General features: G+C 41.0%; 100 protein-coding genes and 2 riboswitches (1 of these 102 running past the window's edge). Of the genes, 21 read left to right on the top strand and 79 right to left on the bottom strand.

Annotated features, from left to right (window positions below):
* Nucleotides 1-683: 683 nt before the first annotated feature.
* Complete coding sequence (locus D9X91_RS12170) at nt 684-1,400, bottom strand: phosphatase PAP2 family protein (protein WP_233569779.1); 717 nt, start codon at nt 1,398-1,400, stop codon at nt 684-686.
* Between the two features lie 38 nt (nt 1,401-1,438).
* Nucleotides 1,439-2,281 carry a non-homologous end joining protein Ku gene (gene ku, locus D9X91_RS12165; RefSeq protein WP_121680893.1) on the bottom strand — a complete coding sequence of 281 codons (843 nt, stop codon included), beginning with the start codon at nt 2,279-2,281 and terminating at the stop codon, nt 1,439-1,441.
* 219 nt (nt 2,282-2,500) lie between these two features.
* Here ku and D9X91_RS12160 point away from each other — a divergent pair, with 219 nt between their 5' ends.
* Nucleotides 2,501-4,330 (top strand): DNA ligase D, encoded by a 1,830-nt coding sequence (locus D9X91_RS12160; protein WP_121680892.1) that lies wholly within the window; start codon nt 2,501-2,503, stop codon nt 4,328-4,330.
* Between the two features lie 28 nt (nt 4,331-4,358).
* On the opposite strand, the gene dapF is transcribed toward D9X91_RS12160, so the two are convergent.
* The gene (gene dapF, locus D9X91_RS12155; protein ID WP_121680891.1) at nt 4,359-5,363 is read right to left on the bottom strand and encodes a diaminopimelate epimerase; all 1,005 of its coding nucleotides are present in this window, start codon (nt 5,361-5,363) and stop codon (nt 4,359-4,361) included.
* Between the two features lie 621 nt (nt 5,364-5,984).
* On the opposite strand from dapF, the gene D9X91_RS12150 reads away from it, so the two are divergent.
* Nucleotides 5,985-7,619, top strand: a complete 1,635-nt coding sequence (locus D9X91_RS12150) for a M4 family metallopeptidase (protein ID WP_121680890.1) — start codon at nt 5,985-5,987, stop codon at nt 7,617-7,619.
* 92 nt (nt 7,620-7,711) lie between these two features.
* Nucleotides 7,712-7,993, top strand: a complete 282-nt coding sequence (locus D9X91_RS12145) for a hypothetical protein (RefSeq protein WP_121680889.1) — start codon at nt 7,712-7,714, stop codon at nt 7,991-7,993.
* A 22-nt stretch (nt 7,994-8,015) separates the two neighbouring features.
* On the opposite strand, the gene D9X91_RS12140 is transcribed toward D9X91_RS12145, so the two are convergent.
* The 7 genes from D9X91_RS12140 to D9X91_RS12110 all read right to left on the bottom strand — a co-directional run bounded on the left by D9X91_RS12140 (nt 8,016) and on the right by D9X91_RS12110 (nt 16,036).
* Nucleotides 8,016-9,281, bottom strand: coding sequence for an EAL and HDOD domain-containing protein (locus D9X91_RS12140; protein ID WP_121680888.1), 1,266 nt, complete (start codon nt 9,279-9,281; stop codon nt 8,016-8,018).
* 462 nt (nt 9,282-9,743) lie between these two features.
* Entirely contained in the window at nt 9,744-11,039 is a 1,296-nt protein-coding gene (locus D9X91_RS12135) for an NCS2 family permease (RefSeq protein WP_121680887.1), read from the bottom strand.
* 133 nt (nt 11,040-11,172) lie between these two features.
* Nucleotides 11,173-11,643: a 6,7-dimethyl-8-ribityllumazine synthase gene (ribH, locus tag D9X91_RS12130; protein WP_121680886.1), complete on the bottom strand. Its 471-nt coding sequence runs from the start codon at nt 11,641-11,643 to the stop codon at nt 11,173-11,175.
* A gap of 18 nt (nt 11,644-11,661) precedes the next feature.
* On the bottom strand, nt 11,662-12,855 hold the full coding sequence (locus tag D9X91_RS12125; protein ID WP_121680885.1) for a bifunctional 3,4-dihydroxy-2-butanone-4-phosphate synthase/GTP cyclohydrolase II: 1,194 nt from the start codon (nt 12,853-12,855) through the stop codon (nt 11,662-11,664).
* Between the two features lie 312 nt (nt 12,856-13,167).
* Nucleotides 13,168-13,818 (bottom strand): riboflavin synthase, encoded by a 651-nt coding sequence (gene ribE / locus D9X91_RS12120; protein WP_121680884.1) that lies wholly within the window; start codon nt 13,816-13,818, stop codon nt 13,168-13,170.
* Between the two features lie 13 nt (nt 13,819-13,831).
* Nucleotides 13,832-14,917: a bifunctional diaminohydroxyphosphoribosylaminopyrimidine deaminase/5-amino-6-(5-phosphoribosylamino)uracil reductase RibD gene (gene ribD / locus D9X91_RS12115; RefSeq protein ID WP_199738103.1), complete on the bottom strand. Its 1,086-nt coding sequence runs from the start codon at nt 14,915-14,917 to the stop codon at nt 13,832-13,834.
* A 94-nt stretch (nt 14,918-15,011) separates the two neighbouring features.
* Nucleotides 15,012-15,156, bottom strand: a riboswitch (FMN riboswitch).
* Nucleotides 15,157-15,262: 106 nt separating this feature from the next.
* Nucleotides 15,263-16,036 (bottom strand): hypothetical protein, encoded by a 774-nt coding sequence (locus tag D9X91_RS12110; RefSeq protein ID WP_121680883.1) that lies wholly within the window; start codon nt 16,034-16,036, stop codon nt 15,263-15,265.
* A gap of 208 nt (nt 16,037-16,244) precedes the next feature.
* On the opposite strand from D9X91_RS12110, the gene D9X91_RS12105 reads away from it, so the two are divergent.
* Nucleotides 16,245-17,021: a 3-hydroxybutyrate dehydrogenase gene (locus D9X91_RS12105; protein ID WP_121680882.1), complete on the top strand. Its 777-nt coding sequence runs from the start codon at nt 16,245-16,247 to the stop codon at nt 17,019-17,021.
* Nucleotides 17,022-17,073: 52 nt separating this feature from the next.
* Here D9X91_RS12105 and D9X91_RS12100 read toward each other — a convergent pair whose 3' ends face one another.
* Together D9X91_RS12100 and D9X91_RS12095 are read right to left on the bottom strand one after the other, a co-directional pair.
* Nucleotides 17,074-17,940: a patatin-like phospholipase family protein gene (locus D9X91_RS12100; protein WP_121680907.1), complete on the bottom strand. Its 867-nt coding sequence runs from the start codon at nt 17,938-17,940 to the stop codon at nt 17,074-17,076.
* A gap of 350 nt (nt 17,941-18,290) precedes the next feature.
* Entirely contained in the window at nt 18,291-18,614 is a 324-nt protein-coding gene (locus tag D9X91_RS12095) for a DUF4870 domain-containing protein (RefSeq protein ID WP_121680881.1), read from the bottom strand.
* 173 nt (nt 18,615-18,787) lie between these two features.
* Here D9X91_RS12095 and D9X91_RS12090 point away from each other — a divergent pair, with 173 nt between their 5' ends.
* From D9X91_RS12090 to D9X91_RS12080, 3 genes are all read left to right on the top strand, one after another.
* Complete coding sequence (locus D9X91_RS12090) at nt 18,788-19,567, top strand: undecaprenyl-diphosphate phosphatase (protein ID WP_121680880.1); 780 nt, start codon at nt 18,788-18,790, stop codon at nt 19,565-19,567.
* A gap of 404 nt (nt 19,568-19,971) precedes the next feature.
* Nucleotides 19,972-21,099 carry an amidohydrolase gene (locus D9X91_RS12085; protein WP_121680879.1) on the top strand — a complete coding sequence of 376 codons (1,128 nt, stop codon included), beginning with the start codon at nt 19,972-19,974 and terminating at the stop codon, nt 21,097-21,099.
* A 303-nt stretch (nt 21,100-21,402) separates the two neighbouring features.
* Complete coding sequence (locus D9X91_RS12080) at nt 21,403-21,960, top strand: GNAT family N-acetyltransferase (protein ID WP_121680878.1); 558 nt, start codon at nt 21,403-21,405, stop codon at nt 21,958-21,960.
* Between the two features lie 14 nt (nt 21,961-21,974).
* Here D9X91_RS12080 and D9X91_RS12075 read toward each other — a convergent pair whose 3' ends face one another.
* From D9X91_RS12075 to D9X91_RS12050, 6 genes are all read right to left on the bottom strand, one after another.
* On the bottom strand, nt 21,975-22,136 hold the full coding sequence (locus D9X91_RS12075; RefSeq protein WP_121680877.1) for a YflJ family protein: 162 nt from the start codon (nt 22,134-22,136) through the stop codon (nt 21,975-21,977).
* 61 nt (nt 22,137-22,197) lie between these two features.
* Complete coding sequence (locus D9X91_RS12070; RefSeq protein WP_121680876.1) at nt 22,198-23,283, bottom strand: undecaprenyldiphospho-muramoylpentapeptide beta-N-acetylglucosaminyltransferase; 1,086 nt, start codon at nt 23,281-23,283, stop codon at nt 22,198-22,200.
* A gap of 10 nt (nt 23,284-23,293) precedes the next feature.
* Nucleotides 23,294-24,763: a phytoene desaturase family protein gene (locus tag D9X91_RS12065; protein WP_121680875.1), complete on the bottom strand. Its 1,470-nt coding sequence runs from the start codon at nt 24,761-24,763 to the stop codon at nt 23,294-23,296.
* The gene (locus D9X91_RS12060) at nt 24,760-25,920 is read right to left on the bottom strand and encodes a glycosyltransferase (RefSeq protein WP_233569778.1); all 1,161 of its coding nucleotides are present in this window, start codon (nt 25,918-25,920) and stop codon (nt 24,760-24,762) included. The genes D9X91_RS12065 and D9X91_RS12060 overlap by 4 nt, the downstream gene beginning before the upstream one ends.
* Nucleotides 25,854-26,558, bottom strand: a complete 705-nt coding sequence (locus tag D9X91_RS12055; protein WP_121680874.1) for a lysophospholipid acyltransferase family protein — start codon at nt 26,556-26,558, stop codon at nt 25,854-25,856. Before D9X91_RS12055 ends, D9X91_RS12060 begins: the two co-directional genes overlap by 67 nt.
* Nucleotides 26,527-27,321, bottom strand: a complete 795-nt coding sequence (locus D9X91_RS12050) for a carotenoid biosynthesis protein (RefSeq protein ID WP_158598300.1) — start codon at nt 27,319-27,321, stop codon at nt 26,527-26,529. The genes D9X91_RS12055 and D9X91_RS12050 overlap by 32 nt, the downstream gene beginning before the upstream one ends.
* A gap of 158 nt (nt 27,322-27,479) precedes the next feature.
* Here D9X91_RS12050 and D9X91_RS12045 point away from each other — a divergent pair, with 158 nt between their 5' ends.
* A complete protein-coding gene (locus D9X91_RS12045; protein ID WP_121680872.1) occupies nt 27,480-28,841 on the top strand; it encodes an MATE family efflux transporter in 1,362 nt (453 codons plus the stop codon).
* A 370-nt stretch (nt 28,842-29,211) separates the two neighbouring features.
* Here the strand turns inward: D9X91_RS12045 and D9X91_RS12040 are convergent, their stop codons facing one another.
* The 4 genes from D9X91_RS12040 to D9X91_RS12025 form a co-directional block, all read right to left on the bottom strand.
* A complete protein-coding gene (locus D9X91_RS12040; RefSeq protein WP_121680871.1) occupies nt 29,212-30,534 on the bottom strand; it encodes a TrkH family potassium uptake protein in 1,323 nt (440 codons plus the stop codon).
* A gap of 143 nt (nt 30,535-30,677) precedes the next feature.
* Nucleotides 30,678-30,815: riboswitch (cyclic di-AMP (ydaO/yuaA leader) on the bottom strand.
* 70 nt (nt 30,816-30,885) lie between these two features.
* On the bottom strand, nt 30,886-31,662 hold the full coding sequence (locus D9X91_RS12035) for an SDR family oxidoreductase (RefSeq protein WP_121680870.1): 777 nt from the start codon (nt 31,660-31,662) through the stop codon (nt 30,886-30,888).
* 235 nt (nt 31,663-31,897) lie between these two features.
* Entirely contained in the window at nt 31,898-32,698 is an 801-nt protein-coding gene (locus D9X91_RS12030) for a CAP domain-containing protein (RefSeq protein ID WP_121680869.1), read from the bottom strand.
* Between the two features lie 408 nt (nt 32,699-33,106).
* Nucleotides 33,107-33,367, bottom strand: a complete 261-nt coding sequence (locus D9X91_RS12025) for a hypothetical protein (protein WP_121680905.1) — start codon at nt 33,365-33,367, stop codon at nt 33,107-33,109.
* Between the two features lie 76 nt (nt 33,368-33,443).
* Between D9X91_RS12025 and D9X91_RS12020 the strand changes: the two genes are divergently transcribed.
* The gene (locus D9X91_RS12020) at nt 33,444-33,689 is read left to right on the top strand and encodes a DNA alkylation repair protein (RefSeq protein WP_121680868.1); all 246 of its coding nucleotides are present in this window, start codon (nt 33,444-33,446) and stop codon (nt 33,687-33,689) included.
* A gap of 62 nt (nt 33,690-33,751) precedes the next feature.
* On the opposite strand, the gene D9X91_RS12015 is transcribed toward D9X91_RS12020, so the two are convergent.
* From D9X91_RS12015 to D9X91_RS12005, 3 genes are all read right to left on the bottom strand, one after another.
* Nucleotides 33,752-35,374, bottom strand: a complete 1,623-nt coding sequence (locus D9X91_RS12015; RefSeq protein WP_121680867.1) for an MDR family MFS transporter — start codon at nt 35,372-35,374, stop codon at nt 33,752-33,754.
* Between the two features lie 73 nt (nt 35,375-35,447).
* A complete protein-coding gene (locus D9X91_RS12010) occupies nt 35,448-35,876 on the bottom strand; it encodes a MarR family winged helix-turn-helix transcriptional regulator (RefSeq protein ID WP_233569777.1) in 429 nt (142 codons plus the stop codon).
* A gap of 99 nt (nt 35,877-35,975) precedes the next feature.
* Nucleotides 35,976-36,890: a CobW family GTP-binding protein gene (locus D9X91_RS12005; RefSeq protein ID WP_121680866.1), complete on the bottom strand. Its 915-nt coding sequence runs from the start codon at nt 36,888-36,890 to the stop codon at nt 35,976-35,978.
* 128 nt (nt 36,891-37,018) lie between these two features.
* Here D9X91_RS12005 and D9X91_RS12000 point away from each other — a divergent pair, with 128 nt between their 5' ends.
* Nucleotides 37,019-37,627, top strand: a complete 609-nt coding sequence (locus D9X91_RS12000) for a class I SAM-dependent methyltransferase (protein ID WP_121680865.1) — start codon at nt 37,019-37,021, stop codon at nt 37,625-37,627.
* 57 nt (nt 37,628-37,684) lie between these two features.
* Here the strand turns inward: D9X91_RS12000 and D9X91_RS11995 are convergent, their stop codons facing one another.
* The 4 genes from D9X91_RS11995 to deoD form a co-directional block, all read right to left on the bottom strand.
* Nucleotides 37,685-39,151, bottom strand: a complete 1,467-nt coding sequence (locus D9X91_RS11995; RefSeq protein ID WP_407644189.1) for a lmo1851 family serine protease — start codon at nt 39,149-39,151, stop codon at nt 37,685-37,687.
* Nucleotides 39,152-39,313: 162 nt separating this feature from the next.
* Nucleotides 39,314-39,898 carry a YitT family protein gene (locus tag D9X91_RS11990; RefSeq protein ID WP_121680863.1) on the bottom strand — a complete coding sequence of 195 codons (585 nt, stop codon included), beginning with the start codon at nt 39,896-39,898 and terminating at the stop codon, nt 39,314-39,316.
* 103 nt (nt 39,899-40,001) lie between these two features.
* Complete coding sequence (locus D9X91_RS11985; RefSeq protein WP_121680862.1) at nt 40,002-40,841, bottom strand: D-alanyl-D-alanine carboxypeptidase family protein; 840 nt, start codon at nt 40,839-40,841, stop codon at nt 40,002-40,004.
* Between the two features lie 157 nt (nt 40,842-40,998).
* On the bottom strand, nt 40,999-41,706 hold the full coding sequence (gene deoD / locus D9X91_RS11980; protein ID WP_121680861.1) for a purine-nucleoside phosphorylase: 708 nt from the start codon (nt 41,704-41,706) through the stop codon (nt 40,999-41,001).
* A gap of 288 nt (nt 41,707-41,994) precedes the next feature.
* Between deoD and D9X91_RS22730 the strand changes: the two genes are divergently transcribed.
* Nucleotides 41,995-42,138 (top strand): hypothetical protein, encoded by a 144-nt coding sequence (locus tag D9X91_RS22730; protein ID WP_199738102.1) that lies wholly within the window; start codon nt 41,995-41,997, stop codon nt 42,136-42,138.
* A gap of 60 nt (nt 42,139-42,198) precedes the next feature.
* On the opposite strand, the gene D9X91_RS11975 is transcribed toward D9X91_RS22730, so the two are convergent.
* The 13 genes from D9X91_RS11975 to D9X91_RS11915 form a co-directional block, all read right to left on the bottom strand.
* Entirely contained in the window at nt 42,199-42,519 is a 321-nt protein-coding gene (locus D9X91_RS11975; protein ID WP_121680860.1) for a YodL domain-containing protein, read from the bottom strand.
* Between the two features lie 186 nt (nt 42,520-42,705).
* Nucleotides 42,706-42,882, bottom strand: coding sequence for a YozD family protein (locus D9X91_RS11970; RefSeq protein WP_121680859.1), 177 nt, complete (start codon nt 42,880-42,882; stop codon nt 42,706-42,708).
* Nucleotides 42,883-43,161: 279 nt separating this feature from the next.
* Nucleotides 43,162-43,812 carry a hypothetical protein gene (locus D9X91_RS11965; RefSeq protein WP_121680858.1) on the bottom strand — a complete coding sequence of 217 codons (651 nt, stop codon included), beginning with the start codon at nt 43,810-43,812 and terminating at the stop codon, nt 43,162-43,164.
* 171 nt (nt 43,813-43,983) lie between these two features.
* Nucleotides 43,984-44,211: a YozE family protein gene (locus D9X91_RS11960; protein ID WP_121680857.1), complete on the bottom strand. Its 228-nt coding sequence runs from the start codon at nt 44,209-44,211 to the stop codon at nt 43,984-43,986.
* Between the two features lie 80 nt (nt 44,212-44,291).
* Complete coding sequence (locus tag D9X91_RS11955) at nt 44,292-44,585, bottom strand: YokU family protein (protein ID WP_121680856.1); 294 nt, start codon at nt 44,583-44,585, stop codon at nt 44,292-44,294.
* A complete protein-coding gene (gene kamA, locus D9X91_RS11950) occupies nt 44,578-45,990 on the bottom strand; it encodes a lysine 2,3-aminomutase (RefSeq protein WP_121680855.1) in 1,413 nt (470 codons plus the stop codon). The genes D9X91_RS11955 and kamA overlap by 8 nt, the downstream gene beginning before the upstream one ends.
* A gap of 386 nt (nt 45,991-46,376) precedes the next feature.
* Nucleotides 46,377-47,774 carry a sigma-54 interaction domain-containing protein gene (locus tag D9X91_RS11945; protein WP_121680903.1) on the bottom strand — a complete coding sequence of 466 codons (1,398 nt, stop codon included), beginning with the start codon at nt 47,772-47,774 and terminating at the stop codon, nt 46,377-46,379.
* Between the two features lie 55 nt (nt 47,775-47,829).
* Nucleotides 47,830-48,693 carry a putative beta-lysine N-acetyltransferase gene (gene ablB / locus D9X91_RS11940; RefSeq protein ID WP_121680854.1) on the bottom strand — a complete coding sequence of 288 codons (864 nt, stop codon included), beginning with the start codon at nt 48,691-48,693 and terminating at the stop codon, nt 47,830-47,832.
* Nucleotides 48,694-48,857: 164 nt separating this feature from the next.
* Entirely contained in the window at nt 48,858-50,276 is a 1,419-nt protein-coding gene (locus D9X91_RS11935) for an aldehyde dehydrogenase family protein (RefSeq protein ID WP_121680853.1), read from the bottom strand.
* 183 nt (nt 50,277-50,459) lie between these two features.
* Complete coding sequence (locus D9X91_RS11930) at nt 50,460-51,716, bottom strand: peptidase (RefSeq protein ID WP_121680852.1); 1,257 nt, start codon at nt 51,714-51,716, stop codon at nt 50,460-50,462.
* A 22-nt stretch (nt 51,717-51,738) separates the two neighbouring features.
* Nucleotides 51,739-52,404 carry a 3-oxoacid CoA-transferase subunit B gene (locus D9X91_RS11925; RefSeq protein WP_121680851.1) on the bottom strand — a complete coding sequence of 222 codons (666 nt, stop codon included), beginning with the start codon at nt 52,402-52,404 and terminating at the stop codon, nt 51,739-51,741.
* Entirely contained in the window at nt 52,383-53,081 is a 699-nt protein-coding gene (locus tag D9X91_RS11920; RefSeq protein ID WP_121680850.1) for a CoA transferase subunit A, read from the bottom strand. Before D9X91_RS11920 ends, D9X91_RS11925 begins: the two co-directional genes overlap by 22 nt.
* A complete protein-coding gene (locus tag D9X91_RS11915; protein WP_121680849.1) occupies nt 53,071-54,429 on the bottom strand; it encodes an aspartate aminotransferase family protein in 1,359 nt (452 codons plus the stop codon). Before D9X91_RS11915 ends, D9X91_RS11920 begins: the two co-directional genes overlap by 11 nt.
* 261 nt (nt 54,430-54,690) lie before the next feature.
* Between D9X91_RS11915 and D9X91_RS11910 the strand changes: the two genes are divergently transcribed.
* Nucleotides 54,691-56,499 carry a methyl-accepting chemotaxis protein gene (locus D9X91_RS11910; protein ID WP_121680848.1) on the top strand — a complete coding sequence of 603 codons (1,809 nt, stop codon included), beginning with the start codon at nt 54,691-54,693 and terminating at the stop codon, nt 56,497-56,499.
* Between the two features lie 201 nt (nt 56,500-56,700).
* On the opposite strand, the gene D9X91_RS11905 is transcribed toward D9X91_RS11910, so the two are convergent.
* Nucleotides 56,701-56,835, bottom strand: a complete 135-nt coding sequence (locus tag D9X91_RS11905; RefSeq protein ID WP_121680847.1) for a YjcZ family sporulation protein — start codon at nt 56,833-56,835, stop codon at nt 56,701-56,703.
* Nucleotides 56,836-57,024: 189 nt separating this feature from the next.
* Here D9X91_RS11905 and D9X91_RS11900 point away from each other — a divergent pair, with 189 nt between their 5' ends.
* The gene (locus D9X91_RS11900) at nt 57,025-57,600 is read left to right on the top strand and encodes a DUF502 domain-containing protein (RefSeq protein ID WP_121680846.1); all 576 of its coding nucleotides are present in this window, start codon (nt 57,025-57,027) and stop codon (nt 57,598-57,600) included.
* A 95-nt stretch (nt 57,601-57,695) separates the two neighbouring features.
* On the opposite strand, the gene D9X91_RS11895 is transcribed toward D9X91_RS11900, so the two are convergent.
* The 4 genes from D9X91_RS11895 to rsgA form a co-directional block, all read right to left on the bottom strand.
* Nucleotides 57,696-58,196, bottom strand: a complete 501-nt coding sequence (locus tag D9X91_RS11895) for a PTS sugar transporter subunit IIA (protein WP_121680845.1) — start codon at nt 58,194-58,196, stop codon at nt 57,696-57,698.
* A gap of 104 nt (nt 58,197-58,300) precedes the next feature.
* The gene (gene msrB / locus D9X91_RS11890) at nt 58,301-58,732 is read right to left on the bottom strand and encodes a peptide-methionine (R)-S-oxide reductase MsrB (protein ID WP_121680844.1); all 432 of its coding nucleotides are present in this window, start codon (nt 58,730-58,732) and stop codon (nt 58,301-58,303) included.
* Nucleotides 58,725-59,213: a peptide-methionine (S)-S-oxide reductase MsrA gene (gene msrA, locus D9X91_RS11885; RefSeq protein WP_121680843.1), complete on the bottom strand. Its 489-nt coding sequence runs from the start codon at nt 59,211-59,213 to the stop codon at nt 58,725-58,727. Before msrA ends, msrB begins: the two co-directional genes overlap by 8 nt.
* A gap of 146 nt (nt 59,214-59,359) precedes the next feature.
* Nucleotides 59,360-60,418 carry a ribosome small subunit-dependent GTPase A gene (rsgA, locus tag D9X91_RS11880; protein WP_121680842.1) on the bottom strand — a complete coding sequence of 353 codons (1,059 nt, stop codon included), beginning with the start codon at nt 60,416-60,418 and terminating at the stop codon, nt 59,360-59,362.
* A 301-nt stretch (nt 60,419-60,719) separates the two neighbouring features.
* Here rsgA and D9X91_RS11875 point away from each other — a divergent pair, with 301 nt between their 5' ends.
* The gene (locus D9X91_RS11875; RefSeq protein WP_121680841.1) at nt 60,720-61,463 is read left to right on the top strand and encodes a DUF4397 domain-containing protein; all 744 of its coding nucleotides are present in this window, start codon (nt 60,720-60,722) and stop codon (nt 61,461-61,463) included.
* 64 nt (nt 61,464-61,527) lie between these two features.
* On the opposite strand, the gene D9X91_RS11870 is transcribed toward D9X91_RS11875, so the two are convergent.
* The 6 genes from D9X91_RS11870 to D9X91_RS11845 all read right to left on the bottom strand — a co-directional run bounded on the left by D9X91_RS11870 (nt 61,528) and on the right by D9X91_RS11845 (nt 66,202).
* Nucleotides 61,528-62,109, bottom strand: a complete 582-nt coding sequence (locus D9X91_RS11870) for a YpmS family protein (RefSeq protein ID WP_121680840.1) — start codon at nt 62,107-62,109, stop codon at nt 61,528-61,530.
* On the bottom strand, nt 62,109-62,924 hold the full coding sequence (locus tag D9X91_RS11865; RefSeq protein WP_121680839.1) for an SGNH/GDSL hydrolase family protein: 816 nt from the start codon (nt 62,922-62,924) through the stop codon (nt 62,109-62,111). Before D9X91_RS11865 ends, D9X91_RS11870 begins: the two co-directional genes overlap by 1 nt.
* An 80-nt stretch (nt 62,925-63,004) precedes the next feature.
* Entirely contained in the window at nt 63,005-63,976 is a 972-nt protein-coding gene (locus D9X91_RS11860; protein WP_121680838.1) for a nucleoside hydrolase, read from the bottom strand.
* A gap of 229 nt (nt 63,977-64,205) precedes the next feature.
* Nucleotides 64,206-65,048 (bottom strand): DegV family protein, encoded by an 843-nt coding sequence (locus tag D9X91_RS11855; RefSeq protein WP_121680837.1) that lies wholly within the window; start codon nt 65,046-65,048, stop codon nt 64,206-64,208.
* A gap of 135 nt (nt 65,049-65,183) precedes the next feature.
* Nucleotides 65,184-65,435 carry a DUF2535 family protein gene (locus tag D9X91_RS11850; protein WP_121680902.1) on the bottom strand — a complete coding sequence of 84 codons (252 nt, stop codon included), beginning with the start codon at nt 65,433-65,435 and terminating at the stop codon, nt 65,184-65,186.
* A gap of 110 nt (nt 65,436-65,545) precedes the next feature.
* On the bottom strand, nt 65,546-66,202 hold the full coding sequence (locus tag D9X91_RS11845; protein ID WP_121680836.1) for an SOS response-associated peptidase: 657 nt from the start codon (nt 66,200-66,202) through the stop codon (nt 65,546-65,548).
* Nucleotides 66,203-66,288: 86 nt separating this feature from the next.
* On the opposite strand from D9X91_RS11845, the gene trhA reads away from it, so the two are divergent.
* Nucleotides 66,289-66,924 carry a PAQR family membrane homeostasis protein TrhA gene (trhA, locus tag D9X91_RS11840; protein ID WP_121680835.1) on the top strand — a complete coding sequence of 212 codons (636 nt, stop codon included), beginning with the start codon at nt 66,289-66,291 and terminating at the stop codon, nt 66,922-66,924.
* 54 nt (nt 66,925-66,978) lie between these two features.
* Here the strand turns inward: trhA and D9X91_RS11835 are convergent, their stop codons facing one another.
* From D9X91_RS11835 to D9X91_RS11770, 13 genes are all read right to left on the bottom strand, one after another.
* A complete protein-coding gene (locus D9X91_RS11835) occupies nt 66,979-67,476 on the bottom strand; it encodes a dihydrofolate reductase (RefSeq protein ID WP_121680834.1) in 498 nt (165 codons plus the stop codon).
* Nucleotides 67,473-68,267 carry a thymidylate synthase gene (locus tag D9X91_RS11830; RefSeq protein WP_121680833.1) on the bottom strand — a complete coding sequence of 265 codons (795 nt, stop codon included), beginning with the start codon at nt 68,265-68,267 and terminating at the stop codon, nt 67,473-67,475. The genes D9X91_RS11835 and D9X91_RS11830 overlap by 4 nt, the downstream gene beginning before the upstream one ends.
* A 505-nt stretch (nt 68,268-68,772) precedes the next feature.
* Entirely contained in the window at nt 68,773-69,369 is a 597-nt protein-coding gene (locus D9X91_RS11825) for a YpjP family protein (RefSeq protein WP_121680832.1), read from the bottom strand.
* Nucleotides 69,370-69,681: 312 nt separating this feature from the next.
* A complete protein-coding gene (locus tag D9X91_RS11820) occupies nt 69,682-70,470 on the bottom strand; it encodes a class I SAM-dependent methyltransferase (protein WP_121680831.1) in 789 nt (262 codons plus the stop codon).
* A gap of 507 nt (nt 70,471-70,977) precedes the next feature.
* Complete coding sequence (locus D9X91_RS11810; protein ID WP_121680829.1) at nt 70,978-71,412, bottom strand: BrxA/BrxB family bacilliredoxin; 435 nt, start codon at nt 71,410-71,412, stop codon at nt 70,978-70,980.
* 4 nt (nt 71,413-71,416) lie between these two features.
* Nucleotides 71,417-72,556 (bottom strand): conserved virulence factor C family protein, encoded by a 1,140-nt coding sequence (locus D9X91_RS11805; RefSeq protein WP_121680828.1) that lies wholly within the window; start codon nt 72,554-72,556, stop codon nt 71,417-71,419.
* A 74-nt stretch (nt 72,557-72,630) separates the two neighbouring features.
* The gene (locus tag D9X91_RS11800) at nt 72,631-74,523 is read right to left on the bottom strand and encodes an ABC-F family ATP-binding cassette domain-containing protein (RefSeq protein ID WP_121680827.1); all 1,893 of its coding nucleotides are present in this window, start codon (nt 74,521-74,523) and stop codon (nt 72,631-72,633) included.
* Nucleotides 74,520-75,161 (bottom strand): HD domain-containing protein, encoded by a 642-nt coding sequence (locus tag D9X91_RS11795; RefSeq protein ID WP_233569776.1) that lies wholly within the window; start codon nt 75,159-75,161, stop codon nt 74,520-74,522. Before D9X91_RS11795 ends, D9X91_RS11800 begins: the two co-directional genes overlap by 4 nt.
* Before the next feature lie 362 nt (nt 75,162-75,523).
* The gene (locus D9X91_RS11790) at nt 75,524-76,363 is read right to left on the bottom strand and encodes a DegV family protein (RefSeq protein ID WP_121680826.1); all 840 of its coding nucleotides are present in this window, start codon (nt 76,361-76,363) and stop codon (nt 75,524-75,526) included.
* 76 nt (nt 76,364-76,439) lie between these two features.
* Nucleotides 76,440-76,931 carry a hypothetical protein gene (locus D9X91_RS11785; protein ID WP_121680825.1) on the bottom strand — a complete coding sequence of 164 codons (492 nt, stop codon included), beginning with the start codon at nt 76,929-76,931 and terminating at the stop codon, nt 76,440-76,442.
* Between the two features lie 413 nt (nt 76,932-77,344).
* Entirely contained in the window at nt 77,345-79,033 is a 1,689-nt protein-coding gene (locus D9X91_RS11780; protein ID WP_121680824.1) for a formate--tetrahydrofolate ligase, read from the bottom strand.
* A 337-nt stretch (nt 79,034-79,370) separates the two neighbouring features.
* Entirely contained in the window at nt 79,371-80,066 is a 696-nt protein-coding gene (locus D9X91_RS11775; RefSeq protein ID WP_121680823.1) for an AIM24 family protein, read from the bottom strand.
* A gap of 5 nt (nt 80,067-80,071) precedes the next feature.
* Nucleotides 80,072-80,764, bottom strand: coding sequence for a class I SAM-dependent methyltransferase (locus D9X91_RS11770; RefSeq protein ID WP_325050517.1), 693 nt, complete (start codon nt 80,762-80,764; stop codon nt 80,072-80,074).
* Between the two features lie 123 nt (nt 80,765-80,887).
* Between D9X91_RS11770 and D9X91_RS11765 the strand changes: the two genes are divergently transcribed.
* A complete protein-coding gene (locus D9X91_RS11765) occupies nt 80,888-81,106 on the top strand; it encodes a DUF3892 domain-containing protein (protein ID WP_121680822.1) in 219 nt (72 codons plus the stop codon).
* Between the two features lie 135 nt (nt 81,107-81,241).
* Here the strand turns inward: D9X91_RS11765 and mntR are convergent, their stop codons facing one another.
* Entirely contained in the window at nt 81,242-81,670 is a 429-nt protein-coding gene (mntR, locus tag D9X91_RS11760) for a transcriptional regulator MntR (RefSeq protein ID WP_121680821.1), read from the bottom strand.
* Between the two features lie 303 nt (nt 81,671-81,973).
* Between mntR and cspD the strand changes: the two genes are divergently transcribed.
* The gene (cspD, locus tag D9X91_RS11755; protein WP_009332654.1) at nt 81,974-82,174 is read left to right on the top strand and encodes a cold-shock protein CspD; all 201 of its coding nucleotides are present in this window, start codon (nt 81,974-81,976) and stop codon (nt 82,172-82,174) included.
* A gap of 167 nt (nt 82,175-82,341) precedes the next feature.
* Here the strand turns inward: cspD and D9X91_RS11750 are convergent, their stop codons facing one another.
* Nucleotides 82,342-82,518 (bottom strand): zinc-finger domain-containing protein, encoded by a 177-nt coding sequence (locus D9X91_RS11750; protein WP_121680820.1) that lies wholly within the window; start codon nt 82,516-82,518, stop codon nt 82,342-82,344.
* Between the two features lie 18 nt (nt 82,519-82,536).
* Entirely contained in the window at nt 82,537-83,199 is a 663-nt protein-coding gene (locus D9X91_RS11745) for a reverse transcriptase-like protein (RefSeq protein WP_121680819.1), read from the bottom strand.
* A 493-nt stretch (nt 83,200-83,692) separates the two neighbouring features.
* Between D9X91_RS11745 and D9X91_RS11740 the strand changes: the two genes are divergently transcribed.
* Both D9X91_RS11740 and D9X91_RS11735 read left to right on the top strand, forming a co-directional pair.
* Nucleotides 83,693-84,094 carry a reverse transcriptase-like protein gene (locus D9X91_RS11740; RefSeq protein ID WP_121680818.1) on the top strand — a complete coding sequence of 134 codons (402 nt, stop codon included), beginning with the start codon at nt 83,693-83,695 and terminating at the stop codon, nt 84,092-84,094.
* Nucleotides 84,085-85,011, top strand: a complete 927-nt coding sequence (locus D9X91_RS11735) for a DMT family transporter (RefSeq protein WP_325050516.1) — start codon at nt 84,085-84,087, stop codon at nt 85,009-85,011. Before D9X91_RS11740 ends, D9X91_RS11735 begins: the two co-directional genes overlap by 10 nt.
* 20 nt (nt 85,012-85,031) lie before the next feature.
* Here the strand turns inward: D9X91_RS11735 and D9X91_RS11730 are convergent, their stop codons facing one another.
* On the bottom strand, nt 85,032-85,307 hold the full coding sequence (locus tag D9X91_RS11730; RefSeq protein WP_121680817.1) for a DUF6123 family protein: 276 nt from the start codon (nt 85,305-85,307) through the stop codon (nt 85,032-85,034).
* A 31-nt stretch (nt 85,308-85,338) separates the two neighbouring features.
* Entirely contained in the window at nt 85,339-85,827 is a 489-nt protein-coding gene (locus D9X91_RS11725) for a divergent PAP2 family protein (protein WP_121680816.1), read from the bottom strand.
* A gap of 91 nt (nt 85,828-85,918) precedes the next feature.
* Here D9X91_RS11725 and D9X91_RS11720 point away from each other — a divergent pair, with 91 nt between their 5' ends.
* Complete coding sequence (locus D9X91_RS11720) at nt 85,919-86,056, top strand: small, acid-soluble spore protein L (RefSeq protein WP_121680815.1); 138 nt, start codon at nt 85,919-85,921, stop codon at nt 86,054-86,056.
* A gap of 92 nt (nt 86,057-86,148) precedes the next feature.
* Here D9X91_RS11720 and D9X91_RS11715 read toward each other — a convergent pair whose 3' ends face one another.
* From D9X91_RS11715 to D9X91_RS11690, 5 genes are all read right to left on the bottom strand, one after another.
* Nucleotides 86,149-87,054, bottom strand: a complete 906-nt coding sequence (locus tag D9X91_RS11715; RefSeq protein ID WP_121680814.1) for a 5'-3' exonuclease — start codon at nt 87,052-87,054, stop codon at nt 86,149-86,151.
* 58 nt (nt 87,055-87,112) lie between these two features.
* Complete coding sequence (locus D9X91_RS11710; protein ID WP_121680813.1) at nt 87,113-87,958, bottom strand: sulfurtransferase; 846 nt, start codon at nt 87,956-87,958, stop codon at nt 87,113-87,115.
* A gap of 204 nt (nt 87,959-88,162) precedes the next feature.
* Nucleotides 88,163-91,765, bottom strand: coding sequence for a dynamin family protein (locus D9X91_RS11700; RefSeq protein ID WP_121680811.1), 3,603 nt, complete (start codon nt 91,763-91,765; stop codon nt 88,163-88,165).
* Between the two features lie 349 nt (nt 91,766-92,114).
* Nucleotides 92,115-92,669 (bottom strand): isoprenylcysteine carboxyl methyltransferase family protein, encoded by a 555-nt coding sequence (locus D9X91_RS11695; RefSeq protein ID WP_121680810.1) that lies wholly within the window; start codon nt 92,667-92,669, stop codon nt 92,115-92,117.
* Nucleotides 92,669-93,751 (bottom strand): type III polyketide synthase, encoded by a 1,083-nt coding sequence (locus D9X91_RS11690; protein ID WP_121680809.1) that lies wholly within the window; start codon nt 93,749-93,751, stop codon nt 92,669-92,671. The genes D9X91_RS11695 and D9X91_RS11690 overlap by 1 nt, the downstream gene beginning before the upstream one ends.
* 194 nt (nt 93,752-93,945) lie before the next feature.
* Between D9X91_RS11690 and D9X91_RS11685 the strand changes: the two genes are divergently transcribed.
* On the top strand, nt 93,946-94,407 hold the full coding sequence (locus D9X91_RS11685) for a chemotaxis protein CheX (protein ID WP_121680808.1): 462 nt from the start codon (nt 93,946-93,948) through the stop codon (nt 94,405-94,407).
* Between the two features lie 503 nt (nt 94,408-94,910).
* On the opposite strand, the gene D9X91_RS11680 is transcribed toward D9X91_RS11685, so the two are convergent.
* The 3 genes from D9X91_RS11680 to D9X91_RS11675 form a co-directional block, all read right to left on the bottom strand.
* A complete protein-coding gene (locus D9X91_RS11680; RefSeq protein ID WP_121680807.1) occupies nt 94,911-95,681 on the bottom strand; it encodes an SDR family NAD(P)-dependent oxidoreductase in 771 nt (256 codons plus the stop codon).
* 140 nt (nt 95,682-95,821) lie between these two features.
* Nucleotides 95,822-95,980 carry a hypothetical protein gene (locus D9X91_RS22505; protein WP_158598299.1) on the bottom strand — a complete coding sequence of 53 codons (159 nt, stop codon included), beginning with the start codon at nt 95,978-95,980 and terminating at the stop codon, nt 95,822-95,824.
* 123 nt (nt 95,981-96,103) lie between these two features.
* Nucleotides 96,104-97,003, bottom strand: the 3' portion of a protein-coding gene (locus tag D9X91_RS11675; protein WP_121680806.1) for a carboxypeptidase M32. The gene runs 612 nt beyond the window's last position; 900 of the gene's 1,512 nt are visible here — the last part of the coding sequence; its start codon lies off the right edge, out of view; its stop codon occupies nt 96,104-96,106.

Below are 97,003 nucleotides of genomic sequence, written 5' to 3'. Positions count from 1 at the left end.
CTACTGCCAAGTCTGTAGTGGACTTTCACCACCGAGTTATCACCCATGCCGGGCACACATTGATGCAGGGCATCGCGATCCTGCGATGCCCTGCTGAATTTATTTTATTCATTTTGTGAAAATGCTAAATTTTAGAGGTACAATCCGTATCCTTCTAACCAAGGTGCATCGATCGATTCAATACCTAAAACAACGAAAGCCCTACCTCTCTTTCATCCTTACGGCTCCTAGACCGTGCCAGTGTGAATCAGGTATCTTATACACCCTTAATACCCGTTTAACCGATTAATATGCTTCTGAGTAAATAGAAAATTGTTGAAATACGTTTTAGAGTAGAATGTGAGGAGTATTGCGATGCTTCTGTAGATATAGGAAAAATTCCGTGAGAAGTGAATTCATCCTAAGAAGTCTAAATATAAAAAAGCTTACTTTTATCCCTATTCCAAATGAATAGCAGCATCGACTCCAACAGTCCATTTGCATGTATTCATTTCAAGTCCCCCTAAAGAGTTGTCATCATTATTTGAAACAACAAAAAACCATCTTTATTAATGAGAAGTAATTTAAAATATCAGCTTCTCATTTAATTGATGGCTTCAATTCCATTTTCACATAATGATTACCTAATCATAGCCCAATACCGCCCATTTGTCAACAGTGTTTTTTAAAAATTAGCCAGACAGCTATTCAAGCCGTTTTCTGCGGATATCCAAAAAGTGATAAGTAATAATGCTGATCGTTGTCCATGCAGCCCCGGCAGTGAACCCGCCTACAATATCACTCGGATAATGCACACCTAGATAGATTCGGCTGATCCCGATGAAAAAAACAAGGAAAATGGCTAACAGCGCGCCAAATATCTTTGCCCATTTTTGCTTATAAAGCTTGAATAAAATAAAGGCCAATGTCCCGTAGAAAATAAACGAACCCATCGAATGCCCACTGGGAAAACTGTAACCCTGTTCTTGAATAATCGGCTCGATATCCGGCCGTTCCCTTTTGAATATCCATTTAAGCAGCCAGTTGAATAACCCTCCGCATGAAATGGAAACTGCAACGTACACTGCTAAAAGCCTATGCTTGAAGAGAAATAATAACATGACTGTCATACTGGTTAAGATCACAATCCATTTTACTGAACCTAAAAGAGTTACTCCGAGCATTATATGCGTCCAAAATGGTGATACATGGTTTTGTATACCTTCAATAATGATTGAATCAAAATGCCTTATTTCCTGATCTTGATAATCGTCTGCTATTTCAAAAAATCCCCATGTGAAGAAAGAAATCATCCCGAGGACAATCAGAAATTTAAAAATAGCTATCCGGTTTTTGGTCATTTCAAAGGACACCTGCAATTCCTGTAGTGTAATAATCGTCCGGATATTAGGACCATCCATATTTATTCATACCACCATTGATATAACTGATAAACCCATTAAGATGTTTCGGCTTTTTTTCTTTTTCTTGTAGCTTTCTTTTTTGATGTTGTTTTTTTGCCCGGTTTTGGTTTTGTTTGATCAATGGACGCCTGCAGTGCACTCATTAAATCAGTGACATTTGTTTTTTCTTCTTTCGGCTTTGGTGTCACCACTTCTTTGCCTGTCTGTTTCGATTCGATGAGATCCATTAACTTAGATCGATAATCATCATGGTATTTTTCCGGTTCAAATGCAGTCGTAAGCTGATCAATCAGCAATATCGCTGTATCAAGTTCTTTTTTTGAAACCTCATGCTCCTTCGGGACGCTTGGTACGTCCTCCACACTTCTGACCTCATCAGGGTAATGGATCGTTTCCATCAATAGGGTATTTTCATAAACGCGTATGACCGCTAGCTGCTCCTTTGACCGCATTACAATTTTAGCAATGCCCGCTTTTCCGGATTCCATCAGGGCTTCCCTCAACAAAGAGTACGCCTTCACTCCTGTCTCGTTTGGCGACATATAATAGCTTCTATTGAAATAAATAGGGTCAATTTCGTTTAATTTAATAAAATCGACTATTTCAACCGATTTTTCCTCTGCAGCGTTCTTTAATTCCTTCATTTCTTCGTCTTCCAGGACAATGAATTTCCCTTTTGTCACTTCATATCCTTTTACAATGTCCTCCATTGATAACTCTTCATCACATACCGGACAGATTTTTTCATATTTTATCGGTGTGTGGCATTTTTTGTGGAGCGACCTCAACTTTATGTCTTTGTCTTCGGTTGCAGCATGAAGTTTAATCGGGATATTTACAAGCCCAAAACTTATGCTTCCTTTCCAGATCGTATGCATGTTTATGCCTCATTTCTTGTTTTTGTAATTGTGTTTCTCAAAAAGTAAAGTTTGTTGCTTTTGTCAAAGGGTGGAAATGGATGAAAATGCAAATATTTTCTTATTAAAATAGCGTATAGGCCATATTTTAATTTGGGGCAAGATTACGTGATATCATGCAGGATAACTTTTGGAAATAGTCTTCTACACGTTGGCAATACTTATAATGAGGTGATTGTGATGAAGCCGATGCTGCCGAAACTTAAAATGGATATTCCTCCTATCGGGGAATGGATGTTCGAAGTAAAATATGACGGTTTCCGGGCAATTCTGGAATGGGATCATGAAGAGATCCATTTATGGAGCAGAAATGAAAAGGACCTACTTCCACAGTTTCCAGAAATCAAAGAATATCTATTGCAAAACCTCGAACGAATCGAAGGCTGCTTCCCTCTTAAACTGGATGGTGAATTGACCCTGCTTGAAAATCCATATAAGTCTAATTTCAACGGCCTTCAGGTCCGAGGGAGAATGAGATCCCAAAAGGACATAAAAGATGCAGCAGGAAAAAGGCCATGCACCTATCTTGTTTTCGACCTATTGGAGCTTGGGGGAAAAACGTATATGAAAACCCCCTATTCCATACGCAAAGATCGATTAGAGAAATTTTTAAAAGAATCGGAATTCTCTCTCTCGCCTTGTCATGATCCTCAGCGTTTGATGCAAATGGTGAATAGCTTTCGTTCATTTCAGGATGTTTGGAAGGAAGTCTTCCTGAATCATAGTGAAGGGGTCGTAGCCAAAAACAAAAATAGTATATGGTCCCCCGGAAAACGAACAGATGCATGGATCAAAATAAAAAATTGGAAAGAAGCTTCGTGTTTCATTGTTGGGTACAACAAGAATAATGGATATTTTGATGTTGCAGTCTTCCGGGATGGAGACATTTTCTCAATTGGTCAATTCTTATCAGGATTGAATCCGATGGACAAAAAAGTACTTATCCAAACAATCATCCAAAATGGCACACAAACAGGTGATTATATAGAAGTTCCTCCCGGCATTTGTATTCAACTGCAATATTTAGAGTTATACGAAGGCCGATTAAGGGAACCGCGGTTCAAGGAGTTTCTTTTCAATGCTTCGGTTTCTGAATGTACATATGAAAAATTCAGGATCGACAGCTTTGCATTCCCTAAAAAAGTGGAATTGACGCATTTGGATAAACCGTTGTGGAAAGACCCGTTCATTAATAAATTGGAATATGTAAGCTACTTGCGGAGAATTGCTCCACACCTGCTGCCTTTTCTGAAGGATCGGCTTTTGACCGTCATCCGCCTGCCACATGGGATGTTTGGTGATTCATTTTTCCAAAAAAATTGTCCGGAGTATGCCCCTTCATACATTGAAACATATCAAGAGGATGAAATTGATTATATCCTCTGCAATCATTTAGATGCATTGATCTGGCTTGGAAACCAGCTTGCCATTGAATTCCATGTTCCTTTTCAGAAGGCGGGGAGCCCATTTGTCAGTGAAATCGTCTTTGATCTGGATCCGCCAGACAGGAACCATTTTCATATGGCCGTCGCAGCAGCGCAACAGTTGAAAATTTTGTTTGATTCGATGAACTTGATCAGCTTTGTCAAAACATCCGGGAACAAAGGATTGCAAGTTTATTTGCCCCTTCCCGAAAATATATATTCATGGAGTGATACAAGGCTTTTCACTGAATTCATTGCCCATTACCTCGTCAGCCAATCCCCAGATCTTTTCACGGTGGAAAGGTTGAAAAAAAACAGGGGAAATCGGCTTTATTTTGACTATATCCAGCATGCCCAGGGAAAGACGATCATCGCCCCCTATTCCATGCGCGGCAATGAAGATGCACTTGTAGCCGCCCCACTCTTTTGGGACGAGATCAAAAGTGGATTAATGATCGAAACTTTTACAACTGAGACAGTGCTTGAAAGACTGAACAAGAGAGGTTGTCCTTTTTCTACTTATCACGAAAGCAAGGATCGGCAGCCATTTGCTCCGATAGTAAAATATTTAAAAGAAAATAAATAGCGGCTGTCCGCCGGACAGCCGCTGATTTTTATTTTGCTGAACTAAAAAATATTTCCTTTTCTAAATATTCTTTTACAGCCGCGCTTAATATGTCATATTGTTGCTGCTCATCAAACTCATTTTTTTTCAGCATCGTAAATTTCTCTGGGTTCTTCTCGTCCACCTTGATATCTGCAGAATATAAATATGTCGCATTGCCGATAAGGAAGATGGTATAGGAATCATCCTGCTCGCTGCGCTTTACAACACAATGAACTTTTCCGCCATTATTATAGACTTCTACCTTTTCTTCAAGATCATTTATTTCCATCATAGCCGAAACCAGTGTAGAAGCAGACATCGCAGTACCGCACGCATTGGTGAAGCCTACTCCTCTCTCATAGGTTCTGACATATAATTTTCCCTTTCCTAACGGAAGGACAAAACTTACGTTTACACCATCTGGGAATAGGCTGTTTGGACCATTCACAAATTCTGCTATCGACTTTTGTTCATTCGATCTGATGATGTCTCGATCGACAAAGCTGATAAGATGTGGATTTGGCACTGCCACAGCTGTAAACGCCAAATGATCGGAAAGAACCTCTACCCGTTCATTGAAAAGTCTCTCTTGGTCAAGCCTCATCGGGAGCTTCGTTAAATCAAAAAGCACAGGTGATATTTCCACACTATACGCAGGGATCCCATCAAAAATATCTGACGTTTTTTGTACAAGCAAGTCCGCTTTCATCGTCTCAACCAATATTTCTTCTTTTCCCAACGATTCACATACGTACCTACCTACGCACCGCAAACCATTCCCGCACATAGATGCTTCTGATCCATCTGAATTGAATACCCTCATTTTTGCATCTGCATGATGGCTCTTCAAGACAAATAGAATTCCATCTGCTCCAAGCCCCTCTTGACGATCGCACAGGGCAATCGCTAAATTTTGGCGATCCTTTTCACCAAAAGAATATGAGTTGGCCATTTCGTCTATTAATAGAAAGTCATTTCCGGAACCATGACATTTCGTAAGTTGGATTTCCATCTTTAAAACCTCCAAATTCGCTACAATATCAAACTATTCTTTTTCTTATAAGATTGCCACAAGACACCCTTTATTTCAATATTTCCGTCTAAATATGCTCATTTTTATAGCTATTTTCCCTACGCTTGTTTTTTTAAATATTTTCTTTCTTTGTCCGCCCATCTGAAACCGGGCATCATTCCGTAGAAATCAACTTTGCATCACCATTGGTGAGTTATTTTTAACAAACGCCCTTTTCATAAAGTTTGTTCCTATTCATTAAAGGTTGTGTAAGGTTCATTTCCGCTGCAGGATGCTCGCTTTCCGAGTGCCTCACACAAAGTGAGGTCGTTCGAGGTTGGCACACGACGTGCCGAACTTAATCGAACATCCGCCTAATAACTCCTCGCTTCACTGCGGGGTCTCACCTGTCTAGCTCCAGGTCTTAGGGGCTCGAGGTCATAAGCCAATTCTGTCACTGGTTTGAGAAAAGAGCCTCAACATTAGACAGATAAGATTAAGGAAAATCCAAACTCCCCACAATTCTATAAAACCCATTATAACTATAAGAATTATTCTTATAATTATAAAGAATTATCTGAATTTTGTGTTATCCTTTCTCGTGTAGAGGAGGGATACATAATGACATTAAAAAACAAATGGATGTCAGTGGCAAGTGTCGTTGCATTATCTGCAGGAATCTTTTCAGCAAACGGGGTGGCTTCAGCCCAGGTAAAGGATCCTGCCGCAAATGTGAAAGCAGATGTAAAAGTGAACTGGAATGAGGAATCTTCACAAAAGATACCTTCTTTTGCAAGGGGCCATTTAAGTTCTACAAAAGTAAAAAGCGAAAAGGATGTAAGAAATTTTTTCAAGGATAGAAAAGATTTATTCAAGCTCGATGACCAATCAAAATTAAAGTTCGTTAAAAAAGAAACGGACAAGCTGGGTATGACCCACTTCACGTATGTACCCGTCATCCAAAATGTTCCGATTGATGAATCAAGAGTGGTTGTGCATACAGATAAGGAGGGAAATGTTGTAGCCGTGAATGGTGAGCTTCATTCAAATGCTCCGTCCAAAATCAAGGAGACCAAGAAACTTTCCAAGAAGGACGCCATTCAAGCAGCATGGTCCCATATCAACGTTGACCGTTCCATTGCCGATAAAAAATTCCAGACTCCAAAAGGAGAAAAGAATCAGCTGACAGAAAAATCGGATTTGGTTGTATTCAATGACAAAGACCAGTATACATTGGCTTACCATGTACAGCTTCAATTCGCAAATCCGTATCCAGCAAACTGGCAGATTTGGGTCAATGCTGAAAATGGACAGGTATTGAAAGCAACTAATGAAGTGGATGGGGCAACAGGTTCAGGTACTGGTGTACTTGGAGATACAAAATCGGTAAATACGTATTATTACAACAGCACTTATTATTTATATGATATCTCCAAACCTATGAACGGCGTCATTCAAACACTGGACAATTACAACGGTGGAGATTCTTCACTGCCAGGCTATTATATTACAGAAACCGATAACGCATTCACCAGTGAACGTGAAAAAGCAGCTGTTGATGCACATTATTATGCAGGAAAAGTGTTTGACTTTTATTATAATAATTTCGGCCGTGTGAGCTGGGACAACCAAGGCTCAGACATCACTTCCACAGTTCACTATGGCAGCAACTATAACAATGCGGCATGGATCGGAAACCAAATGATCTACGGTGATGGAGACGGATCAACCTTCACATATCTTTCCGGAGCCAATGATGTCGTTGGCCATGAACTTACCCATGCAGTCACGCAATCAACCGCTAATTTGGCATACGAAAATCAATCCGGCGCCTTGAATGAATCCTTCTCGGATGTATTTGGCTACTTCATGGATCCTGGTGATTGGCTGATGGGTGAAGACGTTTATACTCCAGGAGTCAGCGGGGATGCTTTGCGAAGCTTATCAAACCCTCCACAATATGGCCAGCCCGACAATATGAGCAACTACCAGAACCTGCCGAATACCCAAGCAGGTGATTGGGGCGGGGTGCATACAAACAGCGGCATTCCGAATAAAGCGGCATACAACACCATCACAAGCATCGGTTTATCAAAATCTGAACAAGTTTACTACCGAGCTTTGACAGTTTATTTAACTCCAAACAGTACCTTTGCTGATGCAAAACAAGCCTTGGTACAATCGGCGCAGGATTTATACGGTTCCTCTACTGCTTCCTCCGTAAGCAGTGCATGGGATTCCGTCGGTGTTTACTAATTCCATTTGAGGGAAAAGAAAAAAGGTGCAAGTTTCTTGCAGCCTTTTTTCTTTTTGTATAATATAATAAAAAAATTGAAAGGTGAAATTCGATGCGCTACATAGAAAGTGATGTTAAATTTTCATTTATCATCAAAGGAGTGGAAACTATCACCGAACATAATATCATAACCAAAATCGTGACAGTGGAAACGGAAATCAAATCTCTAGATCATGAACCGATCTTTCATGGACCGCTTCGTGTGAAATCAAATAAATTTGGGATCTTCCCCATTCCCTCTGATCTATCAGCAGCGGTCTCCCAGGCTTCCATTCAGCAAAAATTAGCTGTTGAATTAAAGAGGTTCATCCGGCCTGCGAAACGATTTTTATAGGATACTATGAAACCAGGACGTTTCAACAATGCGCTCCATGAAAACTCACCTGATCTTCCTTCAACAGTTGTTCCGCCCATGTGCATGCAAAAGTATAATAGTCAAACAATTGCTTTGGAAGGAGGTTCATTTTTCGGGACAAATGATACATCGCATCCCATTCTGCCCTCTCTAAGGAAATGACAAGATCGAGCGTCAAACTAAGCTGGTTTTCCTCCCCTTTCAAAGCCTCTACGATTTCATCCAACAACGGCAGTTCTTCTACTATTTTCTCCATCGGCAATGATAAAATTGTATCGACCAATGACAGCATGCCAACCAGGAAAAAAGAAGGCGAATTTCGATCCTTCAAATGTTCAGTCGCAATAAGTTCACACATCTTTGCTCTCGTCAGACAGGTTTTAATGACTTCATCCGAAAGGTTTGATTTATTCAATGTCCTCTCCCTTACAGCCAAAACATAAATCCATTTCTGAATTTCGATCAGTCCCAGGAGGACAATCGCCTGTCTGATGGACGAAATCTTCCTTCTTGGCCTGTATGCCGGTGAGTTGATTAATCGAAGCAGTTTATACGACAGCGAAAGATCCTGTTCAATGAGTCGTGTTATGATATCAATACTTGGTTCATTCAATGATAAATTCTGGATGACACTGTAATAAGATTGAAAATAAGTCGGGACATCATGTGAGGAGACAATGATCGGCTTACTGAAGAAATACCCTTGGAAAAGAACGTATCCTTTTGATTTGGCTTCTTGGAATTCATCTCTTGTTTCAACCTTTTCAGCAAGAAGGTCGATGCCGAACAATTTCGCCAGCACCTCGATATTTCCCCGTTTTTCTTTTGATGTATTCAAGAAATCCACTTTGATAATATCTGCCAATTTCATTAATTCCAATTGATGTGGTTCTGGCTGCTGATGATCGATCATAAAATCATCAAGGGCAATTTTGTAGCCCAGGGATTTAAGTTCTTGGCAAATAAGGATCAATTCCTTTGAAGGGATCACACTTTCGAGGATCTCAACGACAATTTCCCTCGGTCGAAAATATGTAGGGACCTTCAACATCAACAAATTTTCCGTGAAATTAATGAAACATGGTTTCCCATTTGAAAGACTATCTATTCCAATATTTAGAAAACTGTTAATAATGACATCCGCTGTGGCTTGATCTCCATCAATTTTAGGGAATTCATTCAGATGATTACTTCGGTAAAGAAGCTCATAGGCAAGCGTCTCTTCATTTTCATTAAATATCGGCTGCCTCGCAACAAATACCTCCATATTTCCCACCCTTTCATCCCGAATATCCTTGTTTTTTGCATATTTATGTCAATTATTCAGGAAAATTTCATTATAAGACAAGAATACCAAATTTTTGCTGAATGTCTATGCTTTTTCATTATTTTTGATCCTTTCGAAATATTGGATGCCACTATCTGCATGCGTTTGATTTCCAAGGAAAGATGTTCGCTTTCCGAGGGGCCTCACTGGAGGTGAGGTCGTTCGATGTTGGCACACGACGTGCCGAACTTAATCGAACATCCTCCTTATATCTCCTCACTCCGCTGCGGGGTTTCACCTGGCCCGCCGCACCTCCCTCTCCAATCAACATCTAATGAGGAATGGTTAACATAATGTCCTTTTGAAACAACGATCTTTGAGAAAACACCAATATCTGATCAATAGTGCCAAATAAAAAAAGACTGATCAAAAGCCAAATGCTTCTGATCAGTCTTTTACTGTTTAATGAATAAAATGAAATATAAAATTCATCAAGAACAAACCTGCAATGATATATAGGGGAGCCGATACTTCTTTCGCCTTCCCTATCGACAGCTTAAGGATCGGATATAGGATAAAACCGATCGCAATCCCATCAGCGATACTGTAAGTGAAGGGAATCATGGCGATGATGAATATGGATGGAAAAGCTTCCGTCAAATCACTGAAATCAAGTGAACGGAGATTTTCCACCATCAGACCGCCAATCAGCATAAGAATTGGTGCAACAGCATTATCAGGCATGAGCTTAATATACGGGATGAAAAGAATGGATGTAAGGAACAGGATGCCTGTCGTCACAGATGTCAAACCTGTCTTTCCTCCTGCTGCAATCGCAGCGCTGCTCTCCACTGTTGATACCGTCGGACTCGAACCTAATAAGCCGGACAGCAATGCCGATATTCCATTGGCTTGGAAGGCTCTTTCAAACTTTTCAGGATGGCCCATAAACTTCGTGTGCCCATGAACCAATCCGATGTTTTCAAACACGAGTACCATCGTGATGGAAAACGCCGCTACCCAAAATGGAAATGAAGTCCATTTGTCAAAAGACATCCCACCAAATACATCACCGTAAGCTGATAATGAAAAACTCATTGAATGAGCTTCCGGCAATATGCCAAATAATGCAGCAATGACTGTTCCAATCAAAATACTCCACAGAAAATTCCCTTTTACATTGCGCAAAAACAAGATGATGGCAATCAAGAATGTCAGAATCGTAGCCAATACCTTTGGGGAACTCAGATCCCCCAGTGATATGATGGAGTTTGCCCCCCGAATCACGATACCGCCTTTTTCCAGACCGATCAGCATTAAAAAGAATCCTAAGCCGATGGTGATGGAGTCTTTTAGCGACTGGGGAATTGCGTTGCTCATCATCTTGGTCAATGGCGTAAATGAAATAATGGTAAATGCGATGCCCGATACAAAAACCACCGCCAATGCTTCCTGCCAAGAAAGCTCCATTGACTGTACAAGAGTATAAGTAAACAGTGCGTTGATCCCCATGCCAGGCACCAATAGAATCGGCGCATTTGCCCAAAATCCCATAACCATGCATCCAGCGAAGGATGTAAGAATGGTCGCCAAGACTGCCCCTTCAATCGGAATTCCTGCCTCTGCCAAAATAAAAGAATTGACGGCGATGATATAAACAATGGTGAAAAAGCCTACCAGGCCAGCCATTAATTCCTTTTTGACAGTGGTTTGATGGTGTTCAAGATCGAATAAACGTTTATGAAGTAAATTCTTCATGTCTAACCTACTATTAAATTGTCCCTCTCCCTACCCGCTTACCCTCAAAAGGGAAGCCACAGCTTAAAATTTTAGCAGATTTCATCCGGTTTGCCAATGGGAGTTGGGAAATGACACAGGGATTAATTTTGCCTCAATCTTGCATTGTTTTATACAAGTTTGCCATTTCAATCGCTGTCACTCCAGCTTCCCAGCCTTTATTCCCGGCTTTTGTCCCCGCACGCTCAATTGCCTGCTCGATCGTATCCGTCGTCAAAACACCGAATACAACAGGTACACCACTATTCATTCCTGCACTTGAAACTCCCTTTGCCACTTCGTTGCTGACATAGTCAAAATGGGGAGTCGCCCCGCGGATGACAGTCCCAAGCGTGATCACTGCATCATATTTTTTTGTATCAGCCAGTTTTTTTGCTGTCAAAGGAATTTCAAAAGCACCGGGAACCCATGCAACATCAATCATACGCTCTTCAACTCCGTGTCTTCTTAGAGCATCTTCAGCCCCACTTAACAATTTCCCTGTAATAAATTCATTGAACCGTGATACCACAATTCCAACTTTTAATCCCGTACCAACTAAATTTCCTTCAAAAATATTATTCACCGTTCATCTCTCCTCTGATTAAAATTCAAATAAATGACCAAGTTTTTCGTGCTTTGTTTTTAAGTAGTTCTTATTACTTTCATTGCTCGGCAGTTGAATGGGAACGCGATCAATAATTTGGAGCCCATGCCCTTTCAACCCTGAAATTTTTCTAGGGTTATTGGTCAATAGTTTTATCTGATTGACACCTAAATCTTTCAAAATCTGAGCACCGATCCCATAGTCGCGCAAGTCATCTGCAAATCCGAGCTTATGATTGGCTTCCACCGTGTCAAGACCCTTTTCTTGCAGTTCATATGCTTTTAATTTATTGATTAACCCTATACCTCTTCCTTCTTGACGCATATAGAGCAAGATTCCTTTTCCTTCTTCCTCAATCTGGGTCAAGGCAGCCGAAAGCTGAGGACCACAATCACAGCGATGGGAACCAAATACATCGCCTGTCAGACATTCAGAATGCACCCGCACCAATACGGGGTCATCCGGTGCGATTTTCCCTTTTACAAGTGCGATATGATCTTTTCCGGTTAATAGTTCTGTATAGCCAAACGCCTTAAACTTTCCAAACGCAGTAGGAAGGCTGATTTCCGCTTCTCTTACGATTAATTTTTCTTCTTTTCTTCGATAATCGATTAAATCCTGTATGGTAATCATCTTGATCCCATGTTTTTGTGAAATTTTCGCCAGATCTGGAACCCTTGCCATTTCACCATTTTCCTTCATAATTTCGCAAATCACTCCGGAAGGCTTCGTTCCTGCCAGACGGGCAAGATCCACTGCAGCTTCAGTATGTCCAGCCCTCCGCAGGACACCTCCATCCTTGGCTATCAAAGGGAAAATATGTCCGGGTTTTTTGAAATCCCCTGGAACGCTTTGCTCATTGACCAATTCCCTTATTGTCTTAGCCCGTTCAAATGCGCTGATTCCGGTTGTAGTACTGATATGGTCTACAGAAACTGTAAATGCCGTCCCATGCGAGTCCGTATTATTTTCTGTCATCGGTTTGAGCGAAAGCTCTCTCGCCTTTTTTTCATCAATTGGTACGCAAAGCAGCCCCCTTCCCTCAGTGACCATGAAATTGACCATTTCTGGTGTAATGCCCTCAGACAAGGCTACGAAATCTCCTTCATTTTCACGATCTTCATCGTCGACGACAATGATGACCTTTCCATTCTTTAAATCCTGGACTGCCTCTTCTATTGAATGAAACATTTTTTCCACCTCGTTATACAATGATGTGCTCCCAGACACAACGTCGCTTATAATGCATTCAGGAAAAGCAATTTTATCAGGCTCTTTTCGTAAAATTTTTTCTATAATAAGGAATGAGTAAGGTTGATTTCCGCTTGTACTCGCTTTCCGAGGTGCGTCGCACGAAAAATGCCTGGCATTTTTAGAGGACGTGCCGAACTTATTCGAATATCCGCCTAGTCTCTTCGGTCCGCTTCGAAGTCTTACTTTGTCCGCTTACCCCTCCTGAGTCCCGCACCTTCAGCTCCAATCAACTCTCTAGAAAACAGCCCTTTATAAAAAGCCTGCCTCTCCAAGCAGATCAAGTGTGATCGGCTTTTTGCCCTTTTCCTTTTCGGTTGCGGTTAAAAGCCGCTCCATGTACTTTGCTAACAAATCACATTCGATATTCACCCGCTGGCCGAGTCTTTTTTGATTGATGACAGTTTCCTTCTGGGTGTGTGGGATCAACGAGATCGTAATATCATTCTCCCCTACTGAAAAAACGGTCAAGGATGTGCCATCAATGGCTACAGATCCTTTTTCCATCATATATTTCATCCAATTCGACTCAATTTTTATCGTTATATATATGGCATTTTCAACAGCTCGCTTTTGAATGATCTCACCTGTACAATCCGCATGACCGGAAACAAAGTGGCCGCCTAACCTCCCGTTTGCAGCCAATGCTCTCTCAAGATTCACTTTGGATTGAGTTTGAAGGTCATTCAGCGAAGTATGATAGAAAGTTTCAGGCATTATATCCACTTCAAATTCGTTTGATGTGTATTTTGTAACTGTCAGGCAAACGCCATTCACCGATATGCTGTCTCCTAGCGCTGCATCTTCCAATACTTTATTGGCGGCAATAGCCAATTTCATGGAATGTGCATTTTTTTCGATTTTTTTCACTTCACCAATTTCTTCAATTATTCCAGTAAACATTTATCATCACCTTCTAACATGGCTTAGCTACAATTTTGATATCTTTGCCGATTAATTCCACGCTGGCGAATTCAAGTGGCTTGCTATGCGCCATCAATTCCGGGCTTTCTCCGCCGATAAATGGAATCGCGCCTTTGCCGCCAAGCAGTTTTGGGGCAACATATAAGACGATTTCCTGGAACAAGCCTTCTTCGATAAATGATGTATGAATGGCGCTTCCCCCTTCCACAAAAAGGGATGTGATATTTTGTTCGCCAAGCCAATCAAGTACTTCACTGAGCTGTGACGCTGGCTCCTTCAGCCGTTTGACCATCATACCCATTTCGACCAGCTCCTTTTCCTTTTCAAGGGGAGCGTCCTCTGAACAAATGAAAATGGTTTTTGCAGCGTGGTCATGAAGGATATTTGCATCCAATCTTATTTTCAAGCTTGAGTCTAAAACTATACGAATGGGATTCCTTCCACCATGGGGCAGTCTGGTGGTTAGATGGGGATTGTCTTTTAATGCTGTATTGCTGCCAATCAAAATGGCATCGTGCCTATGGCGGTATTGGTGGACATCCAGCCTTGCTTCTTGAGAAGTAATCCATTTGCTGTCCCCTGTACTAGTGGCCATTTTTCCATCAAGGGTCAATGCCGATTTCAAGGTGACATAAGGCCTATTTGTCTTTATATAGTGAAAGAACATTTTATTCAACTCAAGTGCTTCTTCCTCCAATATTCCTACATCTACATCAACGCCAGCTTCTTCCAGTATCGCGGCACCTCTTCCGGCAACAAGCGGATTCGGATCAAGGACGGCAATATACACTTTCCTGATACCGTGCTCTAAGATAGCATTGACACATGGAGGCGTTTTACCATAGTGTGAGCAAGGCTCCAATGTAACGAATAACTCTGCTCCTCTGGCATTTTCTCCTGCTTGCTGCAACGCATGGATTTCAGCATGTTCAGTGCCTGCCCTGAGATGTGCACCCAACCCGACGATTTCACCATCCTTTGCAATGACACAACCTACCGAAGGGTTCGGGCTTGTCTGGCCTATCGTTTCCTTGGCCATGGCAAGTGCGATTTCCATATATCTTTCTGCTCCAATCATATATTCACCTCCACATAAAAAACCCCGAGCATCAACTCGGGGCGAATTTTTTCATACTTAAATAAACGTTAAAAATAATCAATTTTTAACGGGCTGTTTCCTTCTCCCATCCAGACTTTCACTGTCGGCTTTGGAATTTCACCAAATCCACCGTTATCCATATGAAAAACGGGTCACGGACTAAGAGGCGCAGCCTCATCACCGCCGGTCGGGATTTTCACCCAGCCCCGAAGGAAATCCTATTCGTTTAGTATAGATTATCCTTTGCAGGCAGATGATTTGTCAAGATTTTTGGCCGGTGAAGCAAAAACCAGGAAAAAACTACTCCATCGACCCTACGTTTATTTAATTTTTTTTGTTTGACCATAATCCCGTCAACAAGGCAAAAACCAGCACCCGTTCCTCCTGGTTTACTTTTTCATGGAAAGACAGCATCTGTGTATTCAATGGAAATATTTTTTGAAGGCTTGTCGACATCCATCCTTTTGTCAATTCTGCAATCTTGTGATCATTTAAATAAAAATGATATCGCCCTGTTTCTTTTACAATTTTGATTTTTTCAGTTTGATTGAATCCAAAAACACAAAGATGCCGTTTATTTTCGATGCAATGCATTTCGGTTTTCAGTCTATTTACGATTGTCATGATTTCCAACTTCCTTGGATTCACATGAATTTCAGAAACGTCCTGCCCATCCCTTTTCTTCACCAGATAGGATGCTCTGCACCATGCTTGGAGCGGAGGCGGGAATAACCATGACCACCACTTTGTGTGCTTGTCCATTAGATAATAGTGGCACAATCCATCCTTTCCAAAAAGCTTCAGCTTTAATGTGGGAGATGGTTCAAATAAGATCACGTATTCCGTTTCTTCCATTCCATCCGCACGAGGCTTGCTCAAGCAGCTTTGTACAGATGAATATCGGCGAATGAAATAAATATATTTTCCGACAAAAAAAAGAAGGATCATACTGGCCATACAGATCATTCCGATTTTAAGCAGAAAATGAACCTTCATGGTTTCCAAGTACATGATACCGCCCGAGAGCAAAAAAGCAATTAGGATGATTTGCGAAATATAGACTTTTGTACAGGTATGATAGTGTTGTTTAATATTCATGCGATCCCTCAAATATTGTTCGCTTTTTATCAATATACGATAGGACAGACCCTTTTATGATTTGAAATCGATTTTTTGTCGATGGTGATAATTATAGAATTCAGGGTAAATAGTAAGGAAATAAATATAATTGCTCTTTTCTGCAGGTAAAACACCCTTTTTTTATAGAAATGAGCAGGAAATTGCAAAATAAGAAGGTGGGATCATAGTGGTAACGGACAAAGTCGTCATGATTACAGGAGCTGCAAGTGGAATCGGATTTGAAATCGGAGAAGAATTTGCAAAGAAAGGGGCAAAAGTCTGCATTACTGATATTAATGAGGAAGGAGTTCATAAGGCTGTCGATCAATTAGAGGAGAATGGCCATACCGTGTTTGGGATAAAATGCGATGTCACTAAAGAAGAAGATATTGAACGAGCAATTGAAGAAACGGTTGAACATTACGGCCGTCTCAATGTCCTTATCAATAACGCTGGGATTCAGCATATTGCACCGATAGAAGAGTTTCCTACAGAAAAATTTGAGCTTTTGCTGAAAATCATGCTAACCGCACCTTTCATCGCAACCAAACATGCTTTTCCAGTTATGAAAAAGCAAAAATTCGGGAGGATCCTGAATATGGCTTCGATCAATGGATTAATTGGTTTTGCAGGCAAAGCCGCATACAACAGTGCAAAGCATGGCGTCATTGGTTTGACAAAAGTTTCAGCATTAGAAGGGGCAGAGCATGGCATCACTGTCAATGCCATTTGCCCTGGGTACGTAGATACCCCGCTTGTTAGAAATCAGCTAAATGACATGGCGAAAACACGTAATGTAGAAGTTGAAAAGGTTCTAGAGGAGGTCATCTATCCACTTGTTCCTCAAAAAAGACTGCTGCAAGTAGAGGAAATAGCCAATTATGCATTATTTTTGGCAAGCGACAATGCCAAGAGTGTCACCGGCCAGGCCGTTGTCATTGATGGCGGCTACACAGCCCAATAATCCAGCCCCGCGCCTTGAAGGTGCCAGGCACCTAAGGCGGGGGGCTTGTGGGCTAAGATGGGATTGACTCTGAGTGATTTTGAAACTTTTTGATCCGTTCCAGCTGGAGCTGTGCGTCATTGAACCCTTGATTGTAAAGCTCTTCCAGCTTTAAAGGATTCCGCTCGACTCTGCTTACCTTCAACGGCTCCAAAGGACGGATGATCAAGACATTCCCTTTCTTTTCTTCTTCGGCAAGATGTACCATTATTTCGTTATATTTTTTATACCTTTCCGACATTGCCTTAAATAATCCACTGTACTGAGGATATTTCTTTTTAACAAGGAAAGTGAATCTGGAACGTTTTTTCAAATATCCCATATTTCTTGTCAAAATGACGATGTTCTTCGAATATCCATCCTCTTGCGCTTTTCTCAATGGTACTGGATCACTGATCCCTCCATCGAGGAGCAACCTCCCTTTGAACTGTATCTCATTGGCGACAAAAGGCAGGGAACTTGAAGCACGAATGGCCATGAGTACGTTCCTTTCATAATCCTTTTTATGTAAATACACCGGTTCTCCGCTCATGCAATCTGTAGTCCCGATGACAAATTCAGCTTTATTTTGATGGAACGCTTCATAGTCGAATGGGACCAGCCTATTGGGAATTTCATCAAATATATAATCCATTCCGAAAAGCTCGCGTTTCATCAGGTAGTTTCTCCACGAAATGTATCTTGGATCTTTCACGAATCCAATATTCACTTTTTTGTTACGACCTTTTTGTTTGGATAAGTAGGAGGCTGCATTGCAGGCGCCAGCCGACACCCCGATTACATATGGAAATTCGATATCATTTTCCAGAAAGCATTCCAAAACACCCGCTGTGTAAACGCCTCTCATTCCTCCGCCTTCCAAAACGAGGCCAATATCCATTTGCTTCACCTTTTGGTTCACCCTTTCATTTCTTTTGCAGCCTGATCGATTTTTCTTTTTTTCGCAGCGTCCAGTATATGTATATTATTTTCTCATAAAATCAAATTTTTGATAAATAGTTTGACTTACGAGTACTTCTGCAAAAACAACTATGATGTTCAACAAACCCTTAATTAAAAAACTGCAGACAACGTAAAATCCATCGTGTTGCCTGCAGTCTGAGGTCCCCTGAGTTTGAGGACTATGACTTTTATTGGTTTTTTTCGTAGAGTTTGCTGTTTTTCATCAATGTTGTGCAAGGTCGATGTCCGGAAGAATGCTTGCTTTCCGAAGGCCGGGAAACACCCCTTTTATTTGATGAACCTTATGACAAATGGAATTCGATATTCCTGTCCTTCATAAGCCCTGACCGCCGCAATGATTGTAAAGATGAATGCCATGATCCCCAATACCCAAAGCAGTAGTATGCCAATTAAGATTAATACGAGAATCGAACTGACGATGGAATATATCGCATACGATATTAAAAAATTAAAGTATTCCTTTCCATGATAATCCACAAAAGGGGAATCATCTTTTTTTAGCAGCCAAATGACAAGCGGCCCTATAAACACAGTAAAAAAGCTTAACACATATATCCCTGCTGCCAATAATCGGTCTTCTTTCGGTGCCATTTTCATTTCTCCTTTTACAAATCGCTGTTTTTGTTATTGCCTCTATTCTGATATACGGAACATCCAGCAAAATGTTTCATTTTTTTGTCCATATACATAGTATTTTTTGTTCTTCTCCCAGTCTCTGTGAATAGGTATAGGAATAATGAGATTGTCCAAGAAGGAGTGGAAATATGTCAAATTTCGCTGCATTGATTTTAGGTCTGATTCAGGGGCTAACCGAATTCCTGCCTATTTCCAGCACCGGCCATCTGTATTTGGGCCGCCATCTATTCGGTTTGGATGAAGCAGGTTTATTCCTGGATACGATGCTTCATATCGGCACCCTATTAGCCGTAGTAGTCGTGTATAAAGAAGTATTGAAAAAAATGCTATTTAACCCATTCGGTAAATTGACGTTGATCATGATCGTCGGCACCATTCCTGCAGTGATTATCGGGCTTTTATTCGAAGATTTTTTTGAGAAAATCTCTCAAACAGGTTCGACAATCGGATGGGAGTTCCTAGTGACTGGCCTCATGCTTTGGATGGCTGACGGCGTGAAACATGGTGAAAAATCATTAGAGGATATTTCCTATATGGACGCTCTTATCATCGGCAGCTTTCAAGCCGCCGCTATATTCCCAGCCTTGTCCCGTTCCGGCTTGACGATTGCAGCCGGGCTCTTCAGGAAATTAAATCGCGAAACAGCTGCTTATTTCTCCTTCCTGCTTTCCATTCCTGCAATCGCAGGGGGAATTGTTTTTCAAGGAAAAGAGCTCTTTGCCGGACATGTCGAGTCTGTTACGATGACAAGCCTGCTTGTCGGAACCATTTCAGCATCCCTATTTGGCTATGTTGCCATTGTTGCCATGATCAATTTTTTAAAGAAACGATCGTTAAAAGTGTTTTCCTATTATGTCTGGATCCTCGGCATTTCCATCATCATCTTGCAGAGTCTGGATAAATTTTAAGTTTTTTTGAATTCACTCATGCGTAAAAATCCGGCTCTTTTCTTGAACCTTTTCATATTGGCTTCCGCTGCAGGATGCTCGCTTTCCGAGGGGCGGCGGTGAGCCCTGTGGACATTGAAACGACTTCCCCGAGTTAATACCGCACGAAGAAAATGCTATGCATTTTCGAGGTGTCTCGCACCTTCCGTTCCAACCAACCACAATGATTTATTACACTTAAATGGCTAATTAAGAAACAAAAATTTCAGGAAACAGTCTTATTTTTATTTTTAAATAAATTAAAGAAATAATTCTGTCATTTTGCTAAAATAGGTGATTATAAGTCTATATTTTAATGACTTCACGCAAAACCACAGCAAATACCTATACTAAAATACTCAATCGTAGCCAAGAAAGGATTCTCAATGAATAAGCTGCTTTTAAAAAATGCCTTTATACTTCCCATCACTTCCTCCCCAATCGAAAAGGGTGATATTTATATCGAAAACGGCAAGATAGAACAAATCGGTGCAGACCTGCAGATCCATGAAAACATCCAAACAATCGACTGCAGCGGAAAATATTTATTGCCGGGCTTTATTGATGTACACACGCATTTGGGCCTATATGATGAAGGTACAGGATGGGCCGGGAATGATGCCAATGAAACAGTGGAGCCATTGACGCCACATATCCGCGCCATTGACGGGGTCTATCCATTGGATCCGGGATTTCAGGATGCCATCCGTTATGGCATTACTGCAGTTAATGTGATGCCTGGTAGTGCGAATGTCATTGGAGGGACCACCTCGGTCATCAAGACACACGGGAAAAACATCCAAAAGATGCTTGTCAAGGATCGGGCCGGCTTAAAAATTGCCCTCGGCGAAAACCCAAAGCGCATCCATAGCAATGGAAACAATGACTCGATAACCCGGATGGGCATCATGGGAATGCTTAGAGAAGCTTTTTATAGGGCCAAATACTGCGACAACCCTGAGGATTTAAGAGTCGCTCCCATCGTAAGTGCATTAAAAAAGGAAATTCCTGTGAGGATCCACGCACATCGGGCAGACGATATTTTATCTGCCATCAGATTCGCTCAAGAGTTCAATTTGGATTTTCGTATTGAGCATTGCACCGAAGGTCACCTAATTGCGGATGAATTAATGGATCTGGGGTTGAAAGTGAGCGTAGGTCCAACATTCACTCGAAGATCAAAGGTCGAGTTAAAGAACAAGAGCTGGATTACCTATCAGGAACTAGCCAAAAGAGGTGTAGAGGTATCCATCACCACCGATCACCCCTACACCCCTGTTCAATACTTAAATGTATGTGCTTCTATTGCTGTGCGGGAGGGACTTTCAGAACAAAAAGCACTGGAAGGGATAACGATTCTGCCTGCCAGAAACCTAGGTTTGGGAGATCAGATCGGCAGCATCGAGAAAGGGAAGGACGGAGATGTCGTATTGTGGAGCGGGCATCCATTTCACTTCATGTCAAAGCCCGTCATGACTGTGGTAAATGGGGAAATTGTCTTTCAACAAAACTAGCTGAATTGCTTGTTGAATATTGTAAAATTTTGCTGAAAAACTTCAAGAAAAATTAACAAATTTCCTATTCCCATTTCGCTGATTTTTTTGTATGATACAGAGGAAATAGATTTTAATATGTCATATCTAAAAATTTAATAAAATATGCGATTGAGGGAAGGCAAATGGTGCGCCACCAGCAAAATGCTTCAAGCTGGTCCTAGTGGGTTCGATTCCCACCCCGAAATTTTTTATGAAGTCTATGAAAAATTTCGAGGGTGGGCCTTACCAACCACAGGACTGCTCTCTTCGGGAGGGATTCTCATGCTTAAAAAGCGAGAGATATGCGGACAAGAATGTCACATTTTGTTTGAGTTGATGACGCACCCTGATGTTTTCCCTTTTGTTCGCCATAAAGCATATTCCTATGATGAATTTGTCTTCTTGACAAAGCAAACAATCGAAGCTGAAGACCAAGGAGAATTAATTTCAAGGACGATCCTGGACGAGTGGGGAAATCCCATCGGAACTATCAACCTGTTCGATATCCAGGATGGTGCAGGATTTCTGGGAACATGGATCGGGAAACCGTTCCACGGGAAAGGATACAACAACATTGCTAAGGATGAATTTTTCAAAGAGCTTTTCTTCGAAACTGATATCCAGACCATTTTCATGCGTATCCGTAAAGTCAATGGACGCTCAAGGAAAGCAGCTGAAAAACTGCCATATGTCATCAATGCCAACGAAACGAGAAGATCTGTCTACGAGCAGTTGAATGCTGTTGAAGAAGTCTATGATCTTTATGAAATTCCTAAAGACCTATTCACCCTTTACATCATGCGGCAGCAAGAAGAACAGGAACAGGCGATGGAAGCTTGATGAAAAAAAGACCCTCAAAGGTCTTTTTTTTCTTTTAATGCGAATTTTTCTTCATATAGATTCCTTACAATATATGTTTTGTACAGCTCCAGTTTTCGCCTTTCAATCGGATGTCTTGTTACCCCAACCGATTTCAATTGTTGGATGAACCACCCTTTTGAGTACCGATAAGCCATTTCCATTCCCCTTCCATCGCTTGTTCATACAATATATGAACGCAATGGACGGATATGACAATCACTTTTGGGCAGATCGAATAATTTGCTCATACATATCTTCAACGGAAGGAACATTTAGTCCCCCCATCTTTTCAATTATTTTTTCTTTATGGACCTGGATGGATTTCATGCAGGAAATGAATTTATCCACCGTGAGATCCTCTTCTTCCATCATTTGTGCAAAGCCCTGACGAACAAATGATTGGGCATTTTCAATCTGATCTCCCCTGCTTGCCTTTCGAGACAAAGGAATTAAGAGCATCGGCTTTTTCAAAGCAAGAAATTCAAAAATGGAATTAGAGCCTGCACGTGAAACAACCAAGCTTGTAATTGCCAGTAAATCCGGCAGCTCCTTATTGACAAATTCAAACTGTACATACCCTTTTTGCGTGAATGTACGGTCAATATTGCCTTTTCCGCATAAATGAATGATATTAAATGAGGGCAATAAGGATGGAAGAGCGCTCCTGACGGCATCGTTGATCCGTTTTGCTCCCAGGCTCCCTCCCATCACCAGTAAAACATCCTTATGTTTTTCAAATTGACATAGGCGATATCCTTTATCTGGGTTTCCATTGAATAGTTCTTTCCTGACGATTGCCCCGCAATGGGTCGTCTTGTCGCCGGGCAGCAGCTTGGCTGTCTCTGGAAATGTAGTAAATATGCTTGAGGCAAAAGGGGCTGCGATTTTATTGGCCAATCCTGGAGTCAAATCGGATTCATGGATGATAAGGGGAACCCCTCTTAGCTTGGCTGCAATGGCAACCGGCACCGTAACGAACCCCCCTTTAGAAAAGACGGCCGCAGGCTTATTCTTTTGAAGGATTCGGTATGCCTCCAAAATCCCCTTTGCCACCAGGAAGGGATCTTTAACATTTTTCCAAGAAAAATACCTTCGAAGCTTACCGCTCGATATAGAAAAATACGGTACATTTGAAAATCTCTCTAAAATGATTTCTTTTTCTATTCCTTCCTTCGATCCTATATATGAGGTTTTCCATCCTTTTTGCTGAAAATATGGAATGAGGGCTGTGTTCACACTTACGTGGCCGGCAGATCCTCCCCCGGTAAACATAAAATGCTTGTTTTCTTTTGATATGATCATAATATCCCCTTTACAAACCGTAAGATTTCAAGATAGTTGCAGCCACATTTAGTCCGCTGATGGTCACCATGGGAGACCCTCCTCCTGGGTGTGTCGTACCTCCGACGTAATAAAGCCCATGAATATCAACAGATGCATTATATGGCCTTAAAAAAGCATCTTTACTTTTATGAGAAGAGATTCCATACAATGCCCCGCGATAGGCAGAAAATTTGCCTTGAATGGTGGAAGGAGTAAAAATCATTTCACAATCCAGCGATTTTCGTATGGGCACTCCTGACTTTTCCAGCTTATCATAGATTTTCTTTTTATATGCTTCAATCTCTTCATTGTTTTGCATTTCTTTGGCAGGCGCATTCACCAAAATAAACAAGTTGCTTCCCTTTGTAACAGCAGGATCCGATGTTGCCGAGTGGCTGACATAGATGGTGGGGTCTGAAGGCAATTGCTTCTTTTGAAATATTTCATGAAATTCTTTTTGATAGTTCTCAGCAAAGTATACTTGATGATGCAGCAATGAGGCTGCTCTTTCTTTTAACCCGGCCAGCACAACAAAAGCAGAAATGGAAGGATCGTATTTTTTCAATTTTTCGTTTGGTGCCGACGGACGTTTTCCCTCAGGTATCAAATCCATGGTAGAAGTGATGAAATCACCATTGGAAATAACGATATCTGCAAGTACTTCATCATCATTCTCCAAAATGACTCCTTTCACCTTTTGCTTCTCCACGATTACTTCTTTAATTTTTGTCCCAAAATGGATTTTCCCTCCCAATTTTTTGAACGCTTTCAAGAAGCCAGCAGCGATTTGTGTGTTTCCTCCCAACGTATAATAAACACCATCATTCATTTCCAGATGGCCGATTAAAGCAAAAGTGGCGGGACAGGCATATGGGGAAGATCCAATGTACGTTGCGTACCTATTAAAAACCTTTAGCACATGATCGTGCCGGAAATAACGCGAGTGGAAATGATTCATTGTCTCAAAGGGTCTGACTCTCATAAATGAAGCCGCTAATGATGGGGATAAATAGTCTTTGAAGGATGAAAAAGTCCGATAAAAGAAGGCGTTATTCCCCAATTTAAATAACCTTTCGACTTCCTTTAAATAAAGATGATAATTCCTGGCTCCGAAAGGGTCTATGGTTTGCAGCTGCTCAATCATATATTCGGGATCAACGGATTGATCAAAGACCGTCTCATCGTGAAAAAAATTCCGGGTGTGTGTTTCTAATTTCACGAACTTGAAATATTCATCTGGATTTTCACCTGCTTCTTTAAGGACATTTTGAAAAACTTCCGGCATGGTGATAGTATTCGGCCCGAAATCAAAATGAAACTCTTTCATGCGCACTGGCATCATTTTTCCGCCTGCATGATCATTTTGTTCGAATATCATCACTTCAAATCCTTTGGCAGCAAGGGTTATTCCAGCCGATAATCCTCCAAGTCCAGCGCCGATAATGACAATTCTCTTCACTTATATATCCTTCCTTTCCATTCATACCCTTGCCCTTTTATACTCTTTAGCATGGAAGAAAACATCAATGAAATGAAAACAGGAACTGCAATCGTGATGAGTAAAAAATGGCTTTTTTCCTGCCTAGCGGCCAAATCGATGCATATGGTTTGCAGGCTGACCAATAACAGCGGGACAAGCCACATCCAAGTTCCATAAACCAGTCCTCCAAATGCCAGCGGGAGAGGAAGGAAATAAAATATCCCATAAAACAATGAAATGAAGAGAACCAAGGATGGTGATCTTCCTAATCCAATATAAATATTTTTGAGAAAACCGTTCCAAACTTCCCGATTGGAATGGTACATGTGACAGGTCACTGATTCAGTGATGTTTGCAATTGTGACCTTGAACCCCCGTTTTTTCATTGCTCTGGCAATATGGACATCATCCAATAGCGAATTTTTTACAGAAGCGTGTCCTGCGATGGCGTCGTATGCACCTCTCTCAAAAAAGAGGAATCCCCCATGTGCAGCCGTGAAAGACGGCTTGCATGTATAATTGGAAATAACGTTCGGTAAATGAAAAAACACAAAAAAATGCTGCATCGGCACCAATAGCTTGGCTAAAAAAGGACTAACAGGAAAACGAGCAAATCCAGTCAATAAATTCGAATCAAATTTCTTGAGCAAAAAGATGGATTTCTGTACGATATCAGCCTCGACCCTGACATCGGCATCAAGGAATAAAAGGTACCTTCCAGCTGCTTGCTTTGACAGCTGTTGACATGCATGAACCTTTCCTATCCATCCCCTTTCCAGATGCTTTCCTTTCATAACGGTGAATCTCGCATCTTCTTCAATTGACTTATGCAATAGTGAATGGGTTTCATCTGATGACTGATCATCCATCAATATGATTTCAATTTGTTTATATGATATTTTTTTTAGAGATTCAATCAGACCGGCTACATTACGTTCTTCGTTTCTTAATGGCACTAGCACTGAAACAAGTTCCTGACTTTCATCCATCCTGTTCAGCTTCGGCATCGTCACGATATTTAACAGCGTGATGAAGAGAAATCCAGTTAATATTCCAATGTACCAGATCATCATAATGACCTGCCTTTCAACCATTCCATTTTTTCGCTGATGGTCGTCCTTCCAGTCAAAAGGCACGAAAAATGCACCAACTTTTCATCGATGACATCAGCTTTCAAAACATCCAACTCCTTAGTCAGCTCTTTCTGTATATCCTCTCTCTCCATTTGCCTTTCCCCGCTCCGTTCTGATCCAATCCTTATGAATAATTCCGGCCTCTGATCATGGCGGTAAGTATAATATAGGGCAACGGGGATAATATCAATATTCTTTACACGTTTAACGATGTAGGGGGTTCCATTTTTAATAGAAAGCGGCCTTTTTTCCAAATGCTCTTCCTCCCCCTGTGGAAAGATCCACACGCTTCTTCCGGCTTCTAAAAGCGCCATAGCAAACTTCAGTGATTTATGGATGGCTTTTGGTGATTTCGAGTTTACTGAAAACGCTCCGATTTTTCGAAAGAATGGAAAACGCTCCATTCCCTCCTGACTCATCATTGCATAGCTATCTTCTTTAATAACGACCTGATTCAAATAAAACACAATCAATCCATCCCACCAGGATGAATGATTGGCAAGATACATCTTCCCCTTCAGCGAAGATGGTTTTTTTCGAAGATCGATAAGCCAAATCCGATAAAAATGCTTTTTCAGCTGAAAATGGACAAATTTTTTCAATAACCATTCAAACCGGGAATTTTTCCTTGGTGTAATCAAACCGATCCGACCTCCCTATGATGAGCCGTAAAAGGATCAATCCCGCCGCCCCAACTATCGCAGCTGCATAAAGCTGCGCAATGACTGCGGTCAGGATGAACATCAGTAAGACCATCGCATACACCCTTTTCAAACGATTTTCCCATACAAGCTTAAGTGCTCCATCGGGCATGGAGCTGCTTTCTGCGTAAGAGATACCAGTTTGGATAATGAAAGAAACAAAGAACCAACCTAAAAAATTTTGCACAGGAATTCCATAATAAAGCCCGGATTCCTTCCAAATCCAATACTGTTTCACGTTAAAGGCCACGGGATCAATGACCATGTCTATCAAAACTGCCGATATCGATGATGCTGCCATATAAAGAAGCCGATATGTGAAGGATTTTTTATCAAGCAGCCAACCAAACATCGATAAGCCTGAAAAGATGATAAAAATCCAGGCGAAACCAATGGTTGCGGGCACCCCCATAATGCGGACCCCAAAATCCTGTTCATATGAATAGTGGCCGAATGGGAATCCGGTGTGGACGCCAAGTGATTCGGCAAACATTGATGCGGCAAAAATGAATAAAGATAAAAATAGCCCCATTTTTTTTCCGAATTTTTCAATGGCAAAGAATATACTGATGAGCCCTGCCAAAATCAAAAAGACCGAATTCGCCCATTCGAGCGTTGGCGGCAATAGATCCAATGCAACTAAAATGACACCTGCCCCATACCATAAAACAAAAAATCGATAAATCCATTCACGACTTTTCACTTCAAAATCACCCATTTTATCATGATATGTACAAAATTATAGAAAACTTATGCCACTATTGAAATTTTTAATGTGCTGTTTTTCCGAAGCCACGCACTCTATTCTATGATATAATTCATTCGTTAATCGAAATTTCTAAGAAATAGAGGGTACATCACATGGAGCAGACTTTCAGCACCAGACAAAAAATGAAACAGTTCTTTTTTATTCTATATCCGATCTTGATTACTCAATTGGCCATGTTTTCAATGAATTTCTTTGATACGATGATGTCCGGAAAGTACTCTTCAAAGGACCTGGCCGGAGTAGCGATTGGTTCATCCCTATGGGTCCCTGTTTTCACGGGATTAAGTGGAATCCTTCTTTCCATCACCCCTATTGTCGCCCATTTAATAGGGGAAAAAAATAAAAAGAAAGTCCCTGTTTCAGTCGTTCAGGGAATCTATGTAGCAGCCGCAATGGCGATCCTCGTCATTGCCATCGGCAGCATGGTCATCAAACCCATCCTTTCTCACATGGGCCTTGAAAAGCATGTCCGTTCCATCGCATTTCATTATCTGCTTGCATTATCGCTAGGGATGATCCCATTATTCATATATAACGTGCTGAGGTCATACATTGATGCCCTTGGTATGACAAGAGTGTCCATGTATATCACTCTTCTTTCTCTGCCCATCAATGTTGTCTTTAATTATTTGCTTATATTTGGAAAGTTCGGGATTCCGGCATTCGGAGGTGCAGGAGCAGGTTATGCATCAGCCATTACTTATTGGCTCATCATGGTGATTGCCGCCGTGATCATCCATTTTAGGAAACCATTTGCGGAGTATGGAATTTTCGCACGGGTCATTCCAGTCTCATTAAAAAAATGGAAGGAAATCTTTAAGATTGGAATTCCAATCGGACTCTCGATATTTTTTGAAACGAGCATTTTTTCTGCTGTAACCTTGCTGATGAGCGATTTTAGTACCACAGTCATCGCCGCGCATCAAGCAGCACTGAATTTTGCTTCATTTCTCTATATGATTCCTTTGAGCATTTCAATGGGCTTGACCATAGTTGTCGGTCTTGAAGCTGGAGCAAAACGATATGATGATGCGAAAGTTTATAGCTGGCTTGGTGTTGGGACAGCCATTTTTTTGGCTATTTTATGTGGTGTGGTTTTATTTGTATGCAGGCATTCCATTGGTTCAATTTACAGCAATGATCCCAAGGTTATATCTTTGATTGGAAATTTTTTGATGTATGCTGTTTTCTTTCAGCTTTCCGACGCAATCCAAGCACCTGTACAAGGCTCTTTAAGAGGGTACAAGGATGTGAACATCACGTTTGTCATGGCGCTAGTATCCTATTGGGTGATTGGTTTGCCAAGCGGATGGCTGCTGGCGAACCATACAGGATTAGGCCCCTACGGCTATTGGCTTGGCTTGATCATCGGACTGGCTGCGGGTGCGGTCACACTTTCCTTCAGGCTCATAATTATGCAAAATCGGCTTCAGACAATCAAGCAAATACCATAACAGACTATCCTTATCAATTCGTCATTTACTTCAAAATAACCTTTTATTTTAAAAGGCTCTATTCGTAAAGTTTGTTGCTATTCATCTATGGTTGGAAAAAGTTGATTTCCACGGCAGGATGCTCGCTTTCCGAGGGGCCTCACACAAAGCGAGGTCGTTCGATGTTGGCAGACGGATGCGCCGAACTTAATCCAACATCTGGCCAACCTCTCCTCGACTTCGCCTGCGAAGTCTTTCCTGACCCGCCCCTCCGGAGCCTCACACCTGCCACTCCAATCAAAATAAAATGATGGATCATTTACAACAAATTCTTTAAAAGCAACAATCTTTGCTAAATCAGCCTAAAAAAACGCCTCAATGGGCGTTTTTTTTAACCAGTCATAATATCTTCATCCGGAAATTTGTATTTAGCTTTATTCGGTTTTGCCAATAAATAGGCCAATGTCAAAGGACCGAGTTTACCGGCGAACATTACGGATATAATGACAAGCTTCCCGATCAAAGACAAAGTTGATGTGAGTCCGATTGAGAGGCCGACGGTGCCGAATGCAGAAACGACTTCAAATAATACAGATATAAATGGTGCCTTTTCAGTGATGTTCAGGATAAAAACAGCTACGACAACAACGGCTATACTTGTCATGGTGATCGCTAGAACCTTTGTAACAAGCCTCGCTTTTATCGTCCTTCGAAAAATATGTATATCTTCTTTTCCTCTTAAAAATGACAGTACCGACAAACAAATGACCAAAAATGTAGTCAATTTGATACCGCCCCCGGTTGAAGCACTTCCCGCCCCGATGAACATCAAGATTAAGAATAGAAAGATCGTTGACTCATTCAGGCTGGAGATATCAAGTGTATTGAAACCAGCTGTCCTTGGTGTGACTGCTTGGAAGTAGGATGTCCAAAGTTTTTCTCCCATACCAAGTGGACCAAGTGTTTTTGGGTTCGAATATTCCAATAGGAAAATGGCGGCCATGGATAAGATATTAATCACAAATGTTGACGTGATCATAAGTTTGGAGTGAAGCGTCAATTTTGACCAGCTTTTCTTTTTAAAAATATCCACGAGGACAGTGAATCCAATTCCTCCGATAATAAAGAGGCCGGTAATGACAATATTGATGATCGGATCATTTGCATACCTTATCAAACTGTCCGGCCATAATGCAAATCCTGCATTATTGAAAGCGGAAATGGCATGGAAGAAACTATCGAACATCCCTTGCTTCCAACCATATTCAGGCACCCATTTGAATGCCAAAAAAAACATTGCTGCAAGCTCAATGGAAATGGAGAAAATAAACAGGTTTCTTACGAGACTGATTACGCCTCCCAAATTCACCTGATTCAAGGCTTGTTGGATGATGATCCGTTCTTTGATCCCTATTTTCCTGCCGAGCATGATAAATATTAAGACCGCAAAGGACATTATCCCTAATCCGCCCAATTGAATCAATAAGGCAATGATGATTTGGCCAAAGTGGGTGAAATGCGATCCTGTATCGACCGTTGCCAAGCCTGTTACGGTCATAGCTGACGTTGCAGTAAAAAAGGCATCGACCCAAGGAAGGGGACCGTTAGTGGCGAAAGGCAATTTTAAAAGACAGCCTCCCAGTATGATAAAAATGCCGAAAATAGTAAATAAGAGCTGTGATGGGGTCATTCGAATGAATTTGTTATAGTTCATTTTGCAATACCTAACTTTCTCCATTAAAATAATGCGGCTGCCATAAATAAAAGTGCCAGGCACCGCCTAGAATATGAAGCATGAAAATGTTCTCATTCTTCATATATAGGATGAGCCAGGCACTTATTGAGAAGCCTATTATCAGACTCGATCCAATTCGCCTGCGAGGTTAGCTGTCGGGTTCGGGCTGGAATGTGCCCTTCCATATGGTTCACCCCTGTGTGGTTGACTTACCACATGTTGGGTCCCCCGCTCCATAAAGGATTCGGCATTGTTTTTTACGATTCGAAAATCATTTTACTCTTGAGAATAATGGTTGTAAAGATATTTTCATGAAATTAACAATTTAAATTAATCCTGGTAAAAGACTTTTCCAAGGACATCCTTGGCTCCCGTAATGGGAATTACGCTCCCAGTGAGGAAGCTGGATTGGTCCTCGCATAGGAATGAAATGACTCGGGCAACATCATCTCCGGTTCCAGGTCTTCCAACAGGAGTCGTTTGATCGTTCGTCTCCTGGGCATCCTCGATCCTTTTCTCTTTCCATTCGCCGATGATATCTCCTGGGCATACCATATTAGCAGTGATGCCATTTGCCGCTTCTTCCAATGCGATTGTCTTGGTCAGGGAAGCAACAGCGGTTTTGGCTGCTGCGAATGCAGATCTGTAAATCCATCCGGGAGCAGTATCCACTCGATCAAATCCATATGTAATTATTCTTCCCCAATTTCTTTTTCTCATTATTGGGAGGATTTCTTTAGTTAAATAAAATACACTATTTAAGTTTCCGTTGATAATATATTGCCATTGATCTACATCATATTCATCCACTGATTTCCGCTCCTTCACATAAGGTCCTGCATTATGGACAAGGATATCAATGGATGGGAAGATTTCGAGTATATCTTCCACTAAACCGCGGCAATCTTCATGGTTTGAAATATCTCCCTTGAAGGAAGCCGCCCTCACATTATATTGTTCATTTATTGAAGCGGCTAATTCCTTTGCCTGCCTCTCGCTGTTTCGATAATTAATGGCCACATTCACACCGCTGGCAGCTAAAGCCATCGCAGTCATCTTTCCAATTCCCTTTGCTCCCCCGGTTATTAGTGCTGTTCTTCTTATCAACTGAATCCTCTCCATCAATCATGCTTTTTGTTTTATATTATCATAAAATCCCACATCAATTTGCAACTGTGAACACTCTTTACAAATTTACATTTTCAAGCCATTAATGAATAGCCCTCCAATTGATGCACATACTAATTAAATATCAATCATTACAATGCAGCACAATTCCCACGAGTCTTCTCCATAAAAAAACAGCCCCTGCTAAAGCAGGGACTGCGGAGTGATATCTAAATTATTTTCCGATGAATTCTTGAGTCCAATAGTTGCCGTCCTTAACATATCCTACACCAATGTGAGTGTAGTCAGGGTTAAGGATATTTTCACGGTGACCTTGAGAATTCATCCATGCAGTAACAACTTCCTGTGGAGATTGTTGACCCATTGCAATGTTTTCACCTGCAGAACGGTAGTCAATTCCCCATTTTTTCATCATATCGAACGGAGAGCCGTAAGTTGGGCTTTGGTGATCGAAATAATGGTTGCGCTGCATATCTGCAGACTTCTCACGCGCCATGTTGCTCAAGTTTTTATCAACTTTCAAAGGAGATAATCCACGTTGAGTACGTTCTTTATTTGTTAAGTCAACTACTTGTTGTTCAAATTGGCTTAAAGAGCTGTTTTGATCCGCACTTGCTTTTTGCTGTGTGTCAGCAGGCTGTGCTTGTGATTGCTGCTGTTTGGCAGGGGCAGGCGTATTTTGAGTCGCTTTAGGAGCCTCTGCTTTTGGTGCAGCTTGAGCTGGCTGAGCTTGCTCTTGTTTTTGCGGCTGTTGCTGAGCTTTTTGCTGAACTTGCTTTTGAACTTGTTCAGGAAGCTGGAAATTATATTTTACATTATATTTAGATAGTATATTTTGAACCCAAGCATTTGCTTCTTGGACATTATTTGTTTTTAATTGATAGAGTTTAACATTCTGAGCTTGCGCTTGCGGGCAATTAGAATTTGAAGCAGCGTCGGCTTTACCGATACCTGCTAATGGAGATGCTAATAATGCAAGTGAAGCTGCAGTTGATAATAAAGCTTTCTTATTCATAAACTGAATTCCTCCCTTAGATGTTTGAGTGTTTGGTGTTGCCTTGCTTGCTACACTCAAATCATATCACGGGTTTTTCGTAATAATCTTGGGAGGATATGTAAATAGTAGCTTGTGAGTATCCAAGAATAGCATTTTCATAGCAATCAATTCACTAGGATAAAAGAAACCTTTATGATTTCAAGGTTTGTAGAATAGACCAGTTGATTTACTTTCATTTCATCAAATGTTAAATTGAAGATTCCGCTCCAAAATTTAACGTAAAATTATATTTGACACGTTTTTCTTAGGTCAAGTTTTATTTCTTTTTTTACGTATATGTTACAAAAGTAACGGTTTGTTTCAGCCTTTTGGCCTATTTATTTCCACTGATCTTACATATTTTGTAAACAAAGTGATTATTTATATTCATTTCCTCATTTCTTCAAGAATATCAGTGTGAAGCTTGATTAATTCCAGTTGAAATTCAGAGGATATGGTACTTTCCAATATCCTTTTCACTGCGAAGTAATATTTTTCCTCTTTGCTTTTTCTCAATCTGGGATGTGTGGATTCATCGAGCAAATCCCTTTTGATGGCATCAGTCAAAATGAACGAGCTGCTTTCTTCCGGCAGCTCCAGCAAGCGATTGTTCCATAGCTTGCGGTAGGCTTCCAACAATTGTTTCATATTCACGGCGACAGCCCCTTTTACATATTTTTTGAAATTAAACAAACACTAAATAAAAAATGAGGAGGTAGATAGGATGACTTCACCATATCGTTGCCCGAACTGCAAGACAAACCGTACCCGTTTTAATATTATACAGCAGATTCCTCAAGCAGTGAAAATGGACCCTCAAACGGGAGACGTGGTTCAACAATATGAAAGCAATGAACTCGAACCCTTCCATCTTGCCTATAATGGCCCTGAAAACAAGATACAATGCGCCGCTTGCGGACTGGTTGAAGATGAAAGGACATTCATCAAATTCGGGGAAAGCAAATCATAAAATGAACTTGAAAACAGCCCCCTCCTTAGGTGCCAGGCACCAGTGGAGGGGGCTGTTTTGTATCAGCTTGTCTGAGATCGAAGGGTTGGTTTATCTTCTTCCTTTATAATTGTTTCACCTTTATTGGATTGCCTTAAAGGAATCTCCTTCATGAACAGCGTCAAACAAAATGCAGCTGCAATGATCAACGCACCGATGAAGAACACATTCGTTAAGGCGAAGCTCAAGGCTTCCCTCGTGAACGCAAGCAGGTGCTCGAGCAATTGCTTCATTTCAGGAGGGAAGCCAGCAGTTGCTTTCTCAAGTTTTTCCGGATCCATCAGAAGCTGTGGATCCTGCAGAACACTTAATTTCGCTTTCATTGCTGGCGGGATTGCATCTGTTCCGCCTTGGGCCTGATGACCAAGTTCTTTCATTTTCTCAGTCATCTTAGAGTTCATGACAGTTCCAAGGACTGCTACTCCGACGGTTCCGCCAATTTGTCTGAACAATTGAGCTGATGCCGTAGCAACACCAAGATGCTTATGCTCGACCGCATTTTGGATCGTCAAAGTAAATACAGGGAAGCTTAAGCCAAGTCCAATTCCGACTGTAATCATATTCATGACCGCTCTATAATTGGAAGTATCAGCGCTCATCTCTGATAAAAGGAATAATCCACTGCCCATGATCAGTAAACCAGCCAAAGCAATGATTTTATACTTTCCTGTCTTGGTGATCAATTGCCCGCCAATGGCACTCGCCACTACCATACTTAAAGTCATCGGCATCATGACAAGCCCAGACTTCGTTGCCGAGGTGCCGATCACCCCTTGAACGAACATCGGCATGTACATAATGGCACCGAACATACCAGCTCCCAATAGGAAGCCGATCAAATTTGAAAGGGAGAAAATATTGTTTTTGAATAATGCCAATGGCAGGACCGGGTTACTTGCTTTATTTTCAATAATAATAAATAAAATTAATGCAATTATTGTCCCTGCAAATAATCCTATGATTTGTACAGAAGCCCATTCATAATCTTTCCCGCCCCAAGTAAATGCAAGCAACAATGGAATGATTGTCAAGGAAAGCATCAATGAACCGAAATAATCGATCGAACTGTTCCCTTTTTTCGCTTGGGAAGGGAAAAGCGTCCAGATCATGATGAGTGCAACCGCACCAAATGGGAGGAATACCCAGAATACCCAATGCCAATCAGCATTGTCGACAATATATCCGCCGAGTGTTGGCCCAAATACACTTGCCAAGCCAAATACTGCACTCATTAAACCTTGCCATCTTCCACGTTCCCTTGGCGCAAATAAATCCCCAATGGATGCAAAGGCGGTTGACATGATCATTCCTGCTCCAAACCCCTGAATTCCACGGAATACAATCAGTTGAATGATTGTGTTTGAGAAACCTGATAAAAATGAACCTATCGTAAAAATTCCTATACCAATAAGAATGAATGGCTTACGTCCGTAAATGTCAGACAATTTCCCCACTAACACTGCCGTAATCGAGCTGGTCAGCATATAAATGGTAAAAACCCAGCTGTAAAACTTCATACCACCGAGATCTGCTATGATTCTCGGCAATGCGGTTCCGACAATTGTCTGGTTTAATGCAGCAAAAAGCATAGCTGACATGATGGCAAGCATGATAAAAACCTTTTTTCGCTGTTCAAGATGTTCCAAGTAGTTGTTCCCCCTTAATATTTAGCATCTCTAAAAGTTAACATTGTGAAGTATTATTCCGAAAAAACGGCCACTAATCATGGCCATGTTTTGATGCATCCATTTTTTTAAACAAAGTGATAAATTGTTCAACTTCCATTTCTGAAAGGACATCGAATCGATTTTTAAAATATTCGGATTTACGTTTTTCGATTTTGACGATTAATTCTTTTCCCAATGAAGTTAGTATGAGAAACACAACTCGTCTATCGCTGCTGGATCGTTGACGCGATATCAAATCCTTTTCAAAAAGCGAATCCGTGATTGTAGTAATGTGACTTGCTGACACATTCAAGGCTTTCGAAAGATCTGAGGCTTTCACGGTGCCATCATCAATATTCTTAAGGACGATGAATTCATTTGTGCTTAAATACTCGCCCATCAAACTCCTTAGTTCATTCCTCATTTGCCTAAATACTGTTCGAAACAGGGTCTCCAGTTCAAACAATTTATCTTCATTCAAATTAATCAACCTTTCCCAATGGCTAAAAAATACTTAACCAAGTGAACTATTAAATAATATTACTGTTCACCCTCTACGTCAAGCTATTTTTCCGTTTTTTCACTTTTCGAGTGCCCCTAATTCTTTTCGAATCCTGTCTTTGTTCAATCCCTCGCCAATGATGACCAAATTAAGCGGCATTTTCATTTCTTCTTTCAAATAGATGGGCATGCCATATGAATATTGGAATGAGTAAGGAAGCGAAGAATGTTGAAATAAAATGTACCCTTTTAAACGAAAGATGGTATCAGGCATTGATTTCAGCCAGTCTTCAAATTCCTCCAACTCAATGGGCCGATGAAAAGTATAAACCATCGATTGAAGGGACAAATTTTTGTTCAGCTGGGAAGGCTCATATTTTTTGTTTTCAATTCTTTCAAGATTATCCAATTCAACAAAGTTGATTTGTGAATGCTTTGTAAGCAGCACTTTGGCTTCCGCATTGAGCTGCTGCATTTCGAATACAAACGTTCCGCTTTCCATTTCGTTGATTAAGTCCACCTTATTGAGCAAGATAAGGCTTGCATGTTTGATTTGTTCTCTAAGCAAATGCAGCACTTGCGGACTTAAATCAGCCCTTTTTTTCCATCGCAGGGCATCCACAATCGTAACGATCCCTTTAAAGTCAAAGCGGTCTGCAAACAACGGGGACATAATTGAATCCACAACCTCCACAGGATGGGCAGCCCCAGTTGTTTCAATGATCAGTGTATCAAAGGAATAGTTGAACAGCAGTTCCTGTAATTGCGCCTCAAGCTTTTCCTGTATCGTACAGCAGATGCACCCGTCCAGCATTTCAGTGAATGGGGTCCCCTTATCGATTGCATCCGAGTCGATCGATACACTTCCCAGTTCATTCATCAAAACTGCTGGCAACCTGCCTGCATTCTTCTCATATGAAATGAATTCACGAAGCAGCGTGGTCTTGCCGCTTCCTAAAAAACCAGATAAGACATATACATTAATTTTTTTCATTTCTTCCACCAAAACTTTCGTAATTAATATTCTGTATCATTATACTGTATCCGTTAAATTTAGACGAATCCCATGGAAAAGAATTTTTCTCTGATATAATACACTTATGCTAATAAGGAGGCTTACTTATGGAATTTACCGGTGAGAGGATCATCCCTGAACACATGAAAATCACGAATGGAATGCTGCTGGAACATCTTGCAAGGTATCACTTTGCCATCCATTACGCGAAGGGTAGGGTGCTGGACTTTGCCTGTGGCACCGGATATGGCTCCAACATTGCAGCAAAGGCGAAAAAGAAGGTGATCGATGAAATCATTGCGGTTGACATTGATCCTGAAACCATACAATATGCAAAACAACATTACTACCACCCTTCCGTCCGGTACATCACTGGGGATGTAACTGATCCAACTTTGCCTTCCTCCTTGGGTCAATTCGATGTCATCATGAGTTTCGAAACGCTTGAGCATGTCTCCCAAGAGAATGAATTCATGGATAATTTATATGATTTGCTTAAGCCTGGAGGGACGCTGATCGTATCAACCCCATTTGGATCTGGAAGAGGCAAGCCAACCAATGAACCCTTTCATGTCCACCAGTTGACTGAAGATGAATTCAAGGGTTTATTCAAGGGATATAAGAATACTGATTTTTATTATCAAAAAGGTGTCTTGATCGAACCAAAAAGAAAAGGAATACATTATCCGATCGGTATAGCGGTTTGTGAAAAATGAAAAAGCTGTCTCGAATAGGGTCATTTATCATGCCCATTCGAGACAGCCTCATTATTTTCACTTGAGTTTTTCTTGTAAGACTTCTACAGCTTTTTTCACTTGGGTATCGTTATTTATGAGCTTCTCCCGTACTTTATCCATAAGATCCAGGGTTGTATCACCCTTGAGGATACCAGTTACTTCAAGTTTATCCGCTTTTTGAAGCTGCTTAACTGCGGCAGCGGTATTATCGTCATAATAACCATCCACTTTTCCTGGTTTAAGCCCCACTGCCTGCAGCATTTCTTCAGCCGCCTTAACGTCACTGGACACCATGTCTTTTTTCAGTTCCTTATCAGGATTCAGATATGGCAGGTCGGCATAGCTTGGCAGCTTGACTTGGTAATCAGGGACAATGCCCTTTTTATGGATCCAGTCCCCATTCGGCGTCAACCATTTAGCCTCTGTAAACTTAAGGTTGGAACCATCAGGGAAATCCGCTGCAGATTGGACGGTGCCTTTTCCAAATGATTTTTCACCGACTAATGGGATATTGGCAGATTGACTTAATGCCGAGGAGAAAATTTCGGATGCACTTGCACTGCCCCCATCAATCAGCACGGAAACCGGCACATCAATTTTCTTTCCTTTTTCTGCCGTATATTTATCGCGTTTACCGCTTTTGTACTCTACTTGAACAATCAATTTACCTTCTGGAACAAATAGATTGGACATCTTGATCGCTTGATCCAACAGACCGCCTGGATTTTGCCTTAAGTCGATGACCATTCCTTTCATTCCTTGCTTTTCCATTTCATTGATGGCATCTACAAATTCTTTATAGGTGTTTTCGGAGAAACTGGTAACCTGGATCTTGGCAACCTTATTGTCCATCATTTCAGCATGGACAGTATTGATTGGAATATTGTCTCTCGTAATTTTTATATCCGTCGTATCTTCTGTCCCCGGTCTTTGAATCGTCAAAGTGACATCCGTGCCCTTTTTCCCGCGGATCAACATCACCGCATCGGTTGCGCTCATTCCATGGATGCTTTTGCCGTCAACCTTTAGGATCACATCATTCGGCTTGATCCCGGCTTTTTCAGCAGGAGAGCCTTTGATTGGAGATACCACTGTAATGTTTCCGTTCTTTTCCTGGATTTCAGCACCTATCCCTTGAAAGGACGAAGAAATGCTTTCATGAAACTTATTGGCTTCATCCTGGGTCATATAATCGGAATATGGATCGTCCAAAGATTCGATCATCCCATTGATTGCACCATTGACAAGCTTGTCCTGATCTAAGTCTTTATAGTACTTTTTCTTTAGTTCATCATATGTGTCGTAGAGCTTTTTAAACTCCGGACGTTCGGGAACTCCCACATTCACTGCCTTTTCATCGCCGAATGCCAATGCAAATGTTGTGATTCCCGCTGTCGCAAAGACAAGAAAGAACATCAGCATGACAAACGAGAATTTTCTCATTTTGATGAATCCAGAGTTTCCCTCATGTTTTGATTCAACCTCATTTTTTTCATTTTCCAAGACTTTCACCACTTTCGTTCCTATGTACAATGCTGTAATCACTTGTTATATCAGCAACCATCGTTTTGTATAGAATAGCACGTTTTATATATTTTGAACACTTTATCTATTCCGATTGCCCTCAACCACTCAATTTTAACAGTTCTTGACTGAATAAAAAAGTCATGAATGTCCCGTCCCCTCTTTTAGAGACAAAACCGATGTAAAAAAGCCGATTGTCGTTATCGCCAGGAGCGAAAATAAAAATGCATCCTTTCCGATGACCAATGCACCTGTGATGATGATCAGGGAATCCAAAGCAAATATAATGATCCCCACATTCCAACCCTTTGTCTTGCCCACCATTTGCGCCAATAGATCGATTCCGCCCGATGCAGCCTCGGCACGCAGGAGAAGGCCGATGCCTAATCCAACGAAAATGCCTCCCAATATTGAGCTGAAGATAATCGGTAATTTGACCCAAAACGAGATCGGATAAAAAAAATCTATCAAAAAAGATGATAGCAGCATGCCATGAAGGCTATTGAAAAATAATGGCCGAAACGAAAACCAAGCTATAATGTACAATGGAATACTTAAAACAATGACCGACAGCCCCGGCTGGATATGAAATATATAATGAATGATGAGGCCAATGCCAATCATCCCTCCATCAAGTAATTGATGAGGTACAAAGAAAGCATTGATCCCGACTGCAATTAATATACTTCCTATGGTTAAAAGAGTGAATTTTCGAATCTTCTCCATCTCCTAAATGTTTGTCCATATATCATATCTATGTACAAGTCAGCCATTTAAGAAATGAAAAAATGAAGCTGTTCCAAAACTATATGGAACAGCCCAATGTCTCTTATACTTTCTTCACTTGTTGGAAATATTCTTCAAGCGTCCAGTCATGCTCAAATATTTCTTTTGCAGCTTTTACCCCGACATATCTGAAATGCCAAGGTTCATATTCGTATCCGGTTATTCCTTCTTTGCCTTTAGGGTATCGAAGGATGAATCCATATTCATGAGCATGATCATGAAGCCAGATCCCTTCCTTCGTTTGCTCAAAATGCTCTGTCAGCAGGAATTTTTCCTGTTTGCTCGTAATATCCATGGCCAATCCGGATTGATGTTCACTTTGACCGGGAGTAGCAACAGCTTGTACCGCTTTTTCTTTCCCGACATTTTTTATTTCAGCTTGTAAAAGAGCAGATTGGCGCTGATAGGAACGATAACCTGAAGCGGCATAAAGGATGATTCCATCATTCTTTGCAGCGCCGAACATTTTTTCCAAAGCCGAGGCAGCTTCCTCCCTCATGTAGCTTTTTTCAATGTCCTGATCACCAAATGCAAAAGCAACCTTAGGCCTTACTAAATCAGCGGGTGCATAGGTTGATGGCAGTGCAAATTCTTTATTCACTAAAGCCAAGATATTGGACGGGTTTTGAATGACTTTTTGCCCGTTAACTTCCTTGATTTGATTAAAATAAGCGGCTTGTAATGTAGGGCCGGATTCTCCATTACTTTGCCCGCCGCTGCTTTCATCCGCCTGTTGATTTGATTGATTCTGATTCTCCCCATTTTCTGCAGGGGCGCTGTCTTTATGCTCTGTTGAGTCGTCAATTTTCATTTTATCAATGAATGGGATGCTGCACCCGCTCAATAGGACAACTGCTGATGCTACAATCAAAAAACGTTTCATAATTTCACCTTTTCTACTCAATATTCAACTCTTCCATCATACCACGCTGTCCAAAAAATGAAAGCCTGACGTTGTTCTTAATTTTAGTCGATATTTCTGCCATGAGCCGCCTTTTCATACAAACTAAAGGCTGCCTCATCTGGCAGCCTTTGATGATTTATTTATTTTTGATCGCTGCTTCCAATGCGACTTCAATCATATCATTGAAAGTTGTTTGGCGTTCCTCTGCGGAGGTTTCTTCACCAGTTAGGATGTGGTCGCTTACAGTCAAAACGGAAAGTGCATTTCTTCCATACTTTGCAGCCAAAGTATAAAGGGCGGAAGTTTCCATTTCGAGTGCCAGGATTCCATATTGCGCCCATTTTTCATGTTCTGCATTATCGTTGTAGAACATATCTGCTGTAAATACATTCCCTACTTTTAGGTTTAATCCCTTTTCTATCCCCGCATCGTAAGCCCGCTTCAATAAATCGAAGTTTGCTGTTGGGGAATAGTCAATTCCGTTAAATGTTAGCCTATTCATTTGGGAATCTGTCGAGGATGTCATGGCAAGGATGACATCCCTTACTTTAACATCTTTTTGAATGGCTCCGCATGTCCCTACACGGATCAGGTTTTGGACATTATAGCTTTGCATCAGTTCATTGATATATATAGAAATGGAAGGGACTCCCATCCCCGTGCCTTGAACGGAAATTCGGTGGCCTTTGTATGTGCCTGTATATCCGAACATGTTTCGAACTTCATTATAGCAAACCGCATCTTCCAGGAAATTTTCTGCAATATATTTTGCACGCAGTGGGTCACCTGGCAATAGGACCGTTTCTGCAATTTCATTTTCTTTTGCACCAATATGTATACTCATTTCTATTTCCTCCTCTGAATTATTTCAGCACGACTATTGTAAGCCTTTTTAAGAATAGATGCAATGTCCTATGGAGCATGAGTAGCAAAAAGCAGATACGGGCACGATAAAATAGAAATGCCCATTCAAACATTTTCAAAGCAAGGAGAGTAAACTATGGCAAAAAACATGAGCAAAAAGTTAGAACAGGCTGTTCAGCACGCCAATGAAACAAATCCATCAACAAAGCAAAAGACAAAACCCAATTCTTCGAAGAGTGATCGAGAAAAAAGATAGGGGGTCATCATAATGGGAAAAAAGCATAGAAACCGGGTCAATGCACCGAAAAAGAACAATCATATTCCATCAGAACAAATCGTCGCCGAACATGAGGCCCATGCTAAAGAGAACACATCACTTAAAAGAAAAAATGGACCTGGGAACAATTTATAGAATGGCAAAAGAGGCGGCCCTTTCATTGTCAGATGATTGGGCCAGCCTCTTTAATTAATTTCACCTTACATGTACGCGATTGATCGGTACCCATCCGCCCGACTTTAATTGATAATAGTAATGCCCTCTTCTATCTTCATCGATAAAGACAATATCCCCTGTCGCAACAAATCTTCCTTCATAATTGGATGGCATCAAATCAGGTACATTGAATGTCTTAAACAGCTTTTCCAACGCTTCTTCATGTGTTTTGCCTGAAAGTGTCAGCCGAAAAACTTGTTGATACCCTTTTTCTTCCCCGTATCTAGGCGTTTGAAAAATGGTCATATCCATTTTTCTTTCAAGCATTTTAGTTGTTTTCCATTTTTCCAACAACGCCATTCACGTTCACCTCCGATAAAAAGATTTGTCCATATATGTAATATTCAAATTTACTTTTGTCGATTCCTTCGTCATATAATCACTATTTTTGTCGATTGCCCTTGAGTCGCCCAACGTGGGATTATCTCTATACATGTAAAAAGAGGCGGCCCTATTGAAGGATTCCACCTCTTTTCCAAACATCTATCAATCCATTTCTTCATCCTCTTCATCAATTATGCACTTCTCAATCAAATAATCGAAGGTAATATCTGCGATTTCCTCTAATTCTTCCTCTGTAGGTACATAGCCTCTCTTGATCAATTGCTGCAAAAAGAATTCGGCAATTTCTTCTGTATCAATATATACCTCTATTTCACGCATCATATCGCCCCCTATTTTTCTAACATGAAAATTGACAAGTTTCTATAAAATGTATGTTCAAGCTTCCATGGTTATGCAAAAAAAACAGTCATTTATATGGTGGACAAGCATATGATGTATCAAACTTATTAAATGGAGGAAAACAAATGAAAACTTTCTCTCGACTAATCATGGATATCGATAACCCAAATGGCATGGTCATTAAATCCTTTGAAAAATTTTCATCCTATCTGTTTAAGTCTTTTGTTTTCCTGGCGATCCCCATTTTCTTTTACTTTTTCAGTGTTTTTCTTTCTCTTCATTGAGGATTTTGGAAAGATTCATCAATTGCTGCAAGATGTTTTTCTGCTTCTTCTTATAAATGGGATCAGAAAACATGGCATATAAGATTTGATAATCATTAAATGTATCTAACAATCGATCAACATTATCCTGATGCTTATTGGCTGGCTGCGGAAGTAGTTTTGTCTTCTTTTGTGGGTACACCCACCCATACTTTTTAACCACCGTTTCTGCATGCTCGGAATCCGCAATCAAAATGAGTTCATCTTCATCTGCTTCCAGCCATTCCCCATCAATCAGCCTGGTCAATTCATAGATAATATCTTCCCAGGCATCTTCCTTGTACCTCCAGATTTCTGTCCTGAATCCAACAACTTTAAATAAATCATTTCCATAGCCTTTAACTTGAACCAAATCTCCAAAAAAGAATTTATACTCAATATCAATCTGTTCTGAATCCACAAGGCTTCCTTCGTAGTCTGATAATAAAATGAGGCTTTGCTCTGTAAATAAACCTTCATTATAATTTACTTCATATAAAAATTGATCATCCAACTCTTTAATATTGGTTACCTTGCCTACAGTTCCATATAATGTGACCACGATGGTATCCCCAATTTGAAACTTAGGTGTCTGACTCTTATCCATTTCCTCCCGTCCCCTTTATGGTACCTACATAAAGATATTTTTATTAGTATATGCAAGAATGAATCGAACGCTTACTTGAATAGCTGATTTTTACAAAATTACATGGAAGTAAAAGAAATACCCCTCAGCCTTTTCAACAGAAATGAATCGATTGAGAGGCTGCGGGGTACGTTATTTTTTATTTTCTGAAATCAAGTAATCATCCCATGCGTCGTCAAAAATGGCCATGGACTCCAGATACTGCCCATTCAATTCGAGATAAGAGCTCAGTTCATGATAATCATCTGAATTTTTTGGAAACCCATGATCATCATACGCATCATTTGCAAATTTTGAAATCGAATCCTTTGGCTCAGGATGCCTGTATTTTAATAAGAAATGATAAAAGGATTTATTCATGTTAGAACGCCTGCCTAATATAAAGTCCGATAATTTATAGTAAACTATACCTGATGAACGGTCATCCGTAAAGGCAGACATCATGAAAAGTCAAAATAATTTCTTTTCAATAGCCTAGGCATGCTCATAAGATCCTCAAAAGTTAAGACAGACGCTAATTTCGTCCGATCGATCAAGAACAGCTGATCCTCTATTTCCTTTACCATTGTTTCCTTTTGATATTCCATGCTGCAGGAAGTACAGCAAACAGTGGGGGTTCCTGTAATTTCAATTGCTCTCGTACCCTCTGGAAGTTCCCAATAAACCGACTTTTTTTCAATGGAAACGGAATCACCTCCGCACCAATCGCATCTATTCTTTTCTGGCTTACTCATTTTGCGCCTGTTCCTTTTGGCTGGATTTTGAGAGCTGTGCTTGATATTTTTTTTCCTTCAATTGATCTCGCTTATCCCTAAAGTCCTTCAACGAGGCATGGTCCGGATTTTCTTTGTATGCATTCCTTCGATTGATCCGATTAATTCCATCTGGAACCAAATTCATTGCCGTATCGTTCATCAAGCCGGCAATTCCTGTGTTGGAAGAATATTCATCCATCGTCGGATACACACTTCTAAAATAGTCATCTGCCCTTCCTGGAGTGTAGCTTTCAGGCTCTGGATATGTCGTGATCACACCTTCAAAGTTTCGGATGACAACCTTGTCGGCACTTTGGGAAAGCAGATAATTCGGCTGTAATGAGATTTTCCCTCCGCCTCCGGGTGCATCCACTACAAAGGTTGGAACTGCATAGCCGGAGGTATGTCCGCGCAGCCCTTCAATGATCTCCAGCCCCTTAGCGACTGGTGCACGGAAATGACCAATCCCTTCCGATAAATCACATTGATAAATGTAGTACGGTCTGACACGGATTTTGACTAAATCATGCATTAATTTTTTCATGATGGCCACGCTGTCATTAATGCCTGCCAGGATTACAGCTTGATTTCCAACCGGCACACCAGAGTTGGCCAGCATTTCACATGCCTTCTTGGATTCTTCTGTAATCTCGATGGAAGTATTGAAGTGGGTATTCAACCAAATCGGGTGATATTTTTTCAGGATGCTGCAAAGGTTTTCCGTTATCCTCTGCGGGAATACGACCGGGGCCCTCGTCCCGATCCGGATAATTTCAACGTGGTCGATTTCCCTTAGATTTTTCAGTACATACTCCAATATTTGATCATTGATTAATAAGCCATCGCCTCCGGAGATGAGGACATCCCTGACTTGAGGCGTTTCTCTAATATAATTTATCGCAGCATCAAGTTGTTTTTTGGGGACCCCCATTCCGATTTGGCCGGAGAATCTTCGCCGAGTGCAATACCGGCAGTACATGGAGCATTGATTGGTGACCAAGAACAGCACACGGTCTGGATAACGATGTGTCAGGCCCGGGACAGGAGAATCTTCATCCTCGTGAAGAGGATCCTCTAAATCATACTTGGTTTTATGAAGTTCACTGGAGATAGGAACTGACTGCATTCGGATTGGGCATCTGGGATCATCTGGATCCATTAATGATGCATAGTAGGGAGTGATATTTAAAGGAATTGTCTTCGTGGAAATTTTTACGCCTTCTTCTTCTTCTGGAGTCAGGTTTATCACCTTTTTAAGGTCATCCAACGTCCGGATCGTGTTGGTCAACTGCCATAGCCAATCGTTCCATTTTTCATCCGTTACATCCTTCCATAATTCAATGTCCTTCCAATGTCTTTTAGGTTTGTATAAATCATGTTTCATGAACAACCCTCCAATAAAAATAAGCCTTATCTTCTATATGCAATAATCGTGCCAACATAATAATTACTTGTATATTACTAGGCTATGAAGAATTTACCGGTTTGGTGTTGTCATAAAACATAAAAAAACTGCCGAATTTTCAGCAGTAACTTTTTTACAATTTGAATAAGATTGAATTTTTCTCTTATGATTGTACTTTGACTGATTTCCAGTGCGTGCGGACGCTTTCCGCAGGCGAAGCCGAAGAGGCTCCCATCCCTCCCCGCGGAAAGGAACGGGTAACAGGTTTATTCACAAACCATATTTTAAGAAATCAATTAGAAAATTGTCTAAAATAAGAGATATTTTCTGAATTCCTATTATAGGATGTCTAGACTGCTTATTTTTCAACAGTTGTCATCGGCAATCGAATATTTTTTTATTTTATATTGCAATGTCTGTCTTGGGATGGAAAGCAGTGAGGCTGCTTTTGAGACATTTCCTTTTCCTTTCCTAAGCGCTTTTTCAATAAATTGTTTTTCCTTTAGAACCAAATAATCCTTCAAGGAAGGCATACTTTGATCAGGGAGGGGATGTTGTTCTGAAAGATGGATCATGGTAGGAGGAAGGTCTTCGATGGATAGTTTCCCGACGTCCACGAAGTTCATCATGAATTCAATCGTATGCTTTAATTCCCTGACATTCCCATTCCATGGATATTCTTCAAAAAACATTCGCAAATGTGGGTCGAGCCCTTCAATACGCTTCTTTAATAAGTCATTAAAATGATCAATAAAATGATTCGTCAACAAATGGATATCCTTGATCCTTTTGCGCAGTGGAGGCAAATAAAATGAAAATACATTCAAGCGGTAAAACAGATCCGGACGGAGTTGTTTTTTTTCCATGGCCATCTGTGGGTCCAAATTCATTGCAGCTATGATGCGAACATCTACTGGGATGGATTTGGTCGAGCCTATTCTTCGTATCTCCTTTTCTTCCAATACTCTAAGGAGCTTTGCTTGAAGCTCTAATGGCATCGCATGCAGCTCATCCAGAAACAATGTACCTCCGCTCGCAACTTCAAATAATCCAGGTCGGTCAATCGCACCGGTATAGCTGCCTTTCGAAGTTCCGAATAATATACTGTCCAATAAACTTTCAGGGAGCGATGCACAATTTTGAGCAATGAAGGGCTGCTGTGAACGTAATGACGCGGCATGTATCGACTGGACAAATAATTCCTTGCCTACACCGCTCTCGCCGTATACAAAAACAGGAGAATCGGATAGTGCTGATTTTTTAGCAAGCTGTATCTGCTTCATTAAATACGGGTCAATGGTTTTTATATCCGGGAAGTTGTATTTGATGGAGCTGTTTTCTTCTTTGTTCTTTCTTTTTTGTTTCGCAATATCTTGAAGCTCTATCAATTGCTCTGACATTCTCCTCAGTTTGGAAAAGTCTTTCGCGATTTCAGCTGCTCCGACCATCTTGCCTTCATGGTATAGAGGAAAGGTTGTATTGACGGTTTCAATCCATTTTCCATGGACATTGACATAGGACTGCGGAACATCCTTTAAGGTTTTTCCTGTTTCAATGACATGAAGGAGGGTACTTGTATCAACTGTCAACGAAGGAAAGGCTTCCAATATATGTGCACCAGCCAATTCGCCCACCTGCATGCCATCATGGTTGGCTGCTGCCTCATTATAGAGCACGGTTCTTCCTTCCAGATCCACGACGTGTATCCCTTCATCCAATTGATTAATGATGGTTTGAAAAATAGATTGCCAATCAGAGTTCATTCCTTTCACCTGCCCCCCCCTTGTATTATTTTTATGAGCAAGTGCTGAAATTCTGTCATGTTAGTGCCGATTTTTCGGCAGTGCTTAAATCTTTTACCCATACATTCATATCTTCAAGCTTATCATAAATGTAACAATTATTGACCAATCGCCCACGGTATTCGTAACCAAGCTGATAAAAAGCCATGTTCATTCCAAATGACAATGACCTTGCTATTGTATAGCAGCAAAAAATGCGCCTCTTCCTAAGTTCTTCCTCCAAGGCCAATAATAAATCCTTCATCAGCCCTCCTTTTCGAAAATCTGGAAGCGTCGCACAATCCGTCAATTCCGCATTATGATTGATCATACTGATCTCAGCTGAGGCAGCGCTAATAATCTGGCCATCTTTTTCAATACAATAGAAGATTGAACCTTCATCCATCGACTTACTGATGTAGCTGGCTTCATGGATTGGTACTGGATAGACGGCAAAAACTTTTCTATAAAGGCTGGCAAGAAGGGGGGCATCCACCTTTTCGGCCATCCTCATCGTGATTCCAGGTTTTTCTGAGTGAAATCCAAATTGCCTTTCTTCTTTTAATACTTGTTCCAGAATGTATTCTTCCTTCACCCAATTCTTACTGTTCCTTCGATCATCGCCCCTGTACTTCGCCATTAAATATGCGTTGCTTCCATTAAAGTAGCGATCAATCACAGCTTCCAATGTGAAACCAGCCGATATCAATTCATTCAGGTTTTCCATCCTTGCTTTCATAATGAACTTTTCAAATTTCGGTGATGAGAATTCTTCCTCAAGGCATCTCATTATCGATGTTATCTCCCCACGAAAATCATCGACTCTTATCCTATTATTTAATTCATCCACATAAATATTTGCCCAAAATGTTGATTTTGATAATGATTTTTTTTGCTGCACGGTTTCCCCTCCCTAAAAAAACTGGCACATCCGACTAACTCTTCCCGCCATTTTCATGAAAAGAAGGGACATGTGGATGCTGCCAGCCTTATCTATTTCTTTTAGTCTATTTCTGATAGTCTTTGCGATTCATCCAAGGCGTTCAAGGATGCTTTGCAAGCACCCTATAGTTTAAAACTAACGAGCTTGAGTTCAGTCATTTCTTCTACGGCATATTTAATTCCTTCTCTGCCCATTCCACTCATCTTCACTCCCCCATACGGCATGTGATCTACCCTGAAGGTTGGAATGTCATTGATGATTACACCGCCCACATGAAGCTCTTTTGCTGCCTTGAAGGCAGATTGGAGATCATTCGTAAAGACCCCTGCCTGCAGCCCGTATTGAGATTGATTGACCAGCTGTATGGCTTCTTCGAAAGTTTCAAAAGAATTAATATGGACAACGGGAGCAAAGACTTCTTCACACGATACTTTTTCATCCAGCGGAACATTCAATAATACTGTAGGCTCCAGCATATAATCTTTTACATTCCCTCCGCATGCCACTTCCGCTCCTTTGTCTGCTGCACTTTCGATCCAATCCATTGCCCGTTTCACATCTTCGGGAGAAATCATGGCTGCAACATCCGTGTTTTCATCGAGTGGATTTCCAAGAGTTAAATTTTTTGTTTCTTCCACAAACTTGGCAGCGAAATCCTCATACTTGGATTGATGAACGAAGATCCGCTGGACGGAAATGCATACTTGTCCCTGGAAAGTAAATGCGCCGGTCACCATTCGAGGGATTGCATCATCTATATGAGTGTTTTCATCAATAATGACAGCTGAATTGGACCCCAGTTCTAATGTCACTCTTTTTAATCCTGCATTTTCCCTTATCCATTTGCCGACACTTGGGCTCCCTGTGAACGTGACCATCTTGATCCGGTCATCGGAAATCAACATGCCGCCGATTTTTTTCCCGCTTCCTGTCACTACGTTCAGTGCACCAGCAGGCAAGCCGGCCTGATGGAAATAATCAGCAATCTTATAAGCTGATAGTGGAGTTTGGCTTGCGGGTTTTAACACAACTGAATTACCTGCAGCAATTGCGGGACCGACTTTATGTGCTACCAGGTTCATTGGAAAGTTAAACGGGGTGATGGCTGCTATTACCCCAAGCGGCTCCCGGACCGTGTATCCCATCCTTCCTTCGCCGCCTGGTGCCGCATCCATGGGAATCGTTTCCCCATATATTTTCCTTGCCTCGATAGCAGCAAATTTATAGGTCATGATTGTCCTGTCCACCTCGGCTAATGCAGCCTTCAATGGCTTTGATGCTTCCTTTGCGATGATTTCCGCACATTCTTTACGGTCCTTTTCAATTAATTGAACAACTTTCTCCAAGATCTCAGCTCGTTTGAATGCCGGCATTTCCTTCATATCCAAAAAAGCTTTATCAGCAGCATCTATGGCCAGCTTCACTTGATCTTCGTCAGCTGCTGCAACTGCTGCAATCATCGATTGATCAAACGGGGCACGCAGGTCGGAATACTCCTTCGTTCCTAAGTATTCCCCATTAATCCAAAGGTTTTGTTTCATTTCGATTTCCTCCTTATGTAATCGTTAAATTATCATTTCTACAATCAGGCAATTTTTCATTCTGCGTTTATTATATCAGGGAGGAAGTTCATCAAATTTTTCTACATCCTCACTTGTCTTTTGCCCTATAGAATGTATACCCTTTATTTCAAATATCATTCCAACAGCTGTCACTTTAAGCGATTATTCTGCACCACACCAATCGATGATCGTTAATGCGATAATTTCTGCAGCTTCAAATATTTTATCAATTTCAATATACTCATTTGCATCATGGGCAGCCTCTGTCCTTCCTGGACCAAATACAACAACTGGTATGTCAGCCCCTTTTGATAAGATCCCTCCATCTGTTCCCCATGGGGATGCTTCTATTTTTGGAGGCCTCGCCAACACACATTTGTAGGAATGCTGGATAGTTTCGACAAGTGGATGCCCTTTATCAAGGTCGCCAGGCTGCCATCTTCCACCAAACCATTCCAACTCGAGTGGGTGCTCCTGCAGCCATCGATCTTCACGGCAAATTTGATCGATGCACGCTGCCAGTTCTTTTTCCGCATCCTCCATCTTTTCTGAAGGTCCGACTCCCATTCTTCCTTCAATAATGGCCAAGTCTGGAACAGAGGATGGCCAGGATCCACTCTCGATTTTGCCAATATTGATAGGGATTGGAATCGGGATGCCCTCATACAACGGATCGGTTATTTTCTCGTTCCTTTTTTGTTCCAGCTTTCCTAATGCTGCGACCACCTTTACCGCTTTTTCAATGGCATTCACACCTTCATACCGCGTCCCTCCGTGGGAGGATTTTCCTTTGACTTTGATACGGAACCACATGGACCCCTGCTGTTTGATGAAAAGCTTCATATTGGTTGGCTCCGGGATGATGGCCCCATCTGCTTTATAGCCCCTCATGACAGCGGAAAGCGTCCCTGAACCACCGCTTTCCTCTTCTATCACGCTTTGGAATATCACATCGCCTCTCAATGAAATACCCAATTCCATCAATGCTTGAATGGCTAGCAGCAAGCTGACGGTCCCGCCTTTCATATCCGTCGAACCCCTTCCGAACAGCTTACCATCCTTAACTGCGCCGCTAAAAGGGTCCATCTCCCAGTCTTTTTCGTCCCCCGCCGGCACAACGTCTATATGACCGTTCAATATGAGTGACCTTCCTCCCCCTCCCCCTTTCCATACGGCACAGACATTAGGATTTCCTTCAAAATTTTCACGATCGCACTTAAAAAATGGATGTTCCTCCAAATTTTCTCGTTTCATATCCCAAATATCCAAATGCATCCCCATTTGTCTGCATTTTTCAATGATCACAGCCTGTGCGTTATATTCATTTCCCCTCGTACTGTTTTCCTGAACCAGTTTTTGCAGCAGCTTCACGCCATTTGAACGATTGGATTCCATCCAAGCCTTAATGTTCTTTTGCACACTCTTCCTCCCCTTTTTTCACTCATTCTCTGATCATTCTGATTTCTTTCGCAACCTTAAAATCGGCATCAGTCTTTTCTATTACTTCTTCGATTGAATGGGGATCAAATAGATCGGTTAACAAAAGCCCGTTTTCATCGATTGAAAATACACCTAAATCTGTTATGACCTTTTTTACACACCGCTGGGCTGTTAGGGGCAGTGAGCATTTTTTTACTAATTTGCTATTTCCTCTCTTATCCACGTGGGTCATCAGAACAACCACATTCTTTGCCCTAGCCGCAAGCTCCATGGCTCCACCAACGCCTGGCACTCTTCTCCCTGGCACGATCCAATTGGCAAGATCTCCTTCTTCACTTACTTCGAGCGAACCTAATATGGTCAAGTCAATATAGCCGCGCCTGATCATCCCGAAAGCTGTCGCAGAGTCAAAAAAAGATCCCCCTTCATTCAAAGTCACAGGAAATCCCCCGGCATTGCACAGATTTTCGTCCTCTTTCAAATACGGCGGCGATTGTCCCATCCCAAGTATTCCATTCTCCGCTTGAAACAGCACCTCCCTTGCAGGAGGTAAAAAATTAGGCACAAGGGATGGGATCCCGATGCCTAAATTGACAATCATCCCGTCTTCAATTTCTTCAGCAGCCCTTTTTGCCAACCGATCCTTTATTCCATTTCCCATGCCCATTTCCAATCCACCCCCTCCGAAGGAATTATCATATTTACGAACACCCCCGGAGTGATGATTGATTCCGGGTCCAATGAACCGTATGGGACGATTTCTTCTGCTTCAACGATGGTCTTGTTCCCCGCCATCGCTACTAAAGGGTTTGTGTTCCTGGCACTTTTATCAAAAATCAAATTCCCAAAAGTGTCGGCTTTTTTTGCAAAAACAATGCTTACATCTGCTGTCAATGCGCTTTCAACAAGGCAGTCTACCCCATTAAGCTTAAAAGTTGGCTTTCCGCCGCTTATCCATGAATTTTCTTTTCCTATTTCCGTTACGATACCTTCTATACCCATTCCACCCGCCCTGATTCGTTCTGCAAGGATTCCCTGAGGTGAAAATTCCACTTCCATTTCTCCTCTTTCCATCAACTCTCCCGCAATTGGATTGGACCCGATATGTGAGGCAACAACTTTTTTTGCCCTATTCTGAGTGATTAATTGCCCGATGCCGATTTGAGGGAATCCTGTATCATTCCCGATCAGCAGCAAATCTTTGCACCCCTTCTTTAATATCCCTTTTATCAAAGTTGGCGGCGATCCAACTCCGCCGAAGCCTCCAAACATGATGGACATGCCATCATAAAAATGATCCATGGCTTCATCGAGCGATACCACTTTATTAAATTTACTGCTCATGCCTCTCCCTGCTTCCTTCGTTATCAATATTGAGTTCAAGCAAAGCTTCTCTGAGTCTTTTACACAATTCATCCATCTCATCTTCTGTTATGTTTAGCGGGGGAGCGATGATAATAGCATCACCATGCCTTCCATCGAGACCGGCTGCCGCTGGATACAAAAGCAGGCCATTTTTTTGTGCAATGCTTATCAACTTAGATGTGAATATGAACTCCCTTGGGAATGGTTCTTTCGCTTCAATGCCTTTAACGAATTCCATCCCGATTAAGAGCCCCTTTCCACGAATATCGCCTATAAAGGAAAATTCAGATTGCAGCTTCTTCAATTTCTTTTGTAGATAGTTCGCTTTTTCTTCGACCTTTGAGAGCAGATCTTCTGAATCTATCAACTGTAAGACCGCGAGTGCAGTTGCGCAGGATAAAGGATTGGCACTGAAAGTATGGCCGCTCATGATCGATTTGGTTCCATTCTGGATCGGTTCCATCACCTTATCGCTGACCATCGTTGCTGCGATAGGAGCATACCCTGCCCCTAGCCCTTTTCCCAATGCCGCTATATCCGGCTTTACACCCCAATGATCCAAGGCAAGCATTGCGCCTGTTCTTCCGCACCCTGTCATGACCTCATCTGCTATAAATAAAATCTCATATTTTTCACAAATGGATTTCAACTTCTCATAATAACCATCAGGAGGAGTGATTGCTCCTCCTGCAGCTCCAACAACCGGTTCTACAATCAAGCATGCAACTTGATCTGCCCCCACTCGATTGATAACCGTTTCCAGGTGGGCGGCACAGTGCAGTCCACAGGTTGGAAATTCCTTACCATATGGACATCTATAGCAATAAGGCGGTTCAAGCACCGGCCAATCTTCCAGCAAAGATGTGAACTTCTCCCTTCTCACTGAATGTCCGGACATCGAAAGGGCTCCTAAGGTTATTCCATGATAGCTCATCCACCTTGACAATACTTTGGTCTTTTTCGGTTTTCCTTTTTCTAACCAATGTTGAAGCGCTATTTTAATTGCAGTTTCAGTGGCTTCCGATCCGCTGTTCACAAAAAATGTCCAATTCAGATGATTGTCCGTCTTTTCTGCCAACAATGAGGATAGCTTCTCGGCTGCCTCATTTGTAAATTGAGAACGATAGACGAATGCAATTTTTTCAGCCTGCTTTTGAATGGCATCAATGATTTCCTTCATCCCATGACCAATATTCGCCGTCACGGCACCTGAGCATGCATCCAAGTAATCTTTACCATCAGAATCATAGATGAAAATTCCCTTCCCATGATCCGCTAATGGATAATCTGCATCCAACAGTGGTTTAATCAAATGTGATTGCTGCACGATAACACCCCCGGCCTTTCAAAAAACTTCTCTCCATATTACATGTCTATGTATGTTAATTGTATTTCTTTCTAGGAATTTATTATTACTAAATCCAGTTAATTGAGCCTTCAATATGGAACCATAATTTTCAGCCTTTTTGAAATCTTTGGTTTTTCGACAAATTTTATGAATATTTAGTAGATAATTCTCATTAAAATGATTACAATAATGGTAAGTCTTTCATTTGACTAGGGATATAGACATATAGGGGGGACGATCTTGAAGGAAAAAAAGAAGCTTTTTTCAATAAAAAAGAAGAAAAAAGAAGAAAAAATCAAGAGAAAAAGGAATAAAGAAAAAAAGAAAATAGGGACTGGAGTCCTATATTACAGCCAGACCATAAGAGGTAGAGTCATTCTATCTTTTGGATTTCTGACGATCCTGCTTGTTGGGCTGACTGTCATTTCCTACGTAAATATGAAAGCGTTGGAAAAAGAAATCAATAATGTCGTAAGCCATGATATGGTTGTACATAATGACATACAGGAACTTTCCAAATCACTGGTCGATATTGAAACAGGGGAAAGAGGATATGTCATAACCGGCGATGACACCTATCTGGCGCCTTATAACGATGGAAAAAGCAATGTTGAAAAGAAATTAAAAAGCCTGACTCCATTATTAAGAAATCAGCCGTCTCAAATGAAAAAATTGGAGTCGGTTCAAAACTATTATAATTTTTGGATCGGGTGGATCGATCGGATCATCGAAGCAAGAAAATATGGATCAGAACATGACGCCGTCATGCAGTTGACTTCTTCTCAAGGCATCGGGTATATGGATAATCTAAGGAAAGTCATCACGAAGATGATCGACGAAGAAAAAAGCTATACGAAGGAACGAATAGATTCCCTCCATCAGCAAGTCATGATTTCTCAATTCGTAACAGTGGGACTTTCCATTATCGCCATTATTTTAACAGTACTATTTTCCTTTATACTATCTCGAAACATCAAGCGAAATGTAAGAAAAATAAGTCATTCCATCCTTGATATCGCGAATGCAGGCGGGGATTTGACAAAGAGGATCCAAGTAAAATCAAATGATGAATTATCCGGATTGGCCAAGGACACAAATGTACTCATCGACGGGATTGCTTCTCTTGTAAGGGAAGTTTCCAAAATGGCAGAAAATGTTTCTGCCAGCAGCGAACAACTTCTCGCTTCTGCGGAAGAGACTTCCAAAACGATCATGTCCATTGCAGAAACATCGACAGAAATAGCAGTTGGAAGCGATAAAACAACTTCTCAAATGGATGATTCCGTCACAAAGATGAATTTGATGGAGCAGTCCGCAAAACTATTGAACGACAATGCCGAAAGAGTGAAAGGTGCAGCCGAGCAAATGCAGATTGCTGCAGAACTTGGAGGTAAATCAGTAAAGTCATCGTCTCTGAAAATGATGTCGATTGAAGAAACCATGGCAACCACCACTTCAACTGTTGAAGCACTCGGGCAAAAATCAAATGAAATTACAAAAATCATCAATTCTATAACGGATATCTCAGAACAGACCAATTTACTTGCTCTGAATGCTGCCATTGAAGCAGCCCGAGCCGGTGAACACGGAAGGGGCTTCGCTGTAGTTGCTGATGAAGTCCGAAAATTGGCAGAACAATCCCAAACAGCAGCTAAAGAAGTGACGGCAATCATAAAATCGATTCAAAATGAAGTCAAAACCATCATCCTTCAAAATCAAGAGGGTGTTAAGGCCGTCATTGCCGGCGTTGAGATTTCCAACGAAACTACATCATCCTTGGAAAATATCCTTAAGCAATCGAAGGAAACGTTTTACATTATCGATGAAATGGTCAACCAAATACATCAAACCTTGAATTTAAGCCAGGATGTTGCTGAATCGTTTGCAGCAGTCAATGAGATTGCTGCCAGCACTGCAGCGAATACAGAGTTGACAGCAGCAGCATCTGAAGAAGGCTCTGCCGCCATGGAACAAGTCACCGCCTCTGCATCAGAGCTTTCGAAGCAAGCAGAGAACTTGCGGGATCTTGTAGGCAATTTTAAGATATAATAGGGCTGTTTTCTCAAGGAGAGTTGATTTAAAAGATTTCCATATAAATAGTTCACTATTCATTGTTGGTTGAAGTGGAAGGCGAACATCCTGAAGCGCAAATCAACCTTACCCACCTTTAATAAAAAAGCTGATTCAAAAAAGCTTACTCCTTTCCTGCATCCAATACAGGAAAAGGAGTAAGCTCATGAGTCAGCTTTTTTATCTAGGCCCACAATAGCAAACTGCTCCAATGATGATCAATAAGATAAACAGCACAACAATCAACGCAAACCAATTATTTCCACCGCATGGATAAGCATATCCTGGGTAACAACAGCCTGAGCCGTAATACATACCTCTCACTCCTCAAGTATGGTTTATGATTTATACATTGTTACTGTATGTAAGAACCCAGAAAATGTTTGTGCATATGCCCAGTTTTTTTTGAAATATGGTTATTCGCATATATTTTCACCAGAATCACTTTCCAAGATTTTTCCCTGAGGGTATAATTGCGTTATGTATTTAATAGGAGTGAAATGAATGAAATTGCTCGCAAGAAGTTTTATCAATGGAGTGCTGACTGTCATACCAATTGTGTTAGTCGTTTATGTTGTTTATAAATTATTTGTATTCTTTGACAGCATTCTAGGAAATTTTTTAAAGCCATATCTTAATCACCACTATATCCCTGGTATCGGAATCTTAACGACAATGGTTGCCATCACTGCTCTTGGTTGGCTCTCAACGAAATTCATCACTGGCACGATCATTAAATTAATCGATCATTTACTTACTAAAATTCCATTTGTAAAAACGATTTATTCTGTCATAAAGGATACAGTCAATTCATTTATCGGAGATAAAAAATCCTTTTCTAAAGTTGTCACTTTTACATTCCCAGGCACTGAAATAAAAAGTATCGGGTTCATTACTTCCGATGATGTTGAGGGGTTCTACAGCCCTCTACAAGACCATGCCGCGGTCTACATTCCCCAAACTTTTCAAGTTGCCGGGTTTACCTTTTTAATTCCGAAAGATCAAATAGAAGTCATCGATGTCAAACCTGAGGACGCAATGAAATTCGTCCTTTCAGGGGGCATGGCATCACAAAAATAGCGAATTGGATGGTTCTTCGGGAAAATTTCGAAATAAAAAGAGTCTGTAACCTTTTGCTCAAACGGTACAGACTCTTTTTATTACATACACGCCTATCAATTCACGGTTACTTCCATAACGGTATCATGTCCGGCAGTTACCTGATCATTGCCCATTAATTTGTAATTGTCCATTTCATCACCATTCGTAATAATGATTGGTGAAATGATGCTTTCCGCTTTTTCTTCTATGAGAGGGATAGAAAATTCGACTAGCAGGTCTCCGGCTTTCACTTTGTCCCCTTCAGAAACAAACGTCTCGAAACCTTCACCATTCATAGATACGGTTTCCAATCCAATATGGATCAGCACCTCTACTCCATTCGGAGATTTGATGCCGATTGCATGCTTCGTCGGAAAGACCTGGACGATATTTCCATCGAATGGTGCAACAACCTTCCCTTCCACCGGTTCAATGGCAATTCCATCCCCCATCATTTTTTGAGAAAATACGGGATCCGGTACATCCTCCAATGTTAGCACCCTTCCCGTCATCGGTGAACTTATCGAAAGGTTTTTTGGTACTTCTTCCTTCTTCCCAAAAAGATTCTTTAACATTCTTCATCACCATCCTACTCTGTTTATAGCCAATATTGGCTTCGATTAAACTTTTATAAGAAATGGCGTATCAGTACAATGTAATTTCGGAAAGATCGGCCACCTTATTTAAATAAGGTGAGATATTCTCCATAGCCTTCCTTTTCCATATCTTCCTTAGGGATGAATTTTAATGCTGCTGAATTTATGCAATATCGGAGGCCGGTCGGTCCTGGGCCATCATCAAACACATGTCCTAAATGGGAATCGGCTTCTTTGCTTCGGACTTCCTTCCTCACCATGAAATGGCTCAGATCCGTCTTCTCATAAACCTGCTCTGAAGTAATCGGTTTGGAGAAGCTGGGCCATCCACATCCTGCATCAAATTTTTCACTTGAAGAAAACAAAGGTTCCCCTGAAACAATATCCACATAAATGCCCTCTTCAAAATGGTTCCAGTATTCATTTTGAAAAGGCGGTTCAGTGCCGTTATTTTGCGTGACCTCTTGCTGGAGCGGCGAAAGTTTCTTTTTTACTATTTCTTTATTTTTATTCATGCTGATCACCCCAATTCCTTCTTATGAAATCCGCTCTTCCTGAACCCTTATGGTAAGCACTGTAGCGTAAAGGATTCTTCTTATAGTAGTGCTGATGGTAATCTTCAGCAGGATAAAATGTTGAGGATGGCAGAATTTCCGTTGCGATAGGAGATTTGAATTTTCCACTCTCCTCCAAGAGCTGCTTGGACTTCAATGCTTCCGTCTTTTGCTGCTCATTATGACAAAAGATTGCAGTCTTATAGGAAGTACCCCTGTCGTGGAACTGCCCCCCTGCATCAGTCGGATCTATTTGCTGCCAATAAAGCTCCAACAACCTTTCATAAGGAAATATATCAGGGTTGAAGGTGATTTGCACCGCTTCATAATGGCCGGTGGTTTCACTGCAAACATCTTCATATGTTGGATTTTCCGTGTGTCCGCCAGTATAGCCTGAGATAACCTTTTCAATGCCCGGAAGTTCATCAAATGGTTTGACCATGCACCAGAAACACCCGCCCGCAAACGTGGCTAGTTCAACATGATTTGTGTGTGACAATTGTATTCCTCCATCCCGAGTCAGATATAGTTTATTGATGGCATTTTATCGTTTTTTTATGCATTCGTAAACTAATTTGACTTTTCCCTTTATCTCCTCGGAGCGTTTGCAGACTGGCTGATTTTTTTCCATTTTTTTCTTTCTTCGCTTTGGGCTTTTTTATCAGACTTCCGATCTAGATACGCCAATTCTCTTTGGAGCTTCAAATAGCTTTGGAATCTTTCATCCGTCAAATCACCATCTTTAATAGCTTGCCGCACTGCACATCCAGGTTCTTTATGATGTGAACAGTTCCGGAACTTACATTGCTCAAAAAGCGATTCCACATCCCCAAAACCAGATGCCATTCCCTCTTGGCTTTCCCAAAGCTGTATTTCTCTCATTCCCGGGGTATCAATAATGCATGACCCATTATCTAAAAAGAACAGTTCGCGGAATGTAGTCGTATGCTTGCCTTTGTTGTCATCTTCCCTTATTTCCTGAACAATTTGCTTTTCTGCACCAAGCAGTTCATTGATCAAGGTGGATTTCCCCACCCCTGAGGATCCAACCAGGGCAGATGTCCGGCCAGGCTTTAATATTTCTTGCAGCTGTTTCATTCCCATTCCAGTTTTTACACTGATTGGGATGATGGGGACCCCCATGGCGATCGCATCTACTTCATCGACTTTATCTGCCACATCCTCACAAAGGTCTGATTTGCTTAGGACAAGAATCGGATTTGCACCGCTTTCCCAAGCTAATATTAAATAGCGTTCAATCCTTCTTAAATTCAAATCGCTGTTTAAAGATGACACAATGATAAGGTCATCAATATTTGCTGCTACAATTTGCTCTTCCGTTTCCGGTCCGGCTTTTTTTCTTGAAAACTTACTTGTACGAGGGAGGATTTTTTCAATCAGGCCCTTGTCCTCACCTTTCCGCTCCTTTAGGATCACCCAATCCCCTACAGAAGGATAATCTGAAACTTTTCCGGCAAGATAGTGGAATTTACCTGAGATTTCGCACATCCATTCTCCCTGGATTGTCATAACTTTATATTGCGATTTATGCTCAAGTACGATTCTTCCTAAAACAAATTCCTGTTTATACGGTTCAAAGTTTTCCTCAACCCGTTTCATAAAATCGATGAATATTTCATTTTTCATTTAATGCCCTCCAAAAAAATATAAAATAAAAAACCATGGACGCAGCAGCCCATGGTTTTTTATGCGTTTTTGAGGACAGAAATATCCTATTCACACGAAAAAGCAGGGCTGTGCCAAATTACGATTGGAATTGTTCGTTTCAATTAATGTTTTTGTCATTTGACATCACCCGCTTTCTTATCAGATAAGTTCATTATGTCCGATATTTCAAAAAAATGCAACAACTTTTCAATAGGCAAATCACCATTTTTAGAGTGTTTGCATACTTTAGTTACGTATACAAAAGTTAGGGGCGAGATATATGAATAATCAGGATCAATATTTTCAAAGAGCTGCAGTGTATGATTTGCTCGCTTGCTATTATAAATATATTGACCCGAATCAGCATATTCACTATTACCAACAGCATCTGAAATATATGAAAAAAGGGTTGGAATCACAGCGATCTGAATTATCGTTGATGCGTCAGCCGGCGAATGTCCGCTTTTTGCATGCATCCCCCGGCTCGCCAAATATTGATATTTACATCAATAGCCACAAGATATTTTCGAATATAAGCTTTAAAGACATCAGCGAATATTTATCATTGCCTGCAGGAAAGTATCATATCGACATATACCCTGCTGGAACAAGTGTAACGACCATTATCAGTAAAAAAATATCTGTTGAACCAGGAAAATTTTATACCTATGCAGCTATCGGAAAAGGTGAAAAATTACAGCTGCTACCATACGTTGACTCACCTATGGTTCCGGCAAATGAAACAAAATTAAGGTTCATTCATTTATCACCGGATGCACCTGCAGTTGATATTGCCGTAAAGAGCAGAGATGTTGTATTCCCGAATATCAGCTACAAACAAGCAACTGATTACTTAGGGTTGACACCGATGACGCTGGATTTGGAAGTAAGAGCTGCCGGAGCCGACAAAGCAATCCTGGACATCCCGAACATCAAACTTAAACCAAATCGCAGCTATACCATTTTTGCAGTGGGATTATTGGAAGGTGAACCCCCTTTAGAGACCATCTTGATTAAGGGCTGAGAAAATCGGCAGAAAAAAACCTGTTCTAAACAATTCGTTTAGGAACAGGTTTTTACTTTCTTTATCAATTTGTAGGTACAAGTAGTGTAAATTTAATTTTATCATCTTTCAAATTAAACTCATCTGCACGGACCTTGATATCACTCTTTAATTTCATTTTTTGCAATGATACATAAATTAAATGGTCGTTCGGTTGAATACTTACCCAATCCGGCAGCTTATATTTATTTTTTATCAGCTCCATAACGTATGAGACTGGTAGATCCAATTGACCCAATGAAATTGATTTTTGTTTCAATATTAAATCACCGTTATCCAATGCCTTTGGCTCCAACGTCATTTTGAGCTGAAGGTTGCTAGTGAAAAGGGGGATGGTACCGTATAGTTCCACATCATCTTTTAAATAAACGCTGTAGTCGATAGGGCCATTCAACCCTTCTTTTTGGATATAGTGGTTAATCATTTTATTTAAATCTTCTTTTGTTGCATTTATGTGAAACTGAACATCTTCTTGGTCAGCAGGAACTTTTTTCGGTATCGGCTGATCCTTTGACGGCATCAGGATCATGCCTGCAAATACAGCAAAAATTAGGATATTGATTATTCCCAATGTAATAAATGCGGCTTTCCATTTTGTTTTCTTCATTAACGACCTTCCTTCGCTATATAATCTGGGTTAGTTAATTCAGCTAAAGCTTCTCCTTTAAGTTGGTCGAAGAGACGATCGGCGATCAGATGGTATCCTTCATCATTTGGATGAAAATAATCTTTGTAAAGTAAATCATCCTGACTATTTTCGAAGATATCCGAAATGGGAATGAACTTTGCCTGTTGGTATTGGTCAACAATTTCCTTGCTTGCTTTGTTCCAATTGACCATAATCTGCTCTATTTCTTTTACATCTGCAAACCATTTTAAAAAAGGATTATAAATGCCGATTAAAACGATCCCCGCTTCCGGATTTTCTTGCCTGATGGTTGTCATGATGACTTTCAACCGGTTTTGATAATCACTTCGTGCCTTTTCAAATTCTTTCAATTTCAAGTCAGTAAAATTATCCTTAAATACCTTCATGACGTCATTTCCACCGATCGTGATCATCACGAGGTCAGCTTGCTTGATTTTTTGCTTCACTTTATCGGTCTTTAATCTGGCCAACAGCTGATCCGTCCTGTTTCCCCTTACTCCGAAATTATAAAAAGTAGCTTCTTGGATATCTTCCAATCCTTCCAAATCGGATTTGAGATACGGAATGTAGCCGCCGCTGTTTGTACTGTCCCCAACACCTTGAGTCAATGAATCCCCTGCAGAAACAATCGTTAATTTTTTAGGTATGAAACCAGATGGTGGGTTTGGTTTATCTTCCAAAGCGGTTTGTTTTGTTGAATTTTCCCCGGATTCTTGAGTGCAGCCAGTGAGCAAAAAGCTGAATACTAAAAGAAAGGTGAGGGTTTTTTTCAAATTGTCCACCTCGCTTTCTACAAGTATTGTTATTATATCACGTTCATATAGTCATGAAACATTTTTCTAACTCAGCAACTTTAACCCCTGCTCGGGCCGGATGTCAAGGTTGCAAAAATCTGTTCGACGAATGTTTTATAATTAAAGGAAAGGGCAACTTTATGGATGGGCCAAGCAGCCTTTGGACTCGACTCTCTGAAATCACCTGAGCTTTGACCGAATGTGGATCCGCTATTTACGCTCACCTTGACCGGCACCTCTTTAAACTGAACGGATGGGTCCTGTGTAATCGTCCACATTGCCAATAAATCATGGAGTGGCGCGCCTAAAATATCGGGTTGACTCTTCTTATAAAAATCATAATAATAATCCACCATCGGTTTGATCAACATACCTGCCTCGTCCTTCGCTTCAGTATAATAATCATTCAGCTGGTCAATCATTTGCGGGGTCAGAATGGCATAGCGGGTTACATCCAGGGGAACGATATGGATTTGCTTTGGAGATAATTGGAGGACGAGGTTCGCAGCATATGGATCACTGTAAAAATTTGCTTCTGCTACAGGTGTGACATTTCCAGGCGACTGAAATGCACCTCCCATTAGATAGAATTCCTTGATTTCCTTAATCTTCTCAGGATACAGGACAAACAATGTCGCCAGCGACGTCAATCGACCGGCAGAATAGATAATAATTTCATCTTTGTACTCATCGATTAAAGAGGTGACTTCGTAGAAATTCTCAAGGTCCATATGATCATGATAATTCTCGGGGATAATTGACCCCAAGCCTGCTGGACCATGTACATTGGTGTAATAGACTGGAGGAATCCCTGTCAACGGGCTGAATGCACCACCGAAAACGGGTATATCAGATATGCCCGTTTTTTCTTGAATGAATTTTACATTCCTGATGGCATCACGCTTTGAGACATTCCCATAATCCGCCACTACCCCTACAATTTCAATTTCTTCACTATAGTAGGCATATAAAGCAGCCACAATGTCATCAACCCCAAAATCACTGAATAAAAGGACTTTCTTCTTAGCCACGTAATTTCCACCTCATCTCGAATGGCATTTCGACACACGATAGTCATCCTACATCATTTATATGCGGAATACTATTTAATTAGGAAGAACAGCCGGTAAAATTATCATCTTTTGAGACTATCGAATCAGTCACACAACTATTTACGAATTAAAAAAAGACTGTAGACAAACTCAAGAAAATGCTCAAGCTTGTCTACAGTCTTAGTCAGGTGGCAATACCTTGCTTCACCTATTCTGTGTAATATACCAACCCGATCGTTCCTGCCCCGGTGTGGGTACTGATGATCGGTGTTGTATCATCGATTTCAATTTCCTCATATCCGGTTGTTTCTTTAATTTTTTTCTTTAACGCCAAGGCCAATTCCAGTCCTTCCGCGTGCATGATTGCTGCGCTTTTTACCGTCCTGTTTTTGATATCTTCCGCAAACTGCTTTGCCAAATATTTGACCGCTTGAGAATGACTTCTTACTTTTGTGACCGGCGTATATTCTCCATTTTCCAGCGAAGCGATCGGCTTAATATTCAGCAAAGACCCAATCAAAGCCCTTCCTTTTCCAATTCGTCCGCCCTTCACTAAATTCTCGAGAGTGTCTACTACGATATATAAATTGGTAGATGAACGTACTGTATCAAGACCTGAAAGGATTTGATCCATCGATGCTCCTTTCAAAGCCATTTCCGCTGCCACCATTACTTGATATCCTAGTGCACGTGTAATGAACCTGGAATCGATCACAGTTACATTGGCATCGCTCATTTGTGCAGCGCTTTCAGCAGAACGTACAGTCCCGCTTAGGTTCCCTGACATATGGATGGAAAGGACTTCGCTTCCATCTTCGCCTAATTCATTATACTTATCTACAAAAGTACCGATCGGAGGCTGAGAACTTTTAGGCAGTTCGTTGGATCTTTTCATTTTTTCCATAAATGCCTTCGGTGTTATATCTATCCGATCGACGAACGTTTCATTTTCAATGGATATTGACAAAGGGATTACATGGATTCCTAGCCTATCAAGGATATCCTGGGGGAGATCTACCGTGGAATCGGTGACGATCTTTATCTTGCTCATTCTTTCCACATCCTCTATTGCGATTCTATTCATTATATCTTTAATTCAATAGCATTTAAACCATTTTATCAAGATATTTCCCGATCTACAAAAAAAGATCCAGCAGCAGCCTGGATCTGGTTAAAATAAAGCTTATTAAGCATTGTTTTTTAATTCCGAAGCTCGATAAATTTGTTCGTATTCAGTCCACTTTAACGTCTTCTTCAAATGTTCCCTCAAAGAGTAAACTTTTTTTGGCTCGTCTCGAGAAATGATTTTCCTCATAAACAGTTCCAACCTTACGTTTACTTTGAATTTTAGCGGGCTATCTTCCTCCAATACTGGAATATCGATAATCTTTACCTTCTGTCCATCCGTTGTTTTGAACTCAAGGCTTTTCAGCAGCAAAATATCAATCCTCTTTTTCACCCGTTTGACTATATTATACCCCAATTCGAACTGCAATAGCTGTCTGATTTTGTCGTTACTCATTTTTTATATAGCAATCCATCATAGTCTTAAGATAATGCTATTTTTTCAATACATGATTCATTGTTATTTTTGGGTGAATTGACCATTGAGGACACCGGATATATGGTCATTTCATCATCCGGCAACGGTTTCAACAATGATTTGACATTTTCATATGGTTCTTCACTCAGCCATTTTGATATCTGATCTTCACCCAGAAAGATGACTGGCATTCTGTCATGAATGGAGGAAACCTCTTCATTCGCACCAGTAGTGATGATGGTACAGGTCGATTGGCCTCCATTTTTGTCCCACAATGCGGCAAATGCAAACAGACTTTGGTTTTTCGCTATGAACCGAAATGGCTGCTTTTTTCCTTCATGCATGCCCCATTCGTAAAAACCATCTGCCAGCAGGATGATTCTCTTTTTTTCAACCAAGCCCCTAAAACTTGCTTTTTCTTCAAGCTTTTCAGCCCTCGCGTTAATAATGGGACGCCACTGTTTCCCTTCCTTTACCCAGTGAGGAATGAGGCCCCATTTCAAATACCCTGCCCTTCGCTTGTTATTTATCCCCGCCAAGGCCAAAACTGACTGGCTTGGAGCAACATTAAAGGATCTATCAAATTCTTCTGGAAACTCGTCGATTAAAAACTGTTCAATCAATGTTTCCTTAGATTTCGTTAACGTATATCTTCCACACATATCATTTCACATCCTAAAAGAATTCATTTGAAGAATCTTTTGTCGAAGTATATCATTAAAGTAATTCAGAAAAGGGGGCAATCTGATTGACTACAGCTGATTATAAAGATTGGAAAGAAGAAATTGCCAACGCAATCACTCATGGGATCGGCTTTTTATTAAGCATCCCGGCCCTGGTCATGCTCATTATTTTTGCCGCACATAAAAATAATGGATGGTATATGGCAAGCTTCTTAATATTCGGGATTTCCATGATCCTGCTTTATTTATTTTCAACGATGCTCCATAGCTTTAAACCTTCGAAGATTAAAAACATCTTTGCAATCCTGGATCATTCGGCGATCTATTTGTTGATAGCCGGCACCTATACGCCATTTGTCCTTGTCACGCTGAAGGGAACCTTGGGCTGGATCCTTTTTGGCGCAATTTGGACGCTTGCCGTTTTTGGAATTGTTTTTAAGTGTTTATTCATCCACAGGTTTCAATTGATGTCGACCATTTTTTATTTATTGATGGGTTGGCTGATCATTGTTGCAATCCAGCCTCTATACGAACGTTTGACACCGATTGGATTCGCCTTTTTATTGACCGGTGGAATCCTATATTCGGTTGGAGCGGTTTTCTACATATGGAATAAGATCCCTTTCAATCATGCAATCTGGCATCTTTTCGTATTGGGTGGTAGTGCATTCATGTACTTTTGCATTTTGTTCTATGTATAATTAAAGCCTGGAAACTCCATTCCAGGCTCGAACATTGGTTTCGGCAGCACTTTCTCAATGATTGTGCTGCTTTTTTTTGTATTTATAAAATTCATAGTCATATGGGTTCTTCTCATTTTTTATCCCCTTTTTTGCCCACACGGCCTTCCATCCACACCAATCCATTACAGGGAAGTATGTATCACCTTCGAATGATGAATAAATTTTCGTGACATATAAGCTATCGACTTCATCCATCAATTGTTTGAAGATCTCTGATCCACCCGTAATAAATACTTCCTTTTCCTGTGATTCAATCCAGTCTAACAATTGAGACTTATTGTTCATTACGATGCAGCCTTCTTTCTTGTAAGTCTTGTCCTTTGTCAAAATGATATTGATTCTACCAGGAAGAGGTTTTCCTATTGATTCAAACGTTTTGCGACCCATTACAATCGGATGGTTCATCGTCGTATTTTTGAAAAACTTCAAATCCTCAGGAAGACGCCATGGGAGTCTATTTCCACTCCCAATCAATCGATTTTCATCCATCGCCCAAATAAATGAAATCATACACTCACCACTCCCTTGATATGTGGGTGAGCTTCATAGTTTTCGAGGGTGAAATCTTCATAAAGAAAATCGAAAATACTGTCAACTTTACGATTGATTTTCATTTTAGGAAGTGAATAAGGCTGCCTTGAAAGCTGGAGGTTCACTTGCTCCATATGATTTGAATATATATGCACATCTCCGAAGGTATGCACAAACTCACCTTCTTCCAGATCACATACGTGGGCAATCATCTGGGTAAGCAGCGCATATGAAGCGATGTTAAATGGCACTCCAAGGAACACATCGGCCGAGCGCTGATAAAGCTGACATGATAGCTTTCCATCTGCAACATAGAATTGGAATAAACAATGGCATGGGGGAAGCGCCATTGTTTCAATATCGCCGACGTTCCAGGCATTGACTATCATCCTTCTTGAGTCGGGATTGTTTTTGATTTGATCGATCACATTGGTAATTTGATCGATCGTACTGCCGTCTGACGTTGTCCATGAACGCCATTGATGTCCATACACAGGACCTAGATTTCCATCTTCATCTGCCCATTCATTCCAGATTCTCACTCCGTTTTCCTGAAGATATTTAACGTTTGTATCCCCTTTAAGGAACCAAAGCAATTCATGGATTATCGATTTCATATGGAGCTTTTTTGTCGTTAATAGCGGAAATCCTTCTGATAAATCAAATCGCATTTGGTACCCAAAAGTACTGATGGTTCCCGTTCCGGTACGATCATGTTTTTCTATGCCATTTGTGAGTACGTGTTCACATAATTGAAGATATTGTTTCATGAAACTTCATCCTCCTTTAAATTCCCATTGGCCATGCCATCACGCCCAATATAATTGCATTTATTATAGCACGCACCCTAAAACTATTTCAGACTTGACTTATCCAAACTTATTTAGATCAGGTTTCTCATATTAGTTTGGATAGTTTTTGTGGTCAGAAAGTCGGTTCCTTTCCGCTCCCAATTCACTCAGCATTTCTAAATGTAATTGCACGATATTAAATTTTTCTAAGCACAAAAATGAATTTATTTTAAAAGCTGTGATGATATTCTTCAACTTAATAAGTAGTGATTATAAGTAGTGATTGCAAAGAAAAGCGGCGACTCCGGCGGGAAAAACGCCTCTGCCACGTACGTGGAATGCAGCAACCCATAGTGAAGATCAACACACTCATATTAGTAATAGCAAAAAAAAGACAAAAGGGATCGAAAGAATTTTCTATCGATCCCTTTTGTCTGTAAACTGAAGAAGGAGACATTTTATGCCTGCTTCTTGTCATTTTAGATTAAACCGCCATCCATTTTGGAGGTGTGTTTTTATCCCAATAGATCATACCTAAATCATAATGGTCTTGAAATCCATCATGGTGGGTGTGGTAATGAAAGTTAAAATAATACCCATCTAATGGAGGGTGATCACGTCTGACGTGAAAGCGGATAACGTCCTGATTTGTTTTTTCGTTATAAATGTTGAAGATCTTTTCGCCATTGCCCCCGCTTGGCTTTTCCGTAATGGCCAAAGATGTCAAATCCTCTTCCGGATATTGATTGATCGTCATTTCTATTGCTTTTTGGATATTGGGAAGGACGATATCCTTAAATTCATTTTCAATAACAGGGCTGATTTTCGTTCCGAACTTTTCGTATGATTGTTCTTCTGCAGCCTTCATCAGATCACCGATAAGGGTTTCCTTTGAATCTTCAACCAGGAAAATGCCGGATTCAGATTCTTCTTTTTTGTCATTTATGCGATCGGTTGATGTCCTCTGCTCTGCTTTATCGATCGTTTGATTATCCGCCAGAAAGGCATGTGACGGAGTGACAATCCCGAAAGATAAAATTGAAACAAGGACAACAAAAGATTTTCGAATCCATTTTTTCATGATAAAAAACCCTTTCGTATGTATTGACCTGGAATTCTTTACATAGTTATTATACTAGCTTTCTACGTATAATTGGGCGAAAGGTTTCAAATTGTCAGAAAGAATTAAAAAAATAGGAAAAAAGTTTGTGACGGCAGTAAATAGGAAATAGTAATGGAAAAGGAAACGGGGTGTTCATGTATGACTGAAATTGCTGTGGTTATTGGAATTGTCATTATGTTGGCCTATTTTATTTTCTTGACGGTTGCAGATTGATATTCGTACAAAAAAGCCGAGGCGAATTGTCGTCTCGGCTTTCTTGCAGGCTATGCCCTACGTTTTTGTGATCACACCAAAGTGAAATTTAGAATTTTTCCTGCGGATTACGTCAAATCCATATTTTTCAAATCGGGAAGAGCGAAAAGAATCCTTTAGGACAACCCTCTGAATGGCGACCCTCTTTGCTTCAGCGATGGCTTTGGATGTAATATCCTCATAAACCGCCCAATCTTTTAATCCCTTGATCCCCTCTGATTCATTTATCGAATCTTCAAACATGGGATCAAAATAAATGCAGTCAAACGATTCATCCGGAAGTGAGTTAAGATACTCAAGATGGTGCATGTGGACAACCTTGATCCTCATCATCGCTTCATTGATGCCGCAATGCCCCGAGTCCCATCCGGACAATCCCTCTTTGACCATGAAGGAAAGGTACCGATTGGCTTCAGTACCTACCACATTTCCAGATTCCCCAACAACATGGCTCGCTACGATGCTGTCTGATCCCAAACCTAGTGTACAATCCAGGAAAGTCATTCCTTCATTCAGATTCGATGCCGCAATGAGTGGATCATCTTCCCCTCTTTCCAGCCTTTTAATCCGAAAGCTGGCTGAATTAGGATGAAAAAAGAATGCATTACCTGTACCAGATTTTTCAGTCCAACCGAAAAGTTCTATTCGTTCTTTCCCGATCACCATGCATGCATCTTTAAAATGAGCCTGCATGGCCTTTACCGTCCGTTTGTTTCTTTCTTTATATGGTACTCCTAATTGATGAGCGTATGATTTGGCAGTCTCTTTCATCATTTCATTCGTTCTTGCTGACGTCGTGATAAACATGCGATTACTTCTCCTTCAATAATAAGGGCTTTTTTTGTTAAGCTCTTTCCTTAAAGCTTGCTGCTATTCATTTAAAGGTTGTGTAAGGTTGATTTCCGCTGCAGGATGCTCGCTTTCCGAGGTGCCTCACACGAAGTGAGGTCGTTCGATGTTGGCACAGGACAAGGAAAGCTGCGAGAGCGACACATCGCACGAAGAAAAATGCTTGGCATTTTTCGAGGACGTGCCGAACTTAATCGAACATCCGCCTAATATCTCCTCGCTCCGCTGCGGGGTCTGTCTAGCTCCAGGGCAAAGCCAAGCAGCTTTTCCAACTGACCCGCTGATCCCTCCGGAGTCTCGCACCTTCCGCACCAATCAATAACATATGATGAGTTATTTTAAAGAAAAACAGTTAAAAACAACAATCTTTGAGAAAGAATGCTTTTGAAAACAGTCTTAGAAAAAATCAAACTACAAAGGATCCATCATAAAAATCAGGATGCCATTATTTGGCATCCCGGATTATTAACAATGCTTATGGTAGGCTGTCGTCAAGTTGTGGATGATGTCTTCCATCGCATGGTCTTCAATTTCTTCACGAGGGATGAAATGAACCACTTCTTTGCCCTTTAATAAGGCCATTGAAGGAGATGAAGGCTCATATCCTTTGAAATAGCTCCGCATCTTTTCTGTTGCCTCTTTATCCTGTCCGGCAAAAACAGTCACCAGGTTGTCTGGTGCTTTTTCTGATACCACAATGGATTGAGTGGCAGATGGCCTTGCCAGCCCAGCTGCACAGCCGCAAACCGAATTTACCACCACCAAAGTGGTTCCAACTGCCTTTTCCATGAATTCTTCGACTTCTTCTGCACTCAATAACTCCTTAAAGCCAGCGCGTGTCAGCTCAGCTCTCATCGGTTTAACCATTTGTTTCATATATTCTTCGTATGCCATTGACATGTGGTTATTCCTCCTTTTTATTTACTTCACGGGCTTCGGTCATTTGTTTCCAGACTGAACCTTTGGCTTCTTCACCGCCTGCAATCCGTTCAATCGCCATCATTACCTGAAGCTTCACTTCAAATTCAGGATCGTTCTCAGCATTTTTCAATGCAGGAAGGGCTTTTTCATTTCCAGTTTCGTATAAGAACATAGCTGCTCTCCAACGGACAATCTTACTCGGATCTTTCAGGGCCTCCATCATGGGCTCCATTGCCTCAGCAAAACCTAAATCGGATAAACAATCTCCTGCAGTGCGACGCACCATCACTGTTTTATCCTTCAGCCCATCATAAAGATATGGGAGGACCTGCTTATTCTCGATCATGCCCAAGTAAACGACCGCAAGCCGCCTGATTGCTGGTTTTTCATCGTGCAGCGCCATTTTCAGTACAGGAAGGTCCTCCAATGTCGGGTCATCCATTTGATCCAAAAGTTGATATCTCTTCTTCCAATCAGGATCATTAAGCATTTCAATTGTAAGCTTAATTTTGCTTTTAGCTGCCTTTCTGTTTTGAAGTTCAGGCTGTTTGGAGTCTTTAATCAAATTTTCCACTCGATCTGAAGGGTAAGCTGCTAAAATTTCTTCTGTGAGCTCTTGGCCGATTTGATCCAGTTCTCCATATCTTATTCCGTAATCCTTCCATTTTCTCAGAAGGACGACGTTGTCTCCTTCATTTTGCGCTTCATCCACAGCATTCGCATAAAAATCAGGCAATCCATATCGTTTTTCTTGCTGCCCATCATTTAACTTGATCTGCATCGGTATCCCTTTGAAAAATAAAACAGAAGCGTTTACTTCGCCGAAATGCTCATCCGGCTTTCCATTGCTTGCTCCTGTAGTTGTTTCCTCTCCAAACGCTTTGCGTACTGCAGGTAAAATGTCCTGCCAATCAAATTTTGGATTTCTTTCAACCGCAAGGAAATCTGCCACATGGTAGACTCCTTTTACTCCATCAACGGTTAGAATATCCTTTAGTAATGGCGGAGCACCTTCTGCAGCATCTTTTTTATAATTATTGCTTTTTCCAGCAGGGAGTTCTTGATCTAATATGATTTTCATCGTATTGGGACTTGGTGTAGGTTCAATGGATTTAATGTTCATTTCAACACGTTCCTTTCCAAACACTTTCGACTACATTGTACCATATCCACTAAGGAAAATTTAAATAGAAGACATCAGTCTGCCAATTCGGATAAGTAAGACCATCTCTCGATCAAATTCTCTAATTCTTCGTTCAATTTATCGATTTCTTCCATCAGGATCCTTGCCCGATCAAAATCGCTTCCGATATTTTGCAGTTCATTTTGGGAATTTTCCAATTTCTCCTCAATATTTGCAATATTGGATTCGATTTGTTCCCATTCTTTCTTCTCCATATATGTCATTTTCTTTTTCTTTGTTTGCGTTTCATCCTTTGCCAGTTCTTTTTTGCCTTTATTTTCCTTGTACTTTTCCTGGTCCTTTAGTTCCTGAGAAACCTTTTCCAGATACTCACTATATGTACCGTAGAAGGATTCTATTTGCCCATTTCCATTAAATACAAGGAGCTGATTCGCCGTCTTATCAAGAAAGTAGCGGTCATGCGAAACGGTAATGACCACTCCAGCAAATTCAAGGATGTAATCCTCCAGTACCGTCAAAGTCTGCGTATCCAAATCATTGGTCGGTTCATCCAGCAACAGAACATTCGGTCTTTCCATTAAAAGCTTCAATAAATACAGCCTTCTTTTTTCCCCTCCTGAGAGCTTTCTGATCAATGTGCCATGGGTGTGCATCGGGAATAAAAACCGCTCCAACATTTGTGCAGCTGAAATTTTCTCACCATCCGTCGTTTCAATCACATCACCTGATTCCCGCAGATACTCAATCATCCTCATATCTTCATTGATTTCATCGTGATTTTGCTGAAAGTAGGCAACTTTCACCGTCTGCCCCAAGGAAATCTCACCACTGTCAAGAGGAATGTTACCGGTTATGATATTTAGAAGGGTTGATTTCCCGCTGCCATTCTTCCCGACGATTCCAAATCTGTCGCCCGGCTTCACCAGCCAATTAAAATCAACAAGTATCTCTTTTTGATCAAAGGTCTTATTGGCGGATTTGAACTCAAGCACTTGTTTCCCGAGCCTGCTTCCCTTCATGGCGATATCGACCTGTTCCTTATTCGGCAAATGGCCGATCTGTGAATCAAGCTGTTCGAATCTTTGGATCCTCGCCTTCTGCTTTGTCGTCCTTGCCTTTGCCCCTCTTCTCATCCAGGCTAGTTCATTGCGGAATAGGTTCCTCCTCTTTTCTTCAGCTGCCTCCATTTGTTCTTCACGGACAGCCTTGGCTTCGACAAAATCCTGATAATTCCCTTTGTATTCATATAAGGATCCGCCGTCAAGCTCGAATATTCGATTGGTCACAGAATCAAGAAAATAACGATCATGGGTGACAAGCAATAGCGCTCCGCTGTATTTTGATAAATATTCTTCAAGCCATTTTACAGATTGGTAGTCCAAGTGATTCGTCGGCTCATCCAAAATCAGCAAATCAGGAGATTCAATCAATACCTGTGCCAACGCAACACGTTTTTTTTGACCGCCTGAAAGCTCCCCCATTTTTTTGTTGAATTCAATAATGCCTAATTTGGTTAGGATTGTTTTGGCAGCCGAGCTTGCTTCCCAAGCTTGATGAGCATCCATTTGCTTCTGTAAAGCAAATAATGATTCCTGCAAACCGGTATCGCCTGGGTTTTGTTCAAGTCTCAATAATGCCTCCTCATATGATTTCAATAGCTTGATCACGACCGCTTCGCTCTGGAATACCTGTTCTAAAACCGTCATATCGCTATGTACTTCAGGATCCTGTGATAAGTAGCCGATCGAGTAGTCTTTTGGCTGCATCGTTTCACCTGAATCGGGCAGATCGATTCCCGCGATCAATTTCAATAGACTGGATTTCCCTGTGCCATTGACCCCAATGAGCCCTATCCTGTTTTTTTCTGAAATTGTAAAAGAGATATCATTAAACAATTCCTTTTCCCCATAAGATTTGGATAAATGCTCTACAGATAACATCTTCATTCGCTACCATTCCATTCTGTGTAAAATTGCTTCAGGAAATCCTCCATCACATGATGTCTTTTTTGGGCAAGTTCCTTAGCTGTCTTTGTATGCATTTTGTCTTTTAATAGCAATAACTTTTCATAAAAATGATGAATCGAAGAGGATTTTCCATTACGGTATTCCTCTACTGTCATATCCTTTCGGACTGGAAGGGATGGATCATACAGCGGTGCTCCTTTCTTCCCTCCATACGCAAAGGTCCGGGCAATGCCTATCGCACCAAGTGCATCTAGCCGATCTGCATCCCTGACAATCTGCGCTTCTATATGGTTTAATTCCGCTTCATTTCCTCCTTTGAATGAAATGGTATTGATGATTGAAAGGATGCTTTCCATCTGTTGTCGATTTAATCTGCACGATTCAAGCCAATCCAAGAGGATCTTATAACCGTCTTCAGGGTTTTCATATAGTTTGTCATCGGCAATATCATGGAGCAAAGCTGCCATTTCAATAATAAACAAATCTCCTTTTCTTTCTTTCTCTGCTATGTATAATGCCATTTTCCGCACTCGGTCGACATGGTGCCAATCATGGCCGGATGTGTCATGTCCCAATTTCAAACGCACAAATTCTTCGGTTCTTTCAATAATATTCATCTGCAGCTCCTCCATCTGTGCTTATTATTCTAACATGAAATTACTTGAATCTTTAACAACCTGCTCTTTCTGATTGGCCGTATTTATATAATCTTTTGCAACAAATACAACAATTTAGAGTAAGGCTCGTTTCGGAAGATTTGTTCCTATATTTCCAATGCAGGATGCTCGTTTTCCGACGGACGATGAGCCCCCTCCTTTGCCCGTTGATTCCTTCAGAGTCTCGCGTCTTCCGCTTCAATCAAAACCAAATGGTATATAAAAATTATAAAAATTGTCAGTAACATCTTTCTTTGAACGGCCATTAGAAAAATAATATTCTTTTACTCAATTGAAAAAGCTGACAAAAGTGTCAGCTTCATTCATTGTGCATACCAGCTAATCCCGATGGTATTTTCGCCTGCATGCAGGCCGATAACAGCCCCCAGCGGATGAAAGGTGCATTTAACCCCCGGGATGACAATGTTTAAATATTCCTGCCATTTTTTCGCCTCTGCATCATTTAATCCGTACAATACATAGACTTCGCTTATATTGGATTCGATCATACTTGCCTTCAAATATTGGATGATTCTTTCGAGCGCCTTTTGATTACTTCGGACCTTGTCCTTTACGCTCAGTATGCCATCTTCAATGGAGAGTATTGGTTTAATCTTCAACAAGCTCCCAAGATAGAATTGCAGCCCATTCATTCTTCCGCTTCTATGGAGCTGTTCCAGACTGCCGACAAGGACATAGGTTTCATTTGCTTTAATTAATTTCTCGACCTTTTGCAGCATTTCTTCCAACGAAAAACCTTCTTCGAGCCACTTTATCCCTCTTTTTATCAAGAAAGATAGGGGATAGGAAAGGATTCTGGAATCCACCACTGTAATGGGCAGGTCGATCATTTTCGAAGCTTGCAGGGCGGATGAGTATGTCCCGCTGAAATGAGAGGATACATGGATGGATACAACATGATCATACTTCCCGCTAAGGTCTCGATATACTTCAAGAAATGCTCCCAAGGAAGGCTGTGAAGATTTTGGGGGCCCTTTTAATGTCTTCAATCTTTCAAATAGCTCTTCTGAGCAAAGGTCCACTCCATCCAAGAATTCTTCTTCATCCAATAAGATCGTCATTGGCATAACATATAGATTAGGGAGTAATCGGAGTTCTTCATCTATACATGCAGTACTATCGGTCACCCAGGCCACCTTCATGTGAAATCCCCCTTTATCATTTACGGCAATCCAATCAGAACACATTATTGAAATGGCCTGGTTTAAATGAAATCATTTATCTCATTGCGGACAATGTTTTAACTGTATGATTGACCATTTCGAGTATATCATCGATCATTTCCTCTGTGATGATACGATGAAAATCCAACCTTGCCTTTCGAACAGCGGGCTTTGAAGAATGGACAATCATTATTTCTTCCATTTCCCGATTGGATCCCCACATCTCTTTGATCATCGTGCAATGGCTTTCCGTAAAAGATTCCACACTGCCCATAAATTCGATAAATGCGTAAACACCTGCCTGTGAAGGAGGCTTGTCATTTAAAAGCTCTGCCGCCATTTGTTCCAGTTTCGCTTCAATTCGAAACAAGACTGAAATCCCATTATTGACATCCAATGTATATTGAAGTTCATATTGCCGAGAAAGCGAAGCTAGATCAATGATGTCTTTTCGATTCGTCACCTTGATTTTTCCGCTTAAATCTAAATCATAAACTGCCCCTTCAAGCACAACCTTCATGTTTTCATATGCAGTCGGATCAAACATACATATCCCCTTCACATCTATTTTTCTTTGAAGCTCTTTCTAGTACGCTCTTTTCTTAAGGTTTGTTGCCATTCATCAAAGGTTTTGTAAGGTTGGTTTCCGCTTCAGGATGCTCGCTTTCCGAGGGGACCCACACAAAGTGAGGTCGTGCGATGTTGGCACATGACGTGCCGAACTTAATCGAACATCTGCCTTATCTCTCTCCGCTTCGCTGCGGGGTCTCACCTGGCCCCGCTGGTCCCTCCGGAGTCACGCACCTTCCTCTTCAATTAATTTCTTATGATGAGTTATCTTAAAGAAAAACCGTTAAAACAACAATCTTTGAAAAAATAGCCTTCCAGTAAGGAGCATTGTTCATTAAGCTGCTATCTGATGCGGCCAGTGGGTCCGCAAGTTCCTTTCTGCACGGATTATTAAAATAGACCGGCGGCTTTTCCTGTGTTATCTACATCCATTTCAAGTGCAGCAGGCTTTTTCGGCAATCCTGGCATTGTCATTACATCACCTGTCAACGCCACAATGAATCCCGCCCCCAGTTTCGGCTGCAGCTCCCTTACCTGAATCTTGAAATTTGATGGACGCCCCAATAATCCTGGGTTATCTGACAACGAATATTGCGTTTTTGCCATGCAAATAGGCAGGCCACTCCACCCATTCTTTTCAATTTCGTGCATTTGCCTTAAGGCTTTTGAAGAAAATTCAATTCCGCTTCCACCATAAACGTTCTTTACAATCGAATTTACCTTTTCTTCAATGGTATCCGTTAGTTCATACAGATAATTGAAATTATTTTCATTTTTTTCAATTTGAGAAAGCACCGCTTGTGCAAGCTGAATGCCGCCTTTTCCACCATGCTCCCACACCTCGGTAAGCGCAACTTCCATTCCTTGTTTTTCACACCACTCCGCCAGGAACTTCAGCTCCAAATCCGTATCCAATGCAAAACGATTGATTGCAACTACGAAAGGTAAACCAAACTTTTCGATGGTCTCAGTATGCTTTTTCAAATTCTCCAGTCCTTTTTCCAATGCCTGAAGATCTTCTAAGTGGAGGTTGGCCTTCGGTGCACCACCATGCATTTTCAGCGCCCTAATCGTCGCTACGACAACAACCGCACTAGGCTGAATGCCGGAAGCACGTGTTTTGATATTCAAGAACTTTTCAGCTCCAAGATCAGCGCCAAATCCTGATTCCGTCACAACAAAGTCTGCTAATTTCGCCGCTGTTTTGGTTGCAGCTATACTATTGCATCCATGGGCAATATTGGCGAATGGTCCACCGTGAATCAAAGCCGGTGAATGTTCGATTGTCTGGACCAAGTTCGGTTTTAAGGCATCCTTCAAAAGCAGTGCAAGAGCGCCTTCGACTCCCAAGTCTTCAACCTTTACTGGCTCTTTATCATAAGTATAGGCAACGACCATCTTTGCAAGCCGCGATTTCAAGTCTTCCAAATCATTGGAGAGGCAAAGCACCGCCATGATTTCCGAAGCGACAGTAATATCAAAGCCGTCCTCTCTCGGAACTCCTTGAACCGGTCCTCCCAAACCAATGACAACCTTTCGCAGTGCACGGTCATTCAAATCAAGTGCCCTCTTCCATACGATTCTCCTTGCATCTATATTCAACGAATTCCCTTGGTGAATGTGATTATCGATCAAGGCTGAAAGGGCATTGTTCGCAGATGTAATGGCATGGATATCACCAGTGAAATGGAGGTTGATATCTTCCATTGGCAGCACCTGTGAATAACCGCCACCTGTGGCACCACCTTTGATTCCCATTGTCGGTCCAAGTGAAGGCTCCCTCATGGCAATCATTGTTCTTTTTCCCAACTGATTCAGCGCATCACCCAAACCAACAGTTACAGTAGATTTTCCTTCCCCTGCAGGAGTCGGATTGATGGATGTCACCAATATGACTTTGCCATCCTGTTTCACTGCTAGTTTATCGATAGCTTCGTAGCTTAGTTTTGCTTTGTATTTGCCATATTGCTCAATGTCATCTAAAGTAAGTCCAACAGATTCAGCAATAGCAGATATCGGTTTTAGAACTGCTTCCTGCGCAATTTGAATGTCTGATTTCATAAGCGGTTTTGTTTCCATAAACTAGTCCTCCAATATGTATACTTCATTTTTTTATTGGCTTTTTTAATAACGCTCTTTGCGTAAAGTTTGTTGCTGTTGAACAAAGGTTGTTGATTTCCGCTTCAGGATGCTCGCTTTCCGAGGGGCCTCACACAAAGTGAGGTCGTTCGATGTTGCCACACGACGTGCCGGACTTAATCGAACATCCGCCTTACCCCTCCACGCTTCGCTGCGGGGTCTAACCCGGCCCCTCTTCCCTCCGGAGTCCCGCATCTTCCGCTCCAATCAACTTCATATGATGAATTCCGTTAAGAAAAAAACTGTTAAAAACAATATTCTTCGAGAAAACAGCCAGTTAATTTTGTTGTGAAAAGTACACTTCTTCGAACGGCTGGACCACGACAAATCCATTACCTTCAAATTTCATTTGAATGGATTCACCGCTGCCCCTCCCTAAAAAGGTTTTAAATGAAATATCCGTTACGAAATCAGGCTGTAAATTGCCTGACCACGCCACTGTTGCATTCGGATCTGTATAGACGGGATTACCGGGTTCCACAATCAAAGTCAGAGGTTCATAATGGGAAGTGATAGCTACCAATCCCGTTCCTTCAAGCTTCACGTTGAACAATCCGCCTGATAGCATCCCGGCGATGCGTTTCATCAGCTTGATGTCCCAACGGATATTGCTTTCAAAAACCAGCAAATCATTTCCATTCACAACAAGACTTTCACCGTTTAATTGAATGATGGAAACTTTTTTTCCTTGATCGGCCAAGTATAGCTTACCGTTTCCAGCAGCTTTCATTAAGGAAGTCCCTTCGCCTGTGAGGGCTTTTTTGAACATTTTCCCAATGCCATGTTCGAAGATTCCTTCCCTTACAAACTTAACATTTCCTCTATAAGAGACCATTGAGCCAGATTTTGCCCAAACCTCACCATTTAAATTGACCTCCAGGAATCTCGGGGTCTCCAGTTCAAATAGCCCTTGACCTTTATCCTGCTGTTGTGTCTTTTGAATGAATTCATCGATTGAATATCGATCCTCCAATTTGCTCACCCTTTCAAATTTTGCTTTTGAAGCATAAATAGGGTCATAAATGTCAGAGCCTGTTTCAATTCAGACGATAATTGCCGGGCAAAATGAGTATCGACACCTCTTTTATACACATGATGCTCAGCAATTTTTTTCCATCCGTTTTCCTGTGCCAGTTGTTCAAATTCCCAGGGCATCATTGTGTTGCAGATAACCTTTTCCCCTCTCAATCTGCCGAAACTGTTCTTTCTTGGGTGAGCAGTTGGGCCCAATATCCCAAATAATGCATAGCTTTCCGGCTTGGTGATCCTATGTATTTCCTTTAATACAGATAGGGGGTCCTTCGTCCATTCCAAGGAGTTAATGGCCATGATTCCGTCCAATTGTGCTTCCTTGAATGGAGGGTTTGTTAAATCACCTTGAATGAAGCTCAGCCGCTCGTTTTCGCTTTGATTTTGATTGGCCAATTCAATCATCCGGGGGGATAAATCCATTCCGGTAACCCTATAGCCATTTTGAGATAAAAGATATGACCCGTATCCGTCTCCACATCCTAAATCCCCGATATGTCCTTCTTCAGGCACAAATTCCTTAAAGAACGGAATAATATCCTTCCTGCTGCCAGCGTTCCACATTTCCACACTGTTTGAGTTCCAAAGATCAGCTTTGTCATTCCATGCAGCTTCAGCCATTTTTCGCCATTCGTCCATCATTATATCCACTCCAATATCACAAGTTCACTTACATTATATATTATTGATTATGTTAGATTCTCCTGCCTATGTTAAGAATAATCTGTTTTGGACATACTGAAAAATAAAAGTTGAGGTATATATATGGAAACGATTGAAAAAGTGCAGCGGAACCATTTGGGCAATATCATCAGTTTTGAAACGAGCAGCGGGAGGATCATTTCCTATCAAAAGGCCATTCAGGAAATAGAAAATGGACTGATTACAGATGTATCGATCCAAGTGAATGCTGATGGAAGCGAGCGCATTGATAGTGTGGCTGGGGATGATCCGGATTTCAACGAATTCCCTCCGATCTTTTAAACTTACAATGATTCCTTTCAGCTAAATTAACACATTCATTATGAGAAAAAACCATAAAAAAAGCTGACCTGATAAAGAATTCACGCAGCCCTCAAAGTTCAATCAGGGTACATTCTTTATACTTGGTCAGCTTCTTCATTGCATATCTTCTTCACTTTTTTCTTGAATGAGCTTCAACGCTTCGATACGTTCAGGATTTTCTTCGAAAAACATCACCAAATCTCCGATTCGATCAATCGAATCCCAGCTCAAATGATGTTCGATTCCTTCTACATCTTCATAAATGTGCTCTTCCTTAACACCTATCATCTTTAAGAATTGTTCTAAAAGCTCATGGCGGTATACAAGTCTTTTACCGATTTTCTTTCCCTTTTGTGTCAAGATCAAACCTCTATATTTCTCATATACCAAATAGTCATCTTTATCGAGTTTCTGGACCATTTTGGTTACTGAGGAAGGATGAACGGATAATGCATCGGCAATATCCGATACTCTGGCGTAACCTTTATTTTCGATCAACATATATATTTGTTCAATATAATCCTCCATACTGGGTGTTGGCATCCAATACCCTCCAATACGCAACTTTTTTTCCTTAATCAATAAAAGTTTACTATAAGGCTAGGAAATAAACAAGCAAAGAAAGTCTAAGGCAAATATGACACAATTCTTTAAAAATACGCTTTTATTGAAAAATTTCTTTATTTTCGGGAGGGGTTCTTGACTATGAATTATCGGTAGTGTATATTTAAATCATCATTTAACATACGGATTTTTGTACTACATATAGGGTACTTGGTCGTATTTTGAATGATAATATTTCCAAAAGCACGGGTGTGCTTGTTTATTTTAGGAGGATTCAGAAACATGCAAAACGGTAAAGTAAAATGGTTTAACAACGAAAAAGGTTTTGGATTCATCGAAGTTGAAGGCGGAGACGATGTATTCGTACATTTCACTGCAATTCAAGGCGAAGGTTTCAAATCATTAGAAGAAGGTCAAGAAGTTTCTTTTGAAATCGTTGAAGGAAACCGTGGACCTCAAGCTGCTAACGTAGTTAAATTATAATAGATGATTATTTCAAGGCTGACAATTGTCAGCCTTTTTATTTTGTCTTTATCAACGGCTGTTTTCGAAAAGTATGTTGTTAAAATCCTACTGCCGATTTTAAGTGTAAATAGATGTTTTGACGCGTTGAAATATTGGCCCCCGGCTCTTTTCTTGAGCCTTATCAATCAGGAGAGCCTATCCCCGTATTTTTTCAACTGCTGCCCCACCGTGCATTGCTTAATGCAAAATTTGTGGGCAAATGATTTTCCATATTCTTTACGGTGATGTGCTTTAAGAAAGCATTCATTACAATATTTCGATAAAATCTCTTCCACTTCTGTAAAGATTTCCTGTCTTTTCACTTAATGACAATCCTTTCACTATTCATCACTTTGATTGATCTGCGCATGGCTGTAAACACTTATATTCTCTATCGCCTGACTTGCAAGCTTATCTGCTTCTTTATTTTCGTTTCGATGAATCGGCTCTGCTATGAACTTTATTCCAAGTTCTTTGATTTTTTCTTCGATCCGATCCAGCCATTTGTTTAATTGATCGTCAAAACATGGCCATTCTCCTGATAATTGGTTCAAAACCACATGGGAATCTCCTCTGAATGTACATGGAATTTTCGCTACATCTAGTTCCTGAAGGACGGAAAGAGAAGTATACAACGCCGCATATTCAGCTTCATTGTTTGATTCCAGCTGTTCCAGCCGTTCATTCATTCTTATTCTCCAAGAATCATTTCCCTTTTCATAGTATATAACGACACCGACCCCCGCTATTCTTTCATCTTTATTGTAACCTCCATCAAAGTATACTACTACGTTATGTGCTTCTTCCTCAACTTTTGACTGGAGTTTGCTGAATTCTTTTTGATTCCATTTGTTTCCCATCTCATCTTCAATGGTAATGTCTTTCACTCTTCCAGTTCGATTGATATCCTTCAATAATACTTCGATTTTTTCGAATGGAATAAATTCCGATTCAAGTTCAATTGTGACAGGCCCTTTGTAAAGCCAGATTATTTTTGCATTCACCCTAATGTTCCCCTTTCTGATTATGTGGAGTTGTATTGCACCCGATTCACCGCTATAATGATTGGGGTATTTATTTATAAGGCTCTATTCGTCAAGCTTGTTACTATCCTTTCAAGAGTGTGCAATGTTGATTTCCACGGAAGGATGCTCGCTTACCGAGTGGTGGGCTCGCTCGCACCTTTCGCTCGAATGCTTGTGCAAGGTCGCATGGCATTTTACGAGTAGTGCCGGACTTAGTCAGACTGGTATTTATATTTTCTCATACTTCATAAAAAAATTCCCTGTCGAGGTGCATTTTTAGATTCACAATTATACAAGAACCATGAACAGTCAATTTTCAGATATCCATGTGTTTGCAAGCATGGCTTTCATCGGGAGTCAACCTTTCATTCAGCCCCTGGATTCAAAGGATTGCATCGCTGCTCGATACTCCTTTCAGATACTTGGCTAAAGAATTTCCCGTTCGGTAAATACGGAAAGGAGAACGAATAGAATGATTGAAGTTTATATTGATGGCGCAAGTGCAGGAGATCCCGGCCCGAGTGGAGCAGGAATCTTTATCAATAATAATGGGAATGTGGAAAGGTACCAATACTTCCTTGGAGAAATGAATAATCATGAGGCTGAATATATTGCCTTATTAAAAGGGATCGAAATTTGTTTGGAAAAAGGATATAGGATCGTCTCTTTTCGGACAGATTCTAAGGCGGTCGTATCAGCCATGGAAAAAGAATTTGTCAAAAAGGAAAAATACAAGGTCATATTCTCCCAGGCTCTCGAACTTTCCAGGCAATTCGATCTGTTTTTCATCAAATGGGTGCCCAGTAAGGAAAATAGGGCGGATGAGCTTGCCAGAAACGCTATTCTGCATGAGAGAGACGGCAAATGCAAATGAATAAAAAGCTGATCTCTGAAGCCTCACTTTTTTTTGTTACTTTCATATGGGGTACTACATTCGTTATCGTCCAAAATGCGCTATCTGTCATCCCCCCTATGACATTTAATTTCATTCGATTTTTATTGGCCGGAATCCTCCTCCTTCCTTTTCTGTACTTTACTAAGAAAAGGACGCAAGCGAAAAGGATGCGTTTGAAACTGTTTGCTTCCGGTATCATTTTGGGAATTTTCTTATTTTTAGGATATTCTTTGCAGACAATCGGCCTTCAATACACAACACCATCCAAGGCTGGTTTCATTACAGGACTCAGTGTCGTATTGGTGCCCTTACTTTCCTTTGCATTCCTGAAAAGGAGAGCTGCACCAATCGTCCTGGTCGGTGCAGCCTTTTCAGCCATCGGATTATATTTATTGACATTCGCGGGATCACATGCCATTAATAAAGGCGATGTCTATGTTTTTTTATGTGCGATCGGATTTACTTTCCATATCCTATACACTCATACTTTTTCAAAGAACGGTTCCTTATTGTCGTTGACGATCATCCAAATATTCACCGTGTCAATCCTGAGTGGAATGGCCTCGCTTGCCGTTGAAAATCCTTTTCATGCAATTAAGCCTGATATCATTTTTTCTCGGAATGTATTATTTGCCATTATGGTTACATCTGTTTTTGCGACTTCAGCGGCGTATTTGATTCAGACCATAAGTCAGACATACACCAGTCCCGCTAAGACTGCCATCATTTTTACAATGGAACCTGTCTTTGCCGCACTCACATCTTATTTCTGGATACACGAACGGTTATCGGGCAGTGCTGCAATGGGATGCTTTTTCATCCTTTCGGGGATGGTTCTTGCAGAAAACCCCTTCATCAGAATTATGAAAAAGAAAAAAGCTGTCCGCTGCACATAGCAGAAGGGACAGCTTTTTTGTTAAGCCAGCAGCCCGATCTTTCTTACATAATCAAGGGCATGATAGCGGGTTTGAATTTTATGCTCGATTAATGTTTCCAAAAGGGAAACGTAAAAACTGGCATCAAAGGACTTTTGTGTCTTTAAAGTGATTTCGATTGCCGCTTTCACCATTTGATCGGATGCCTCCGTGGAACGTTTCCCGAAATAAATGAAGCCGATCGCATCTTCTTCAAATTTAAAGCCTTTGTCTTGTAAATCAAGCAGAAAGTCCTCAAGAGATAGATTCTTTTTCACAAGCTTCTCCCACCCTTACATACAATCCCATTTATCTTACCTTAAATCTTCTGTTTTTTCTATCTTTTTTCGACAAATTATGACCCATCCAGCCGATGGCACTGCCCAGCAATGCACCGCCCAGAACCTCCTCAGGCTGATGCCCGAGCATTTCTTTCAGCCTCGTGTGGCTTGTCTGTTCAACGGCAACCGGGTCTTTCTCATGTATTTTCCTGATCAGTTCATCCAAGTCATTCACTTTCAATGTCAGCTCTCCTGTCTGTCGGCGAATACCTTGTGCATCATACATGACAATTAATCCAAATATTAAGGATAGAGCAAATTCAATAGCAGGTATTCCTTTTTTAAGACCGATGAAAGTTGTCAAGGAAGCGACCCCTGCGGAATGGGAACTCGGCATACCCCCAGTTTGAAAAAGCATTTTCCAGTTCCATTGACTTGACTTTACGTAGTGAATGGGTATCTTTAACGCCTGTGCAGCAATGATGCTGATAAAAGCTGTATATACTCCTTTATTCATCATTCATACCTCCAATACATTGTTAGTATCTCCATTGCTCCTCATAATTTTCATCGAAAAGGGAGACGATTATGATTATGGAGGTGAAGAGATGAGCAAGAAGAATCACACCAATAGAGGCAATAAGCATTCTGGCGTTTCGCCTCAAGGCTATGCGGAAGACACCGAATTTGCACAGGAACCGAAGAGCAAGTTGGAAAATGCAGCAAAAAAAGCAACGAAAAAATAGCAAGTTAATAAAGCAAAAAATGACAAAAGGAATCGAGATAAAATCGTCTCGACTCCTTTTGTCTACAATGTTCTAAGCAGGGTTATGGAGGCTTAGAAATCAATCACCTTTTGATTATTGAACCCTTGATTTTGAACGATGAACCTTCTCAGTGCTTTAAGCTCTAGGGTTTCAATCATTTCATGCCCATCATCAGGGATTTCCTTCCAAATAGCTTGTTCGAGCGTAAATTCAAGCGGCACTTCGCAATGAATTTTAGCCAGCTGCCTGGATAAATGAAGCATTTCCATATCTGCTTCTAATTTTTTCTTTTGCCCGGGAGTCAGCTGCTGAATATTTTCGATGATTCCTTCAATATGCTCGAACTCCTGGATTAGTTTCATAGCTGTCTTCTCACCGATGCCCTTGACACCCGGATAGCCGTCGCTTGGGTCTCCCATTAAGGCTTTTACATCAATGAACTGTTCGGGAGTGATTCCTTTCTCTTCTTCAAATACCTCGTGGGTATACCATTTATAATTTCCAAACCCTTTTTGCAGGATAAGTACGTCAATGTTGTTGTCAAGTAATTGCAGCAAATCTTTATCGCCAGTCAAGATCGTGATTTTTGCATCTTGGACCTTTTTTGCAATCGTCCCTATGCAATCATCGGCTTCATAGCCAACTAGTCCAATATTTGGAAATCGGAAAGCACCCACCACTTCCTTGGCAAGATCGAATTGCGGAATCATTTCGACTGGAGGAGCTTCACGGTTCGCTTTGTATTCTGTATATAATTCATTTCTGAATGTCGCACTCCCCATATCCCAACATACTGCCGTATGCGTAGGCTGGATTTTATCGACAGCAGTCAGAAGATGCTTCATCAACCCTTGAATGGCATTGGTCGGCGTTCCTTTTGAATTAATCATGAATTGTCCCGTGACCGCCGTTGCATAAAATGACCGAAATAATAATGCCATCCCATCTATTAATAGCAAATGCTTGTCTTTTTTCATTTTCTTTATCACCTCAAGTGTTCCATTATAACATACTTGTTTGGCTGTTTCTTTTTTATCATCCGCTATTTTGTTCAGTTTCCACTTTATTTTCAGGATAGGAAATCCAATCACTATAACTGCCAGGGTATAATTTCACATTTTCATAGCCAGCTTCAATTAAAGTCAATATATTTGGTGTGGCAGTGATGCCTGATCCGCAATAAACGATGATGGGTTCCATTTTGTTGATTTCGCTGAACCTGCTTTGTTGATTCTTCAGAGATTTCCATTTCCCTTTCTCAAGAGCATCGGTCCATTCCTTATTGATCGCTCCGGGGATATGACCAGGGATTCGGTCTATCGGCTCTTCCAGACCCAAATAACGAACCCGCGAGCGTGAGTCGATCAATACAGCTTCCCGCTCATTTTGAACTACTTCCTTAACTTCGTCAACGGTTGCAATCATTGTTCCTCGTATATTTACCTCATACTCTGTTTTATGGCATTCCGGCAGCACACGGTCAATCGGGTATTGACTTTGTTTCCAGTCATGAAAGCCGCCGTCCAATATAAAAACATCCTTATGTCCTGCATACTTTAAAAGCCACCAGCATCTAGAGGCAAACGCCCCTTCCCCGCTATCATAAATGACTATCTTCGAATCACGGTCGATTCCCGCCTTCTCCAATAAACGTTGGAAATCATCCATCGAAGGGAGCGGGTGTCTTCCGCCATGCTCAGAAACATCTCCAGAAAGATCCTTTTCCAAATGAAAGTAGACGGCACCTGGGATGTGCCCATCGGAATATTCCCTTGCACCCTTTCCAGGGTCATTTAAAGAAAATCGGCAATCAATCACTCTAATATTCTCGCCATTCTTTAACGCATTCCAAACACTTTCCTTTTGGATCAATGATTTCATTTTCCCATCTCCCTTTTTTTCATCAAATCGACCACATGTGTTTTAGGCTCCCAGCAATTGAATTGATAATCGGGCTTCGTTTCATAATTCAGCCGCGTGCATCGATACTTCATCCTTCGGGGAGCGTATTTCCGGGCTTCGAAATGAATGCATGTCGCACAAGCATGGAATGGATTCTTAATCATCAGGCTCACCTTCCCGAAATTATTCTTCAGTCAGAACACGCCTGACTTCAAGCCAATCGTCCATATTCACTTCGACATCCAACACATTGAGCCAACCGTTTATTTGATCATTGGCATCATCCTTCATTGCTTCGATCAAATCATGCAATTGTTCATCCAAATACTCAAATAAAAATGCTGCAGTTTCTTTCTTTTGGATACTTAAATATTCCTCTGACAGTGGCTTGAGAATAGTTTCAAGCTTTTCCTGCATGACTTTTTTCTCGCCTTTTTCAAAAAATGCTTTTGGATTCTTGAAATACTTAAACGTTTTTTTCATTTCTTCGAGGTCGCTTTCTGAAAATGCTTCAGGATATTTAATCGTTTCAAGCGATTGGGGCTCAAATTGTGTGAAGACCAATTCACTTTCCACTTTTCTGCAAACTTCCTGCAGCCTAGAAAACTCTTGTCCCAACGCTCTCTTCGCATGATTTTCAAGTCTTAAAGATGTTGATCTCATTTCCTGTGATAAATCAAAAGATAGAGTGGCTGTGAGGTCCTTTAGTGCTTTCTCCAAAAGGCTCCGATCATTTTTATTCAGCAGTGCCGGATTAAAAGATTCCTTAAAGAAATCAGAAAATCTGAAAAAGACACGTTGGTGGACATAGTGGACCAATTCATCCGCTTCTTGCTGAAGACTTGTTTTCATGAATTCAGAGGATGTCTCCCTGAACAAATCCCCAAGTTGATGTTGCAGCTTGATCAACTTTTCTCTTTTCTCCGCTTTATCCTCCTGAGATTGTTTGGAGGCATCAATCAATTGGTCCACACGTTCAACGGCTTTATTCCATTCCCGTTCCGAAGATTCGATCGCCATTGCCGTTAAATCATCGGATAAGAACCGATTGAATTCATCCTTGAAGTGATGCATGAATGACTGATTTCGATCAGCTTCATCACCGAGAGCCAACAAACTGGAAACTCCAAATAGCCGAGGCTTCCTGATTCCATATTCCTGCAGCTGCCCATGAACATATTCAAGCACTTCTTCTTTTTCCTGATTGGAGTCTGCTAGATCCACTGCATTGACAATAAAGAACATTTTATCAAGCTCAAATGCGTCTTTTACACGGCCAAGCTGAATCAAGAATTCACGGTCCGCTTTTGAAAAGGCATGGTTGTAATAAGTCACAAACAAGATTGCATCCGAGTTTTTGATATATTCAAATGATACGCCCGTATGGCGTGCATTTATGGAGTCCGCTCCAGGGGTATCAACCAGGGTTATCCCCTGCTTGGTGAATTCAGATTCAAAATACAAATCAATCGCTTCGACAAAACAAGATTGGCTTTCATTAGCTACATACCCTCTAAATCCTTCCAAATCGGTTTTCAATGCTTCATCCAGGTGCTTGGAGTGTTGTAGGAATCCATCCAAAAATGCATTCAGAAAAGATAGATGAACCTTTTCCTTGCCTTCGATTTTTTTCATGTTGATTTTCGGGATGATTTCAAGAGCATCCTCGAAATCACGACAATCTTCATTGAATATATTCAACGAACGCTTTACATCCGCCAGCATATTTTCCCTCGACTTGAAGTGGACTTGTGCCGTTCCATGGGTGAAATCCCTGGTAGGCGGACAGATTCGATTGATTGCAGCCGTTGTGGGATTTGGTGATACCGGAAGAACCCCTTTTCCTAGAAGAGCATTGGCAAAGGAAGATTTTCCGGCACTGAATGCCCCGAACAGCGCAATTGTAAAGGATTGATTTCCTAAACGATCTGCCTTCTGTGCCAACGATTTAGCCATTCGTTCAAAACCGATTTTATCCTTTAAAAGATCTGATGCTTTGACCAGCTTATTTGTCATATCTTCAAGTGAGATCGAAGTCGAGACCATTCGCTCCGCTTGAACTTGAGGGGATTTCTCATTAATGGGCGCTTGTTTTGTTGAAATGACTTTGTCCGGATTGTATATTTCTACATCCTTTCGATCATGTTCAAGCTTTTCCAGCCATTTTTGATATTCCTGATCGGTGATCGTGAGAGCAAGATTAAAATCTGACTCCTTATTGGCTCTTTCATCTCCGATTCTCATTAATTGACGGACCGCTTCCGACATAGGAAGAAGAGATGACAACTTTGATTCCAGCTGGTCAATTTGACCGCTATCCTGGCTTCTTATTTCTATTAAAAATTTATCGACCAACGAATTAATTTCCGTTTTTGCAATCTTTTTGAGCTTTTCCACTAAATCATTGCAATAATTGAGTACATAATCACCAGACAATCTTGCTCCTGATTTCACTGTTTCCGTGATTAGTCCCTTATCAAATGGAACTGAAAGGTTTTGAGAAGCAGACTGTACTTCCGGACTATTGAGATTTAATTGCTTGTACTCTTCTGCAAATAATTGCCTAAGATGCCATTCAAGCTGCGTCTGCACTTGCCCTTTTAAGCCTTGGTAAAAATCATTCAACCTTGCTTCTCTTTCTGCTTCCGTCTTTTTCTTACCGAACAGCAGCCCGACCTTAAAGTCAGGTTGAACGGATTCCAAATACTTTTCAGCGAGGCTCCTTGTTTCAAAAGGCATTAAATAAGCATTTTTCAAAATTTCCGTTGATGCGGTCCCCATCTTTTCCGTCCAGGCATGATCGCGATTCTCAAGGGAAGCTATTTCTTCCTTTAAGGAATCTTCTTTTTCAATTAATTGTAAATATTCGTTTTCAGGGATAGTTGAAAGCTTCTCTCTGTATGGGGAAGCCAATTCCTCTTCCGATTGGAGAAGCCATTCCATATGCTCTTTCTCAAGCTTCGCAATCGCGGTGGAAGCTGAAGCATCCAGATGCTTTTCTTTTTCCTCCAACGTTTTCCTGATAATTTTCTTAAGTTCAATCAATTGATTCTCAGGTCCTGATACATCCTTAGCAGATGTAAAGAAGATCTCTTTCGGGTGCACTTCCCAGGATTCAAATGAATTTCTTACAGACTTTTTGAAATCGGAAAAAGAAAGTTCTTCCTCTCTGTGCTTGTCAATTTGATTGACGATTAAATACAATTCTGCCCCGTGTTTCAATAAGTCTTTCGTATACACGAAATTCAATTCTGATTGAACGTGATTGTAATCCATGACATAGAACACGATATCGGCTAAATGAATGGCTGATTCCGTTGAAATTCTGTGTGCTTCATCAGTCGAATCGACCCCAGGGGTATCCATGATGGTTATTCCATGCGGGATATTGGTCTCGCTTCTTTCAATTTCAATGGACTCAACCTCTTCACCATTCCGGCAAAACCCTTTGATCATTTCAAAGTCGTATGGGGATTGAAATAAAAGTGATCGATCGTTCCGATAATTAACTTTTGCAAAATCTTGGCTTCCACTATGAATTTTGACTAAATTGGCACTTGTCGGAATCGGGCTTGATGGAAGTACTTGCTCCCCGAGCAGGTTATTGATCAAAGTGGATTTTCCTGCTGAAAAATGGCCCGTAAAAGCGATAATAAATTCTTTCTGATAAACTTTTTTTATCAGCAGCATTGCTTTTTCAGCCGTTGTGTAGTCTTCGTTTTTTATCAACTTTTCGTACAATTCAATTGCTTGATTCAATAATGAGTGCTGTGAGACTTTCTCCATTAGATGAAAACTCCCTATCTTTTGTAATAACGCTTTAATTGTAACGGATTTTCATTCGTTTTCCTATAAAATGCAGCAAATAAAAAAGGCTCTAAAATACGAATGGCCTCACCTATACCATATGCAGCAAAAGCTGATCGGTCATTAGGAGAGGCCAGGCCCGAAAGGAAATTCCCATTTATTGAGTTCTAAGTATATTTTTTAATACATATGACATAAGCAATCCATAGATGATAACGGTTCCTGCAGCAAAAATCCAAGTCAACGAGAACACCGTCCTTTTAATTGAGAATAATATTCATCTTCAATTCCATAGTAGCACAATCGAGAATGATTTTCAATGAACCATTTACTTGAATTTAGGCAGGAATCGATTTTCATTCTTATAGGCAGTCTCATAATTGGTTGCTCCTGACAGTGCCTTTTCCTCTATGGGAATTCTTATGGACAATATCAATGCATTCAGGACCGTGAAGGCAAACAAGGTGAAGTATGCGTGAAACATCATGGGGATGAGCAGTAATTCCAAGGTCACAATCAAATAATTAGGATGTCTCATCAATTTATAGGGTCCTTTCTTGGGCACTTTTGCCTCTGGCAGGACGATGATTTTCGTATTCCAATATTCACCCAATGATGAGATCGCCCATATTCGTGCAGCTTGAGTGAATAAAAACATGGTGAATAAATAGGGCAGCAGTGGAGAGCTGAATTTTGCCCCCAAATCCACTTCGGTCATCATCGAAACGAAAAAAAGAACATGGATCAACACCATGAATCGATAGTGCCCTTTGCCGAATTCGATGGCTCCTTTTGCCTTTAAATACTTTTCATTCCTCCTGGCGATAATCAATTCAAAGATTCTTTGGAAAGCAATGACTGACAACATTACATAAAAAAACATCATTTCCACCTCAGTAACAATAATTCAGAACTGAATCCGGGGCCAAGCGCTGTAGCCAAACCCAATTGGCCAGGAGGACAATTCTTCAGCATAAATCGTTTCAGTACATATAAAACGGTGGCGGAGGACATATTTCCAAACTCTTTCAATACTTGCAAAGAGGTTTCGGTCATATCAGGAGGAATTTTTAATGCTTCCTGATAGGCTTGAATGACTTTTTTCCCTCCTGGATGCGCAACAAAATGACTCAAATCGGAAATGTCCAAGCCATGTTTTTGTAAAAACTTTTCGACGTTTGGCCTTAGCCATCTTTCAATTATCGATGGGATGTCTTTTGAAAAAATGACATGCAGCCCATTATCCTTCATATCCCATCCCATCACATCAAGCGAATTCTTCATCAATGTTGATTGAGTTGCAATGATTTCTGGTGAAGAAAGCTTTTCAACTCCATTATCGCATGCATCCCCTACAACAAGTGCACAGGCTACCCCATCTGCAAATAGCGAAGTACCGATTAAATTGCTTTTGGAATGGTCATTTTGTTGAAAAGTCAAACTGCACAGTTCAATGGAAAGGACAAGGACTTTTGAAGAAGGGAAAGCGAGACAATATTCAAAAGCGCGAGATAGCCCTGAAGCACCGCCGGCACAGCCAAGCCCCCAAATCGGAATGCGCTTGGTATGTTCCGAAAATGGGATGAGGTTCATTATCCTGGCTTCTAGACTTGGAGTGGAAAAACCAGTTGTACAAATGGTGAAGATCGCATCGATTTCTTCAGTTGGTATGGTTTCTTTTAAAAAGGATTTTGAACCTAAACACTTCTTGATCGCCTGTGTCCCCAACTCCACGGCACTTTCAATAAATGCATCATTTTTTTCACCTAGACTATGTTCTTCTGAAAACCACTTTAAATCCTTGGCAAAAAAGCGCGATTGAATTTCTCCATTTATAAATACCTTTAAAAGTCGTTCGATATTCCCATGGGATTTCGAAAACATTGAATGAATAAAGTCCCTTGCATCCTCCTGCATCACTTTAAACGGAGGAACGGCTTCTTCAATCGAGATCACTCTAGGCATCGTCATCACTCCCTCATAGCATTAAGGATATCTTTTCCAAAAATTCCTCGGTTATGCATTTCAGGGGACCATTTAAGGTGACAGGCACCAAAGGTACAGGGGTGTTTGATTTTTTTGAAAAATAGGAAATATGTACCCATATTGGTTTTTATTTATGGTATTATATTTTTAGACAAATTATCGGGGGTTTCGACATGACCATAACTAAAGCCGTTACAGATGTCCTTAACGGAACAATCAAATCCATCAAATCTGTCATACCGATTCCTTTACATATTCATCAGCCTTCCTTGATATCACATCCTTATTATCATCAAAGTATGGCTGTTCTGATCGGGATGACCGGGGATGTCAGGGGCAGAATATTAATTGATGGCCATGAAAGTGTATTTTCACAAATCGGATCTTCCATGTTCGGTATGCCGCTGGAAGGAGAAATGCTGGAATCATTCGCAGGGGAATTAGGTAATATGATTGCGGGGAATCTATCCACCAAGGTTTTTCAAGATGGATTCAACATGGATATCACTCCCCCAACGGTCATGGTCGGGCATTCGAAGGTTTCAGGTTTCGACAAGGCCCTTCAGCTGCCGATTCAACTCCAAGACATCGGTGATCTGCTCGTCATCTTGATGATCGATAAACATAGCAAATAAAAAAGGGATGTCTCCAAAGAGCAAGTCATTTTGAAGACATTCCTTATTTATTTGCATTTATTTTTATATTTCTACTTTGTTACCACCGCTGTTGATTTCCGTACAAGCCTTCGCTTTCCGCGGGGCCTCACACGAAGTGAGAGCGTTCGATGTTGGCACAGGACAAGGAATGCTTCGGAAGCGACCCATCGCACGAAGAAAAATGCCTGGCATTTTTCGAGGATGTGCCGAACTTAATCGAACATCCCCCCAACCTCTCCTCTACTTGCTGCGGGGTCTCACCTCTCTAGCTCTGGGGCTTAGGGGCTCGAGGTCATAAGCAGGTTCTGTCAAAAAGGGAAAGGACGCCTTTCCGTCAGATTCGTCTTATGCTTGTCGCCCCTAGGCAAAGCCACGCCGCTTTTCTAACTGTCCCCCTAATCCTGCCCGAGTCTTCGTCTTGTACTCCAATCAACAGCTGGAAATGGGCAAATATCAATACCAATCTTTAGCAGAGGCTATTTTTAAAATCCGTGGATCGTCATTCCTCCGTCGACAAAGATGGTCTGTCCGGATATGTATTTTCCTGCATCTGACGCCAAAAAGACCGTTGGGCCGACTAGTTCTTCCAATTCACCGATCCTTTTAAGAGGAGTCACTGCCAAAATGTCATCTACATACTCCTGATCCTGGAGAAGCTTTTCCGTTAAAGGTGTACGGAAATACCATGGTCCGATGGCATTGACATTAATATTGTATCCTCCCCATTCAAGGGCTAAGACCTTTGTCATTTGAATGAGGGCAGCTTTAGTAGCTGCATAGACTACACCTGTACGAAGGGCAACTGTACCCGCAACCGATGCGATGGTGATGATTTTTCCGCCATTTGCCTCTTTCATGTGCTTTCCCGTTTCCTGAGACATCATGAATGCCGATTTCAAATTTGTATCCATGATTTTTTCCCATTCCTCATCCGACACCTCCAATGCCCTTGATCGGATATTCATTCCAGCATTATTAACCAATACGTCAATTCTCCCAAAAGTTTCAGCTGTTTGATCAATCGCTTTTCTTACCTCTTCCCTGGAAGTTACATCTGTCGGAAGAACAAGTGCGGTTCTGCCCATCTTTTCAATATGGGATGCCGTTTCCATTAAATCCCCTTCTGTTCTCGCAAGCAACGCTACATCTGCTCCAGCTTCGGCCATCCCGATTGCAATGGCTCGTCCAATTCCTCGCCCTGCACCTGTTACGATTGCCGATTTTCCCTTTAGATCAAAGGAAGGTAAATACATCGACCGACACTCCTTCTTCTATGCTATTTTCTGAAATTTCCCTCTTATTTTATCATAGATTCACCTTGATCATTTTATTTATGCTTAAAACCCTTTCTCAACAAAAAAGTGCTCCTAAAGGAACACTTTTTCTGTATTCATTACATGCGAAAAGGGTTTTTCCCATGCTCATCTTTATTGGATTGATGCTGTACTTGAATGACGATTTTTTTGGAAACTTCCCCCCCGCATACCGGGCATTCCCCTTGAATATCCGAAAGGCAGCGACAGCGATCACAATAATATTTTTCCATATTCATCTTTTTCTCCTCACAGGTGTTCCTATATATAGGATATTTCCGAATGACAAGAAAAGTGAAAAAAATCATTGTATTAACTTCAGCATTGGAAGAATGTAATTGTCCCTGATTCACAGAGGCAGTCTATAATTTATATACTTCTTTATATTTCTCTTTCAAATACTCGATCAGATGATTGGCATTCAATCCTTCTCCAGTGGCATCTTGCAAAATGTTCAATGGCTTTTTCATTTTTCCAAAGCGATGTACATTTTTGGTCATCCAAGCTTTTATTGGTTCAAGATCACCTTTCTCCAAAAGTTCATCATAGTTTGGAATTTCCTCAAGCATCTTATTTTTGAATTGAGCAGCATACATGTACCCAAGTGCATAAGATGGAAAATAGCCAAAGCTCCCACCGGACCAATGGACATCCTGGAGGACACCTTCTCCATCATTAGATGGCTTGATTCCTAAATACTGTTCATACTTTTCATTCCAAATCCTCGGCAGATCCCTGACCTCGATTTCATCGTTGATCAGCCCTTTTTCTATTTCGTACCTGACCATGATGTGTAGAGGATAGGTGAGTTCATCTGCTTCGATACGAATGAGTGATGGTTTGGATTCGTTAATGGCACGATAAAACTCATTCAATGGTACATCATCGAATTGACCATCCGAGCAGCTTTTCAATAAATCATAATTTTCCTGCCAAAATGATTTATTCCTTCCTACAAAATTCTCATAAAATAGGGATTGGGATTCATGAATGCCCATTGATGTCCCTGTACATAGTGGCGTTCCGACCAGCTCTTCCGATATATTTTGCTCATAAAGAGCATGGCCGCCTTCGTGGATGGTTCCAAAAACCGCGGTTCTAAAATCCTTTTCATCATATTTGGTGGTCACTCGAACATCACCAGGATTCAGGCCGATTGCAAAAGGGTGGACCGTTTCATCCAAACGCCCGGAATTAAAATCATAGCCCATTTTTTTCAGGATCGCCAAGCTGAATTCTTTTTGTTTTTCTTTCGGGAAATG

It is taken from the genome of Falsibacillus albus, from assembly GCF_003668575.1.
In the GTDB taxonomy this organism is placed as follows: domain Bacteria; phylum Bacillota; class Bacilli; order Bacillales; family DSM-25281; genus Falsibacillus; species Falsibacillus albus.
The sequence above is the reverse complement of the archived record's forward strand: the minus strand, read 5'-3'. Positions and strand labels throughout refer to the sequence as shown.

Excerpts from the sequence above, each read along its gene's own strand:
- D9X91_RS11935 (WP_121680853.1), bottom strand. The coding sequence starts at position 50,276 with ATGAAACAAAACCTTTGGATTAATGGGGAATACTTAGGAACGAAGGAG.
- D9X91_RS12085 (WP_121680879.1), top strand. The coding sequence starts at position 19,972 with ATGAATAAGCTGCTTTTAAAAAATGCCTTTATACTTCCCATCACTTCC.
- kamA (WP_121680855.1), bottom strand. The coding sequence starts at position 45,990 with ATGAAACATGATTTATACAAACCTAAAAGACATTGGAAGGACATTGAA.
- D9X91_RS12030 (WP_121680869.1), bottom strand. The coding sequence starts at position 32,698 with ATGAATAAGAAAGCTTTATTATCAACTGCAGCTTCACTTGCATTATTA.
- D9X91_RS11825 (WP_121680832.1), bottom strand. The coding sequence starts at position 69,369 with ATGAAAAAATGGATTCGAAAATCTTTTGTTGTCCTTGTTTCAATTTTA.
- D9X91_RS11855 (WP_121680837.1), bottom strand. The coding sequence starts at position 65,048 with ATGAGCAAGATAAAGATCGTCACCGATTCCACGGTAGATCTCCCCCAG.
- dapF (WP_121680891.1), bottom strand. The coding sequence starts at position 5,363 with ATGGAAATCCAACTTACGAAATGTCATGGTTCCGGAAATGACTTTCTA.
- D9X91_RS11985 (WP_121680862.1), bottom strand. The coding sequence starts at position 40,841 with ATGAAACGTTTTTTGATTGTAGCATCAGCAGTTGTCCTATTGAGCGGG.
- D9X91_RS11945 (WP_121680903.1), bottom strand. The coding sequence starts at position 47,774 with ATGAACTCTGATTGGCAATCTATTTTTCAAACCATCATTAATCAATTG.
- ribE (WP_121680884.1), bottom strand. The coding sequence starts at position 13,818 with ATGTTTACTGGAATAATTGAAGAAATTGGTGAAGTGAAAAAAATCGAA.
- D9X91_RS11830 (WP_121680833.1), bottom strand. The coding sequence starts at position 68,267 with ATGAAACAATATCTTCAATTATGTGAACACGTACTCACAAATGGCATA.
- D9X91_RS11975 (WP_121680860.1), bottom strand. The coding sequence starts at position 42,519 with ATGGCGTTGTTGGAAAAATGGAAAACAACTAAAATGCTTGAAAGAAAA.
- D9X91_RS11695 (WP_121680810.1), bottom strand. The coding sequence starts at position 92,669 with ATGTTTTTTTATGTAATGTTGTCAGTCATTGCTTTCCAAAGAATCTTT.
- D9X91_RS11790 (WP_121680826.1), bottom strand. The coding sequence starts at position 76,363 with ATGAAGGTGGCCTGGGTGACCGATAGTACTGCATGTATAGATGAAGAA.
- D9X91_RS11700 (WP_121680811.1), bottom strand. The coding sequence starts at position 91,765 with ATGGAGAAAGTCTCACAGCACTCATTATTGAATCAAGCAATTGAATTG.
- D9X91_RS22505 (WP_158598299.1), bottom strand. The coding sequence starts at position 95,980 with ATGAATATGGAAAAATATTATTGTGATCGCTGTCGCTGCCTTTCGGAT.
- deoD (WP_121680861.1), bottom strand. The coding sequence starts at position 41,706 with ATGAGTATACATATTGGTGCAAAAGAAAATGAAATTGCAGAAACGGTC.
- D9X91_RS11835 (WP_121680834.1), bottom strand. The coding sequence starts at position 67,476 with ATGATTTCATTTATTTGGGCGATGGATGAAAATCGATTGATTGGGAGT.
- D9X91_RS11780 (WP_121680824.1), bottom strand. The coding sequence starts at position 79,033 with ATGGAAACAAAACCGCTTATGAAATCAGACATTCAAATTGCGCAGGAA.
- D9X91_RS11725 (WP_121680816.1), bottom strand. The coding sequence starts at position 85,827 with ATGAATAAAGGAGTATATACAGCTTTTATCAGCATCATTGCTGCACAG.
- D9X91_RS11955 (WP_121680856.1), bottom strand. The coding sequence starts at position 44,585 with ATGAGTAAGCCAGAAAAGAATAGATGCGATTGGTGCGGAGGTGATTCC.
- D9X91_RS11735 (WP_325050516.1), top strand. The coding sequence starts at position 84,085 with ATGCAAATGAATAAAAAGCTGATCTCTGAAGCCTCACTTTTTTTTGTT.
- D9X91_RS12045 (WP_121680872.1), top strand. The coding sequence starts at position 27,480 with ATGGAGCAGACTTTCAGCACCAGACAAAAAATGAAACAGTTCTTTTTT.
- D9X91_RS12135 (WP_121680887.1), bottom strand. The coding sequence starts at position 11,039 with ATGAAGAATTTACTTCATAAACGTTTATTCGATCTTGAACACCATCAA.
- D9X91_RS22730 (WP_199738102.1), top strand. The coding sequence starts at position 41,995 with ATGGGAAAAAAGCATAGAAACCGGGTCAATGCACCGAAAAAGAACAAT.
- D9X91_RS12025 (WP_121680905.1), bottom strand. The coding sequence starts at position 33,367 with ATGAAACAATTGTTGGAAGCCTACCGCAAGCTATGGAACAATCGCTTG.
- D9X91_RS12170 (WP_233569779.1), bottom strand. The coding sequence starts at position 1,400 with ATGGATGGTCCTAATATCCGGACGATTATTACACTACAGGAATTGCAG.
- D9X91_RS11820 (WP_121680831.1), bottom strand. The coding sequence starts at position 70,470 with ATGTTTATCACGACGTCAGCAAGAACGAATGAAATGATGAAAGAGACT.
- D9X91_RS12020 (WP_121680868.1), top strand. The coding sequence starts at position 33,444 with ATGACTTCACCATATCGTTGCCCGAACTGCAAGACAAACCGTACCCGT.
- D9X91_RS12040 (WP_121680871.1), bottom strand. The coding sequence starts at position 30,534 with ATGAACTATAACAAATTCATTCGAATGACCCCATCACAGCTCTTATTT.
- D9X91_RS12005 (WP_121680866.1), bottom strand. The coding sequence starts at position 36,890 with ATGAAAAAAATTAATGTATATGTCTTATCTGGTTTTTTAGGAAGCGGC.
- D9X91_RS11770 (WP_325050517.1), bottom strand. The coding sequence starts at position 80,764 with ATGATGGACGAATGGCGAAAAATGGCTGAAGCTGCATGGAATGACAAA.
- D9X91_RS12125 (WP_121680885.1), bottom strand. The coding sequence starts at position 12,855 with ATGTTTCATTCAATAGAAGAGGCAGTCCAGGATTTAAAGAATGGAAAG.
- D9X91_RS12145 (WP_121680889.1), top strand. The coding sequence starts at position 7,712 with ATGCGCTACATAGAAAGTGATGTTAAATTTTCATTTATCATCAAAGGA.
- D9X91_RS11715 (WP_121680814.1), bottom strand. The coding sequence starts at position 87,054 with ATGAAAAAAGACAAGCATTTGCTATTAATAGATGGGATGGCATTATTA.
- D9X91_RS11795 (WP_233569776.1), bottom strand. The coding sequence starts at position 75,161 with ATGAATATTATTGAAAGAACCGAAGAATTTGTGCGTTTGAAATTGGGA.
- D9X91_RS11960 (WP_121680857.1), bottom strand. The coding sequence starts at position 44,211 with ATGAATAAATCCTTTTATCATTTCTTATTAAAATACAGGCATCCTGAG.
- D9X91_RS12090 (WP_121680880.1), top strand. The coding sequence starts at position 18,788 with ATGTCAAATTTCGCTGCATTGATTTTAGGTCTGATTCAGGGGCTAACC.
- D9X91_RS12075 (WP_121680877.1), bottom strand. The coding sequence starts at position 22,136 with ATGGCTTATCGGTACTCAAAAGGGTGGTTCATCCAACAATTGAAATCG.
- D9X91_RS11870 (WP_121680840.1), bottom strand. The coding sequence starts at position 62,109 with ATGAAGAAAACAAAATGGAAAGCCGCATTTATTACATTGGGAATAATC.
- D9X91_RS12095 (WP_121680881.1), bottom strand. The coding sequence starts at position 18,614 with ATGGCACCGAAAGAAGACCGATTATTGGCAGCAGGGATATATGTGTTA.
- msrA (WP_121680843.1), bottom strand. The coding sequence starts at position 59,213 with ATGGTCAAACCATTTGATGAACTTCCGGGCATTGAAAAGGTTATCTCA.
- rsgA (WP_121680842.1), bottom strand. The coding sequence starts at position 60,418 with ATGAAAAATGAAATATTCATCGATTTTATGAAACGGGTTGAGGAAAAC.
- D9X91_RS11800 (WP_121680827.1), bottom strand. The coding sequence starts at position 74,523 with ATGAAGATGTTATCTGTAGAGCATTTATCCAAATCTTATGGGGAAAAG.
- cspD (WP_009332654.1), top strand. The coding sequence starts at position 81,974 with ATGCAAAACGGTAAAGTAAAATGGTTTAACAACGAAAAAGGTTTTGGA.
- D9X91_RS12150 (WP_121680890.1), top strand. The coding sequence starts at position 5,985 with ATGACATTAAAAAACAAATGGATGTCAGTGGCAAGTGTCGTTGCATTA.
- mntR (WP_121680821.1), bottom strand. The coding sequence starts at position 81,670 with ATGCCAACACCCAGTATGGAGGATTATATTGAACAAATATATATGTTG.
- D9X91_RS11900 (WP_121680846.1), top strand. The coding sequence starts at position 57,025 with ATGAAATTGCTCGCAAGAAGTTTTATCAATGGAGTGCTGACTGTCATA.
- D9X91_RS12100 (WP_121680907.1), bottom strand. The coding sequence starts at position 17,940 with ATGGATATTGGCCTCGTTTTGGAAGGCGGAGGAATGAGAGGCGTTTAC.
- D9X91_RS11920 (WP_121680850.1), bottom strand. The coding sequence starts at position 53,081 with ATGAGCAGTAAATTTAATAAAGTGGTATCGCTCGATGAAGCCATGGAT.
- D9X91_RS11765 (WP_121680822.1), top strand. The coding sequence starts at position 80,888 with ATGGAAACGATTGAAAAAGTGCAGCGGAACCATTTGGGCAATATCATC.
- D9X91_RS12070 (WP_121680876.1), bottom strand. The coding sequence starts at position 23,283 with ATGATCATATCAAAAGAAAACAAGCATTTTATGTTTACCGGGGGAGGA.
- D9X91_RS12110 (WP_121680883.1), bottom strand. The coding sequence starts at position 16,036 with ATGAATATTAAACAACACTATCATACCTGTACAAAAGTCTATATTTCG.
- D9X91_RS11680 (WP_121680807.1), bottom strand. The coding sequence starts at position 95,681 with ATGTATTTACCTTCCTTTGATCTAAAGGGAAAATCGGCAATCGTAACA.
- D9X91_RS12160 (WP_121680892.1), top strand. The coding sequence starts at position 2,501 with ATGAAGCCGATGCTGCCGAAACTTAAAATGGATATTCCTCCTATCGGG.
- D9X91_RS11970 (WP_121680859.1), bottom strand. The coding sequence starts at position 42,882 with ATGCGTGAAATAGAGGTATATATTGATACAGAAGAAATTGCCGAATTC.
- msrB (WP_121680844.1), bottom strand. The coding sequence starts at position 58,732 with ATGAATAAAAATAAAGAAATAGTAAAAAAGAAACTTTCGCCGCTCCAG.
- D9X91_RS11740 (WP_121680818.1), top strand. The coding sequence starts at position 83,693 with ATGATTGAAGTTTATATTGATGGCGCAAGTGCAGGAGATCCCGGCCCG.
- D9X91_RS11710 (WP_121680813.1), bottom strand. The coding sequence starts at position 87,958 with ATGAAATCATTGATCCAAAAGGAAAGTGTTTGGAATGCGTTAAAGAAT.
- D9X91_RS11990 (WP_121680863.1), bottom strand. The coding sequence starts at position 39,898 with ATGGAGAAGATTCGAAAATTCACTCTTTTAACCATAGGAAGTATATTA.
- D9X91_RS11685 (WP_121680808.1), top strand. The coding sequence starts at position 93,946 with ATGACCATAACTAAAGCCGTTACAGATGTCCTTAACGGAACAATCAAA.
- D9X91_RS11895 (WP_121680845.1), bottom strand. The coding sequence starts at position 58,196 with ATGTTAAAGAATCTTTTTGGGAAGAAGGAAGAAGTACCAAAAAACCTT.
- D9X91_RS11845 (WP_121680836.1), bottom strand. The coding sequence starts at position 66,202 with ATGTGTGGAAGATATACGTTAACGAAATCTAAGGAAACATTGATTGAA.
- ribD (WP_199738103.1), bottom strand. The coding sequence starts at position 14,917 with ATGATTGGAGCAGAAAGATATATGGAAATCGCACTTGCCATGGCCAAG.
- D9X91_RS11875 (WP_121680841.1), top strand. The coding sequence starts at position 60,720 with ATGAATAATCAGGATCAATATTTTCAAAGAGCTGCAGTGTATGATTTG.
- D9X91_RS11905 (WP_121680847.1), bottom strand. The coding sequence starts at position 56,835 with ATGTATTACGGCTCAGGCTGTTGTTACCCAGGATATGCTTATCCATGC.
- D9X91_RS11720 (WP_121680815.1), top strand. The coding sequence starts at position 85,919 with ATGAGCAAGAAGAATCACACCAATAGAGGCAATAAGCATTCTGGCGTT.
- D9X91_RS11925 (WP_121680851.1), bottom strand. The coding sequence starts at position 52,404 with ATGGGCATGGGAAATGGAATAAAGGATCGGTTGGCAAAAAGGGCTGCT.
- ku (WP_121680893.1), bottom strand. The coding sequence starts at position 2,281 with ATGCATACGATCTGGAAAGGAAGCATAAGTTTTGGGCTTGTAAATATC.
- D9X91_RS12080 (WP_121680878.1), top strand. The coding sequence starts at position 21,403 with ATGCTTAAAAAGCGAGAGATATGCGGACAAGAATGTCACATTTTGTTT.
- D9X91_RS11785 (WP_121680825.1), bottom strand. The coding sequence starts at position 76,931 with ATGTTTGATCCGACTGCATATGAAAACATGAAGGTTGTGCTTGAAGGG.
- D9X91_RS12000 (WP_121680865.1), top strand. The coding sequence starts at position 37,019 with ATGGAATTTACCGGTGAGAGGATCATCCCTGAACACATGAAAATCACG.
- D9X91_RS11805 (WP_121680828.1), bottom strand. The coding sequence starts at position 72,556 with ATGAACATTAAATCCATTGAACCTACACCAAGTCCCAATACGATGAAA.
- D9X91_RS12140 (WP_121680888.1), bottom strand. The coding sequence starts at position 9,281 with ATGGAGGTATTTGTTGCGAGGCAGCCGATATTTAATGAAAATGAAGAG.
- D9X91_RS11965 (WP_121680858.1), bottom strand. The coding sequence starts at position 43,812 with ATGGATAAGAGTCAGACACCTAAGTTTCAAATTGGGGATACCATCGTG.
- D9X91_RS11690 (WP_121680809.1), bottom strand. The coding sequence starts at position 93,751 with ATGCCTAGAGTGATCTCGATTGAAGAAGCCGTTCCTCCGTTTAAAGTG.
- D9X91_RS11810 (WP_121680829.1), bottom strand. The coding sequence starts at position 71,412 with ATGTCAATGGCATACGAAGAATATATGAAACAAATGGTTAAACCGATG.